Source organism: Ruegeria sp. HKCCA6837, assembly GCF_013034475.1.
In the GTDB taxonomy this organism is placed as follows: Bacteria; Pseudomonadota; Alphaproteobacteria; order Rhodobacterales; family Rhodobacteraceae; genus Ruegeria.
Genome location: NZ_WQGD01000010.1, coordinates 1 through 115,107 on the forward strand (window position 1 = coordinate 1; position 115,107 = coordinate 115,107).

Genomic DNA, 115,107 nt, shown 5'->3' on the forward strand with positions numbered 1-115,107 from the left:
CAATCGTGCCGATGTTGACGTGCGGTTTTGTACGCTCAAACTTTTCCTTTGCCATGATGGCCTCCTTTTTCGGTAATGAAGGGAGCCCCGCACCGGAGCTCCCTCAAATCTTCGCTTATGCGTATTTCGCCTGAATCTCGTCCGAGATGTTCTGCGGAACCGGATCGTAGTGGTCGAACTGCATGGTGAACTGGGCACGGCCCGACGACATCGAACGCAGAGTGTTGATGTAGCCGAACATGTTCGCCAGCGGAACGAACGCGTCGATCGCGATTGCGTTGCCGCGCGGTTCTTGACCAGACACCTGGCCACGACGCGAAGTCAGGTCGCCGATGATACCGCCGGTGTATTCTTCCGGGGTGATCACTTCGACCTTCATGATCGGTTCCAGCAGTTTCGCGCCTGCTTTGCGCATACCTTCACGCATACACATACGGGCCGCGATTTCGAACGCCAGAACGCTCGAGTCAACGTCGTGGAACTTACCGTCCAGCAGGGCAACCTTGAAGTCGATGACAGGGAAACCAGCCAGCGGGCCGCTGTCCATGACCGAGTTGATGCCTTTTTCAACACCTGGGATGTATTCCTTCGGAACAGCACCACCAACGATGCGGCTTTCGAACGAATACCCTTCGCCCGGCTCAGTCGGCTGGATTTCCAGTTTAACTTCACCGAACTGACCCGAACCACCCGACTGTTTCTTGTGGGTGTAGGTGTGCTCGACCGGCATCGAGATGGTTTCACGATAGGCCACCTGCGGTGCACCGATGTTCGCTTCAACCTTGAACTCGCGCTTCAGACGGTCAACCAGAATGTCCAGGTGAAGTTCGCCCATGCCCTTCATGATGGTCTGACCCGATTCCAGGTCGGTTTCCACGCGGAAAGACGGGTCTTCAGCGGCCAGACGGGCCAGACCCTGGGACATCTTTTCCTGGTCGCCCTTGGTTTTGGGCTCAACCGCGATCTCGATCACCGGATCGGGGAAGGTCATGGTTTCCAGAACCACCGGATCCTTCGCATCACACAGGGTGTCACCGGTGGTGGTGTCTTTCAGACCCGCCAGCGCGATGATGTCGCCTGCAAACGCTTCTTCGATCTCTTCCCGGTTGTTTGAGTGCATCATCATCATACGACCGATGCGCTCTTTTTTACCTTTGGTCGAGTTCAGGATCGAGTCACCCTTGTTCATGGTGCCCGAGTAGATCCGGGTAAAGGTCAGCGAGCCAACGAAGGGGTCGTTCATGATTTTGAACGCCAGGCCCGAGAACGCCATTGCGTCATCGGCGCGACGTGCGATGTCACGAACTTCGTCCTCGTCGCCGGGCTTAAAGCCCATGTAATCAACAACGTCCAGCGGGCTGGGCAGATAGTCGATCACAGCGTTGAGCAGCGGCTGAACGCCTTTGTTCTTGAACGCCGAACCACCCAGAACCGGAACAAACGCGATGTCCAGGGTACCTTTGCGCAGCAGTTTGCGCAGGGTCGGAACGTCGGGCTCATTGCCTTCCAGGTATTCCATCATCGCGTCGTCGTCCATTTCGACGGCCGCTTCGATCATCTTGCTGCGCCATTCGTCAGCCATGTCTTTCAGGCTGTCGCGGATGGGGGCTTTGATCCAGCTAGCGCCCAGATCTTCGCCCTGCCACAGCCACTCTTCCATGGTGACCAGGTCGATCAGACCTTCAAGCTCGGACTCGGCGCCGATCGGGATACCAACCGGAACAGCGCGTGCGCCGGTACGGTCTTCGATCATGCGAACGCAGTTAAAGAAGTCTGCGCCGATCTTGTCCATTTTGTTGACGAAAACCATACGCGGAACCTTGTAGCGGTCAGCCTGACGCCACACGGTTTCGGTCTGGGGCTCAACACCGGCGTTTGCGTCCAGAACGCAGACGGCACCGTCGAGAACCGCCAGCGAGCGTTCAACTTCGATGGTGAAGTCAACGTGGCCGGGGGTGTCGATGATGTTCAGGCGGTGCTTGGGGGTATCGGCGGTCTGACCGTCTTCGGTGCGTTCCCAGAAGGTGGTGGTCGCAGCCGAGGTGATGGTGATGCCGCGTTCCTGCTCCTGCTCCATCCAGTCCATGGTGGCTGCACCATCGTGCACCTCACCGATGTTGTGGGATTTACCAGTGTAATACAGGATACGCTCCGAGCAGGTGGTCTTACCTGCGTCGATGTGCGCCATGATACCGAAGTTACGGTACAGTTCGAGCGGATATTCGCGTGCCATTTTTGATAAGCCTCTGAATTACCAACGGTAGTGGCTGAAGGCTTTGTTTGCCTCGGCCATCTTGTGGGTGTCTTCGCGCTTCTTCACGGCAGTACCGCGGGACTGTACAGCGTCCAGCAGTTCACCGGCGAGGCGTTCTTCCATGGTGTTTTCGTTGCGGCCGCGCGCAGCAGTGATCAGCCAGCGGATGGCCAGTGCTTCGCGGCGCTCGGGGCGCACTTCGACCGGAACCTGATAGGTTGCACCACCAACCCGGCGCGAGCGAACCTCGACCGACGGTTTGATGTTGTCGAGCGCTTCGTGGAACACTTCGACAGGAGCGCGCTTTACCTTGTTCTCAACGCGGTCAAACGCGTTGTAAACGATCCGCTCTGCGACCGACTTCTTACCGTCGATCATCAGGTTGTTCATGAATTTGGTCAGTACCTTGTCGCCAAACTTGGCGTCAGGCAGGACTTCGCGTTTTTCGGCGGCGTGACGACGTGACATATCAGCCTCTCCTTCTTACTTGGGACGCTTCGCGCCGTATTTCGAACGACGTTGCTTACGGTCTTTGACGCCCTGAGTATCCAGAACACCGCGCAGGATGTGGTAACGCACACCGGGAAGGTCTTTCACACGGCCGCCACGGATCAGAACAACCGAGTGTTCCTGCAGGTTGTGGCTTTCACCGGGGATGTACGAGATGACCTCGAACCCGTTGGTCAGGCGCACTTTGGCAACCTTACGCATAGCCGAGTTCGGCTTTTTCGGTGTGGTGGTGTACACGCGGGTGCAGACGCCGCGCTTCTGCGGGCACTGCTCCAGGTGCATGGATTTCGAGCGTTTTACTTTAGGCTGCCGCGGTTTGCGGATCAGCTGTTGAATAGTTGGCATTCCGGTTTCTTCCCCGTTTTGCAACACACATGACATGCACGCGAGCTGCGTGCGGCTAAATTCGTTGCACTCATGCGTCCACAAGCGCAAAATCCGCGAGCGTTCCCATTCCGAGGTGAACGTCGCGGTTGGTTATCAGAGGACGCGAACTGCAAAATTGTCCGGGTCTTGACCAGTTCATTACTGAAATCGGTTTTGGGGCGGCCCCCGGTACCGAGATGACGCGCGTAATAGGCGGAGTCGACCCAAGTGTCAACAGCACTATACCGGCAGCCTCGGGCGGGCAGAGATTAGGGCGTCGGAGACTTCAACATAAGACGCTACCACCCCGTTGCAGCCGTTTCACGGCGGGGGCATAGTCGTGCGGAATACCAGGTGATGGACAACAGATGCAAGTGATTGGCCTGTGCCGCTTTTCCTATCCTTCGATTGGCGGCTTTCGGCTCAGCCAAGACTCAATTGAAGATCAAAGGCGGTTTCTGTATGACACCGACAGGATGGAGGAACGCTTTCGCCTGTTTGAAACCATCACTCTGCCCGGCTTTCGCTCCCAAACCGATGAGGCGTTTGAGCTGCTGGTGCTTACGGGAACATGCCTGCCGCCACCCTATGCGCAACGGCTACGAGATCTGACCGCTAGGATCAAACAGATCTGCATCATCGAAAAGGAAGCCGCAGATCATAAGCGAGTGATGCGGGAGGTTCTGAACACCGCCCGAACAGACCCGCATAAACCCTGCCTTCAGTTTCGGCATGACGACGATGACGCGGTCTCGGTCGATTTCATAGAAAAGCTACGCTCTGCAATTCGCGAAAATGCAGGACTGGTACAGCAGAGCGAGTCGGTCGCGATAGACTACAACCTCGGTTACGTCGCCCGGCGTGACAAAAATGAGTTACACGTCGCGCAGGTCTATCGGTCGCTGCTGGGGGTCGGCTTGGGTATGTATGTTCGGGGCGGAAGTAAACGGACAATCTTTGACCGACTGCACAACAGACTGGCGCGGTTCATGCCAGTCGTCAGCTACCCGGACGCACCAATGTGGGTGCGGATGCTGCACGGGTTCAACGACTCGGACCACGCCCGGAAGGATACGCGTGATTTGTTGCCCGTCACTGGGGAACAGGCAATGGATTTGCGTACACGTTTCTCTATCGACCCCGAAGAGGTCGAAACTACCCCTGTTGGGACTTGAGAAGATGCAGGTCCTCGGTCTTTGCCGCTTTTCCTATCCCGCCATTGGTGGGTTTCAGACCATGCATGCCTCTGTCGAAGAACGGCGGCAGTTCCTTTACCGTCATGATCGGCTGGAAGAGCGGTTCCGTTTGTTTGAAACCATCGCCCTGCCCGGTCTGCGGCAGCAAACCGACCAAGACTTTCATCTGCGGATCGTCATCGGTGAATGCCTGCCCAAACCCGCCTTCGATCGCCTGAATGACCTGACCGCTGACCTGAAACAGGTAGAAATTGTCGTCAGACCTCCGGGCCGGCACAGGAAGGTCATGCAAGAGGTTCTGAATGCGGCACGTCAAAATCTCGACGCGCCTTGCCTGCAGTTTCGTCACGACGATGATGATGCAGTGGCCGTGGACTTTGTCGAAAGGCTGCGGGGAACGGCAGTTGATTGCGCAGCGCTCTTGCAGAGCCGCACTATGGTGGCGATCGATTTCAACTGTGGGTATTTGGCGCGCGCAAATGCCCAAGGGATTCAGGCCATTCGCGTGCATCGCCCGCTGATGACAGCCGGGCTTGGCATGTTTGTGCAGGGCGGCAACCGGAAATCAATCATGAACTTTGCCCATAACAGGATGAACCGGGCTATGCCTGTGGTCACCCGCCCGGATGGCCCGATGTGGGTGCGAGGCTTGAACCGGTTCAACGACTCGCCCCGCACAAGAAGCACGAATGCCGACCTAAGTCCGCTTTCACCACAACAAAAAGCTGAATTCCTGTCCCGCTTTGCCATTGACCAGACCTATGTCAGGCAGGTTCACGCTGCACCTTGACGGGCCCGCTCGCGGAAGAGTGTGAACAACCCTGCGCCTACGATCAGCGCTGCACCCAGCATCGTCACCGCATCTGGCCATTCGTCAAAAACGACCCACCCCAGCCCCAACGCCCAGAGCAGGCTGGAATACCGAAACGGAGCAACAAATCCAACATCCCCCTGACGCATGACCATGACGCTTAAAAGATATCCCATCAGCACAAAGACGGCAGCGACGGCGACCAGAGACCCTGCTGCAGCCGAGACCGGCGCCCATCCTTCAAAAACCGAAGCAATCGCCGCGGCAACTGCGATTGAGCCCGAGGTTGCCAGGGTCACAACCATCGACGGCACATCGGCGGACATGCGTCGGGTAACAAGATCCCGAACCGTAATCGACGCCACTGCGATCAGGGCGTAGACAGAATACACGCTGAACCCGTCCGGGCCCGGCCGTACGATCAACACCATACCAATGAACCCTACAACGATCGCCAAGGTACGCCGCCAGCCGACCTGCTCTGAGAAAACCAACGCCGCGCCCAGCGTGACAGTCAGTGGCAGCGCCTGCAAAATGGCCGTCACGTTGGCAAGCGGCATATTCTTCAACGCTGTCAAAAAAAAGAAAGTGGCAGCCAGTTCGGTCAAGCTACGCAGGGCGACCAGCCACTTGTCGTGCCGCGAAAAATTCAGGTGCAGCGCCCCCAGAGACCGCGCCAGCAGATAAACCAGCATAACGGCCAAAGCGCCCCTTAAGGCAACCAGCTGGAAAAGCGGCAATTCCTGTAACGCGACCTTCACCAGCGTATCGTTCAGGGTAAATGCCGCCATGCTGCCCATCATTAGCAAGGCACCTTTGGTGTTCGGGGTCATAAGGATTGGGCTCCGGGCTGGCAAACGCCTGTATTGGCCAGAGTATAACCTTGGATGTCAATATCGCTTGCCGCCATCATCCAGATGTCAGCCTAAAGGCAAAATAGTTCCGAAGAAGTTCAAGCTCGAAGGTTCCGTCGTGTCTTTGACAAAATCCACCGAGTCTTCTCCGCAGGTTTGCTCAAAAAAAACCGGGTAGTTCCAAACCAGGTTGTGAAAGGTGAATGTCGTCAGCAACGCGCCAACCGCTAGCGCACTTGCAAATTCTCGAAGCTTACCTTTCAGAAAAAGCATCACCATTATGCAGGCCCCACCCGCAAGGCCGAGGCTGACGAAATCCTGCGTATCAACCTGTCGTAGAACCGGTATGCCGACGGATTGATACTGAATGTAGCGGGTCAGAAAAACGGCAAAGATCCCCAGCAAAAACGCCCCGACAAATGCACCTGGATAGGCCAGGCGCCGCCAGAAGCTCTCGGCTCTGGGCCGGGGTGCGTTTCCTGCATTCTCGTCTGAGCGCTGCCTGATCCGCGCAACGCGATCTTCGAAAGAGTTGTGTTCTGTGCCCATGAGCCAATTCAAAATCAAAATAATATCTCTGGTCGGAGCTAAGCTAGAGATTGTGGGTCCGCAAGAACGAGGCACCGTGCTTGAAGGCAGTGTTGGATCAAATTGTCGTGCTGTCTTGCCACGACGCAATCTGCTTTCGTGTTAACAAGCGCGAACCGAAAACAGGACTTGGTTATGCAGCGCATTGACAGGCTTGATTGAGAAAAAGCTTACGCAAAGCCGGTGACATCTGTAATCTCATAGTCACCCAACGTCGTGATAGCGTGCGCGGGCCCCAGCGCAATTTGCCTTGTTCCAAAGTAAAGCGCTCAATTTTCCCAATACTTCCACAATAACTCTGAGGCCATGAAAGATGATTTCAGCCGCTTATTGCCGACTTATGGCACGCTACAATAGATGGCAAAATATCTCGCTCATCACTGCATCGGACGGCTTGACCGAAGCTCAGCGCTGGAAGGATCGAGGCGCGTTCTTCAAATTCATCGCTGCAACTATGAACCACCTCTATTGGGCCGATGCCCTTATGCTTGAGCGCATCAAAGGAAACGAACGCCCACAGGAAACAATCACCCATTCACTGACCAGCCCTTCGGATTGGTCTGAATTCAAAGACGTACGCACGCAGCGCGATACGGAAATCCAACAATGGGCGTCCATCACAACTAGCGCAGATCTCAATGGTGTTGTCAGGTGGTACCCACCTGGCAGCTTATCCAAAACCGAAATGCCTAAGGCCGTCTGTGTTGTTCAGTTCTTTAATCACCAAGCCCATCACCGGGGGCAAATACATGCCATGCTCACCGCCGCAGGGGCCGCGCCAGAGCCTACAGATATACCGCTAATGCCTTAGCAATTGCTTTCAATTGCCGTGGGCCAACGTTGACACTTATCCAAGAAAAAGGCCCCGCGTTTTGCGGGGCCTTTTTCAAATTTATGCTGTCGAGCTTACTCGCGGCTTTCCGGGGTTTCCACCAGAACGTCCAGCTCATCACCAACCATGTCGTCGTCGAAAGTCGGCGCGGCCAGAGCAGCGGCGGCTTCGGCCTCTTCCCGGCGGGCTTCGATGACCACGTTGTCACGCGACTGCGCGATGTGGCGGACGGCCTGAGTGGCCCCACCGGTACCGGCGGGGATCAGACGACCAACGATGACGTTCTCTTTCAGGCCAACCAGCTTGTCCTTCTTGCCCTGAACCGAAGCTTCGGTCAGCACACGGGTGGTTTCCTGGAACGACGCCGCCGAGATGAACGAACGCGTCTGCAGCGAGGCTTTGGTGATCCCCAACAGGATCGGTTCGCCCTGTGCCGGACGACCACCGCGCGAGAGGGTCTTCTCGTTGGCCGCGTCGAACTCCTGCTTGTCGACATGCTCGCCTTTTAGCAGGGTGGTGTCGCCTGAATCCAGGATCTCCCACTTCTGCAGCATCTGGCGCACGATGACCTCGATGTGCTTGTCGTTGATCTTCACGCCCTGCAGACGATAGACGTCCTGCACTTCGTCGATCATGTAATCCGCCAGCGCTTCGACACCCATGATGGACAGGATGTCATGCGGAGCCGGGTTACCGTCCATCAGGTATTCACCCTTCTGGATGAAGTCCCCTTCGGCGACCGGGATGTGCTTGCCCTTGGGCACCATGTACTCGATGGTCTCCATGGACTCGTCCGCCGGTTCGATGCTGATGCGGCGTTTGTTCTTGTAGTCGCGGCCAAAGCGCACGTAACCATCGGCTTCTGCGATGATCGCGTGATCTTTCGGACGACGCGCTTCGAACAGTTCGGCCACACGCGGCAGACCACCGGTGATGTCCTTGGTCTTGGCACCTTCACGCGGGATACGCGCAACAACGTCACCAGCTTCGATCTTCTGGCCGTCTTCGACCGACAGAATCGCATCGACCGACATCGGATAGTGAACCGGGTTGCCCGCGTCGTTGCGGACCGGCTCGCCATCTTCACCGACCAGAATGATCTCCGGCTTGAGGTCGCTGCCTTTGGGGGCCGCGCGCCAGTCGATCACGATCTTCTGGGTCATGCCAGTTGCTTCGTCAGTCTCGTCGCGGACAGCAAGGCCCGAAACCAGATCAACGTATTTCGCGGTACCGGCTTTCTCGGCGATGATCGGCAGAGTGTAGGGATCCCATTCGAACAGCTTGTCGCCACGGGCCACTTTGGTGCCGTCTTTGACGAACAGCTTGGAGCCGTAGCCCAGCTTGAAGCTGGCACGCTCTTCGCCATGTTCGTCGTTGATCACCAGCTTCATGTTCCGGCCCATGACCAGGCTTTCGCCAGCGGCATTGACCAGGATCTGCGGGTTCTCGAACGCGACAACACCTTCCTGGTTGGCTTCCTGGAACGACTGCTGACCACCTTGCGCAACACCACCGATGTGGAAGGTCCGCATGGTCAGCTGTGTACCGGGTTCACCGATCGACTGGGCGGCAATGATGCCAACAGCTTCACCGGTGTTCACCATGGTACCGCGTGCAAGGTCACGACCGTAGCAGGTTGCACAGACGCCTTCCTCGGACTCACAGGTCAGAGGCGAGCGGATGCGCATCGACTGAACACCAGCTTCGTCGATGGTGTCGGCCATACGTTCGTCGATCAGCTGACCTGCTGCGACGATCACCTCATCTGTGCCTGGACGCAGAACATCGTCAGCAGCGACACGGCCCAGCACACGTTCGGCCAGCGAGGCGACAACCTCACCGTCGTTTACGGCTGCTTCGGCAGTGATCGCACGCTCGGTGCCACAGTCGATCTCACGAACGATACAGTCTTGTGCCACGTCAACCAGACGACGGGTCAGGTAACCCGAGTTCGCCGTCTTCAGAGCGGTATCCGACAGACCCTTACGGGCACCGTGGGTCGAGTTGAAGTACTCGAGAACGGTCAGACCTTCCTTAAAGTTCGAGATGATCGGCGTTTCGATGATGTCACCGTTCGGCTTGGCCATCAGGCCGCGCATACCGCCCAGCTGTTTCATCTGAGTAACCGAGCCACGCGCACCCGAGTGGGCCATCATGTAGACCGAGTTCGGTTCCTGCTCGGACCCGTCCTCTGCCCGATCCGACGACGAGATCGTCGACATCATAGCCTCGGTGACGCGGTCGTTACACTTCGACCAGGCATCGACAACTTTGTTGTACTTTTCACCCTGAGTAATCAGGCCGTCCATGTACTGCTGTTCAAAGTCCTTCACCTGACCGCGGGTGTCATCAACGATGCCCCACTTGTCACCCGGAATGACCATGTCGTCCTTACCGAACGAGATGCCAGCCTTGAACGCTTCTTTGAAGCCCATCGACATAATCTGGTCACAGAAGATAACCGACTCTTTCTGACCGCAGTAACGGTAGACGGTGTCGATCACCTGCTGCACTTCTTTCTTCCGCAGCAGGCGGTTGACCAGCTCGAACGGCGCTTTGTTGTTCATCGGCAGCAAGGCACCAAGACGCAGACGGCCCGGAGTGGTTTCATAGCGCTTTTGAACTTCGTTGCCTTCGTCGTCGATCTGCGTGATCCGCGCGGTGATTTTCGAGTGCAGGTGCACCTCACCGGCGTCCAGCGCGTGCTGAACTTCTTCGATCGAGCCAAAGACCTTGCCTTCGCCCGGCATGCCTTCACGTTCCAGGGTCACATAGTACAGACCCAGGATCATATCCTGCGATGGAACGATGATCGGTGCGCCATTTGCAGGCGACAGAACGTTGTTCGTCGACATCATCAGAACACGGGCTTCCAGCTGCGCCTCAAGGCTCAGCGGGACGTGAACGGCCATCTGGTCCCCGTCAAAGTCAGCGTTAAAGGCCGAACAGACCAGCGGGTGCAGCTGAATGGCTTTACCTTCGATCAGGACCGGCTCAAACGCCTGAATGCCAAGACGGTGCAGCGTCGGCGCACGGTTCAGCATGACAGGGTGTTCGCGGATCACCTCGTCAAGGATATCCCAAACTTCAGGACGCTCTTTCTCGACCAGTTTCTTCGCCTGTTTCACGGTCGAAGACAGACCCTTGGCTTCAAGGCGTGAGTAGATGAACGGCTTGAACAGCTCCAGCGCCATCTTTTTGGGCAGACCACACTGGTGCAGCTTCAGCTCGGGCCCGGTCACAATGACCGAACGGCCCGAGAAGTCGACGCGCTTACCCAAAAGGTTCTGACGGAAGCGGCCTTGCTTACCTTTCAGCATGTCCGACAGCGATTTCAGCGGACGCTTATTGGCGCCGGTGATCACGCGGCCACGACGGCCGTTGTCGAACAGAGCATCCACGGATTCCTGCAGCATCCGCTTTTCGTTGCGGACGATGATGTCAGGCGCGCGCAGTTCGATCAGACGCTTCAGACGGTTGTTCCGGTTGATGACGCGGCGATACAGATCGTTCAGATCCGAGGTCGCGAAACGGCCACCATCCAGCGGAACCAGTGGACGCAGTTCCGGCGGAATGACCGGGATCACGGTCATCACCATCCACTCGGGCCGGTTGCCCGACTCGAGGAAAGATTCAACAACCTTCAGACGCTTGATGATTTTCTTGGGCTTCAGCTCGCCTGTTGCCTCGGCCAGATCAGCGCGCAGCTGCTCGGCTTCGGCTTCCAGATCGATCTGGGCCAGCATCTCACGGATGGCTTCAGCACCGATATTCGCCGTGAAGGCGTCCATGCCATAAGCATCCTGCGCATCCATGTACTCTTCTTCGGTCAGCATCTGGCCGTAGGTCAGGTCAGTCAGACCTGGTTCGATGACGACATAGTTTTCAAAGTACAGAACGCGTTCCAGATCGCGCAGCGTCATGTCCAGCATCAGACCGATGCGGGACGGCAGCGACTTCAGGAACCAGATATGTGCGACGGGCGCGGCCAGTTCGATGTGGCCCATACGCTCGCGGCGGACTTTCTGCAGGGTGACTTCCACACCGCATTTCTCGCAGACAACGCCGCGATACTTCATCCGCTTATATTTGCCGCACAGACATTCGTAATCTTTGATCGGGCCAAAGATACGCGCGCAGAACAGGCCGTCACGTTCAGGCTTGAACGTCCGGTAGTTGATGGTTTCGGGTTTCTTGATCTCGCCATAGGACCAAGACAGGATCCGCTCGGGCGACGCCAGCGAGACCTTGATCTCGTCAAAGACCTTCGGGGGCGTCAGCGGGTTGAACGGGTTGTTGGTGATTTCCTGGTTCATTTGTTACCTCAAATCTTGCGGAAGGGGGGACGGGAGAGAGGGCAGCGCCCTTACTCCTCAACCTCCGCATCCAGGAGTTCCATATTCAGGCCGAGGCCACGGACTTCTTTCACCAGAACGTTGAACGATTCCGGTACGCCCGCTTCAAAGTTATCCTCGCCCTTGACGATCGACTCATAGACCTTGGTCCGGCCGGCGACGTCATCCGATTTCACGGTGAGCATCTCCTGCAGGGTGTAGGCGGCGCCGTAAGCTTCCAGAGCCCAGACTTCCATCTCACCAAAGCGCTGACCACCGAACTGCGCCTTACCACCCAGCGGCTGCTGGGTAACCAGGCTGTACGGCCCGGTCGAACGCGCGTGGATTTTGTCGTCCACAAGGTGGTGCAGTTTCAGCAGGTACTTGATGCCCACGGTGACCGGACGCGCGAATTGCTCACCGGTACGACCGTCGAACAGAACCGACTGACCGCTTTCCGAGAAGCCCGCACGCACCAGCGCATCGTTGACGTCAGCCTCTTTGGCACCGTCGAAGACCGGGGTAGCGATCGGAACACCGCGGGTCACGTTGCCCGCAGCCTCGATCAGGCCATCCTCGTCCAGACCGGTGATGCCTTCTTCGTAGACATCTTCGCCATAGGCCAGCTTCATCGCTTCGCGCACCGGGGTCAGATCGCCGGAGCGGCGGTATTCACCCAGAGCCTCATCAATGTTCAGACCCAGGCCGCGTGCAGCCCAACCCATGTGGGTTTCAAGGATCTGACCAACGTTCATACGCGAAGGCACACCCAGCGGGTTCAGACAGAAATCAACCGGCGTACCATCGGCCAGGAACGGCATGTCTTCCATCGGAACAACCTTGGAGATCACACCTTTGTTCCCGTGACGGCCGGCCATCTTGTCGCCCGGCTGCAGCTTACGCTTCACGGCGATGAAGACTTTGACCATCTTCATCACACCCGGCGGCAGGTCGTCGCCACGACGGACTTTTTCGACCTTGTCTTCGAAACGGGCGTCCAGAGCACGCTTTTGCACTTCGTACTGCTCGTTCAGAGCTTCGACGATCTGCGCGTCCTGCTCGCCTTCCAGCGCCAGCTGCCACCACTGACCACGGGTCAGAGTTTCCAGCAGCTCCTCGGTGATCACCGACCCTGCCTTGACGCCTTTCGGCCCTTTGACAGCGGTTTTACCAAGGATCAAGCCTTGCAGACGCGCATAGATGTTGCGGTCCAGGATCGCCAGCTCGTCGTCCCGGTCACGGGCCAGACGTTCGACTTCCTCACGCTCAATCTGCAGCGCACGCTCGTCTTTTTCGACGCCGTGACGGTTGAAAACGCGGACTTCCACGACCGTACCGTAATCGCCCGGCTTCACGCGCAGCGAGGTGTCGCGCACGTCAGATGCTTTCTCACCAAAGATGGCGCGCAGCAGCTTTTCTTCCGGGGTCATCGGGCTTTCGCCCTTCGGAGTGATCTTGCCGACCAGAATATCGCCCGGCTCAACATCCGCGCCGATGTAAACGATGCCCGCCTCGTCGAGGTTGCGCAGCGCTTCTTCACCGACGTTCGGGATGTCGCGGGTGATCTCTTCCGGACCGAGCTTAGTGTCACGGGCGGCGACTTCGAATTCCTCGATATGAACCGAGGTAAAGACGTCATCACGCGCGATACGTTCGCTGATCAGGATCGAGTCTTCGTAGTTGTAACCGTTCCACGGCATGAACGCGACGACCACGTTCTTACCAAGCGCCAGTTCACCCATGTCGGTCGACGGACCGTCGGCAATGACCTCGCCCTTCTGGACGGTGTCACCCACCTTGATCAGCGGACGCTGGTTGATGCAGGTGTTCTGGTTCGAACGCTGGAACTTGCGCAGACGGTAAATGTCAACGCCAGCGTCACCCAGTTCCAGATCTTCGGTGGCGCGGATAACGATACGCTGGGCATCAACCTGGTCGATGATACCGGCGCGTTTCGCCTGAATCGCAGCACCCGAGTCGATCGCAACCTTTTCCTCGATACCGGTACCGACCAGCGGTGCTTCGGCCCGCAGCAGCGGAACCGCCTGACGTTGCATGTTCGAGCCCATCAGAGCGCGGTTGGCGTCGTCGTTTTCAAGGAACGGGATCAGCGATGCAGCGACCGAGACCAGCTGTTTCGGCGACACGTCGATCAGGTCTACATTCTCGCGCGGGGCAAGGGTGTAGTCACCGGCCTGACGGGTCGACACCAGATCGTTGATGAACTTGCCATCGGCATCCAGCGTCGCGTTCGCCTGCGCCACGGTGTGACGCATCTCCTCGGTCGCGGACATGTAGTGAACCTCATCGGTCACCTCGGCGTCTTTGACGACGCGGTACGGTGTTTCGATGAAGCCATATTTGTTCACGCGAGCAAAGGTGGCCAGCGAGTTGATCAGACCGATGTTCGGACCTTCCGGCGTTTCAATCGGGCACATCCGGCCATAGTGGGTCGGGTGCACGTCGCGCACCTCAAAGCCCGCACGCTCACGCGTCAGACCACCGGGCCCAAGCGCCGAGAGACGGCGTTTGTGCGTAACTTCCGACAGCGGGTTGGTCTGGTCCATGAACTGCGACAGCTGCGACGAGCCGAAGAATTCGCGAACAGCAGCCGCAGCAGGTTTCGCGTTGATCAGGTCCTGAGGCATGACAGTGTCGATTTCAACCGACGACATACGCTCTTTGATCGCGCGCTCCATGCGCAGCAGACCGACGCGGTACTGGTTTTCCATCAGTTCGCCAACCGAACGCACGCGACGGTTGCCGAGGTGGTCGATGTCGTCCACGTCGCCTTTGCCGTCACGCAGTTCAACAAGCGCCTTGATACAGGCCACGATGTCTTCGCGGCGCAGAGTGCGCAGGGTGTCCGGCGCATCCAGAGCCAGGCGCATGTTCATCTTCACGCGGCCAACGGCGGACAGGTCATAACGCTCGCTGTCGAAGAACAGCGTGTCGAACAGGGCCGACGCAGCCTCGACGGTGGGCGGTTCGCCCGGACGCATGACGCGGTAGATATCCATCAGCGCGGTTTCGCGGCTCATGTTCTTGTCCTGAGCCATGGTGTTGCGCATGTACGGACCAACATTGACGTTGTCGATATCCAGAACCGGGATGTCGGTGATGCCCGCATCGATCAGTTCTTTGGCAGTACCGCCAATCAGGTCACCGTCTTTGTCGTATTCCAGGGTCAGTTCATCACCGGCTTCGACATAAATCGCGCCGTTTTCTTCGTTGATGATGTCCTTCGCGACAAATTTGCCAACGATGTGATCGAACGGAACCAGAAGGTCGGTTACGGTGCCTTCGTCGATCAGTTTTTTGACCGCGCGTGGAGTGACTTTCTTACCTGCTTCGGCAATCACTTCACCGGATTTGGCGTCAACCAGATCATAGGTCGGACGGGTCCCACGCACACGCTCGGGGAAGAACGGCGTGATCCACCCTTTCTTCTTGTCCAGCTTGTAGGACACGGTGTTGTAATACGCGTCCATGATCGCTTCCTGATCCAAACCCAGTGCATAAAGCAGGGTTGTCACAGGCAGTTTGCGGCGACGGTCGATACGGGCGAACACGATGTCCTTGGCGTCGAATTCAAAGTCCAGCCAGCTGCCGCGATACGGGATGATGCGGCAGGCAAACAGCAGCTTGCCCGAGGAATGGGTCTTGCCCTTGTCGTGGTCAAAGAACACACCGGGCGAGCGGTGCATTTGGGATACGATCACACGCTCGGTCCCGTTCACGACAAAAGTGCCATTCGGCGTCATCAAAGGCATGTCGCCCATGAAGACATCCTGTTCCTTGATGTCTTTTACCGACTTCGCGCCGGTGTCTTCGTCGACATCAAACACGATCAGACGCAGAGTGACCTTCAGCGGCGCGCTGTAAGTCATGTCGCGCTGCATACATTCTTCGACGTCGTATTTGGGTTTTTCCAGATCGTATTTCACGAACTCCAGAACGGAGGTTTCGTTGAAATCCTTGATCGGGAAAACCGACTGGAACACACCTTTGATGCCTTCGCCGTCTGTTGGCTGCTCTGCATCGCCGGAGCGCAGGAAAAGATCATAAGAAGATTTCTGTACCTCAATAAGGTTCGGCATCTCCAGCACTTCGCGGATTTTGCCGTAGTATTTACGAAGACGTTTCTGGCCAAGGAACGTTTGAGCCATGTCAGATGTCACCTTTCGATGTTCTCAGCGGGCAAAGACACCGTCGGGCCCCGGCATCTTGCACAATCGAGACAACACGTCCGGATCAATTCATGGCCACCGTCCCGAAGGCGGCCTCCCGATCCGAAAACCGTGTCTTAGAAAACACCCCATGCGTTGAGGCCCTTTCTAAGACAGGTTCGGCTGGACCCGGATTTCTCCGGACCCAGCCAAATTTTTCGGCGCATCAGCGATGCACCTGAGACCAAGCTTAGGCCAGCTCGACTTCGGCGCCAGCTGCTTCCAGCTTGGCTTTGACGTCTTCTGCTTCTGCTTTGTCCACGCCTTCTTTGATCTTGCCGCCGGCTTCGACCAGTTCCTTGGCTTCTTTCAGGCCCAGGCCGGTGATGCCGCGAACTTCTTTGATGACGTTGATTTTCGATGCGCCGGCGTTCTTCAGAACGACGTCGAATTCGGTTTTTTCTTCCTCAGCTGCGCCGCCGGCGTCGCCGCCTGCTGCCATGACAACTGCGCCGCCTGCTGCGGGCTCGATGCCATATTCGTCTTTGAGGATGGTTTTCAGTTCTTGTGCTTCCAGCAGGGTCAGACCCACGATGCTTTCTGCGAGTGCTTTCAGATCAGCCATTTTATCAGCTCTTTCCGTTTACAGTGTGTGTTCCAACGTCAGGGTATTCACCCTACGCAGATCATTCAGTGCCAACCGCTTACGCAGCTTCCGCCTTCTCTTCGATGGTGGAAAGGATGCTTGCGATGTTGCTTGCAGGTGCGCCAATCGCGCCGGCGATGTTCGAAGCAGGTGCGCCAATGCAGCCCACGATCGAAGCAATAAGCTCCTCGCGAGACGGCATTTTCGAAACTGTTTCGACGCCTTTGCGGTCCAGAGCGTTCTCACCCATTGCACCGCCGAGGATCTCAAAATTCTTGTTATCCTTGGCGAAGTCCTCGGCCACCTTGGCTGCTGCCACGGGGTCCTCGGAATAGGTCAGAACGGTCATCCCTGTCAGCAGGTCGGCCATGCTTTCACACGGCTTACCCTCAAGGGCGATTTTGGCGAGCCTGTTCTTGGCAACACGCACAGAGCCACCCGCGTCACGAGCACGTGCGCGAAGGTCCTGCATCTCGGCAACTGTCAGACCGGCGTAGTGAGCAACCACTACGACGCCAGAGCTTTCGAAGATTTGGCCGAGTTCCTCGACCACTTTCTCTTTCTGGGCTCTATCCACAGTTCTCTCCAAGTTAGGGGCGATACCTCACCCCGGCTCATATTTGCCGCAGCTTTCGCTCCGGCGTTCAGGTCCGTTGTTACGGGATTGGCCAAAATGCGCCCGAGGGTGGGACCCTCAGAATTCTTTGGTCTTACCCGTCTCAGGCAGGGAATTAAGGGACCAAATGGACCCACCCACCGTCTTGGACGAAACGAAAGAAAGCGCACGACGAATCGCACGCTTTATTCCGCAGGTCTACTTAGGGCAGATAGGCAGGGTTTCCAAGGGGTAAATCACCGTCTGAACGAGTTTTCCTAGTTGCCGATATCTTTACCGGACGATGACTCAAAGTGCCAACTGCAAAACCACATCAATTCAGTTTTCTTGCCACGACGACATATTGGGTAATTGAGAAAAAGAACTTTCCCTTCTGAGCGAGAGCGTTTTGTTCATCAAACCACGCTTGCACTACTTCCGGCTCCATATGACCGTTTTGTACTGCGTAGTTCTTCATAAGATGCATCATCATCATTGCGATACCGTCTGGCTTCAGTTGGTGATCTGTCAACGCGATTGGCGCCACCCCATCTACTAGATGTCCGTGATCTCTAATCAGCCCGGGCAGCCGCTCTGGAACAGATCCGCTTACAAAGTGCTGATCCCAACTGGACAGCATCCTCTGCATTCGTTCCCGCTCGTTGCTGAACCAAATCAAACTGCCAAAGTGCAGATCTCCCACAACCAAGCGGCCACCGGGCTTCAAGCAACGCATAACTTCGGTCAAGGCACCTTCTACATCTTCAATGTATTCGAAAACCTGGATCGACGCAGCTTTATCGGCGACGGAATCTTCAATCGGCAACTCATTCGCGAAACCAGCGCGCAGCTCCACACATTCATAGTTGCTGCAGCGATCTATGGCGGCAGACATCATGTCTTCACTTGGATCGACACCGATGACACGGCCGCCCGGCCCGACTGCGCGCGCCAACTCTGCCGTCAACATTCCGTTCCCACAACCGATATCCAGGATTGTTTCGCCCGGCGCTGGTGCGAGAGCGTCAAATGAAGCCTGCCGCCTTCGGGTGATATCAGCCCCTTGATACGCGACATCAAGCAACCTGGCCGTTTCTGCATCAAAACTGATCATTTCACCGCCCCTTCGGTGCACGAAAATCGCCTTGATACTACAGCAAGCATAGGGATTTGGAAAATTCAGAGCAATTTGTCACGCGAAACCAAAACAAATTCCGAAGCAGTTTGCACCAAATTAGATCAAAACTCCGCAGCTTCAAACTTCGGCCTGTTCTCCCAAAAACATAAACACGCTTATTCTTCTCAACATGCCACAGCAGCGATGCCGATGGGCCATCAACGACTAAACGCATGACGCGAGATCGCTAGGTAACGCGTGGACGTCCGGACAAATCACAAGACATTCAGCGCAAAAAAGCTTTCGCCGCATGGGCATGGCCACCAATTTGGCTCGATCCCGGTCTAAAAATGCCAATCCTCGAATGACAAAGCTAAAGAAACTGTCCAATACTCCGTGTCAGGTATATCTGCGGTTTGAAATGACAGTGGCGAAACTTCCTGCTCTGCCAACTTGGGTAAACCGCGCCCCGCCCAATTGGCCAATTCGCCACTTTCATCCACCGAAGCAGAAGACTTAAATTCAAATCCGTTGTCGCCAGCCCAAGCGCCGGTAGACAGCGCTCCTTCAATGGGCTGGAAAGAAATTCCCATATCCTCTATTTGCAAGCCACCACCAGCTATCGCAGCGTTCGCGATTACTAAAGCTGGGCCTCCAGGCGCGTTTGAATTGTCTGCGCCGGCGACACTGTCAGGCAGTTCGTCTTTCATTTTCTTGATGAGGTCAGGATTCAATTTCCGTGCGCAATATCCACACATTTTATTCTCCAAGAAAACCAACTGACAGGCCTATGATCCCATCTGGCTGTAAAAGCACTTCTGGGTTCGCTATCTGAGAATTACAGCGGTATTGGGGCTGCCCGAGGAAACAGACATTGGCAAAGAAAATCCCGGGTAGTTCGCACCACCCGGGATCAATTCTTCCAAACTGAATGCTAGGGCTTATTCGCCCGAAGCTTCCGCAACATCCAGCGTCACGCCTGGACCCATGGTCGAGCTCAGCGCGATTTTCTTCATGTAGGTGCCTTTGGCGCCCGACGGCTTGGCCTTGGCAACAGCCGAGACAAAGGCGCGAACGTTTTCGACCAGCTTGGCTTCGTCAAACGACGCTTTGCCAACGCCAGCGTGCACAACACCGCCTTTTTCCGCCTTGAACTGAACTTCACCGCCCTTGGCTGCTTCCACGGCTGCTTTCACATCCATGGTCACGGTGCCAACTTTGGGGTTCGGCATCAGGTTACGGGGCCCCAGAACCTTACCCAGACGACCAACGATCGGCATCATGTCCGGGGTGGCAATGCAGCGATCAAATTCGATGGTGCCGCCCTGAATGGTTTCCATCAGGTCCTCTGCGCCAACGATATCTGCGCCAGCTTCTTTCGCTTCGTCAGCCTTCGGGCCGCGAGCAAAAACAGCAACGCGCATCGCTTTACCAGTGCCGTTCGGCAGGCCAACAACGCCGCGAACCATCTGGTCTGCGTGACGGGTGTCAACGCCCAGGTTCATCGCGATTTCGATGGTCTCGTCGAATTTCGAGGTTGCGTTGCCCTTGACCAGAGCAACAGCTTCTTCAACCGACAGGTTTTCCTTGCCGGCGACAGCTTCGCGCGCAGCGCGGGTACGTTTACCGAGTTTTGCCATCTTACTTCACCTCGATGCCCATAGAGCGGGCCGAGCCCAGGATGATCTGCATTGCGCCTTCGACGTCGTTGGCGTTCAGATCTTTCATTTTGGCTTCGGCGATTTCGCGAACCTGCTTGCTGGTCACGGTAGCCACGGTCTCACGACCTGGGTTTTCCGCGCCACGGGGGCGGTTACGCTTGCCGACCGGCTTCAGACCAGCTGCTTTTTTCAGGTAGTAAGACGCGGGCGGCGTCTTGATGTCCATGGTGAAGGACTTGTCCTGATAGTAGGTGATCACGGTCGGGCAAGGAGCGCCGGGCTCCATGTCTGCTGTCTTGGCGTTGAACGCCTTGCAGAATTCCATGATGTTGATGCCGCGCTGACCCAGCGCCGGACCAACTGGCGGCGACGGGTTCGCCTGACCTGCAGGAACCTGCAGCTTCATTGTACCAGCAAGCTTCTTGGCCATTTGGTTTTCCTTTCAACTTAGGCAGGACGCGTCCCACCCAGATTATGTTGCGTGGTCCGGTCGGGGATCGCGATCCCAGAAACCTCCCACGAGAGAATCTCGCCCGAAGACGATAGAGGCGGCGTGTACAGGGGAATGTGAAGCTTGGCAAGTGGTCTGGATTCCAATTGGAAATCATAGAATCAATACCCTCGCGTCCAAAGCAAGGCTTGGGCTTTGCCGAGCGTCCGATACAAGTCCGCTCCGATCGCCTCAATGAGATGCCAGGCGTTAAGCACCCAACAATGCAATAAAGTGTTAATGCCTTTAACTGCAGTGAAAAAAGCACTGCCGCACAACCTGCAAACCAGCGGGCAAACTACCCAAGCTTCAGACGGTCGTGGGCTTGGACACCCGTGCGGATCCCAGCTGTGTTATACTTAGTGAAAATAGTTATTTTTGGTGGAGGTTAATTATGATTTTCCGATTAGCAGCAACACTTGTCATCGCGGTCTCTTTCGCTGCGACCGCGCCTCAGACAGCACAAGCAGACGCTGGCGATTTCCTCGGCGGAGCCGTTGTCGGCGGGGTCGTGGGATATGCGATAGGCAAGGACCAGCAGAAAAAGAAAGCGCGGTCATCCACCCGGACATACCGACCGGGCATTCCGTCGACCACGCAAGGTGCGCAAACCCAAACAGCGCTCAACTATTTTGGCTACAATGCCGGGCGTGTCGATGGTCAGGTCGGCCGTGGCACCCGATCGGCGATCGAACGCTACCAGGCTTCAATGGGCTATCCTGTAAATGGCCATGACTTCCAGCCCTATCAATATGATTTCCTGATGCAAGCCTATTACTGGGCGACAAGCGGCGGACAAGCCACTATGCAACTTTCGGGCCAACCGCTGCTTATGGCTTATCGCCAAAAACTCCATAGCGGATCAGCCGTGGCTGCAGCCCCTCAGGCACCGGCACCGACCACGCCAGTCGCGACCCCTCAGGAGACCGAGACCGCAGAGACAAAATCTGCCAGCCTGCCAAGCCTGTTTTCCGGAGGAACCGGAGGTCCATCGCTAGCCAATCGCTGTAGCGGGGTGATGCTTCAAACATCGACCAATGGCGGTTATACAACTTTGTCGAACATGTCTGATCCTGATTTTGCACTCAGCGAGCAGTTCTGCCTCGCCCGAAGCTATGCCATGGCCCGCGGCGAGGAGCTTATGCAGGACATCCAAGGGCTGACGCCGGATCAGGTAACGGCCCAGTGCGACTCGTATGGCGATATGTTGGCACCGCAAGTGGTCGCCTTGTCTCTAAACTCAAAAACTGATGCAGAAACTCAGATGCGCAAGCTTGCGCTGGATTCCGGCCTTAGCCCCGAAGATCTTGCGGCAACAAGCAAGGTCTGCCTCGCGATCGGCTACCGTCAGGACAATATGGACACCGCAGTCGGGTCTGCGCTGATGCTGGTTGCAATGGGTGAGCCCGCCTACGGAGAGCTTATTGGCCACCACCTGCGCGAAGGCTTCGGTGTGCCAGAACGTCGTGATCTGGCGATGCAGTGGTACGATGCGAGCCTTTCGGCACTGGATGCCGGATCGCAAGCTGTTTTCCTACCGTCACAGACCGACCGCCCACAACTGCTGCGCGCAGCTATGGTTCAGGCGCAGTAGAGCGAGAAGAATGAAACGTAATTCGTCATCAAACAACGTCGCGGTGCCTGATGCTTCGCGGCGTTTTTTGCATGTTTGCGGACCTTGTTGATCTGACTAATGCGCAGTTTGATCTGATCCTCATCTGATCAGTATGCGTCGCCCCGAGACGTCGGAAACCAACTACAGAATTACCGCAACACAACCGTTTTGCGCCCTGACCATTCCCGAACACCAACAACCGCGTAAGAAGTAAAACAGATTTCTCAAAGACATAAGTTGCTTATGAACCCCCGACGGTTATCTTAGGGCAGGTTGGATATAGAAGGGGCGGTCTGAGTTGGCATCATCTCGACTAAACAAAGGGCTACTGATTTGTGTTCTTTTCGCAATTGTGCCCGGATGCGGCAGCAACGCCCAGGATCAGGGTGCAGTGTCCGAGACAACTGCCCAATCCGAAGCACCCCAAAACACTGCTTCACGCAACACGGCAGGAATTGACCCCGCCACCTATGCCGGTCGCTTTCAAGTCAAGCTGACCAAGGAAGTTCCTTTGCGCGATATTCCCGTTCCCTTCACCGTCTACGGCGGTCTAGAGGAATCCAGCCCAACCCGCCTGCGATTGCGAGCGTTCATGGATTTGCGTGGATTGCAGGAAAAGGCACCTCAGATACTGACTGGCCCCTTGGAAGAAAGCTGTAAACGCCAGATTTACCTCGAGATCCGAGATGTCACTGCAATAGGTGAAACCGTTAAAGTAGAAGGCTCAGCCCGCGCCCAGTTTACGCGGTGCAAACGAAATGAAGAACCCGGCTTTCGGTATTTCGGGGCCACGGTTGATGCAACTGCTGTCGCCAAGGCAGAGGTTAAAGGCCAATGCCTTACGTTCAGTATCGAAAGCGCTGACCTCAGACCGCGTGGGTTCATCGGAGCTGTTACCGACCTTTTTGGGCTGACCAACCGAATAAATGAAGCTGTCCTTGAAAAGGGCGGCGAGTTTTTGGCGGCCAATCCGGTTTGTCCGCCATTACCTGAAGAATTCTCTGTACTTGATCCGAATTACGAATCCGGCGGAACGCGCGAAATCGCGCCAGGAGGATTGGGCGCTGCTGTTGTCGGTTCGGCCGATGTAAGCGCCGAGACGATAGTGAAAGTCCTTGCAGGGCTGAAAGAACTTGGTGTGTTGGAGTTTGCTGAATGAGACTTTGGTTAATTCTTCCAGCCCTTATCGCAGCAGTTCTGGGCCCTCGCGCCCCTGACGCGCAGCAGGTAGACTTTGTCATCGACGCGACACTACCGGTTCGCGATACCGAACTGCCGTATACTCTTGATCTGAACCTCACCGCCGCTGCGCCCACTCGGATCGGGGTCGGTGCCCTTCTCGACCTGCGCGAAGTTCAAAAGGTTGTGCCCGAGCGGTTGGCTGACAATGCGATCGTCGACAATTGTGGTCTGCAAGTCAGACTTGATGATTTGAGCTTTAAGGCCGAAGACCAAGTAATAGATCTGGATGGGGACGTGACCATCACGATTTTTGAATGCAGCCGCACCGGTGAACGCAACTTTGAACGCGGTGAAGAAAAAAGAGCGATACTGGCAAGCCTATCCACCGAAGCAACTGTCGAAGTGCGGGACAACTGCGCCTATTTCAAGCTTATTGATCTTACCCTTACGGCCCCCGAAGAACAGCGCGAGCAACTGCTGGAAGACGACACATTAGACTCGGTGAAGGAGTTGATGTTGGCTGCAGTGGATCTTGCACTGAACGACACTCCGCTGTGCCCGGAACTGCCGGCAGAGCTTGCGTCACTTGACCCAACCTACGACAAAGGCGGCCCGCGCGAGATCGGAGAAGGTGGTCTTGGCGTTCTCCTTGAAGGCTCAGTGGACGTCAGCCCTTCGACAATCCTCGACATTCTGACAGTGCTTCAAGAACAAGAGCTTATTCCGGGCCGGCCGTAAAAACGACTGGCCGTGTGGCTGGATCGCTGTTTGGTGCTGATTGATAAACGATCGTCAAAATAAAAACGCCGCGCTGCCCGTGGCACCGCGGCGTCGAAAATAAGCGAAGAGCGATTAGCCCTGCTTCGTAACCTGCGTAAAGTCCAGCTCGACCGGGGTTTCGCGACCAAAGATCGAAACCGAGACCTTCAGTTTCTGGTTTTCGTCGTCCACACCTTCGACCATGCCGTCGAAATCCTCGAACGGTCCGTCGTTGACTTTGACCTTCTCGCCGACCTCGAAGGTGATCATCAGCTTGGGCGCTTCTTCACCTTCCTGAACGCGGTTGAGGATCTGGTTCACCTCGGCGTCACGCATCGGCATCGGGCGGCCTTGCGGGCCCAAGAAACCGGTCACGCGGTTAATCGAGTTGATCAGGTGATAGCCCTGGTCTGACATTTCCATATGCACCAGAACGTAGCCGGGCATAAAGCGGCGTTCGGTCGTGACCTTCTTGCCGCGGCGCACTTCGATCACCTCTTCGGTGGGCACCAGTACTTCGTCGATGTCGTCTTCAAGGCCCTGTTCAGCCACCGACGTGCGGATCTGTTCTGCGATCTTCTTTTCGAAATTCGAAAGAACGCTGACCGAGTACCACCGTTTCGCCATGAACCTGTCGTCCTTGTCTGTCTTCGGGGTATCGGATTTGCCGGATACACCCGTCATTAAAATCTTGTCACGTTATCCGGAATAAAAAGCGGCGCGCAGCCCGAATCGCCACACGCCCATTCCGAATAGTCCTGCGTCAACTACTCTGACATTGCCCGCTGTGCAAGGGGGCAGCCGCGTTTCCACGCTTAGCTGAACGCGCCCAGAATCAGCTGAAGGCCACCCCGGATACCCAGATCGACCAAAGCAAAGAAGACCGCCGTAAGCGCCGCCATGATGAAAACCATAACCGTGGTCAACAGCACCTCGCGCCGGGTCGGCCAGACGACCTTGGACACTTCGGCACGGACTTGCTGAATGAACTGAATCGGGTTGGTGGTGGCCATTTGCGTGTTCTCTCTGCTAGCGGATGGCCCGGACATAACCGGGCATTGCGGCAATTTCAAGGGCAGTTGGATCAACTCTGCCCTGAGCGGTCAGGGTTTGGGTTTATCGTCCCATTCATCGCTCAGGATCCGGCGCGCGTCACCCTCAGGATCTTCATACTGGTTCGACCGGACAGTGTAGACAAAAGCCACCAGGCCAACGCCGCCCAGCAACAGTGAAATCGGGATCAGGTAGGCAAGAACTTCCATCCGGTTCACCTCAACCGCAGGGCATTGAGCGACACGGTGATGGACGAGGTCGACATCGCAAGCGCCGCGATCAATGGAGTTGCAAGCCCAATCACTGCCAATGGAACGGCTATCACGTTGTAGACAGTCGCGATGCGGAAGTTTTCGCGAATGCGTTTTGTCGCTTTGACCGCCGTGTCGCAAGCATCCGCGATGGGGGAAAGGTCATTGCCCAACAACACAATGTCCGACGCCACCCGTGCGGCATCCAACGCCGACGCCGGTGAGATCGAAACATGCGCCGCCGCCAAGGCCGCCGTGTCATTCAGACCGTCGCCCACCATCAGGACATGGTGACCCTTATCGCTGAGGTCCTGAATGCGATGCGCCTTGTCCTGCGGCAAAGCTTCGGCAATCCAATCTGTGATCCCCATTTTTTCAGCCAACGCGCGCACGGCCCCCTGCGAGTCGCCGGACATCAGGACCACATGCTTGCCAGCGGCACGCAACGCGTCGACCGCCTCGGCCGCACCCGGGCGCAACGCATCCGAGAACCGGAAGGCCAAAGGCGCATGATCGCCAATAGCCAGCCAGGCTGAGGTTTCACTGCCCTGCTCTGCGCCGACCCAAGCGGCCCGGCCCAAACGCACGCGTTGACCACGGTATTCACCTTCGGTGCCGTAACCCGGAACCTCAACGACGCCCCGCACGTTGGCAGGCTTGATCCCGGCCTCACGCGCGGCTTTCGCCAAAGCCACAGACAATGGGTGTGCCGACGCCTCGGCCAGCGCCAGGGCAACTTCGACCTTCGCGCGGGAATGATCCCCTAAGTTGACCAGTTCCGGCGCACCGGATGTCAGAGTGCCTGTTTTGTCGAACACCACCGTGTCAGCCTCGGACAAACGCTCCAACGCGGTTGCATGTTTGATCAACATACCTTTGCGGAACAACCGGCCAGACGCCGCCGTTGTCACCGCTGGAACGGCCAGACCCAGAGCACATGGGCAGGTGATAATCAGAACCGCCGCCGCGATATTCAACGCCGTGCGGATATCGCCGGAATAAATGTACCAGCCCAGAAAGCTGAGCGCTGATAGGATGTGAACGCCCGGCGCATAAAGCTTGGCCGCCTTGTCGGCCAAAGAAGTATAACGCGACCGACCGGATTCAGCGATGGCCACCAGATCCGCCATGCGGTGCAGCGACGTATCCTCGCCCACCGCAGTTGCGCGCAATGTCAAAGGACCAGTCAGGTTGACCTCACCTGCACTGACCAACTGGCCGATTTCGGCAAATACAGGCACCGTTTCTCCGGTCAGTAGCGAGCGGTCGAGTTCGGACTGGCCCGACACAATCTCACCGTCCACTGGCATCCGACCGCCGGGGCGCACAAGGATCAAATCGCCTACTTTCAGATCAGCAACTGCAATTTCATTTTCTACGCCATCCACCAAACGGATCGCGCGCGGCACCTCAAGCGCGGTCAGTTCTTCGGCCGCGGATCGGGCTGCGGCACGGGTGCGGTAATCCAGATAACGACCGGCCAGCAGGAAGAAGGTCAGGGTCAGGGCCGCATCGAAATAGGCATGTTCGCCACTCAACGCGGTTTCCCAAAGCGATGTGACCAGCGCCAACAAGATCGCCAACACAATTGGCACATCCATGTTCAGGCGGCGCACCCGCAAGGCGCTCCACGCATTGGCAAAGAAGGGCTGGGCTGAAAACGCGATGGCAGGCAGAGCAATCGCGGCAGAAATCCAGTGGAACATGTCCCGCGTGGCGTCAGTGGCCCCGGACCAGACCGAAACCGACAACAGCATGACGTTCATGGAAGCAAACCCGGCCACCGCCAGGCGCATCAGTAAGTCACGCCCTGCCTTGTCCGTCTGAGTGGCCGACAAGGCGCCCGGATCAAGCTCGTGCGCTTCAAAACCGGCTTTCTCAAGCACTGGGATCAGATCGACAGCACGTGTTTCAGGCGTTGCTTTGATCATCGCGCGTTTCAGGGTTAGGTTCACCCGTGCATTTTCAACACCGGGATGCGCGTTCAGTTCCCTTTCGACGGTCGCAATACAGGCCGAGCAGTGAATACCCGGCAAAGACAGGGCTATCTGCACATCCTCCGGAATCGACCGGGCGGGTTCCGCCGGGGCTGCAAGGCAGCCCGGGCAGGCTGCGGTGCCGGAAGAAAGCTGCGCCGTCATCGCTTACCCCTTCACATACAGCGGAACGCGCTGCGAAAATTCCGCGCCATCACTGTCCCGCGCCACCAGACGAATGTTCCAGTTGCCCTCGCCCAACGTGGCCGGCGTGGCGTAGGCCGTTCCGTCAAAGGTGAAATCCGGCACGAAATCCTCGCGGACATGAGTCGCGCGGCCCACAACAGCCTGCAACTCGCTGACCTGAACCGGCGCACCACTTTCATCGGTGATGTGCAGGATCAGCAACCCGCCCTTGGTTTCAGCCCGTACGGTCCACCCCAGCGCTTGTTGCTCTTTCAAACGTTCGTTGAACTCCTGACTGGCCACGTATGAATTCTTGACCTCAAGCCCCGGAAAGGTTTTGACCGCGCTGTAGGCCAGAACAAGGTTCACGGCGATGATCACGCCAAAGGCGCCCACAAACACCGCCAAAGCGTGTTTTCCGGTGAATTTCCGTTCCGCCATGATCAATTCCCCCGTCCGTTAAACGTGGTGTCCTTATAGGCCCGCTCACCGCTGCTCAGATCTTCAACCCAGATGCGGACCGGCGTTGAATCCGCTCCGGCTGGGCCCGTGTCGCGGGACGAGATAATATATACACGAGTCAATTGTGCTGTATCTGCCGGCACATTCACAGTGTGCAGGTTTGTGCCTTCGATTTCCAGCCGCATAGCCGGATCTCCGGTCAGAGACAGGGTGAACAGACGATCTTCGCCATGTTTGTTACGTAGCCGCACATCATAAGTGTTGCGGATCGTTCCATCAGACAGGGTTACAAATGTCGGGTTGCGGACCGGAGCAACGGTCAGGTCAATATCCGAGCGGATGAACAAAGCGAACAGCAACGCAAAACCAACCAGCGACCACAGGGCCGTGTATAGGATCGTGCGGGCGCGGAATATATGCGTCCACACACTTTTCGGCGGCTGCCCAGACCGCTCGCGCGTTTCATCGCTGAGGGCCATATAGTCGATCAGCCCGCGCGGCTTACCGATCTTGGCCATCATATCATCACAGGCATCAATACACAGGGCGCAGGTGATGCATTCCAGCTGCTGACCGTCACGAATGTCGATCCCAACAGGGCAGACATTCACGCAGGCCATACAGTCGATGCAATCCCCCAACTCGGAATCTGCAGCCCGTTTACCCTTGCCGCGTGGCTCGCCCCGCCATTCGCGGTAACCGACAACCAGTGTGTCTTCGTCCATCATTGCCGCTTGAATGCGGGGCCATGGGCAAGCGTAGATGCAGATCTGTTCGCGGGCGAAACCGCCAAAGAAAAAGGTAGTGCCCGTCAGGATCAGCATCGTTGTGTACGCGACCGGATGCGCGTTGCCAGTGACCAGATCCATCAAAAGCGTCGGGGCGTCTGCAAAATAGAATACCCAGGCCCCACCCGTCGCCAGGCCAATCAAGAACCAAACGGTCCATTTGGTGATCCGCAAGCGAGCCTTGCGGAAATCCAGCTTTTCTTGGCGGTGCAGGCGCAGACGAGCATTTCGATCCCCTTCGATCCAACGCTCGACCAATATGAAAAGGTCGGTCCAGACTGTTTGCGGGCAGGCATAGCCACACCAGACGCGCCCAAGGGCCGAAGTGAACAGAAACAGGCCAAGGCCGGCCATGATCAGCAGACCGGCGACAAAGTAGAATTCATGTGGCCAGATTTCGATCCAGAAGAAATAAAACCGTCGGTTCGCCAGATCCAACAGTACCGCCTGATCCGGCAGGCTGGGGCCGCGATCCCACCTGATCCACGGGGTCACGTAGTAGATGCCCAGTGTCACTATAAGAATGATCCATTTCAGGTTCCGAAACGGCCCTGAGACACGTCTTGGAAAGATCGGCTCTCTGGCTGCGTAAAGGCTGGGGGCAGGATCGGAATCGCTCACTGGCTGGCTCCACTAATGGGTCTTCTGAAGGCGTCTTGTTCCAGATCACGGGCAAGCGAACTTTGACATGGGTCAAAACGCGCATCGAACACACATCTTTTGAAGATGAACCGGCCTCTGAGATGTCGGAATAGACGTTTTTTAACCAGTTATTCACGTATTCTAACAGAAAACCGGCTATTGTCGCGATACCGATCATGACGCTTATAAACCGCGCGCTTCAGGCCGACCAATTGTCGCAGCCTGAGACTCGGGCCGCAAGAACGCCCCAAATAGCTCCCACCAAAGCGGGCTGTAGGTCTGTAAGGTGGTTTGTTGGAAAATAAGGCACCGGCTGTTCAGGAAACGCGCGAACAGATGGAACAGCCGGTGCCACAACTTTCGGGCAGCGAACCGCCCGAAAGTGTTCCTTTAAACTTACTGACCACCACCCAACTGGTGGACATAGGCCGTGACGGCGCGGATCTGCGCGTCGGTCAGGCGGTTTTCCCACGGAGGCATTACGCCAAAGCGGCTGTATGTGACTGTTTCGGTCAGAGCCTCTTCGCTGCCACCGTAAAGCCAGATCGCGTCGGTCAGGTTCGGAGCACCCTGGAATACGTCGCCCTGGCCGTTTTCGCCGTGGCAGGCAGCACAGTTGTCATCGAAGACAACTTTGCCCGCTTGCGCCGCCGCGTCGTCGGTCTGCGCATTGGTCAGAGACATAACGTATTGGACAACCTGGGTGATCTCTTCGCTTTCGAGAATCTCACCAAAGGCCGGCATTTCAGAATAGCGCGCATCGTCGCTTTCTTCGTTCCGGATACCATAGGCAACGGTGTACTCGATATCTTCAAGCGAACCGCCCCACAGCCATGCATCGTCCAACAGGTTGGGGAAGCCGGGCGCGCCTTGAGCACCGGAACCGTGGCACTGTGCGCACCAGGTGCGGAATACGGCCCCGCCAGAGTTCACGGCGTATTGCTGCAACTCGGGGTCCTTCGAGATATCCTCGAGCGATGTCTCTACCAGCTTGGCATTCCAAGGGGCGTTTGCCTCTTCGAACGAAACCAGCTCCTGCTGAACCAGCTCACGCGAGGACCACCCCAGAACCCCTGCTGTTGCAGATTGAACCAGCGGCCATGCCGGATACATGATCGTATAGATCAGACCCCAGAAAATGGTCGCATAGAAGGTCCATAGCCACCAGCGCGGCATCGGGTTGTCGAATTCCTCGATCCCATCCCAGGAATGACCGGTTGTATTCGGATCACCCGGCTGTTTTTCAGGTGTCTTGCTCATTGCCGCGCCTCCTTGGATGTGGCGGGTTTGTCTTGATGCCGGAACGGGATGTTGGCGGTGTCGTTGTATTCTTTGCTGGCACCGGGGCGGAATACCCAGATGATGATGCCGATAAAGAAGACGAACAACAAAAGCAGCATCCAGCTATCCGCGAACTGCCGTAGGAGTGTATATTCTTCCATCACACCCTCCTTAGCGGCTTGCGTCCGGGGTGAAGGTCGAGAAATCGACCAGCGTGCCCAGCATTTGCAGGTAAGCGATCAGCGCGTCGGCTTCGGTCAGATCAGACTGGCCGTCGAAGTTGCGCACGTTGACTTTATCGCCATAGCGTTCCAGCAACCCGTCATAGTCGCTGTCCGGATCGGCCTGCGCGCGGAAATCTGCCACGGCGTTCTCCAGCATGTCCTCGGTATAGGGCGTTCCCACCAAAGCGTTGGCAGCCATGATGTCACCGATATACTCGCCGTCGATCTTGCGGGTTTCGAGGAAGCCATACTTGGGCATCACCGATTCCGGCACCACCGATTGTGCATCGCGCAGATGGCGCACATGCCAGTCGTCCGAGTAACGGCCACCAACACGCGCCAGATCAGGTCCGGTACGCTTGGACCCCCACTGGAACGGGTGGTCATACATCGACTCAGCCGCCAGCGAGTAGTGGCCATAGCGCTCAACCTCATCCCGCATCGGGCGGATCATCTGGCTGTGGCAGACATAGCAGCCTTCACGCAGATAGATCTCACGACCCGCCATTTCGAGTGGGGTGTAAGGGCGCATGCCCTCCACCTTTTCGATGGTGTTCTCAAGGTAGAACAGCGGGGTGATCTGAACGATGCCACCGATGGTTACGACCAGGAAGCTGAAGATCAGCAGGAGGGTCGCGTTGGTCTCGAGGATCTTGTGTTTGTCGAGAATTGCCATTGCTCCGGCCCTCCTTATTCAGCCGGGACTGCGACGGTCAGGCTGGCCTCTTTGGCCGGCGCTTTACGTACAGTCATCCACAGGTTGTAGCACATGATGACCGAGCCAGCGACGAACAGGACACCGCCCAGCGCACGCACCACATACATCGGGAATTTGGCGGCCACGGTGTCGGCGAACGAGTTCACCAAGAAGCCGTTGGCATCCACTTCACGCCACATCAGGCCTTCCATGATACCGGTGACCCACATCGAAGCGGCGTAGAGCACGATGCCGATGGTGGCGAGCCAGAAGTGCCAGCTGACCATCTGCAGCGAGTACAGACGCTCGCGCTTCCACAGGACAGGTACCAGGAAGTACAGCGCACCAAAGGTGATCATGCCGTTCCAACCCAGCGCGCCCGAGTGCACGTGACCAATGGTCCAGTCGGTGTAGTGGCTCAGCGAGTTTACTGCGCGGATCGACATCATCGGGCCTTCAAAGGTGGACATGCCGTAGAAGCCGACCGAGATCACCATCATCCGGATCACCGGGTCGGTGCGCAGCTTGTCCCATGCACCCGACAGGGTCATCAGGCCATTGATCATACCACCCCAGGACGGCATCCACAGGATCACCGAGAACACCATGCCCAGCGTCGAGGCCCAGTCAGGCAGCGCGGTATAGTGCAGGTGGTGCGGACCAGCCCAGATGTACAGGAAGATCAGTGCCCAGAAGTGGATGATCGACAGCTTGTACGAGAAGACCGGACGCTCGGCCTGTTTCGGAATGAAGTAGTACATCATGCCCAGGAAGCCCGCGGTCAGGAAGAAGCCCACAGCGTTGTGGCCATACCACCACTGGATCATGGCGTCTTGAACACCCGACCAGACGATGACCGACTTCGAACCCCAGATGCTGACCGGAATGGTCATGTTGTTGACCAGGTGCAGCATCGCAACGGTCACGATGAACGCCAGATAGAACCAGTTTGCTACATAGATGTGGGGTTCTTTCCGCTTGATGATCGTGCCCAGATAGACAGCAAGGTAAGCGACCCAAACAACGGTCAGCCACAGGTCCACATACCATTCAGGTTCGGCATATTCTTTCGACTGAGTACCGCCCAGAATGTAACCGGTCGCGGCCAGCACGATGAACAGTTGATAGCCCCAGAACACGAACCATGCGAGGTTTCCACCCCACAGACGCGCGGCGCTGGTGCGCTGCACCACGTAGAACGACGTTGCGATCAGCGCGTTACCGCCAAATGCAAAAATCACCGCCGAGGTGTGCAGCGGACGCAAACGTCCAAAGTTCAGATACCCTTGGGCCCATTCGAAGTTGAGCACCGGAAACGCCAGTTGGAACGCAATAAAGGTTCCAGCCAGGAACCCTACCACACCCCAAAAGGCCGTTGCGATCACGCCGTAGCGGATCACGTCATCCATGTATTCGCCCGAGCGATCGACAAGAATATCTGGCTCTTCTGTGTTTCGAAGCGTCCAGATGAACAATCCACCGGCGATAAGCATCACCAGAATCGCATGCACCTGATACGCCAAATCGCGTGCATAATTTGATCCGATGGCGGCAAACACCACGACCAGACCAAGCACGATCAGCTTGATGTAATTCGACATATTGCGTCCCTTTGCCGTGCTTCGCGCGGTTTTGATTCTTTTGACACGCGAAACCTATTTGACTGGCTGCCGTTCTGAAGCACGACAGCCGCTATTGCTTTGATCTGTATCAAGACAGTTCCGCGTTTTCTGTGACACGCATAAAGGATGAAAGGGGCCAACCGGTCACATGAGACCATATGCCCGAACTAAGAGGTCGAAATGGCGTACAAATCTATTCTCACTGTCATGACCGAAACGCAAACGGCTGAGCCTGCATTGGCTCAGGTTATAGCGCTGGCAGAGTCGCAGGATGCCCATGCCGAGGCGCTGTGCCTTGGTGTCGATCGCAGCCAGACCGGCTATTACTATGCCGGAGCGAACGCCCTGATCGTTCAGGAGACGCTCAGCCGAGCCAACACCGAGGCGCAGGAGGTGCTGGCATTTGCCCAAGACTATTTGGGTAAATCCGGCGTTCGCTGGTCTGCTGAACATGGTGTGGCGCAGATCGCTGACATCGGACGCCATGTCGCGCATCGGGCCCGGTTTTCGGATCTTGTGGTTTTACCGCACCCCTATGGAAAAGATCGCGGGGCCGAAGCTGAACCCATCATCGAGTCCGCAATGTTTGAAGGCCATTGCCCGGTTCTGGTGGTTCCGGACGACACTCCGCCAATGAAAGTGCCACGCAATGTAATGATCGCCTGGAATGAAAGCGTTGAGGCGATGTGCGCCGTCCGGCGCGCTCTGCCCTTCCTGAAACAGGCGGAACTGGCCCGCATCGTTGTCATTGATCCTCCGCGCCACGGCCCTGACCGGTCGGATCCGGGCGGAATGCTGTCTCAGATGCTGGCCCGACACGGGGTCAAGTGTGAGATCGATGTGCTGAGCAAGACCATGACGCGCGTGTCAGATATTCTGAACCGTCATGCGTCGGACACGGAATCTGACTTGATCGTAATGGGTGCCTACGGTCACTCGCGCTTCCGCGAAGCAATACTTGGCGGTGCAACCCGCAACATGCTGGAACAATCTTCAGTTCCCGTTTTCCTGGCACACTGAACTCTGCCAAAAAGTTCGAAAGCCGCCCAAGTCGGCGGCTTTTGTCATGCCTTTCGGATAAGGCCGATCACAAACAACAGGATCACGGCCCCCACGGTCGCGAAAAAGACCGAGGAAAAGAACCCTCCGCCCACAGAAAAGCCTAGCGCGGGGAAAATCATGCCTGCCAGAAACGCGCCGACAATTCCGACGATGATGTTCCCCAGCAAACCGAATCCGCGGCCCTCCATGATCTTTCCCGAAAGCCATCCGGCGATTGCGCCGATAAAAATCATTGCCAAGACGCTGCTAAAAACCATGCGATGCTCCTGAGTTGTTAAACGCCGCGATCCAAGGTCACGGCGTTTATCCTATCCCATCGCGCACAAGGATCAGACCAAAAAGCCACCATCCGAGTCGTCGCCAGCTTCTTCCATGAGACGGCCCATATCCGGAATGGTCACATGGCGCTTGCCTTCCAGTGTGATCACGCCTTCCTTTTTCAAGGCCGAAATCTGGCGACTCACGGTTTCAAGGGTCAGGCCCAGATAGTCTGCCATGGCCTCTCGGGTCAGAGGCAGGTCAAACACAATCGGCCCTGCCAGACCCTTCTGGCTAATCGACGCATCCCGGCGCGCAATGATCGACAACAGGCTGGCGATTTTTTCGCGCGCGGTCTTGCGCCCAAGCACCAGCATCCATTCGCGGGCAGCATCAAGTTCGTCCAGCGTCATCTGCAACAGGCGATGGGCGATATGTGGTGTAGTTGCCATCAACTCTTCGAACGGTTTCTTGCGGAAACAGCACATGACGACATCTGTGGTCGCCTGCACATCGTAAGGCGCAACTTCGCGCCCGGGGCGGCCGACAAAATCACTTGGCAACAGCAAACCCACCATCTGGGTCCGACCATCTTCCATGGTCTGCGTCAACGAAGCGATCCCGGCCACGACCGAGCCCACAAAATTCATCTGATCGCCCGACCATATGATGGTCTGGCCCGCCTCGAAACTGCGGTAATATTTAATACTTTCAAGCTCTTCCAGCTCATCCGCATCGCAACGAGCACAAACTGCGCGATGCCGAATCGGGCAGTCTTCGCAATTGGAATGATCAAACTGTGCTTTTATTGTCATGCGGGTCCCCACTTGATCTCCATCAAAGTAACCAAGTCATCTGTCGCCTAAGGGTATCGCCATGATAGTGAAACCACAATTGGCAAAGCTTGGACTTTTTGACGCGAAAGTACCGCGTTACACAAGCTACCCCACCGCCCCCCACTTTAGCAATGATGTGGGAGCAGACTTGTTTGGTGACTGGATTTCGGGGATCAAACCCGGCAGTGCCATTTCCCTGTACATCCACGTTCCATTCTGTCGTAGACTGTGCTGGTTCTGTGCTTGCCGGACACAGGGAACCCAAACCGACAACCCTGTGATCGCCTATGTGGACGTTCTGAAGGCCGAGTTAGACCTGCTTGCAGCACGCCTGCCCAAAGGCGTGGTGCTATCGCGCCTGCACTGGGGTGGCGGTACGCCAACCTTGCTGAACGCGCAGCTGATGCGCGAATTGGCGCAATATATCCTGGGTATTGTGCCCATGGGGCCTGATGCCGAATTTTCGGTCGAGATTGATCCGAACGAAATTGATGAAGACCGTCTGGATGCGCTGGCAGAGGCAGGTATGAACCGTGCGTCGATCGGGGTGCAGGATTTCGACGACGAAATTCAGAAAACCATCGGTCGCATCCAAAGCTACGACACCACCCGCGACGCCATCGACATGATCCGCGAACGTGGCATTACCAGTTTGAACGCAGATATCCTTTTTGGCCTGCCGCATCAGACAAAGGCCCGGATGACCGAAAGCGTGCAGAAGCTGCTGTCGCTCAGCCCGGATCGCGTGGCTTTGTATGGCTACGCACATGTGCCTTGGATGGCGAAGCGCCAACAGATGATCCCGTCCGACGCGCTTCCCACGCCGGAACAACGGCTCGAGCTGTTCGATACCGCCCGCCGTCTGTTCCTGTGGGACAACTATGCCGAAATTGGCATCGACCATTTCGCCATACAAGATGACGGTCTGACCCGTGCCCTGCACGCGGGACGTCTAAAGCGTAACTTCCAAGGGTATACCGACGATCAGGCCGATGTTCTGATTGGCGTCGGGGCCAGTTCGATCTCGCGCTTTCCGCAAGGCTTTGCGCAGAACGCCTCGGCCACCTCGGCCCATGCCAAAGCGGTTCGCGACGGGCAGTTTTCGACCGCCCGCGGGCACCTGTTCAAGGGTCAGGACATTTTGCGCGCGCGCCTGATCGAGGCGCTGATGTGCGATTTTAAGATCAACAGTGCCGAAATCCTGCGCGACCACGACATCTCGGCCGCCGCGTTGAATGACATGTATCATTCCGCCAATGCCGCATTCGACGGGCTGTTGCGGATCACCGAAGACGGGCTTTTCATCCCGCCCGAGGCACGCGCCCTGACCCGGATGATCGCCCGCAGCTTTGACGCCTATGACCTGAGCAAGGCAGGCCACAGCTCGGCGATCTGATCTCTTCTTCTGCGGGCCTCGCCGGGCCCGCAGGCCACTGGGCACAACGGGGGCTTGACGCGCGCCTGCGCTTTTCTCCACACTCAAGGGGCAGACTGGCCATCCATTCTGCGCCCTGAGGCGGGCAAATACAGACGGTCCTTGCCGACGAAAAAGCGGCGGACGCCCCTTTCGTGCAGCCATTCTGCAACCTGAAAGAGGGACAACACTCATGCGCGTTTTCACCGTCCTCGGGCCCAGCCAATCGGGCAAAACTACCCTGGTCGAGGCCATCAGCCGCCTCGACGGGCGCCCCACAACATTCGATGTTTCCGGAACCGTGCATTTGCACGGTTTTTCTTACCTGGACGAGCCTTGGTGTTCGATCGACGTAGATGGCGGCGGCGATGCGCTGGCCTATGTCGGGCCTGCAATGGCCATCTCGGACGCGGCGGTCGTGGTTGTGCCCCCCGATCCCAATGCTGCCGTTCTGTGCGCCCCTTACCTTCGACTGGTGGAAGAAGCGGGCATCCCCTGCTTTCTATTCATCAACCGCATGGATAATCCCAATGGGCGCATCCGCGACATCATCGCAGCACTGCAAACGTACTGCACCCATCATATCGCCCTGCGTCAGGTGCCAATCCGCGAAGGAGACACGATCATCGGCGCGGTTGATCTGATTTCTGAACGGGCCTGGAAGTATCAAGAGGGCCAACCCTCGGCCCTGATCGAGTTGCCTCAATCCGTGGAAGACCGAGAGCAGGAAGCGCGCACCGAGTTACTGGAAACTCTGTCTGATTTTGACGACCATCTGTTGGAGCAACTGATCGAAGACAAGCAGCCCCCCAGCGACGAGGTTTATGACCTGGCCGCACAAGTCTTGCAAAATCATCAGTTGATTCCAGCATGCCTGGGTGCCGCGAGCCATGGCAACGGCCTGACGCGGCTGATGAAGGCGCTGCGGCACGAAGCGCCTGAATTCGATATCGCCGCCGGGCGGGACGAAGCCGCCGACAGTGCCCGAGCCATTGCCGGTTTTGCAGATGTCAAAAAGCACATCGGAAAGATCGTTGTTCTGCGCGGGCTTGGGGATGGCGTCAAAGCGCATGAAGCTTTGGGCGGTGAGACCGTTGGCAATCTGACAACGCTTGATGCCAAGACCCAAATCGCAACGCTGGAAGCCGGGCAGATTGGTCTGGCGGTCAAATCCGACCACCTCAACCCCGGCTATATCTACGACAGCAATTCTGCGACTGAACTGCCGGAATGGGCGGCCTCGCATCCGGTCGCGCATCGTCAGATCGTCTCACCCGCGCATGAAAGGGACGATGTGCGCCTGTCCAACGCCCTAAGCCGTCTGGCCGAGATCGACCCCGGCCTGCACCTGCAACAGGATGAGTTGAGCGGCCATTCGATCCTTGGATCGCAAGGCCCGCAACACATGCGCCGTGTGACCGCGAAGCTGGCCGAGGATTTTGGGATCGAGATTGAAGCGGATCAGGTCGAAACCGCCTATCGCGAGACCATCCGCGCGCCTGTCGAACATCGCCACCGTCATCGCAAACAATCCGGCGGCGCCGGACAGTTTGCGGATGTGGTGATCTCGGTCACGCCCCTACCTCGCGGATCGGGGTTCAAGTTCGAAGAAGTTGTCAAAGGCGGCGCAGTACCCAAGAACTACATCCCGTCGGTGGAACACGGGGCTAAGGATGCACTGGAGCAAGGTCCCGAGGGTTTCCCCGTCGTCGACGTCAAAGTCACGCTGAGCGACGGTAAACACCATAACGTGGACAGTTCGGATTATGCGTTCCGCACCGCAGGCAAGAACGCGGTGCGTGAAGCGCTGCCTCAGGCCAAACCAGTGGTTCTGCAACCGATGCTGAACGCCGAGATTCACTTGCCATCCGATTTTGTTGGCGATCTCGTCCCAACGATCAGTTCGCTGCAAGGGCAGGTTCTGGGATTTGAGGGCAACCCAAACGCGTCAGGATGGGAGATCTTCAACGCCCAAATCCCCGCGGTGACCGAGGATGAACTGCATCGCACCCTTGCCAGTGCCACGCGCGGAACCGGGTGGGTCAAGCTGACCTTTGATCACTACGAAGAACTGCGCGGGCCAGTGCCGAAAGCGGCGACCAAAGAAAAGGCAAGCGCGTGATGGCCTGAGGAAGGCGGGCTGATTTCAGCCCGCCGCTGCAATCAACTCGCGAGTATAGTCAGTCTGAGCGTTTTCGAACAAAGCCTCGGCCGCACCCATTTCCACCACATCCCCATTTCGCATGACGACTACGTTATGCGACATCGCCCGCACGACTTTCAGGTCGTGGCTGATGAACAGATATGCCAACCCGTATTTCTTCTGCAGATCGCGCAGCAGATCAACGATCTGAACCTGCACCGTCATGTCCAGCGCGCTGGTCGGTTCGTCCAACACCAGCAGTTTGGGCCGCAAAACCATCGCGCGCGCAATTGCGATACGCTGGCGCTGTCCGCCTGAGAACTCGTGCGGATACCGGTCCATCGCCGCAGGATCCAGCCCCACTTCGGTCATCACCTCGGCGACCAGCTCACGCGGGGCGCGGTGAGGGTCAATGTTGTGAATGGCAAGACCTTCCGCGATGATCTGCTGACAGGTCATGCGTGGGCTAAGGCTGCCGAACGGGTCTTGAAACACGATCTGCATATCTTTGCGCAATCTGCGTAATTCGCGGGTAGACCATCTTCGCACATCCTGATCGCGGAAGGTGATGCCGCCTTCGGACGCAATGAGGCGCATGATCGCCAGCGCCAGCGTAGTCTTGCCCGAACCGCTTTCGCCGACGATTCCCAAAGTCTCACCCGCGCGTACACTCAGCGTGGCGTCATTCACCGCCTTCACATAGCCAACAGTACGCTTCAGAAATCCGCGCTGGATTGGGAACCAGACCTTCAGGTGATCGGTGCGCGCGACCTCTTCCGCGTCTGAGGCAACCGGTTCGGGCTGACCCGAAGGTTCCGCGGCCAAAAGTTTCCGGGTATAGGGATGCTGTGGGTTGTCAAAGATGTCCTGCGTGACACCGGTTTCGACAATCTCACCATCCTTCATCACACAAACGCGGTCGGCAATCCGGCGTACGATACCCAGATCATGGGTGATGAACAGCATCCCCATATTCTCGGATTTCTGCAATTCGGCCAACAACTCGAGTATCTGCGCCTGAATGGTCACATCCAACGCCGTTGTCGGTTCATCGGCAATCAAAATGTCCGGCTTGTTGGCCAGCGCCATTGCGATCATCACCCGCTGTCTTTGTCCACCAGACAACTGGTGGGGGTAGCTGTCCAACCTGTCCTCGGGGTCGCGGATACCAACCTTGGTCAGTAGCTCCAAAATCCGCCCCCGCGCCGCGTCACCGGTTACCCCCTGATGCAGCGCCAGCGATTCCGCCATTTGCTTTTGAATCGTGTGCAGCGGGTTCAGCGAGGTCATTGGCTCCTGAAAGATGAAGCTTATGTCATTGCCGCGTACATCCATCAGGTGTTGTTCCGAGGCGCCAATCATCTCTTGCCCATCATAGGTCACCGATCCTTCAACCAGCGCACTGTCACCCAGCAGCGACACTGTCGACAAAGCCGTTACGGATTTGCCTGAGCCGGATTCGCCCACCAACGCAACGGTTTCACCCCGATCCACGGTAAAAGACACGCCTTTGACAGCAGCACTGACCTGACCGTCCTGCCGGAACGAGACCTTGAGGTTGTTCACATCCAGCAAGCTCATGAGAAGGTCTTTCTAGGATCAAACGCATCCCGCACGCCCTCGAAAATGAAGACCAGCAGCGACAGCATGATGGCAAAGGTGAAAAAGGCAGTGAAAGCCAGCCACGGGGCTTGCAGGTTTTGTTTTGCCTGCAAGGTCAGCTCTCCCAAAGACGGGGCCGAAGATGGCAATCCAAAGCCCAGATAATCCAGCGAGGCGAGACCGCCGATGGTTCCGGTGACAATGAAGGGCATGAACGTCAGAGTGGCCACCATTGCATTGGGCAGCATATGGCGGAACATGATGGTCATGTTGCCGACGCCCAGCGCACGCGCCGCGCGCACATATTCAAGGTTCCGGGCCCTCAGGAATTCCGCGCGTACGACACCGACCAGTCCTGTCCAACTGAACAGGATCATCAACGCTACCAGCAGCCAGAAACTTCGGCCCAGAACAGCGAACATGATGATGATCACATATAACGAAGGCGTCGCTGACCAGATCTCGATGATCCGTTGAAAGATCAGATCCAACCAACCGCCGAAGAACCCTTGAATGGCACCAGCGAAAATGCCGATCAGGCTGGCGGCACCGGTCACAAGCAGTGTGAACAGGATCGACAACCGGAACCCGTATATCACGCGTGCCAGCACATCGCGTTTGGTGTCATCCGTGCCCAACAGATTCTGACCGTTAGGCGGCAAAGGCGCAGCCCCAGGTCGGTCTACCGATGTGTTGAAGGAGTATGGGATCAGCGGCCAAAGCGCCCAGCCACGCTCGAACCCTTCCGACTGGAATGTCCCGGCGTCGATTTGTTCTATAATGCCTTCGGGATCGTCGAAACACTCTTCCAGTCCGCCACTGTCGATCAGGCATTGAACTTCGGGATCGCGATAAATGGCTTCCGTCTGGAAATCGCCACCAAATTCCGTTTCCGCATAGAAATTGAAGATCGGCGTATAGAACTCACCCCGGTACTTCACGAGGATAGGTTTGTCATTTGCGATAAACTCGGCGCATAGGGAAAGGCCAAACAGAACCGAGAATATGATGAGCGACCAGAACGCGCGCCGGTTGCGACAGAAGTTGTTCCAGCGACGCTGGTTCAGAGGGGAGAGCGCCATTTACCCCTCCCGCTTTTCAAAGTCGATGCGCGGATCGACCAGCACATACATAAGATCGCTAATGATACCAACGACCAGCCCCATCAGGCCGAAGATGAAGAGGGTGCCGAAAATCACCGGGTAATCGCGCGCCACGGCTGCCTCGAATCCCAGACGGCCCAGACCGTCCAGCGAGAAAATGGTCTCGATGATGATCGACCCACCAAAGAACACGCCGATGAACACCGCGGGAAAGCCCGCGATCACGATCAGCATCGCGTTGCGGAAAACATGACCATACAGCACCTTTCGCTCGCTCAGCCCCTTTGCGCGGGCCGTCATGACATATTGTTTCTTGATTTCATCCAGAAACGAGTTCTTGGTCAGCAATGTCAGTGTCGCAAAAGCCGAGATCGTGAGCGCAATGGTCGGCAGCGCAATATGCCAGAAGTAGTCCGCAATCTTGCCGAAGAGGCTCAGGCTCTCCCAATTGTCCGAGGTCAATCCGCGCAGCGGGAAGATCTGCCAGTACGACCCACCCGCGAACAGCACCAGAAGGAGGATCGCAAACAGAAAGCCCGGGATCGCATAAGCCACAATGATCGCCCCGCTGGTCCAGGTATCGAACTGTGATCCATCTTTGATCGCTTTGCGGATGCCCAGCGGAATAGAAACCAGATAAGCAATCAGGGTCGACCACAGACCCAATGAGATTGAAACCGGCATCTTTTCAAGCACCAGATCAATCACACTGATCGAACGGAAATAACTCTCGCCGAAGTCCAGCGTCAGATAGTTGCCCATCATAATCAGGAACCGCTCCAAAGGCGGTTTGTCGAAACCGAATTCTTTTTCAAGTTCAGCGATGAATTCGGGCGGCAGACCCCGTGCGCCGACATATTTGTCGTCGAAGACACCACCAGCGGGTTCAGAACCTGCGCCAGCATCACCCCCGCCCGCAAATCCTGCAAAAACATCCCCCTTACCTTCGATCTGCGCGATGATCTGCTCGACCGGTCCACCCGGAACGAATTGTACCAGCGTGAAGTTGACGATCATGATGCCCAAAAGGGTTGGAATGATCAGCAACAAGCGTCTTAGAATATAGGCGCCCATGTTATCGCAGTGCGCCTTTCGCTTTCAACGCAGCCTCTTTTTCCGGATTGATCCACCACAAATCCAGATGACCCAACGAATAGGGCGGCAGGTTTTCGGGGTATTCGTACATATCGTAATATGCCGTCCAGTAGTCAGCGATGAATCCCACAGGGACCACGAAGAACTCATAACGCAAGGCGCGATCAAGCGCAGTAAGTGCCGTGTCCTGATCTGCCTGATTGTCGGTTTCAAAAGACGCTTCAATGATTGCGTCAACCAGGGGGCTAGCCAATCCGGCGGGGTTAAAGAGGCTGAATGCAGCTTCTTCCGATCCGTACATCTGGCTTAACCCACCCCCAGTGGACAGGAATGACCCGTAACGTGTGGAATAGACCATATCGTAGTCCCTCTCGCGGCTGCGAAGGGTGTACTGCGCCGGGTCGACCTTTTCAGCTGAAGCGTCGACACCAATAGACTGCAAGTTCTGAACATAGGTTTCGATCATGGTTGCTGTCGATGTCGGCAGGTTTGAAGGATAGGGAATATTCACCTTCAATGTCTGCCCTTCCGCATTGCGCCGCACATTGCCATCACCAACAGGCCAACCGGCCTCGTCCAGTATTTTCGCTGCTTTGCGAAGATTTCTCCGATCGTTCAGACGCGCAGGATTTGACTCGTGGGCCAAGACAGCAGGCTCTGTCAGAAAGTCTCCGGGCACAACGTCACCCAAAGCTTGCAAAAACGCCAGCTCATCACCTTCAGGCAGACCTTTTGCCTCAAGCGGGGTGCCTTGAATGAAGGAATTGCGTGGCGCATTCAGCCCGAACAGCAAAGACTCGTTTGCCCATTCGAAATTAAAGGCTAAGGCAAGGGCTTTGCGGACGTCCTTGTCAGCAAACTGCGGTTTTCCCAGATTGAAAACAAAACCCGATGGGGTCGGCGGACTACCATCCACGATCTCATCGCGAACCACCACGCCTTCGCTCAGCTTCGGGAAATCATACCCCGTCGCCCAAAGCTTGGGGTCGCTTTCGATACGCAGCGTGTACTCACCGGCTTTGAAACCTTCGAACGCCGCGGTCTGATCAGCAAAGTACTCGACGCGGATTGTGTCGAAGTTGTTCCTGCCAACATTAAACGGCAGATCCTTGCCCCAATAATCATCACGGCGCTTGTAAACGATCCGACGATTGATGTCGTAGCTGTCAAGCTTATACGGACCTGATCCAACCGCTACTTCCAGGCGAGGCTCATCCAGGCGCCTAGACTCATCCGCTTCGAACCACGCTTTTGAAAATACGGGGGTCGAGCCTACTGTTTCGATCAGGCTACGGCGTGTGACTTCGGGGTTAAACGAGAACTTAACCGTATGTTCATCCAGCGCTTCGGCCCCCGTCACCATGCGACCTACGGCCTGCGCGTAAGAGGGCAGACCCTGTTCGATGAACAGGCGGTGGCTATAGACGACATCTTCCGCCGTCACCGGCGTTCCATCCCAAAAGGTTGCTTCGGGTCGCAGGTGAAAGATGACGTAGTTCCGCCCTTCGTCATACTCCAGACTTTCTGCCAAAACTCCGTAATACTGCCCGACACTGTCATCCGCACTTTCAAACAAGCGGTCATATTGCAGCGTCGTCAAAGCGCCAGCGCGCCCCTTGCGGGAATAGGGATTGAGAGAATCGAACGTGCCCGAGGCAGCCAAAGAAAGCTCACCACCTTTAGGAGCATCCGGGTTCACATAGTTCAGGTGAGCGTAATCAGCGGGATAATCCAGATTGCCGAAATATGAGTAGCCATGACTGCTTGTAACACCATCGTCCAAAGCCTGCACGATTTGCGGAGTGATCAAAGCCGTGCACAGCCCCAATATGCCAGCCCAAGGCCGTATCTTAAGATCACGTGCAGCGGGCATCAGGGATATCATGTGGCTTGTCCTCTGGGTCATTGTCATCATCAATGTCGTAACCGCTAGCTAAAGTGCCAACGCTGACAGATTCAAGTTTAGAATGCGTGAGCGCTTTGTGAAGTTTCCTTCAGACAAAAAAAGCCGCTGCATGGGGCAGCGGCTTTGGAAAGCTTTGATCTGACTGGCAATCAGTTGCCGATTGTCTGCAGATAGGCAATCACGTCTGCGCGATCCTGCGGCTTTTTCAGACCCGCAAAGCTCATCGATGTGCCCGAGATGTAGGCGCTTGGGCGTTCCAGGAAGGCATCCAGCGCCTCAGGCGTCCAGTTGCCGCCGTGGGCCTGCATGCTGGCCGAGTAACCTGTAAAGCCCTTGGCCGATGCAACAGGGCGGTCCACAACAGCGTACAGGTATGGGCCCGTTCCGTTTGCGCCGTCTTCCAGCTTGTGGCACGCGGTGCACTTGCGGAAAACCTTGGCACCTTTCTCAACGTCAGCGGCGGCCAGCAGGTCTTCGAAGACCACTTCTTCACCGTCGGCGCTTTCGCCCGAGCTTTCGGTTTCGATAATGTAGGCGGCCTCAGCGTGGCCATGGCCACCGGAAGAATAGAGGACATCCGCCCCCCATTTGGCCAGAAGCAGCACCAGGAAAGTGCCGAACAGGCCTGCAGCGGCCTTGGTAACTGTCATCGTGTCGAACATTGATCGCGAGTCCATTTCAGCTGTCTGGGCTGCTGTCTAAGGCTTCCCCTTACGAGAGGCAAGGTATAGACACCGCGACGAAACGACCAAATCGCGAACTTGTTGCATGGAATCGACCAAATGACCAATCGCATCGCATTTCAAGGTGAACCGGGTGCCTATAGTCACGAGGCGTGCCGCAACGCGCGGCCCGATATGGAGGCCCTGCCCTGCCGTACTTTCGAAGATGTGATCGAATCGGTTCGTTCCGGCGCGGCCGATCTGGCGATGCTTCCGGTCGAAAACACAACCTACGGACGGGTCGCCGATATTCACCGGCTGTTGCCTCATAGCGGCTTGCATATCATCGACGAGGCATTTGTGCGGGTACATATCAACTTGTTGGGCGTCCCCGGCGCAAAACTGGAAGATATCACCGAGGCACATTCTCATCTGGTGCTGCTGCCGCAATGCGCGGGGTTCCTGAAAAAGCACGACATTCGCGGGCGTGTCAGCCCCGACAACGCCCGCGCGGCACGCGAAGTGGCTGAGGTGGGCGACCTCCACTCTGCAGCGCTGGCCAGCGAATTGGCTGGTGAGATCTACAACCTGAATGTGCTGGCCCGCCACATCGAGGACAGTGACGACAACACGACCCGTTTCCTTGTGATGTCCCGCCAGTTCGATCTGACACGTCGCGGCGAACATGGCATGATCACCAGCTTTGTGTTTCAGGTCCGCAATATCCCGGCGGCGCTTTACAAGGCGATGGGCGGCTTTGCTACCAACGGGATCAACATGACCAAGCTGGAAAGCTATATGGTCGACGGATCCTTCACCGCGACACAGTTCTATGCAGATATCGTCGGGCATCCCGACGACCGGAATGTGCAACTGGCCATGGACGAGTTAGAGCATTTCACGACCAACGTTGAAATCCTGGGCGTTTACCCAGCCGCGCAACCGCGCGGATAGGTAACAATTCCTTCGATTGGGCAAATTCGGATTGGCGCAGGTTGCTGCGCTTAGCCTCCTTGCAAGCGATCATCACGCTAGTGCGTGTGGCCGTTCAACTCGACAACCTGCCTCATCTGCTCAATCGCACTATGTAACGGCGCTACAGCGTTTTGTTATGCGCCATGCAGATGGCGCTGCTCCAACTCGCGTGCAAATTCACTCAGCCGGGATTGCAGCTGTTTGCGAAACCGGGATTGGCCCAACTTTACAGACTGCAACAACAGGCGTGCAGGCAAGGTTTTGGCCGCCAGTGACATCTCGAGGCTCAGGCGCGTTCTGCGCGGTGACAGGGCCAGAAAATCCACACTTGTCAGGCCGGTCATGCCCTTGCTGTTGGCCTCGAAACGCATTTGCGAAGGCCGGTCGTAGCCCGCCATGGTCACCGACATCTGGCGCAACTTGCCGCGCAGCTTGAACTCTGTCTGCCATTCAGTTCCCGCTGCAAAGATCGCCTCGGCATCTGAGCGCCTTACGTCGATCCCCCGGCGCATGGCCATGCGTTCGAACCGCTCGAAATCCGACACCATGTCGAATACCGCGTTGATTGGGGCTTCGATATCCTCACGGGCTGAAAACTGCATGATACCCTTCGATGTTTATGGCCGCGCCAATATTTCGTCAGTCCAACGTATCCGCAAGCCAGTTCTCAAGAAGAAAATGTGCGATTGCACCTTTGCGAGCGGGCAACAGACTTGGATGGTCCCCGGCAAAGGCCTGCATCATCTCGGATTTGCTCACCCACATCGCCTCTTCGATCTCGACGGGATCAATAGCGATGTCACACGATAGTGCCTCACCCGCGCAGCCGAACATCAACGAAGCCGGGAATGGCCAGGGCTGGCTGGACAGATAGGATACTTCCCCGACCGGCACGCCCGCCTCTTCCATTACCTCGCGGCGTACGGCAGCCTCCAGAGTTTCTCCGGGCTCAACAAAGCCGGCCAGCAACGAAAACATTCCCTCGGGCCAACCCGGAGACCGCCCCATCAGCACATTCTCCCCATATGTGATCAACATGATCACAACAGGGTCGGTACGTGGGAAGTGTTGCCCGCCACATGATGGACAACTGCGTTGCCAACCGCCTTGCGACATCTCACTGGCTGCACCGCAAAGCGCGCAAAATCGATGCGTTTCGTGCCAGCCGATCACTGCCTTAGCCGTCGCGGCCAGTTCCGCATCCCGCGCCGGCAATCGCGTCATGATCCGGCGCAACTCGGCAAACACATACCCATCTGGCAAATCCGGGTGCTGCTGCTCAGATTTGTCTACGAACTCCCCTAGTCCGGTCAGGTCCAGACCTTCTGCCGTCCAGGCCGAGATATCCACGGCAAACAAAGGCGCATCTTCGGCGGTCAAACCCAAAAAGACCGGGGCCTCAACTACCCCTTTGGGGCCATCGCTGACCAACGGATGCGTCATCGGCAGCAAAGCAAGCTGATCCAGCCCGTCACCTTCAACCAGAACTTTGCCGCGCCACACCATCATGCATTGCGTGGCCGGGTTGTTTGTCGCTTCTTCCAGAAGTTCAGCGCTCCCGCGAATATGGGCCGCCCGATCCAGGCCCGAGCCGCCAAACGTCACCTGCTCTGCGTGTTTCATTGGGTTTCCTTTTGGTTCGGGGCACAGGGCTGTCATGTCACAGCCTGCGTTGCAATGGCAATTCAATCCTTTGCGCTACACATCGCCGCCGTCGAAAAGCCGCATGGCGGCCTCGGAAAAATCATTTAAGTTACGCTCTATGCTATTTAATCAATAACCCTTTTCAAAAGCAGACTATCCAAAGTGAAGCAAAACCCATTGACGCAGGTGCGCCCCGCGAAAAACTACGGGCGTGTCCGCATTCTGGCAACGACTGACCTGCATATGCACCTGACAGGTTTTGACTATTACACAGACACCCAGGACCCGACGCTTGGGTTAACGCGCACCGCCAGCCTGATCCGAAACGCCCGTCAACAAGCCCATGACGCGTTGGTCCTTTTGGTGGACAACGGCGACTCTATTCAGGGTACACCTCTGGGCGAATGGGCTGTCCGTAACGACACACCGCATCCGATGATGCAGGCGTTCGCGGCGCTTGGTTACGACGCCATCGGCCTTGGAAACCATGATTTTGGCTTTGGGCTGTCAACCTTGGACGACATCCTCGCACAAGCGCCATGCCCGGTTTTGTGCAGCAACTTGCTTCGCTCGGGCGGCAATCAGATCTGGCAGAGCCATGCAATCCTGGACCGAATCGTATCTGTGAACGGCACCGAGACACCCATTCGCATCGGCCTTATTTCTGGTCTTCCCCCCCAGACCGTCCGCTGGGAAGAACATCACCTGAACGGAGAGGTAACAGCCAGCGGTATCTTCTCAACCGCGCGCGACCTGACTGGGCTTCTGCGCAATCAAGGGTGTGATCTGATAGTGATGTTGGCCCATTCAGGCCTGGGTCCGGCGGATGCTTCTGAAGGCATGGAAAACGCCGTCATCCCCCTGGCAGCTATAGATGGAATCGACGCAATTGTCGCCGGGCACACTCACTTGACCTTTCCAGGCGGCGGCCACGGCGACGCCTCGTATCTCGATCAGGAAAAAGGGTTGATACATGAAACACCGGTTGTCATGGCCGGTTCCGCGGGGTCGTATCTTGGCGTAATCGATCTGGTTGTTACACCTCGGCCAGATGCCGGGTTCAGCGTTACGGATTGCCACGTTGAACTGCACCCTGTCTGTGAAAATGGCGCTGAGGTCGATGAAGACGATGACTTGGTGCGCCTTGTTGCCAATGCCCATCGTCAAACCCGTCGCGCAGTGGCCAAACCTGTGGCGCACGTGGCTGACACCATGCACAGCTATTTCAGCTTCTGCGCACCAGATCGCGGGCTGGCCCTGGTTGCCGCGGCACAGGCTGCAGCTCTGCGTCCTTTCCTGCATGGATCCGCCCCGGGCGAATTACCGCTTTTGTCAGTCGTGGCTCCCGGTAAAAGCGGCGGCCGCGCAGGCCCCAGGCACTTTACGGATGTTCCGGCAGGAGAAATATGCCTGCGCCATGTTGCGGATCTGTATCCGTTTCCCAACGAACTGCGTGCCATCCAGATCAGCGGCGCAGATGTGCTGGACTGGCTTGAAATGTCGGCAAGCATGTTCAACCAGCTTGCCTGTGATGTCGAAACGGATCTGATCAACCCCAAACGCGCCGGGTACAATTTCGACGTCATCTTTGGCCTGACCTATAAAATTGATCCGTCGCAACCAGCGCGCTTCAACGCCGAGGGGCGCATGATCGATCCTGCTAACAGACGGATTCGCGACCTGAAATACGCAGGCCAGCCGGTTCTTCCTGAACAGAGATTAGTGCTGGCCAGCAACAATTACCGCGTCAGCGGTGGTGGGCATTTCCCCGCCGCTTCCACGGCCCAACGCATCAATCTGCCGTCGCTGGACATCAAGGATTTGGTGCGGGATTACCTGTCCGATCGCCTTCCGCCTGATCCAATCGCGCAGCAACCTTATCCTTTTGTGCTGGCACCCCAAACAGGTACACAATCCGTGCTTCGAACCGGTCCGGGTGCGTTAAAACACATTAACGAATTGCGCCCGTTCAAAGCCAGACTGCTGGAATCAGATTCCAATGGGTTCGAACGTATTCGCCTGACATTCTGACGGGTTGTCTTTTGCCCACACCTTCCCTATATCCAGACTCGAGAGGTTGGCGCGGGCGAGCGCCTCGCCAACCTGGTCAGGTCCGGAAGGAAGCAGCCACAACGAGCCCCGCTTGGGTCGATGTCCAACCTCTCACTTCATGAACCTTAGCCACAGGAGGGCTTTATGATTGTAACAAAAACCCTTCGGGCAGCGCGGTTCTGATCTCACACTACTTGCTGACTGCCTGAACACATGACCCGGGGATGCGCGATCGCCATCCGTTGGGATTGCTGTTTCTGACAACAGGCAGACCAATGAATTCTTCACTTTCGGACCTTGGATGGTCCTCTCACTTTGCCGCGCAACACGCGGCTCATCCTTCGTGCACGCCTTTTCGCATCGCTTCCGTTCATAGGGACCGCCTGATCGGGCTGAATCCGCAGGGCGAATCTCCATTGCTGACCCTTGATCAATCGACCGGCAGCTATGCCGTCGGAGACTGGGTTCTCACGGACGACGACAATCGCGTGCAACATCTACTCGACCGGCGCAGCCTGTTGCACCGGCGCGCCGCCGGTACAGGCGCTGCGACGCAACTGATCGCTGCCAATGTCGATGTGCTGTTCATCGTCAGTTCGTGCAACGCTGATTTCAACCTGCCCCGGCTAGAGCGTTATCTGGCACTTGCACATCAGGCAGGATGTTACCCGGTTGTTGTCCTGACAAAGGCTGACCAATCGGATGACCCCAATCGTTTCTCGGAACAGGTGCAGGCTCTGGACCCGTTTCTGACAGTTCTGGCGATCAACGCGCTAGACCTAACGGAATTGGAAAAGGTCTTATCCTGGTGCCCCAAAGGCCAGACCGGAGCACTGGTTGGGTCGTCAGGCGTTGGCAAGACGACATTGTCCAACGGCTTGACCGATCAGGATTTGGCGACGTCAGGTATTCGCGAGAACGACGCTCGCGGTCGGCACACAACCACGGCGCGCGCGTTACACCGGATGCGCAACGGCGGCTGGCTGATTGATACGCCTGGAATGCGCGCATTGCGTCTGCTTGAAGCTCAGGACGGTATCGACGAGGTGTTCTCGGACCTCGCCGAACTTGGCCTGAACTGCCGTTTTTCAGATTGTCAGCACGAATCCGAACCAGGCTGTGCTGTACAGCGGGCGATCAAACAAGGCGTGCTTGACCCTGCCCGCTTGGATCGATGGCGAAAGCTTCGGCGCGAAGATCAGCGCAACTCGGAAACCGTCGCCCAATCCCGGGCACGGGACAAAGCGTTCGGTAAGATGGTGCGGGGTGTCATGAAGGATCGAAAACTGCATAAAGGGCGTTAAGCAAAAAATACTCGGTAATTCAAAAGTCGAGCCTGATCACGCGATCAGGCTCGGCCAAACTGCCGCATTACGCCGAGCAAAAGCTCCGATATGGCCAATCTCTGACAATCCGAAGTCATCAGACCTAAGCAGGTGCCGCTTAGCCTCGGCGCCATAAAGGTCGGCAAGCCGCCAGACAGCTTCGGGCGGGACCATCTGGTCGTCCTCGAAAGTGAACAAATCCACGGGTCTACCGGAGCCGTCCCAACGCGCCTCAGGAAGGTTTTGTCCGATTTCAGGTACATAATTCAAAGGAGCCGTGCACCATTCGCGCCATTGCCAGTAGACCGAGCCCGGCAAGTCCGCACCAAACCCGATCGCATTTCCCGGCAGATAGCCAAGTGCTTTGACCAGTACCGGTGCGTGTCCATACCAGAAAACACCGGCCAATCCACGGTAAGGCCATGGGTGATCACTGAGGGTTACGAGCCCCGAACACACGCAAATCATCCGATCGATTTGGTCGATGTCGGGCTGAACAGGCCCCAGCATCGCACCAACGGAATGACCAATGGTCCATTGCTGCGCATCAGGATAACGCCTGCGCATTTCCGCCCGCGCCGCTGGCATGTCGATCAAAGCCCAATCCGCCATTGTTGCACGCGCATCCTTCATACGGCCGGTCAGAGAATGCCCGAAATCCCGGTAGTCATAGGTCAGACACGCCATACCCCGCTCGGCCGCTAGCCACTGTGCGAAGTGGCGATAATAGTCGCGCGGCACACCCGTTGCACTATTCAGCACAACCACGGTTTCAGGCTCTGACAGCGGTCGGTACAACCGTGCTGCAAGGGTCGTGGACCCGGATGGGAAAAGGAAATCTTCAGCCAACACCGTCTGCTCTGCGTCCAACATGATCCCTGACCCTGCACTGAAAAACTGAATTGCTTGGCTTCAATATTTTAAACACTAAAGAGGAACGTTCCCCCCATCCAGCATGACCACACGTCGGGGTAAAAGATCAGCTTGACTCGGAACCGGATCAGACGCTAGCGATTGTGTGATGGTTCCTGTCCCCCACAAGGGGTCGGGATGAAAAGGGAACACGGTGCGGTTCAGTCTGGTCATCCGGGCGCAAACCAAATCCGCGACTGCCCCCGCAACTGTAAGCGGTGAGCGATGCCAAAACACCACTGGCCCCTAGGGCTGGGAAGGTCGGCAAAGCCATGACCCGCAAGTCAGGAGACCTGCCATCGGAACTGAAACCGAAACTCGGGCGGGGTGTCCGGGCAGGTCCTGACAGCACGTTGCCGTCCCACCTGACCCAACTCTCCTGCCCACCACGCGCGGAGGGCGCAGGATGATCTGGAAGACGAAGACGCATGAATACAGTGCAACGGTGTGTCAGCGGACGGGCAAAACCTGCCCTGCCCTGGCGCGGCTGGCACGCTCAATTTCCGAGGCGATGAAGCAGGCCACAGCCGCCACAAGCGACGGGTTCGAGTTTGAAGGTGGCAGTGAATTGTCACATTGCACGCAAGGATGCCACGCAACTTTCCGAGCGCAATCAGACAGAATTCGCATCTTTTGCGATACACAGCCTGAAGCAGAGCCGCAGGACCTGAACGCTTACGCCGATCTGATCTTTGGAAACACGTTCAGCGCCTTGCCATCCGGCATCATTACAGACCCACCCTGCGCGATGATCGAGGTTGCAAAGCTGCGGCCTCGCAAACCCGTGCACGCGCCTGAACAGATTTCGGCCTAAGACTATACGACTTGAGCCTGAAAATTCTGTGCTGCCCAGGCCAACTGGGCATCAGTTTCCACGGCACAGGGCCGCAGGGCTCGCAAACGCTCCAGTGCTTTGTCTGGCTGTTCGCCGCATTCGATCATCAGCCGCAGGACAACCATTCCAGACCTGCCGCAGCCGCCCCGACAGTGCACCAGCACCCGCCCTCCGCCCGTCAAAGCGTGCCGGGCGGCAGCGCTGATCGAGGGCCACGCCTCTTCAACTGCAGGCGTAGGGGCGCCAAAGTCTTCGATCGGCAGATGCACCCACCGGCTGGCGCGGCCTTGAATATCGCTGCCGAATTCCTGCGCCCCGTTTTGGAGCATCTCGACGTCCGTTGTCATTGAAACAACCAGCCCCGGCTTCCATGCGGCAATCGTATCCAGATCCCTTTCATAATCCCCGCCCCGTCCGGGCATCGATGTCAGGGCAAGTGTACCCCCCGCGACTTGCAGGGCATAGATAACCAGTTGCGACATGAACCAGTGTCCTCCACCAAGAACTCTTAACGAAAATGCACCATAAATTTTGTTGGACCAGCTTAGTGCGAATCCGGTCAGAATCTAAATCAAAAATCATCGCGCCTCGCGGTGGACGCGGAAGGCAGCGGCCACTACGCTGAGCCGAAGCACCGAATCCGACCGAGAAAACATGACCGACACGCCCAGCCCCGCCTATCAGGTTCTCGCCCGCAAATATCGCCCGGAAACCTTTGCCGATCTGGTGGGTCAGGATGCCATGGTGCGCACCCTGAAAAACGCGTTCGAAGCGGACCGAATTGCGCAGGCTTTCATCATGACCGGCATTCGCGGCACCGGAAAAACCACCACCGCACGGATCATCGCCAAGGGTATGAACTGTATCGGGCCCGACGGTAATGGCGGCCCGACGACCGAACCTTGCGGCCAATGCGAACACTGCGTGGCGATCATGGAAGGCCGCCACGTCGATGTGATGGAGATGGACGCCGCCAGCCGAACTGGCGTGAACGATATTCGCGAGATTATCGACAGTGTCCGCTATCGCGCCGCCAGCGCGCGTTACAAGATATACATCATCGATGAGGTCCACATGCTCTCGACCAGCGCTTTCAACGCGCTGCTCAAGACGCTTGAGGAACCGCCCGAGCATGTGAAGTTCATCTTTGCAACCACTGAAATCCGCAAGGTGCCGGTCACAGTTCTGTCCCGCTGCCAGCGCTTTGACCTGCGCCGGATCGAACCCGAGGATATGATCGGCCTTCTGCAAAAGATCGCGTCAGCGGAAGGCGCTGAGATCGCAGAAGATGCGCTGGCGCTGATCACGCGCTCCGCGGAAGGGTCTGCAAGGGATGCAACCTCGCTGCTGGACCAGGCGATATCGCACGGGGCGGGTGAAACCACTGCCGAACAGGTTCGCGCAATGCTGGGCCTTGCGGACCGTGGCCGCGTTCTGGACCTCATGGACATGATCCTGCGGGGCGACGCCGCAGGCGCACTGACAGAACTCAGCGGCCAATACGCAGAAGGTGCTGACCCATTGGCTGTCTTGCGCGATCTGGCTGAGATCACACATTGGGTGTCCGTCGTGAAGATCACGCCAGACGCCGCCGAAGACCCAACCGTTTCTCCGGACGAACGGAGCCGTGGCCAGCACATGGCAGAGGCCCTGCCGATGCGCGTTCTGACCCGGATGTGGCAGATGTTGCTGAAAGCGCTCGAAGAAGTCTCGGCCGCGCCCAATGCCATGATGGCCGCTGAGATGGCCGTTATCCGCCTGACCCATGTTGCTGATCTGCCCAGCCCTGAAGAACTGGTCAAACGGCTGCAGGACGCCCCGCCGCCTCCGGCAGGTGGACCTAGCGGCGGCACCTTGATGTCTCGGCAGGGTGCAACACCCGCGCAGGCCAGCGCCACCCCCGCATCCACATACGCCTCGGCCCCACGTGGTTCAAGCGGCGCGCCGGTTGCCGCATTGGCACAGGATGCTCAGACGGCCCTGGCCCGGTACCCGACCTTTGAGCACGTGGTCGAACTGATCCGCGCCAACCGCGACGTGAAGCTTCTGGTTGAAGTGGAAAACGGCGTGCGACTTGTGTCTTATCAGCCCGGTCGGATCGAGTTCACCCCAGCCACGAATGCACCGACAGACCTTGCGCCCCGGCTGGGCTCTGCCCTGCAACGCTGGACCGGAAACCGGTGGGCTGTCTCGATCGTCTCGAACGGGGATACGCCGACAATTGCCGAAGTGCGAGATGAGGCCGAGCTGGCCTTGAAGGCCGAAGCTGAAAAGCATCCTCTGGTTCAGGCGGTGCTGGCGCAATTCCCCAAGGCAAAGATCACAAAGATCGAGACGCCGGAACAACGCGCCGCCCAGGTCGAGACCGAAGCGCTTCCTGAAGTTGAAGATGAGTGGGACCCGTTCGAAGAAGACTGACCCGAAAGCGCTCGATCCCGTGTCGCAAACGAAGCAGATCGACCCTTCAAACAGGTACACCCTTCCATGATGTCAGGGAGGGATTTCATGCGAACATCACCACTGCACCCACGTTTCGGATTGGTCGTTCACGACCTAGATTTGCGCGACGTTACCAAACAGCGTTACTTTCCGGAAATCCGGCGCGCATTCGAAACCCGCTCTGTGCTTTTGTTTCCGGCCCAATCGATATCTGATGCGGACCACATTCGCCTTGCCGAACTTTTTGGGCCATTGGAAAACCGTAAAGCCATGGCAGCGGGTCGCGATGTTGAGTTTCAGCTTCCCGAACTGACAAACAAAACCAAGGATGGGCTGCGTGCGAAAGACGATCTGCGCCTGTTGGATTTGCAGGCCAACATGTTGTGGCACACAGACAGCACGTTCCTGCCGACGCCGGCGCTGATCAATATTCTGACGGCAAAAGTCGTCCCGCCATCCGGCGGCGAAACCGAGATCGCATCGACCCGCGCCGCTTGGGCGGATATGCCAGATCGTCTGAAATCCGTTCTTAGGGACGCCATCATCTGGCACCGGTTGTCGCATTCCCGTTCAAAAATTTCAGCCGACCTCGCTGCGCTGCCAAAAATGACGCGATGGCCAGATCGCCCATGGCGCGCGATTTGGCCGAACCCGGTAACCGGAGAAGAAGCCCTGTTCATCGCCTCGCACGCTTTTGCCATCGAAGGCATGGGGCATGAAGAAAGTCAGTCCCTACTGGACGAAGCCATCGCGTTTTGCACGCAGCCCGAATACCTCTATTCGCACCAATGGTCCGTCGGCGATGTATTGATCTGGGACGAGCGCGCAACGATGCATCGCGGCCGTCCCTGGGACTACGACCATCCAAGAACCCTGAAATCGATCTGCTGCTCGGTTACCGAGACAGACGGCTTGCACGACGTCCGCGTGGTTTGAAAGACCTCTCCGACCGGCGGGACAACCCTTGTGCCGCGCTTCGACGGGCCGTATCTAGAGACCAAACAGAGACACAGGAGAATACCTATGCTGAAAGGACTCGGCGGGCTTGGCGGTCTGGGCGACATGGCCAAGATGATGAAATCCGCGCAGGACTTGCAAACAAAAATGACCGAAATGCAGGAAGAGCTGAACAACATGATGGTTGTCGGTGAATCCGGGGCTGGTCTGGTCAAGGCGACGGCGACCGCCAAAGGCGAGCTCAAAGGTCTGGACATCGACCCGTCGATTTTCAACGGTGACGACAAGGAAGTGGTCGAAGACCTGATTTTGGCTGCCATCAAGGACGCGCAGACCAAAGCGACTGAGCGCTCGCAGGCCGAGATGGCAAAACTGACCGAGAGCATGGGTCTGCCCGCAGACATCAAGCTTCCGTTCTAAGCTTCACCTTTTCAAAAACACTCCCGCCGGAGGCTCCCTCCGGCGAAAAGCAGGACAGACCGTGAGTTCGAACAGCGACATCGATAACCTGATCGACCTGATGGCCAAACTGCCCGGCCTTGGCCCCCGCTCGGCCCGCCGCGCGGTGCTACACCTGATCCGAAAACGCGCCCTGCTGCTGACGCCCCTTTCAGACGCGATGCAGCAGGTCGCAATCACCGCTCGGGAATGCCTGAATTGCGGCAATGTGGGCACCACCGATATCTGTGACATCTGCAACAGCGAGGACCGCGCAACCGGAGAGCTGTGCGTCGTCGAAGACGTGGCCGACCTCTGGGCGATGGAACGCGCTGGCGTGTTCAAGGGCCGCTATCACGTTCTGGGCGGCACGCTGTCGGCGCTGGACGGAGTTGGCCCGGACGAATTGCGCATCCCGCGCCTGAAGGATCGGGTTCTGGCCGAAGGGATCACAGAGGTTATCCTTGCGCTCAACGCTACCGTCGATGGCCAAACCACAGCCCACTACATCGCCGATCAGTTGGAGGGGCAGGTCCGCCTGACCTCACTGGCTCAGGGCGTGCCGATTGGCGGAGAGCTGGATTATCTGGATGACGGGACAATCACGGCCGCGTTGCGGGCACGCAAGGAAATTTAAGCTCCCTGATTGGTCAGGGAGAACACTGCGCCATAGCCCCGACGCTTAACCGATACGTGACCAAGTGCGTCAGGTGTAAGCACCAGACGAGTAGGTCAGCTCATACGAGTGGCTGTAGAGTTCGAATACGATGCCAAAAGGATCTTCAACATAGACCATGCGGTATGGCTTTTCTCCGGGATAATAGTGCCGGATCGGCATCCGCTGTTTTCCACCGGCTTTCACAATCTTTTCGACCAGGCCTTCGACGTCAGGGTCCTGAATGCAAAAGTGAAACGTTCCATTTCTGCGGAAATCGATGTTGTTTTCGGGCGCGTAATTCCCGTCAAACTCGAAGAGTTCAATTCCAATCCGGTCCGCTGTCGCGAGATGTGCGATACGCAGTTTCTTCCAGTTCGGGCCGAAAACATCGGTGCACATGACGCCAATGTCTGTGTCATCCTCGACCACGTCCGTAGGCGGCATGATGACATAAAACCCCAAAACCTCGGAATAGAACTTTACGGCTTCGTCCACGTTTGGAACAGACAACCCGATATGTGAAAAAGTCCTCGGAAACTGAGACATAGAATGCTCCTTAAACTGCTGAGTCGTAAAACTATTGGTCAGCGATCGGTTTTCAAGTTGCTTCCCAAGCCATCATAGCAGGGTTCACCCTTGCGCATGGATCAAGACCCGGAGTCAAAAAGGTCGCTAAAAAGCAAAAGGGCCTTTGCCTTCCGTGCGCGCGTAGTAGAATGCCTCAGACTTGATCCCTTTGATTGGAATACGTTATGACCCGCCTTCTCGCCCTCACCTTCGCCACCTTCACTGCAACCACCGCCCTGTCGCAGGAACTTGTCGACAAGGGCTTCGTCGAAGGCTGGAACATCATGATGGACCCAGCACTTGGCAATGGCTGTCTGATCCAGACGGTGTATCAGGATCTCTCGGTGGTCAGGTTGGGCTACGACGCATTGGGCAATCGCGGGTATTTCGCAGTCTACAACAAGGCGTGGGGCGACATTAAACAGGGTGAGAGCTATCCGATCCGCTTTGATCTGGACGGCAAAAGCTATGATGCCACGGCCATCGGGTTCAACGAGCGCGACGTGCCGGGCGCAACCGTGTTTTTCACCGACAGAAGCTTCGTCAACGCAATCGCCCAGAACAAGACAATGACCGTCTACAATCCGGCTGGTGAGGTCGTCATGGCCATCGATCTCAAAGGCACCGCCAAAGCACTGGACTATGCCCGCGATTGTCAGAACAAAAAGCTTTAACGAATCGGATCGAACAGAGCGTCCTTTGCGGTGCAGTCGCGGATCACGTCACGGCCACAAGGCACGGGATCAAGGTCGCGCGACAGGCACAGGCGGACCTCTTCGATATAGCCTTGCTTGCACGTGACCGTGATCATGTCGCGCTCTAGTTCGGGATTGGCCTTCAGAAACGCTTCTTCGACCACTTCGGCGGGTAACTTCACGGATGCGTCCAGCTTACGGAAGACCTCCGGGCGCTCAACCGCGTCATAGGTACTCCGGGACAGCGCGAAATAATCGGCTGCCGACAGCCCGGAACAGGTGCCGTGTTTCTTCCACTGGTGCCAGGCCAAGCCTGCACTGCCCTGAATATCTTCCATTTCGCGTGTCATACGTCGGGTTGGCGGTGCTTCCGGCGTTCTGCAATACGACGGCCAGCCTTGGTGAAATTGCGGCCAAAGGCCATGCAGAATCCAGCCATGATCATGACGCGCATCGCACTGATCAGACCCACGCGCATCACCTTCGCGGGCACACCAGTTGGGCGACCAGCTGAGCGACAGAACATAGTACTCGAAGTCTCCGGCCTTTTCGCCTTCGGCCAGCGCGGCAACCGCGCTGAAGACCCACAATACGAACCAGCGCATTCGCCTCTTCCCTTCTTGCACATGCGGGACTATATACGGCCCAAGTTCCCCGACAACGGAAACCTGCCCCAAATCCCCGGGGCCGCCGCATTCCGGCGACGGGACAGATGTATGTATAGGAGACGGGCTGATGGCAAAACCGCTTATGGCCAAGGCAACCGCCGTATGGCTGGTGGACAACACCACGATCAGCTTCAAGCAGATCGCGGATTTCGTAGGAATGCACGAGTTGGAAGTGCAGGGCATCGCTGATGGTGATGTCGCTGCTGGCGTTAAGGGCTTTGACCCGATCGCCAACAACCAGCTGACCCAGGATGAGATCGACGCGGCGCAGAACAACCCGCTTCACAAGCTGAAGCTCAAGTTCAATCCTTCGGCCGCTGGCGAAGAAAAACGCCGTGGTCCGCGTTACACCCCGTTGTCCAAGCGTCAGGACCGCCCGAACTCGATCCTGTGGCTGGTCAAGTTCCACCCCGAACTCAGCGATGGCCAGATTGCCAAGTTGGTGGGCACCACCAAACCGACAATCCAGTCGATCCGCGAGCGTACCCACTGGAACATCACCAACATGCAGCCTATCGACCCGGTTGCTCTGGGCCTTTGCAAACAATCCGAGCTGGACACAGCCGTTCAGAAAGCAGCCGCCAAGAAAGCAGCCGAAGGCGGTGTGATGAGCGATGATGAGCGTCGCAAACTGGTCTCGACCGAACAGTCTCTGGAAATGGATGCCGCGCCGAAGATTCCGACAGCCATTGAAGGGCTCGAAACCTTCTCGCTGTCCGACGAGCCAGCAGAAGAAAAAGACGAAGAGCCGGTCATCGATGCCGACAGCTTCTTCAACCTTCCCAAAGGTGGGGCGGATGAAGAAGACGAAGATGATCTTCGCCCATAATCCAAAATCAGCCCTGGCCGTCACGGCTGGGGCTTTTTTAACGGACTAGCCATGCTAAACGTTTTATCCGCTGTTTTTGGCCCGCATCGCGCCGTCTCGATTTATGCCTTCCTCAAAACCTGGGGTCTTGGTTTGGCTGGCGGTGTTGTCATGATCGCTATTGTCACGTTCCTGTTTCTGCTGGGCGACGAAGGTGAACACGAGCACGAAGCCTTCCTGACAGTACCGGTTTTGACTGCGACTGCGGTGAACGGAGATCTTAAGAACGGAGTTATCGCCTCGGTTCGGTTGCCGGATGGATCTGCTACGTCAATCACGTCGACCGAAGGGCAAATTTCCCAAACCGTGGGCACAACGGCTTGTATCGAGAAACGCGTATATGTCGAAAGTGGCGAGGCCCGGTATCGGTTCAAACTGCCACACCTGTGCGAAGACAACTGATGGGTTGAACCCGTCTAATAAAGCCGCCCGGCACTCACGCCGGGCGGCTTTTGTATTTATACCATCTGAAAGATGATACCTGCGAAAATCGCACCACCCACACCAAGACTCAGGTAGGTCGCAAACACGCGGGGTTTGACCAGCGACCACACAGCGGCCATCGCCGGGATCGAGCTGACGGCACCAGCAACCATAAACGACATGGCCGCCCCTGCTGTCATTCCTTGCTCCATCAAACCGGCCAGCAGTGGCGGTGCGACGTACGAGTTCAGATAGGCCGGCATTCCCACCAAAGCGGCGACAACGATGGGCAGCACACCTTCCCCACCAACCGCGCCAGCGATGAGGTCGGCAGGCACGTAGTTGACCAACAGCGCTTCGAGCACATAGGCCAGAGCCAGCCATTTCAACAGGAACAAGCCGTTGTGCGCGAATTCCGAGCGGAACCGAACGCGTCGCTCGGGCTCCTGCCAGAATTTCCAGACTGGCTTGTCATCCAGTTTTGGACCGCATCCGCAGCATCCAGCCGGTTTGTATTCGCGCAGAGGCTGGGCAAATGCACCCTGGCGCATCAGCAGCCGCACCGCGAACCCACCAAACAGGCCCAAAGCAACGGCCGCGACGGCTTTGCCAATGGCAAAGGGCCATCCCAATGCACCAGCGGTAATCAAAAGCGTCGGCGGGTCGATCAAGGGCGAGCTGAGCCAGAACGCCATAACCGCTGACAACGGCGCCCCAAGGGCCAGAAGACCCGCGATAAATGGAATGACCTCACAAGAACAGAAGGGCGCCAGCCCACCAAACAGTGCAGCCAGAAAGATCATCCGGGTCTCGCGCCCCTCAAAGGCGCGCGCCACCATCACTTCCGCACCGGTCGCCTTCAGGTATGACAAGAGCAACACGGCAAACAGGATGTATTGCCCTGTATGCGCCAAAGCCTTGGCGGCAAACGTTATGACTTCGCGCAGATTACTTGGATCCAGGACCGCCACAGCCGCAAGAATTGCAACGATCAATGCCCACGGCGTCTTGATCAGTTCAATCACGCCCTTGGCAGTCACTTTGGGGTTTTGTGTTAATTCAGCCATCGTTCGCAGCCTCTCCAACCGCGTCGGCGCAACATTCGCTTAGAATGAACTGCGCAAGGTTTCTCAATTCATCGTAACTGGCCCGGTTGATCGTGGTACGCCCGATCTTTTCCTGTTCAACCACACCACCGGCCGCGAGAAACCGCAGATGATGGGCCAAGGTCGACGGGGCGATACCCGTCCTGCTCTGTATTTCACCAACCGTCAAACCGGCCTCGCCAGCCCGTACCAGGGTCTTGAGGACCTTCAGCCGGGCCTCCGAACCCATGGCGGAAAATCCGGCAGCTGCTGCTTCCCACATGCGGCACCTCCATTAAACTAGATTTCTGGTTTTTTAGTTTAAATAAATCCTCTAGTCAACCCAGGCCCGGAAAATACGTCGCGCCCATGTAAGTCCAGATTGCACACCCCTTAGGTCCACCCTATAAGCAAGCATGGGGATTTCGGTCGATACATTCTTTCTTGAACTCAACGGTCAGGGCACGCTGCAGGCTCAGATCCAACAGATGATTGCCGAAGGCATCTTGTCGGGACGCTTTCACGTAGGAGAAAAGCTACCCTCCTCGCGTAAACTGGCCGCCCACCTTGGCGTCAGTCGAATCACGGTGACACTGGCCTATACAGAATTGCTGGCGAATGATTACCTGACCGCTAAGGGACGATCCGGATACTACGTTTCGCATAACGCGCCTGTCCCACCTAAATACTCTCCTGTCCAGCGCGGCACAGAATCCGTTGACTGGGACAAAGCACTGGCGCGTCGTTTTCTGGACCGCAACGTACTGCCAAAACCCAGCGACTGGCGCGAGTACCGCTATCCGTTCATTTACGGACAGGCTGACCGGACTTTGTTTGATCACGCCAACTGGCGCTTGTGCGCCGTGCGCGCGTTGGGACACAAGGACTTCGATTCGCTGACCGGTGATTACGTGGATCAGGATGACCCTCTTCTGGTCGAGTTCATCGCCCGCCACACCCTTCCCAGGCGCGGCATTACCGCCCGCCCCGAAGAAATACTGATCACGTTGGGCGCGCAGAACGCGCTCTGGCTGGCGTCGCGTATCTTGCTGACTCACAATCGTTCCGCCGTGATTGAAGACCCCTGCTACTACGCGCTCCGGAGTCTACTGAACCATTGGGACTGCGCGGTTACGCCCTTGAGTGTCGATCAAAACGGGCTTCCGCCTGAGGCGATCCCTGACGACGCCGATGTCATCTTTACGACTCCCAGCCATCAAAGCCCGACCACCGCGACAATGCCAATCGAGCGCCGCAACCAACTGCTGGATCGAGCCCACGAACTGGATGCGATGGTTGTCGAGGATGACTACGAGTTTGAAATGGCTTTTCGAGGTGCGCCGTCCCCAGCACTCAAATCCATGGATCGGGATGGGCGCGTGATTTATGTCGGCAGTTTTTCCAAGTCGCTGTTCCCCGGTTTGCGACTTGGATATATGGTCGGCTCTGAACCTTTTATCCGTGAAGCACGTGCACTTCGGTCATTGGTCCTGCGTCACCCGCCTGGTCACATACAGCGTACTGCAGCATATTTCCTATCACTGGGTCACTACGACGCGCAGATCCGGCGCATGTCCAAAGCTTTGCAAGAGCGGCGTACGGCAATGAACTCAGCCATAGAAGAAAGCGGGCTGACCGTGGCCGGACGTGGCGTGATTGGCGGGTCCTCAATGTGGATGTCAGCACCCGAACAAGTAAACACGACCCAACTTGCATTAAAGCTGCAATCCCAAGGCGTTCATATTGAACCAGGCGCACCATTTTTCTCCGGGCGGAACAGACCTCAGAACTTCTACCGCCTCGGTTACTCCTCGATCTCGACCGAGCGCATCGCGCCGGGCGTTAAACTGATCGCAGACGCCATTCGGACTGCCTAAGCGGCATCTGGACCTAATCTGGCTTTCGTTTTGGCCCTAACGCCAGTCGCGGCCATACGCCAAAACCTTATCAAACCCCGGGCAATCTGCCCGGTTTCACCCACTTGTTTGGAGAGCACTCACATGAAGATGACGACCGAAGAAGCCTTTGTTAAGGTTCTGCAGATGCACGGGATCGAACATGCGTTCGGTATCATTGGCTCGGCAATGATGCCGATTTCGGATCTGTTCCCGAAAGCTGGAATCAACTTCTGGGATTGCGCCCACGAAGGTTCGGGCGGCATGATGGCAGACGGCTACACCCGCGCCACTGGCAAAATGTCGATGATGATCGCGCAGAACGGCCCTGGCATCACCAACTTTGTCACCGCTGTTAAGACCGCCTACTGGAACCACACTCCGGTTCTGCTGGTCACTCCGCAGGCAGCCAACAAGACCATCGGTCAAGGCGGCTTCCAGGAGATGGAGCAGATGCGCATGTTCGCAGACTGTGTTGCTTACCAGGAAGAAGTGCGTGACCCCTCGCGCGTTGCCGAAGTTCTGAACCGCGTGATCATGAACGCCAAGCGCGCCAGCGCACCGGCGCAGCTGAACATCCCGCGTGACATGTGGACCCAGGTTGTCGACATTGAGCTGCCCAAGATCGTGGAATTCGAACGTCCCGCAGGCGGTGAAGAAGCGGTTGCGGCAGCTGCAGAAATGCTTTCGAACGCCAAGAACCCGGTCATCCTGAACGGTGCCGGTGTTGTTCTGGCCGAGGGTGGCATCGAAGCGTCGAAAGCCCTGGCCGAGCGTCTGGACGCCCCGGTCTGCGTTGGCTACCAGCACAACGACGCCTTCCCCGGCAACCACCCGCTGTTTGCTGGCCCGCTGGGCTATAACGGCTCGAAAGCCGGTATGGAGCTGATCTCGGAAGCGGACGTTGTTCTGGCTCTGGGAACGCGTCTGAACCCGTTCTCGACCCTGCCCGGCTACGGCATCAACTATTGGCCGGCAGACGCGAAGATCATTCAGGTCGACATCAACCCTGACCGTATCGGCCTCACCAAAGACGTCAGCGTCGGCATCATCGGTGACGCAGCCAAAGTGGCCACCGGCATCCTGTCTCGCCTGAGCGAAACTGCAGGTGACGAAGGCCGTCAAGAGCGTAAGGACCGTATCGCCCAGAAGAAATCCGCATGGGCACAGGAACTGACCTCGATGACCCACGAAGACGACGATCCGGGCACCACCTGGAACGAGCGTGCACGTGCTGCCAAGCCTGACTGGATGAGCCCCCGCATGGCATGGCGCGCAATCCAGGCCGCGCTGCCGAAAGAGGCGATCATCTCGTCCGACATCGGCAACAACTGCGCCATCGGCAACGCCTACCCGTCCTTCGAAGAAGGCCGCAAGTACCTGGCCCCTGGCCTGTTCGGCCCCTGTGGCTACGGTCTGCCTGCCATCGTTGGCGCGAAAATCGGCCAGCCAGACGTTCCTGTTGTCGGCTTTGCTGGTGACGGTGCATTCGGTATCGCCGTGAACGAACTGACCGCCATTGGCCGTTCGGAATGGCCCGCCGTGACTCAGATCGTTTTCCGCAACTACCAGTGGGGTGCGGAAAAGCGGAACTCGACCCTGTGGTTCGATGACAACTTCGTCGGCACCGAGCTGGACACTCAGGTTTCCTATGCCGGTATCGCCAAGGCCTGTGGACTGAAAGGCGTTGTCGCTCGCACTCAGGAAGAGCTGACCGATGCGCTGAACCAGGCGATTGAAGACCAGAAAAACGGCATCACCACTCTGATCGAAGCTCTGATCAACCAAGAACTGGGTGAGCCCTTCCGCCGTGACGCGATGAAAAAGCCTGTAGCTGTTGCCGGTATCGACGCCGACGACATGCGCGAGCAAGCCGTCTAAGCAGAACAGGAGCCAGCGCGCATGACCCAAACACCAATCGAGCTGTTGCGTCAGCGCGCCCCGGCCACCCGTCCTGTGATTTCTTTATGCGAAGGCAGTGATCCCCGCGTTGTTGCGGGGGCGCTTGCCGCCCAAAAGGCCGATCTGGCCGATGTTATTCTGGTTGGCCCGCAAGCCGAAGTCGAAGCAACCCTGAAAGATCAAGGTGCTGCTCCTTCACAGAACGTTGCGGTGCATGACCCTGCAACCTCGGATCTGACCGAGGAGTTTACCCAAACATTTTACGAATTGCGCAAACACAAGGGCGTCGACTTGGCCAAGGCTCGCGCTGCCGTTGAAACAGCGCCGGTCTATGCCGCCATGCTGGTGCGCAGCGGGCGCGCCACCGGAACGGTTGGCGGTGCAGTGCACACCACCGGCGATATTGTCCGTGCTGCAATTCAGGTCATCGGAATGGCCCCCGATGCAGGAATGGTTTCGTCATTTTTTCTGATGTACCCTCCGGAAAATGCCCAACCCGACGCACGGGCTATGCTTTATTCAGACTGCGGTCTGGTCATCAATCCGTCTGCTTCTGAATTGAGCAAAATCGCCATCGCCTCGGCCGCTTCGGCAAGGACTCTTCTTCAGATCGATCCGAAAATCGCAATGCTCAGTTTTTCGACGAAAGGCAGCGCCAAACACCCGGACGTGGACAAGGTGATCGAAGCCACGGACACTTTACGTCAGACCGCACCAGAGCTGTCCGTCGACGGAGAATTGCAGTTTGACGCCGCTTTTGTTCCTTCGGTCGGCGAACGCAAATCCCCCGGATCATCCGTCGCCGGTCAGGCCAACGTGATGATTTTCCCCAATCTCGATGCGGGCAATATCGGCTACAAGATCACTCAAAGACTGGGAGGTTACACCGCGATTGGTCCTGTGCTTCAGGGGCTGGCCCAACCGGCCAACGATCTTTCGCGCGGATGCTCCGCCGAGGATGTGACTCAAATGATCGCTGTGACCTGCCTGCAAGCCAAAAAGACGTAACGCACTTATTCGCACCGTTTCTCGGAACAGTGTTCTCAAATTGGGAAGAAACTGACACATTCTTCCCAACTCAACCGACAGGACCCGCCAATGACCCATCAGCAGCCGATCCTTGATACATCTCCGAAAGTTTCGGACGAGGTGCGCAAGACCACGTGCTATATGTGTGCCTGCCGCTGCGGCATCAACGTGCACATGAAAGACGGCAAAGTCGCCTATATCGAGGGCAACCGGGATCACCCCGTCAACAAAGGCGTCCTGTGCGCCAAAGGCTCTGCGGGGATCATGCAGGTCAACGCGCCGTCGCGGCTGCGGGCGCCGCTGAAACGCGTTGGTCCGCGCGGCTCGGGTGAGTTCGAGGAAATCAGCTGGGATGAAGCACTGGAACTTGCCGTCAGCTGGTTGAAGCCGATCCGCGAGGACAATCCTGAAAAGCTGGCCTTCTTCACTGGCCGCGACCAGAGCCAAAGTTTCACCAGTTTCTGGGCACAAAATTTCGGCACATGTAATTACGCAGCGCATGGCGGTTTCTGCTCCGTAAACATGGCTGCGGGTGGCATCTATACGATGGGCGGCGCGTTTTGGGAATTCGGACAACCCGACTGGGACCACACCAAGCTGTTCATGTTGTTTGGCGTGGCGGAAGACCACGATTCAAACCCGATCAAAATAGGTATCGGCAAAATCAAAGCTCGAGGTGCGCGAGTCATCGGTGTCAACCCGATCCGCTCGGGCTATAACGCCGTGGCGGATGACTGGGTCGGCATCACACCGGGCACCGATGGGCTGTTCATCCTGTCTATGATCCACGTGTTGATGAAAGCAGGCAAGATCGACCTCGACTACCTCAGCCGCTACACCAACGCACCAGTACTGATCGACGCGTCCGAAGGCGCGACCAAGGGTTTGTTCCTGCGGGATGAGGATGGAAAACCGCTTGTCATCGACCGCGTCACCGGTGAATTGACTGCCTTTGACAAGCCCGGTGTTCGCCCGGACTTGTCGGCCACTTACGAAAAAGACGGCGTCACCCACCGCCCGGTCTTCCACCTGATGGCCGAACGGTATCTCAGCGATGAATATGCCCCCGAGAATGTCGCCGATCAGTGCGGCATCCCTGCCCAGCGTATCCGTGCCATCGCAGGTGAACTGGCCCGCGTCGCCTTTGACGAAGCGTTTGAGCTAAACCACGAATGGACCGATTTCCGCGGTGAAAAACACACCAAGATGATCGGCCGGCCCGTCGCCATGCACTCGATGCGCGGCGTCTCGGCTCATGCCAACGGTTTCCAAACCTGCCGCGCGCTGCATGTGCTTCAAATCCTGCTGGGCACGGTCGAGGTTCCCGGCGGCTTCCGCTTCAAACCGCCCTACCCCAAACCGGTCGAGGCGCACCCGAAACCACATTGCAAAGTGACCCCGAACACGCCGCTGGACGGCCCGCATCTGGGCTTTGTTCAGGGACCGGACGATTTGGCGCTCAAGGCTGACGGAAGTCCGGCGCGGATCGACAAGGCGTTCACCTGGGAAAACCCGATGTCCAGCCACGGGCTGATGCATATGGTGATCTCAAACGCTCATGCGGGCGATCCATACAAGATCGATACGCTTTTCATGTACATGGCCAACATGTCGTGGAACTCGACCATGAATACCAAGGGTGTCATGGAAATGCTGACGGACAAGGACGAGAACGGCGATTACGTCATCCCGCATATCATCTACTCCGATGCATATTCCTCAGAGATGGTCGCCTATGCCGACCTAATCCTACCCGATACCACCTATCTGGAACGTCACGATTGCATCTCGCTGCTCGACCGCCCAATCTGCGAGGCCGAAGCCGCCGCAGACGCGATCCGCTGGCCTGTAATCGAACCTGATCGCGACGTACGCGGGTTCCAGTCGGTGCTGATCGATCTGGCCAACCGCATGGGCCTGCCCGGCTTCACCAATGAAGACGGCAGTGCCAAGTGGACGGACTATGCCGACTACATCGTCAACCACGAACGCAAACCGGGCATCGGCCCGCTGGCTGGGTTCCGGGGCGAGAACGGCGACAAGGAAGGTCGGGGCGAGGTCAACCCGGACCAGTTGAACCGCTACATCGAAAACGGCGGCTTCTACGTGGCCCACATCCCTCAGGGTGCGGATTACTACAAGCCGTGGAACACCGCTTATCAGGGCTGGGCCGTAGGCATGGGCATCTATGACAGCCCGCAACCCTACCTGTTCCAGCTTTATTCCGAACCGATGCGGAAATTCCAGCTGGCCGCCGAAGGCCATGGCGAACGTCAACCGCCGGATCATCTGCGCGCGCGTATTAAAGAGACGCTGGACCCGATGCCCATCTGGTACGAAACCGATCAGACTGGCAACGAGGGCTTCACCGTCAATGCCCTGACCCAACGCCCGATGGCGATGTATCACAGCTGGGGCACCCAGAACGCCTGGCTGCGCCAATTGCACGGGCGCAACCCGCTCTACGTGCCGACCAAGCTGGTGCGCGAGCACGGGCTGCAGGACGGCGATTGGGCCAAGGTGACGTCTCCGCACGGAGAGATCACGGTCCCGGTCATGGAAATGGCGGCACTGAACGACAACACCGTCTGGACCTGGAACGCCATCGGCAAACGCAAAGGCGCTTGGGCCCTGCAGGAGGACGCGCCCGAAGCCACCAAGGGTTTCCTGCTGAACCACCTGATCCACGAGCTTCTGCCAGCAAAGGGCGACGGTTTGCGCTGGGCCAATTCCGACCCGATCACCGGTCAGGCCGCTTGGTTTGACCTCAAAGTCAAACTCGAAAAGGCCGCACCGCCTTCAGATGCAGAAAGCCAGCCGGAATTTGCACCGATCAAATCACCAGTTGGCCAAGGTCCGAAAGACCTGGCGTGGAAGGTGGGAAAATGACCCGATCCGCTTTTCATCTGGCCCAAAATACCTCGGGGTCTGGGGCTGAGCCCCAGCCCGCCCTCACAACAATCGCGGAGGCAAGGCAGTCATGACCCAGCTCCCCACATCCACCGAGCGCAAGATGGGTCTGGTCATTGACCTGGACACCTGCGTGGGCTGCCACGCCTGCGTGATCTCGTGCAAAGGCTGGAACACCGAAAACTACGGCGCGCCTCTGTCCGACCAGGACGCCTATGGCGCCAACCCCTCGGGCACGTTCCTGAACCGGGTGCATTCGTACGAAGTGCAACCTGCGGAAGGTCACGCTCAGTTGATCCACTTCCCTAAGTCGTGCCTGCATTGCGAAGATGCGCCCTGCGTCACCGTCTGCCCGACTGGTGCCAGCTATAAGCGTGTTGAAGACGGCATCGTTTTGGTGAACGAAAGCGACTGCATCGGCTGCGGCCTCTGCGCTTGGTCGTGCCCTTACGGCGCGCGCGAGCTGGATCAGGCCGAAGGCGTCATGAAAAAATGTACGCTCTGCGTTGACCGAATCTATAACGAAAACCTGCCAGAGGTGGATCGTGTCCCTTCTTGTGTACGCACCTGCCCCGCTGGTGCTCGGCACTTTGGCGATCTGGGCGATCCTGACAGCGACGTCAGCAAGCTGGTTGCAGACCGGGGTGGCATGGATCTGATGCCCGAAATGGGCACCAAACCCGTTAACAAATACCTGCCGCCGCGCCCCAAGGATACGGTTGAAGACCAAATCGACATATTGGCACCCCTGTTGGCGCCGGTCGCTGAAGAACCCAAAGGTTTCCTCGGCTGGCTCGACAAGACGCTGGAGAAACTCTGATGCATCCTGCACCCTCCGTCATTATCTTCACCACTTTGTCCGGACTGGGTTTTGGCCTGTTGGTCTTCCTGGGCCTCGGGTTTCCAGCCGTCTCGGGCTGGATAGCTTTTGTCTTCTTTGCCATCGCCTATGCGTTGGCTGTCGGCGGGCTGATGGCATCAACGTTCCATCTGGGCCACCCGGAGCGCGCTTGGAAAGCCTTTACCCAATGGAAGACCAGTTGGCTCAGCCGCGAAGGCTGGTGCGCTGTTCTGGCCCTGATTTTCATGGGCCTCTACGCGCTTGGTCTGGTATTTCTGGATCAGAAGTGGAGCCTTTTGGGCTTGATCGGTGCGCTGTTCTCGCTGGCAACTGTTTTCACCACGTCGATGATCTACACACAGCTCAAAACCATCCCGCGCTGGAACATGAACCTGACCCCAGTGATGTTCCTTAGCTTTAGCTTGGCGGGTGGTGCATTGCTGGCTGGTCAAACAAGCGTTGCTATTCCACTGCTTCTGATCGCCGCGCTTGTACAGATCTTGTACTGGCGCAAAGGGGATCAGGCGTTTACATCCTCGGGAACCGATCTGGGCACCGCGACTGGTCTTGGCGCGCGCGGATCCGTCCGCGCCTTTGAACCACCGCATACCGGAACCAACTATCTGCTGCGGGAATTTGTGCACGTAGTCGGTCGCAAACATGCCGAGAAGCTGCGGATCATCTCGTTTGTTCTGGCCTTTTTGCTGCCGGTGTTGCTGCTGGTTTTACCATTCAATCACGTCTTCGCGTTGCTGGCCGTAGCGTCGCATCTGGCGGGTGTGGCGACGTCACGCTGGTTGTTCTTTGCGCAAGCAGAACATGTCGTAGGGCTATACTACGGGAAACGTTAAAGGGGGCTCTGCCCCCGACGCGGCAAGCCGCGCCTCCCCCGAGGTATTTATAGCCAGATGAAGTCTGGACCCGTAAAATGAAAAGGGCGGCTCTCGTGCTTCGAGGCCGCCCTTTTGTCATCTCGGGTCCATCTTAGATCAGGCTGGCATGTGCCATTGCGGCTTCAATTGCGGCCTTGGTGCTGTCCTCAAGCTCGGTCAAAGGTGAACGGACCTCGGTGCTGCAGAGACCAAGTTTGCTGAGTGCGTATTTGGCGCCAACAAGGCCCGGCTCGATAAAGATGGCTTCGTGCAGCGGCATCAACTTGTCCTGATAGGCCAGCGCTTTTGCATAGTCCCCGGTCAGTGTGGCCTGTTGGAACTCGGCACAGAGCCTGGGGGCTACGTTTGCGGTGACCGAGATGCAGCCAACACCGCCATGAGCATTGAAACCAAGCGCCGTCGCATCTTCACCGGAAAGCTGGCAGAAATCTGAGCCACAGGTCGCGCGCTGTTGGCTGACACGGGCCAGATCGCCCGTGGCGTCTTTGACTCCAACGATGCGTGGCAGCTTCGACAACTCACCCATTGTAGAGGGTGTCATATCGACAACGGACCGTCCGGGAATGTTGTAGATGATGATCGGAATATTCGCAGCTTCGTGCAGAGCCTGAAAATGTGCGATCAGGCCGTTTTGGGTCGGCTTGTTGTAATAGGGGGTGACGACCAGCGCTGCGTCCGCGCCGACCTTTTCGGCGAACTGCACGAACCGAATAGCCTCGACCGTATTGTTCGATCCGGCCCCGGCGATGACCGGAACGCGGCCCGCCGCTGTTTTCACAACCTCTTCGATCACCGTTTCATGCTCATCATGGCTGAGCGTGGGGCTCTCGCCCGTGGTTCCGACCGGCACCAGACCGGTCGAGCCTTCGGTGATCTGCCAATCCACAAGGTGTTTGAGCGTCTTCAGGTCCAACTCGCCGTTATTGAACGGGGTGACGAGGGCTGGCATTGAGCCTTTGAACATGACACGCTCCTTTAAGGTGCAATTTGCGGTTTTTGCGCCTCGGTCCCTCACGTTTCCAGCTTTGTGAGTTGATCCCGGCGACGCACGGTTTATCCTCACAGGCTCTATCCTCGGTTGGTTGGGAAATGCAAGGGATGACACGCTTTCTGGCATTGTTGATTGCTGTGATTGTGTATTCAGTGACGGCACCGCAGCTTGCGCGGGCGGATGCCGCAGGTGATTTGCGCGCAGGTCTTTATGAAATGCGCAAGGGCGACTGGAACGCCGCGCTGCGTGTGTCTGGCCAGCGCGGGTCCGTATCGCGCGATATCATCGTCTGGCACTGGCTGCGCGAAGGGTTCGGCAGCTCGGGCGATGTGCTGGTGTTTCTTGAACGCCGTCCGGACTGGCCCGGACTTGCATGGTTGCGCCGCAAAAGCGAACCGGTCTTTACCGGCGCCGATCCTGACAGGGTATTGAAGTTTTATTCTGACATGCCCCCTCAGACTGCTGAAGGTGCTTTGAACTATGCAATCGCTCTGAAAGCAAAGGGGCGCGTCGGAGACGCCGAAGCGGATATCGTCACCGCGTGGCGGACCATGCCGATGGGTTCGGGGTTGCAGAAGACGTATCTGGAAAACTTTGCGAAGCTGTTGAAACCGCATCACACCGCACGTTTGGACCGAATGTTGTGGGATGGTCATCTGGTCAGTTCCGGCCAAATGCTGTCGCTGGTCAATGCCGATCAGCGCAAGTTGGCAGAGGCGCGGATCGCCTTGCAAAAGCGCCAGCCTGGTGTGGACAGCAAAGTCGCGGCGGTTCCGAAATCGCTAAAGGATGCGCCTGGGCTTGCCTTTGATCGGTTTGTCTGGCGGGACAGGAAGGAACTGGATGACAGTGCCATTGACCTTATGCTGGCGCGTTCGACTGGCCCGGATGCCTTGGGCGAACCCGACAAATGGGCCGAAGGGCGCCGCCGTCTGGCACGGCTTGAGATGCGGTCTGGACGATTGGCACGAGCTTACGACGTCGCCGCCAATCACCACATGACACCTGAAATGGGCTATGGCTATGCAGATCTGGAGTGGCTGGCAGGGTTTCTGGCGCTGCGTAAGCTGAATGACCCAGCCACGGCTGTACGGCATTTCCAAAACTTCTCGGACGCGGTCCGATCCCCAATCTCGAAGGGGCGCGGCGGCTATTGGCTTGGGCGGGCTTATGCTGCGTTGGGGGATGCGGACAAAGCATATGACGCGTATGCCGCAGGGGCCGACTATCAGACTTCGTTCTACGGCTTGCTTGCTGCGGAACAGATAGGAAGGCCGTTTGACACAGAGCTGGCCAACCCACGCCGAGCACCGCATTGGCGGCAGGCAGAATTTGCCGATTCCAGTGTTTTGGAAGCAGGCTTGCTGCTGCTGAAGGCCGGAGAGGCGAACCTGTCCGAGAGGTTCCTGACCCATCTGGTTGAAAGCCTTGATCCGGTACAGGCCAATCAACTTGGCGACTTGGTCATTGAGCTGAAACAGCCGCACCTGGCGGTTATGATCGCCAAGCGGGCAGCGACCACAGGCACTGTTTTGCCCGCAGCATATTACCCGATGCATCCGGTGGCCGATATGCGCCTGCCTATGGCCAAGGAAATGACGCTGGCGATTGCGCGACGCGAAAGCGAGTTTGATCCTGTCGTCATTAGTGGCGCGGGAGCGCGCGGCCTGATGCAGGTAATGCCAGCAACAGCCAAGCTGGTCGCAGGTGAGCTGGGCATTCTCAGTGGCCACAAAACCGGCCGATTGACCACGGATTGGCAGTACAACGCCAAGCTGGGGGCCAACTACCTTTCTGGACTGGCCGCTGATTTCAACGGCAACGTGGTGATGATGGCCGCCGGGTATAACGCAGGACCAAGGCGCCCAATCTCATGGATGGAACGTTTTGGCGACCCCCGCGCCGGCCAGATAGATATCGTCGATTGGATCGAGACGATTCCGTTCAGTGAAACCCGCAACTACGTGATGCGCGTGACCGAAAGCCTGCCGGTTTACCGGGCCCGATTGGGGCAGCCCGCGCTTCCGATCCCGTTCTCGCAGGAGCTGATCGGATCATCTCTGGCGGCGTTCGCGCCATAAGGTGAACAGCCCTGCGACCACAACAATTGCTGCGCCTACGACAACTTCGGGGCGCAGCATCTCGCCAAAGACCGAGATCCCCAGAATCGCGCTCCAGACCAGATGGAAATAGGCGAAGGGCTGCACCGCGCTGGCCTCGGCCATCTCGTAGCACTTGATCAGCAACCAGTGCCCGGATGCACCACTTACACACAGCAACGCCATCCAGCCCCAGTCGGCGGGGACCATCGGCTCCCAAAACCACATACCGACCAGAGTCATTGCAACTGCGCCTGAGACGCCGGTCCAGAAAAAACTGGTGGCTGTGCTGTCCTGACGCGCGGCATAACGCGTCAACAAGGCGTAGATCGCAAACATCAGGGCGGAAATCAGGGGAATGATCGCCCATGGGTTAAAAACCCCAACGCCGGGCTGCAAAATGATCAGAACGCCGATACACCCCACTCCAATCGCGCTCCACCGTCGCCATCCGACTTGTTCGCCCAGAACCGGCCCGCTGAGTGCGGCGACAAGCAAAGGATAACATATGAAAATGGCCATGCTGTCGATCAGTCCAAGCACAGTGAAGCCGAAGACCGCGACGCAGATCTCTGCGGCCAACAACACACCCCGGGTGATCTGCAGACCCAACTGATTTGTTTGCGTCGCGGCCCTCAAACCGCCTGCAGACCGCGCGGCTATCGCTATGACAAACGCCGCGAAGAACCAATAGCGGATCATGACCACCATGTAGGTGTTGTAGGTCCCGGCCAAATGGCGCGAGATTCCGTCCTGTAGGGCAAAGACAATTGTCGCGCCAACCATTAAGGCGATGCCTGCGCCAACGTTGTTCTTTTGTGTCATGCTTTGAATGCCCGAGTCATATGTCGCTTGCGGCCATAGCCGGGCGCGCGGGTGATGTCGAACCCGGCATCCTCCAACCCTCGGCGCACAAAGCCTGCGGCGGTATATGTGGCGGCGGTCCCCTCTGTAACGGTGTGGTTTGCAACCTCCTGCATCAGGTCTGCACCCCATAGTTCCGGATTCTTCGCGGGCGAAAACCCGTCAAGAAACCAGGCATCTGCTATTCCGGCCCATTTCGGCAAAGTCTCACGAGCATCTCCGATGATCAGCTCAAACGCGAGGGTTTCAAGCGTGCAATCGCGGCCCTTCCAATGCGCCAGAAACCGACTGCTCCACGCTTGCAATTCGGGAAAGGCTTCAAGCGCACGCTGCATATCTTTCGCGGCCATGGGAAAAGCTTCGAAACTGGTAAACCGCAAGGGTCCGGTTTGACCTGATTTCTCCCACTCGGACCAAACGGTCAGCAGATTCAGCCCCGTGCCAAAACCCAGCTCGGCAATGTGAAATCCAGGTGTGAAGCGCGCAGGCAAATCATTGCCAGCCAAAAACACGTGTCGCGTTTCTTCCAGCCCGTTCTGCAAAGAATAATAGGGATCATCAAAACGATCCGAGACCGGTATCTGATCCTCGGTCCAAGTCAATTTGGCACGCTGGTCTGCCATCGGGGAATCCTGTAGCTAAGCGGCGCGACACTGAACAAGGAAAAGGGAATTGGCAATGGTCGATGTTACAGTTCGCGGCGCAGGCGTTTTCGGCCTGTCCATTGCCTGGACCTGCGCCCGGCGCGGCGCAAATGTGCAAGTTGTCGATCCGTTTGGGCCCGGGGCCGGATCCAGCGGTGGTCTGGTCGGCGCATTGGCCCCACATGTACCTGAAAACTGGAACGCCAAGAAAGCCTTTCAGTTCGAAAGCCTGATCATGGCTGAAGCTTTCTGGCGGCAAGTCGAAGAAACCGGCGGCGTTTCCCCCGGTTATGGTCGGTTGGGTCGCCTTCAACCCATCTCGGATGCCCGCGGCCTTGACCTTGCGCGGCAGCGCGAAGGTACGGCAGATAAACTTTGGCAAGGTCAGGCCGAATGGCGCGTGATCACCACCGCGCAGGCTGGAGCGTGGTGCCCGCCCAGCCCCACCGGATTTGTCATCCGGGACACTCTGACCGCACGGATGCACCCCCGGCGAGCCTGCGCCGCGCTTGTGGCCGCCCTTGATGTTATGGGCGTTCATGTTGTCAATGATGCGGAAAACAAAGGACGGGTTGTGCACGCAACTGGCCTTGCCGGGTTACAAGAGCTCAACGATGCCTACGGCAAGACCGTTGGCAACGGCGTCAAAGGGCAAGCTGCCCTGCTGCGCTTTGACGCGGGTGAGGTCCCGCAGCTCTTTGCCGATGCTATACATATCGTACCCCACGCGGACGGAACACTTGCTATCGGGTCAACCTCGGAACGGGAGTATGACGATCCGACCAGCACAGACAGCGCTCTGGACGATGTGATCGACCGCGCCACGCGCGCCCTGCCGCTGCTGCACGGGGCCGAGGTAATAGAACGCTGGGCTGGTGTCCGCCCCCGCAGTAAAAGCCGCGCACCAATGTTAGGTGCGCACCCACTGCACAAGGGTCAGTTTATCGCAAATGGAGGTTTCAAAATCGGTTTTGGCATGGCCCCCAAGATCGCCGAGGTCATGGCTGATCTGATGCTGGAAGACCGGGATGAAATCCCCGAAGATTTCCGACCCGACGCCTCATTGTAATCGATGCACTCTACGAGATGGACGCGTATACCCAACACCACCGTTTGAGGCTAGCCAGCCCGAACGTGCCATGCCCAATACGCGAGCCAGTTTCAAAAACCAGCCTCGGCCCGGAGTTTCTGCATCAGTTTGTGCAGTGACTTTTCATAGCGGTCAGAGGCCAGTTTTCCGTGCTCGTCAAACTCGTTCGAACTGTTCGCCAGATGGATTTCAGGCCCCTGCAGAATGCGTGGCTGAAAGGGCACCATAAACGACCGCAGGATCATCTGTGCCCGCTCACCGCCTGCACGACCCGCTGCCGCCGACATGACCGCAACCGGTTTGTCGGCCCAAGGGTTACCCTGAGTGCGGCTCACCCAGTCCAGCGCGTTCTTCAGAACGCCAGATGGACCCTTATTGTACTCCGGCGTCGAGATAATTACCGCGTCAGCCTGTGCGATTTGATCTGCCAGAGACTGCACCGCTGCCGGAATTCCATCACCCTCTTCCAGATCCCCGTCATAAAGGGGCAAGTTCAGGTCTGCTTCGACAAAGTGGGACGGATCAAACAACCGGGCCGCTTCTCGCAAAAGCTTGCGGTTGGTGGCACCCTGACGCAGGGACCCGGACAGACCAAGGAGAGTGGGTTGAGACATCTAGAGAGGCTCCGTTTCAGTGACTTTTTGAAAACTAGCCCGAGTTTGATCTGTTCCAAACCCCATTTGACGCACAGTCAATGCGCAAACGGGGCCGCCAAAGGCGACCCCGTGCAAAATGTTTAATCCGCGTTACGCGTTTCCGCTGGGCACAACAACGATTTCAACCCGCCTGTTTTGCGCCTTGCCTTCCGGTGTCAGGTTCGATGCCACAGGATTGTTCTCGCCCTGACCGATTGTTGTGATGCGATTATAGCTGACACCATTAGCCCGCAGGACATCCGCAACCGCATTGGCGCGACGTTCAGACAGCCCTTGATTGTAACCCGCGTCACCGTCGCTGTCTGTGTGACCGACGATCTGCACGTTCGAATTGGGGTAATTGACCAGATTTTGACCCACTTTCACCAAATCCGATCGCAGCGCCGGGCGCACGGTCGAACTGTCGGTGTCAAAGGTAATATCGTTAGGAACAGTCACAATCAGCCGGTCACCCGCATTAACGATGGTGATCCCGTCATTTGCCAATTGCTGACGCAGCTCTGCCGCCTGTTTGTCCAGCTGGTTGCCGATCAGACCGCCACCAGCAGCGCCAATTGCGGCCCCTGCCAGCGCGCCCAGACCGGGGTTCGAGTTGTTGGCAATCGCCCCGATGCCCGCCCCGACAAGACCGCCCAGAACGGCGCCTTGCTTGGTGTTTTGGTTCGGATCGCTTTGCACCGACAACGTACCCGGATCTGTGCAAGCCGACAGAACAAGAACCGAACTCAGCCCCGTGGCCAGAATAAACTTGGAAATCGTCATGATATCACCTTCTGCTCAAACACCCGTTTGTCAGGTGCGTTTGGTTTTCCCCAGTATATCACGGCCAGGGTGTTGGGTCTCAAGCAACAATCCAGTGAAATCGGCAATTAGCCGCCAACTGGGATGCGAATTCTTCAAAAATCGGCCCCGGCACGAAATTTCATTGAAACCCCGCCTTCTGGGTGTTTCATGCGCAGTTCTTCCGAATGCAGCATTAATCTTGGGAAATCCGCCGCAGCACCCGTTGCATAAAACGGGTCGCCCAGAATCGGATGACCCAACGCCTGCATGTGAACCCGCAACTGATGAGACCGACCGGTTTTGGGAAACAGGCGCACACGCGTTGTGTCGCCCTCATGTTTTACGACGCGCCAATCGGTGAGCGCAGGCTTTCCGGTGTCGTGGCAGACCATTTGTCGGGGCCGGTTGGGCCAGTCCACAATCAAAGGCAGGTCCACTGTGCCGGTCTTTGGCTCCAGCCGACCCCAGACACGGGCGACATAGGTTTTGCGGGTCTGGCGCTGTTCGAACTGCATGCTCAGATTGCGCTGAGCATGGGGCGTTTGGGCAAAAACCATGACCCCTGATGTATCCCGGTCCAACCGATGCACCAGCAATGCCTGGGGAAAAGCCGCCTGCACCCGAGTCAAAAGACAATCGGCCAGGTGTTCACCACGCCCCGGCACCGAAAGCAGGCCAGACGGTTTGTTCACCACGATCAACTGGGCGTCTTCGTGCAAGACATCCAGCGGGGTTTGAGGGGGGGCATAAGTCTCGCTCATGGGGGCCTGCCTATCGCAGCCCGTGACCTCCCGCAACGTCGTCCTTGCCTGTTGGGCAATGTTCAGTGACCTTCGGCACAGGAGGAAACGACATGCACCCGACCATCGAACGAATGCAAGAGGTTGTAGCCAAAGGCGATGAATCCCTGATCCACGCGCTGTTGGCCGAGGACGTTCAGTTCCTGCCCCCGACCTATTACAGCACCTGGACCGGGCGTGCGCCTGTGGCCGCCGTTCTGGGACATGTCGGTCAGGTGTTTTCAAACTTCCGCTATCGCCGCATCATGGGCGAAGGAAAAGACTGGGCGTTGGAATTCCAGTGCAAGGTCGGCGATCTTGACGGGATCGGGGTGGATCTGATCACGCTGAACGACGAAGGCTTGATTCAGACCTTCGAGGTCGTGATGCGCCCTTACAAAACAGTGGGTGCGTTACGAGAAGCGATGATGGCGCGCGTGATGACCGACGCACGCTTTCTTAAGTTCAAAGACGCCCTGAGCTGACTATGCGCGGTTTGGTTGCAGCCGATCAAGTCCTGCGCATTCCCCTGCTGCCGGTTTTGGCGGCACAGGGTCTTTCTGTGCGCCGCAACGCTCAGATGTTGCCTGAACCGGCTGGTCCGCGAACGGGCAGATCAGGTCGCGGACCACGCCTGCGCCTGCTCATCTGCGGCGACAGCTCGGCTGCTGGTGTTGGGGCCGGAACCCAAGCGCAGGCTCTTTCTGGGCAGTTGGTTGACCGGCTGGCCAAACACTATTCGGTCGAGTGGCAACTGGAAGCGACCACGGGGCACACAACACTGGACACACTCCACCGCCTGAAAAGCCTGCAGGGGGAGTTCGACGCAGTTGTCACGGCCTTAGGCGTCAATGATGTAACCCGTGCCGTTACATCCCGACAATTTGCGCACCGCCAAACGCAGCTTATCACTGCTCTGTCCAACGATCTGGGAGCACGACGCATTGTCGTAACCGGCGTTCCACAAATGAACAGGTTCCCGGCCTTGTCCGATCCTTTGGCCTGGGTCCTTGGCCGTCAGGCGGCCCGGCTGGATCAAGCGCTGCAGCAGGTTGTGTCAGCCTACCCCCATGTCAGCCATCTGAAACTCGATCTGCCGGATGACCCGGCGCTTGCTGCCCCGGACGGCTATCATCCCAGTCCACACGCCTACGCCCTTTGGGCAGACGCCGCAGCGCAACTGTTGCGTCAGGCCTGAGCCCGCGCCTGCCGGATCATCGGGATCGAATAGACAATCAACGCCGCCCAGATCAGCGGGAAAGCGATCATCCGACCGGTGTCGATCTTTTCGCCAAACACAGTGATTGCTGTCACGAAAATCATGGTTGGTGCAATGTATTGCAGGATACCCATCGTGGAGAGTCGCACCAGCTTTGCACCGTTTGCATAAACCAGCAGCGGCACAGCCGTCACGACACCTGCACAGGACAGCAATAGGGTGTCTGACAGTCCCAGGCCAAAATGCCCCGTACCCTGCACGCCCAGAAATGTGACGTAGACCAAAGCCGGGATCAAAAGGATAAGCACCTCAAGCAGGAACCCTTGATTGGGCCCGATTGGCAGGGATCGTTTGAAAAACGCATAGAACCCCCAACTCACCATCAGGCCAAGCGCAGCCCATGGCAAACGGCCGGCCTCAAACACCAGAACCAACACACCCAATGAGGCCAGACCCACGGCAATCAGCTGCATGCGTGTCAGTGGCTCACGCAGCAAAATCGCGCCAAGTGCGATGCTGAACAGCGGGTTGATGTAATATCCAAGCGCGGCATCCAAAGCATGACCGGTTGAGATCGCCCAAACATAAATTGCCCAGTTCACAGTAATCAAAGCAGCTGTCAAAGCCGCCATTCCCAGCATCTTCGGATTACCCAGCGCAGCCTTGAGGTCGCGAGTGCGCCCCAAAATGACCAACAACAACCCGGCCACCGGCACAGACCAGATGATGCGATGGGCCACGACTTCGACCGGGCCAATATGGTCCAGCGCTTTCAAGTAGAGCGGCAAAAATCCCCAAAGGACATATGCGGTTACCGCCAGCGCCAGACCCTTAGGTGTGTCGGAATTCTGAGAGGGAATGGGCGTGTCGGCCACAGCAAATCTCCGGTTGATACCGGACACATTTACGGCAGTTCACATCAGCTTGAAAACTCTGAAAACCGTGAAGTAACACATAACGAATAGTGATGGGTCGATCTCGGATGTCGCGTTGAAACTCATGTTGGCGCAGCGAGGCGCTGCCTCGCGCTCCGAGGTATTTTTTGGCCAGATGAACAAGGGATCCTTCATTCATCTGGCCCTAAATACCTCGGGGGAGTCGCCCGGAACGGGCGGCGGGGGCAGAGCCCCCCTCTCGCATGTCAGATTTTCACACGCTCTGATTTCGGGTCGTACATCGGCTTGAGCGAAGCTTCCGCTTTAACCTTCACCCCACAGACATCGATCTCGTAAGAAGATGCCAGAACGTCCGCAGCCTTTTCGCCTTCGCACGGGACATAGCCCAGACCAATGGCACCGCCCAACGTGTGGCCATAGTTGCCTGAACTCAAGTAGCCCACATATTCGCCATCGCGGAGAATCGGCTCGTTGTGGAACAGCAACGGTTCAGCGTCAGCCAACTTGAACTGCACCAGCCGATTTTTAGGGCCGCTTTCCTTGCGCGCAATCACTGCTGCCCGTCCGATGAAGTCGCTGCCTTTGTCGACCTTGACCGCAAAGCCCAGGCCCGCATCAACCACGTGATCCTCGCAGGTGATGTCATGGCCAAAATGCCGAAAGCCTTTTTCGATCCGGCAGCTGTCCATCATGTGCATACCGCACAGCTTCAGCCCCATATCCTGTCCGGCCTCATGGAGGGTTTCGAAAACATGGCCTGCCATGTCCGCAGAGACATAGATCTCCCATCCAAGCTCGCCCACATAGGTGACGCGATGAGCACGCGCCAGGCCCATTCCGATCTCAATCTCCTGCGCAGTGCCGAAGGGGTTGGCCGCGTTGGTTAAATCGTCGGGCGATACTTTCTCGAGCAGTGCACGCGAGTTGGGCCCCATGACAGCCAGAACACCTTCACTCGCCGTGACATCCGTGATCACCACATTGAAATTGCCCGAGTTGCGCATCATCCATGTTTGATCTGCCAGACGGGTCGCAGCGGGGGTCACAACCAAATACGCGGTTTCGGTCAGGCGCGTAACGGTGACGTCCGCCTCAATCCCGCCTGTGCGGTTCAGAAACTGCGTGTAGACGATCTTACCATTGGGTACCGAGTAGTCGCCGCCGCCGATATAGTTCATGAACTTCTCGGCATCGGGACCTTCGACACGGATCTTGCCGAAAGAAGACATGTCATACATGCCGACATTCTCGCGCACGGCGCGGTGTTCAGCAGCCGAGTTTTCGAACCAGTTCTGGCGCTTCCAGCTGTACTGGTATTCCCGTTCCTGTCCTTCATTCGCGAACCAGTTGGCGCGTTCCCAGCCGGCCAGCTCGCCCATGACGGCCCCCTGTTCCAGAAGGTGGTGGTGGAACGGCGTCCGGCGCACGCCGCGCGCAGTGGCTTTTTGGCGATAGGGGAAGTGGTCTGCATAGAGCAGCCCCAGCGTCTCTTTCGAGCGTTCGAAGAGGTACTTTTTGTTACCCTGAAACGGCTGCATCCGGCTGACGTCTACGTCGCCTAGGTCAAAAGGTTTCTCACCCGTGTCCATCCACTCGGCCAGTGCCATGCCCGCACCACCGGCAGACTGAATACCGATCGAGTTGAAGCCCGCAGCGACCCATACATTATCCATCTCGGGCGCAAGACCCAAATGATAGGCGTCGTCAGGCGTGAACGATTCCGGGCCGTTGAAGAAAGTGTGGATACCGGCTTCGGCCAGCATTGGCATCCGCTCACACGCAGCTTCGAGGATCGGCTCAAAATGGTCGAAATCTTCGGGGAGCTGATCGAATTCGAACGTGTCCGGGATGCCGTCCATTGCCCAGGGTTTTGCGTTGGGTTCGAACGCACCCAGCAGGATTTTACCTGCATCTTCTTTGTAATACGCGCATTCGTCAGGCACGCGCAGCACTGGCAGTTGGGTCAGACCATCGATATTTTCGGTCACGATATAGAAATGCTCGCACGCATGAAGCGGCACGTTGGTGCCCGCCATGCGGCCAACCTCATGACCCCACATCCCGGCGCAGTTCACCACCATGTCGCATTCGATATGGCCCGAAGCGCTGCCGTCATCCGCGACCCAATCCACCCCGGTGACAGAACGGCCCTGCTTGACGATGTCAGTGACTTTAACCCGTTCCTTCACGACGGCGCCGCGTTGCCGTGCACCTTTGGCCAGCGCCAGTGCGATATTGGCGGGATCACCCTGGCCGTCCAGCGGCAGGTAAACGGCCCCTTTGACGCCATCGAGATTGATATGCGGATACAGCTCCTGAACGCGTTCGTTCGAGATTTCTTCGACCTCGACACCGAAGGCGCGCGCCATGGCCGCCTGACGGTAAATCTCTTCCTTGCGCTCGTCGGTCAAAGCCACGGTGATTGATCCACAGCGTTTGAAGCCCGTGGCAACGCCGGTTTCTTCTTCCAGAGATCCGTAAAGTTCCTGGCTGTATTTCGCCAGCTTGGTCATGTTCGCAGTGGCACGCAGTTGTGCGATCAAACCCGCCGCGTGCCATGTGGTACCGCTGGTTAGCTGTTTTCGTTCCAGAAGAACAACATCCTTCCAGCCCTTTTTGGTCAGGTGATAGGCAACAGAACATCCGATGACACCGCCGCCAATTATGACCACGCGGGCCTTGCTGGGAAGATCAACCATGATGACGACTCCGATAGTGTTTGGTCTGCGGAAGGATGCCATAGGAGGTCGACAGGAAATGCACCAAAAACGTCACCAAATTCGTGAAAATCATCTTTGGTTGGTCTGACGCCTGTCCCGCCTCATGACAAACGGAGTAACCCCGAAGAAGCTCTTGTAAACAGAAGAAAATCCGTTTGGAAACCCACAAGCCATACCGATTTCGCGCACGCTCATCGTGGTGTTCATAAGCAAGTTGTTGGCCTTTGCCAGACGCATTTCACGATAAAACCCATTGGGCGTGGTGCCCAAAAAGGATTTGAACTTACGCTCCAACGACCGATTCGACAGGTTCAGATCCTCGACAATCTGCTGGATGGGCAGCGGATCTTCGATGTTCTCTTGCATCAGTTTGATGCACTGATCCAGTTTTGCATCTCCGGTGGCCGAGGTTTTTGCCCCGGAAAACGGCTGCATGGAAGAAAAGTCGCGAATCTGCTCATGCAGCATGATATCCGCGACGGTCATTTTCGCCGGCCCCGAGATGTGCCGCCCGATGACAGCCAGTGCGATGTCCGCAGTCGCACCCATGCCCGCACATGTGACCACAGGTCCGTTCTCTGTGGCAATCAGAAGTTTCGCCTCAAACCGGGCGCCGCGCTCACGCAGGAAAGAGGCATTTTCCCAATGGGTTGCCAGGTCTTCGGTGCCTTTTTCATCTATGTAACGGCTGGCGGCTTCAGACAGCAGAAAAACCTGTGCACCACGGTACGTATAATCCGAGACAGTGCGCCCAAGCGACAGGTCGGGTTGATCCGGGTCGGAATTGCCGATGACAAATAGATAGTCCGCCTTGGGCTGCTGCGGCACAATTGAGGTCGAAACAACCGCGTCACTGCTGCTGGCCACATCGCCACCGCGCAGCGACCGGTACGAATATGTGAAAGGCGGAGAAGCACAAACACGGTTCGCCACACGCAGTACATCCACCAGCGAGGCAAGCTCAAGCAGCACAAAACCGGGCGCGACCAGAATGTCGAAATGCTGGATCGTCTGCTTTGGGCTTCTCTGTGTCGCTTCTGCTGTCATCTGTGTGCTCAGACGATATTGTGCCCGGCCGCCCGCAAACGGTTGGCCAGTGTTTCGATATGATCCGGGCCGATTTCGCAGCATCCGCCAACAATAGTAGCACCCTGATTGATCCAACGCATCGCGTGATCTGCATAAGCGTCCGGGCCAAGATCGTGACGTTGTTCCAATGCGTCCACTGTCGGCGCATCTTCGAGGAACCCGTCCGAGATATGCGTGAAACCATTGGCATAGGCCCCAAATGGCAGGGACATGCCGGACAGGATCTCCAACGCGGCCGGGATCGCTTCGGGACGCGAACAGTTGATCAACAGCGCATCCGGGGAAAACTCTTTGATAAGCGGAGCAATTTCCGCCAAGGGCTCTCCCGACCTGAGGAAGCGACCGTCGTCATCATTTACTGAAAGAGCAAGCCATACCGGCTTGCCACATTCCGACGTACCCCGTAGCGCACCTTCGGCTTCAAGTACTGATGACACCGTCTCGATCAGAAACAGATCTACGTGATCCGCCATAAGGCCAACCAGTTCCGCAAATTTCTCACCAGCATCGATTGGGTCGGGCTTCAGGTCAGGTCTGTACGATGCCAGCAAAGGCCCCAATGATCCGGCAACGCGCCCTTGCCGACCCTCGCAAGCCGCTTGTGCTTGCGAGACGGCTGTATCAACAAGGGCCTCAAGCTGATCTTCGATGTTTTCAAACCGCAGTCGCGACCGGTGAACCGCATATGTGTTGGTGGTCGCAATGGTGGCCCCGCGCCGAAAATATTCGGCGTGAACTTCGCGCACCAATTCGGGGTGTTCAATCATGACACGGGTTGACCAAAGCGCCGTTGGAGCATTGCCACTGAGCTTAACCAGTTCCTGCCCGATCGAACCATCCAAAAGGGTGATATCTGTCATGCTATCGCTCCTTGGGGCAAAAGAACCAGCTTGCCCGGTAAGGTCTTGGATTGGAAGTCCGCTTGCGCCTGGGCGATATCCTTTAACGGATAGGTGCAAGAGATCAACGGTTTGATCCGTCCCGAATTCATCAATTCGACAAGACGTCCAAAGACTTCAGGGCTTTGATGGGTGCACCCGTGAATTGTGATGTCGCGCAAGTAGATATCCCGCAGATCGGCCTGAACAATTGGGCCTGCGATTGCACCCGACACGGCGTAATGTCCTCCGGGTTTCAGGGCAAGGATCAGCGATGCCCAAGCAGGACCACCAACGACGTCAATGACCACATCAAACATGTCTTGAGGCAGCGGTTCACTACGGTCAAACGTAGCTCTTGCCCCCTGGGACATGACGACCTTGGCTTTCGCAGCGCCCGTTACGCCCCATACAGTGGCCCCGCGCAGTGACGCGAGCTGTACAGCGGCCAGACCGACACCACCTGACGCACCAGTGATCAAGACCTTTTGCCCTGCAGTCACGCCTGCGCGGGTCAGCAGGTTTTCGGCGGTTCCAAAGGCGCAGGGTATGGCTGCAACTTCAACATCCGACAAGGGCGAGGTACTGACGTCGTAAAGATCATCCGCCTCTACTAGACAGTATTGGGCAAACGCGCCGTCGATCTCTGACCCCAGCGCAACGAACCCCCGAGGATGTCCGGGACGCGGGCGCGGAAGGTTGATCGGGCAGGTTACGCGTTGGCCCGGGCTGAAATGAACTCCTTCGCCCACCATCTCGACAATGCCGCACAGATCCCCACCCTGAATGCGGGGGAAGTGCAAGGCACCGCCCCACCCACCGGCTTCGACGTCTTGCTCCACGGTATCCGTAGCGCCGGTCACATCCGACGAGTACCAGCCGACACGCGTGTTGATATCCGTGTTGTTCACACCGGCCGCGGCAACCCGAACAAGCACCTGGCCCGGACCGGGCTTTGGCACCGGAATATCTTCGCGCCACTCCAAGACTTCGGGTCCACCGTGACCGGTCAGATAAACGCCAGACATGGTGTTGGGGATAGCCATCTCAGACCTCATCATCCGGGTGCGCGGGAACAGGCCCCATGGGAACGATATCGTACCTTGCGTTGACCTTCGCCATTTTGGCCTCATCGGCAAAGTCTGCCTCGGTCATCTTCGCGAGTTCGGCAAGGAACCCATCAAACCCTGACGGCTGAAAGATCATGAGCATTTTGGCAGGTGTATCACCTGCAACGCGGCACGCGTGCGGTACTCCGGGCGGAACGTGCATCGTGGTGCCCTGCCCGCATCGATGCCAGTCGCCGTCGACATAGAAGTCAACTTCACCTTCCAGAAAATAGAAGGTTTCGGCGTGGGTATCATGGCGATGAAGGCCAAGCGCGAAGCTGGCCTTCAGTTTGTCTTCCATGAGCGTGTATGCGCCATCTGTGTCCTGACCTGACACCTTCACGAAGGTATGGTCATTTTCCCAGTCATAGTTTGGGCCCTCGCCGGGCCCCAGTTTGGCGTATCGTTTGCTCATGGCGGTCTCCGCAAGACGTTAAGCGCGCAACCGCTCGTTCTCGGGATCCCAGAGCGGTTTATTCTGCTCTACCACAGCGCGGCACTTTTGGCCGTAGATTTCGACCTCAAGCTCGGTACCCGGGTTCGCAAGCTCAGCCTTGATCATGCCCAGCGCGATGGATTTGCCGACACGGTACCCCCATGCGCCCGACGTCGTCTCACCGACGATCTCGTCCCCCTGCCAGATGCAGGACATGTATGGCGCGTCGCAATCACCAGCCTCAACAGTCAGGGTGACGAACGACTTCTTCACGCCTTGCTGCTTTTCGCTCAGGATCGCGGCCTTGCCGGGGAAGTCCTGCGGCTTGTCCAGTTTGACGAACCGCTCCAGCCCCCCTTCGAGAAGCGAGTAATCGGTCGACAAGTCGCCCTTCCACGCGCGATAACCTTTCTCGATCCGCAGTGAGTTCAGGGCGTACATACCGAACGGCTTGGCCCCTGCACCGAGGATCGCGTCGTAGATCGCAGGCATATCCGCGTTGAGTGCGTGAACTTCCCACCCCAACTCACCAGCAAAAGAAACGCGGATCAGGTGGGCCGGTTGGCCAGCCACGGTTGCAGCCTGATGGGTCAACCAGCCCGAGGACAGATCGGCGTCGGTCAAACCCGACAGGATCTCACGCGATTTGGGGCCAGTGACGATCAGCGTGTCGCGGGTTATGGTGACGTCCTCAACCGATACGCTGGCGGGCATTGCATTCACCAGAATATCCCGGTCATGCCATTGCGCCGTTGCGGCGGTGATCATGACGAACTCATCTTCACCCAAACGCAAACAGGACATCTCCGTCAGGATGCGACCCCGGTCGTCCGAAATGTAGACCAGATTGATACGGCCCACTTTAGGCAATCCACCAGCTACTAGGCCACGCAGTGCCTCGGCAGCGCCTTCGCCTTTGACCATGAAACGCGAGAACCCTGGCAGGTCAAGCACGCCGCAATGGTCGCGCACCGCCTCGCATTCTTCTTTAATCCGCTGCTCCCACGGGCCGGAACGGCCCCAGGTATGCGTTGCCTCAAGCGTGGTGTCATCACCCGGCTGCGCGAACCAGTTGGCGCGTTCCCAACCGTTGTAAACGCCCATCACGCCGCCCAACGCTTTGACCTTGTCATGAACCGGCGACAGCTTTTTGTCACGCGCGGCAGGCCATTCGTGGTGCGGGAAGTGCATGGCGTATTCGTTGCCGTAGACTTCCATGCCTTTCTGGTTGCAATAGTCCTGATCGGTGTAATCGGTGTAGCGGCGTGGATCGACAGCCCACATATCCCATTCGGTCGCGCCATCAACGATCCATTCCGCCAGCACCTTGCCCGCGCCACCGCCCTGCGCGATGCCAAAGGTAAAGCTGTGCGCCTCAAATGCGTTTTTCACACCGGGCATCGGACCAATCAGCGGCAGGCCATCCGGCGCGTAGGGGATCGGGCCGTTGATCACCCGGCCTACGCCCGAGGTTGCCATCAGCGGCACCCGCTCCATCGCGTCAGTGACGATATCCTCGATCCGGTCGAGATCATCGTTCCAAAGCTGGAAGCTGAAATCCTCGGGCATCGGATCGTCTTCGGTCATCCAGTGGCCCTTGCAGTTAGGCTCGTAGGGACCGAGGTTGAAGCCATTCTTCTCCTGCCGCAGATAGTACGAGATATCGACGTCGCGCAGCAGCGGCAGCTTGCCGCCGTGTTCCTTCGACCATGCCTCGACCTCGGGCACCTCGTCGGTCAGCAGATATTGGTGGCTCATCACCATGGCAGGCACAGTGCGGCCGCCGAATGGCTTGAACATCTCACCCACGCGCTGCGCATAGTATCCGGCCGCGTTCACCACGTAGTCACAGACGATGTCGCCTTTGTCCGTATGTACTGTCCAGGTGCCATCGTCATGCTGCGTCACACCGGTCGCAGGACAGAAGCGGATGATCTTCTGACCCAGATCGCGCGCGCCTTTGGCCAACGCCTGCGTCAGCTGTGCCGGGTCGATGTCGCCATCGGTGGGATCGTATAAAACGCCCTCAAGGTCATGCGTCTCAAGGAACGGATAATGCTCCTTGGCCTGTTCCGGCGTCCACATCTCCATCGGGATGCCCTGATAGCGGCCCATGGACATGGCGCGTTCGAACTCTTGCATCCGCTCTTTGCTATGCGCCAGACGGATCGACCCCGAGACGTGGTAGTTCATCGGATAGTCAACTTCTTCGGCCAGGCGCGAATACAGCTCGGTCGAGTAGCGCTGCATGTTCATGATCGCCCATGAGGTCGAGAAGGTCGGCACGTTGCCCGCCGCGTGCCAAGTCGAGCCAGCAGTCAGCTCGTTCTTTTCCAGCAGAACGCAGTCGGTCCAGCCCTTTTTGGCCAGATGATAAAGGGACGAGCAGCCCACGACGCCGCCACCGATGATGACAACACGGGCTTTGGTTGGAAAATCACTCATGTGTTTTGATCCTCTGTTACTGTGCCCGCTGGGGCAGATCGTCTGAGATGTCGTAGTAGTCACCTTTGTCAGCGACAAAGATGTGCTTTGAGAGCTTCAGGCCCGTAGGTTCGCTGAGCGCACCCATGGAAATCGAAATCGTGTCTTCGGCATTGTGCTGCCAGAACAGGAAAGAGCCACATTCACTGCAAAAGCCCCGCCGCGCGGTATCTGACGCACGGAACCAACGCAGCGTGTCGCTTGCGGTAAAGCTCAGGTTGTCCTGATGGGTCGAGGTCGAGGACCAGATGTGGCCCGACTGCTTGCGACACTGGCCGCAATGGCAGGCCGAGGGCGGCGACAGCTCTCCGTCGATCGTAAACGCAACTGCGCCGCACAGGCAGGAACCAGTATGCATTAGACTACCCCCTTGCTGTGGGCGTGGAGCTGGCCCCCAGCAACACACCATAGATGATGAAACAGGTTGCCATCACGCGGCGAACCCAGATGTTGAACACAGCCCCTAGTGCCGCCTTGCCCATCAGCGCACCCAACAAGGTGAAGCCGGTATAGCTGAGCGTGGTGATGATCAGCGCGGTGGGCATGATCACCCCCATTTGCTGCCAGATCGGCACGTCAGGTTGCACGAATTGCGAAAAGGCAGCGAGGTATCCGGCCACGCTTTTAGGATTGATCGTCGCCACTGCCAGCGCGTGAAAATAGACATGCCGAGCAGGTCGTTCAGAGGCCGGCGCTGGTTTCGTAGCGTTCATCCAGCCTCGGATGCCGACCCAAATCAGGAAAGCGGCCCCCACAAGTTTGGCCACGAAGAACCCGGTCGGTGACGCGGCGATCAGTGCGGTGATGCCCAGCGCCGACAGGATCAGAAACGCGCTTGCTTGCGTCAGGATTGCCAGAACACCCAACATCGCCTTTGGGAAGGGCAAACTCATCCCGTTCGAGATACAATTGACCGCATTCGGACCCGGCGTGGTCACGAACACCACCCAAAACAGCGCGAATATGGTCCAGGCTTCAAAGCTCATCAATACACCGGCGGGGCAATGACCCAGATTGCCACTGCGTGCTCATCATAGGGGTTGGACCATTGGTAAGTTTCGTGTTTGATCCGAAAGCTGTCACCCGGGCCAACGGTAAATACGCGCGACCCGATGGTCAGATCCAACCGGCCCGAAATCATGTAGCCCACTTCCTGCGTCGGGCGATTGGCGGGCGTCTGCATCTTCGAATTGGGCTCGAACGTGGAATGCACCATTTCGAAATCATCGGTCAGATCAGGCGAAAGCAGTTCTTCGATCAAGCCTTCTTCCCCCGACCCCATAGGCCGGCGCGTGCCCGCACGAACAACATATCCCTTCTCATCAACCGGAACCGCCGCATGAGCAAACAGCATCGACATGGGTACACCAAGGCATTCAGCGATCTGTCGCAGATCCGAGATGGAAGGGTCGGACATGTCCCGTTCAACCTGGCTGAGCCAACCGACCGAACGCTCCAGCCGTGTCGCGATCTCTGTCAGGGTTAACCCACGCGCCTTGCGCAAGGCACGCAAGTCAGCACCCAATGTCGCGCTTTGTGGGGCTTGGTTGTTCACACAGACACTCCGAATCTCGTGAAATTTTTTATCCTTTTTTCACGATGAGGCAATTTAGTGAAAAATCCAAGCCTTTTTTCATGCACCCCTCATTCCGGATCGATGCGCACTCGGGCTTGCATCGCAGGTAATCTGCCTTTGGAAACTAAACAGCCGACGGCTCTGTCGGTTTACCGGTTTGGCAGACATACATCTCGGTATCTGCCGGCGCATTTTCACAAAGCAACACAAAGCCTGATTTTTGAAGAACGCGGGTGGAAGCCGGGTTATCACGTCCTACCCCGGCAACAAGGCGTGTGACCGGGCCCGGTGTCAACGCAGCGATCAGCCCATCCAAAAGCTCTGAGGCATAGCCATTGCCCCAGGCGTTTTCTGCGATCAGATAGCCGAGATGAATATTTGGGACTGCATTGAGACTTAACTCAGTAGCCAGAATCGTAAGTCCGATCAGATGACCATCTTGTCTTTGCCGCACCACCAGAACATCACTTTCAACGCAACGGGCGTCGATCCAGTGCGAAATGTCCCGATCCTGCAACTGCATGGATGGCGGCAAGCACTTCAAGACATTGGGTGTCAGCAATGTGCTGAGCTCGCTTTCGAGTTTCTGCCGCAGCAACGGGACCTGAAGTTCTTCCGTCCAATGATTGACCAAAAGGCGCGGTGTGGAGAACTGGTTTGGTGTCATGCCCGCTCCAACTCAAATTCGGCAGCTACACTGTATCAGATGCCGAGAAGAACCAAAACACAGCCACCATTGAACGAGTCTGAACCCATCCAAAAACTGCTACGCTGAAGCGAAGGTCTGTGACAGAATCGTCGACAGATTTTCCGCGTCATCGACCGAAAACGCATCCGGTTGATTGCTGTCGATGTCAAAAACCGCGATCACCTCACCCGCTGCGTTGCGAACGGGTAAAACCAACTCGGACCGAGTTGAAGAGGCGCACGCAATATGGCCGGGGAAGGCGTCGACATCCGGCACAAGCTGCACCTCACCTGTCCTTGCGGCGGCACCACAGACGCCCCGGTCAAATGGGATGACAAGGCAACCGTGCCCGCCTTGATAAGGGCCGATTTTCAACAAGCCAGGGTCAACGACCCGATAAAACCCTGTCCAGTCAAAGCGGTCATCGGAATGATGCACCTCGCACGCGACCGTGGCCATCAAAGCGACCAGATCCGTTTCGCCTTCAGTCAAGGCCGCGATTGTCTTGGTCAGGGTATCGTATTCGACTTTCATTGTTTCTTATCCATAGGGGCCGCGCGGGGGCCATGCCCCCGCACCCTCGAAATATTTGGAAAAAGATGAAGGGTCAAACGCGTTCGATTGCTATCGCTGTGCCTTCGCCGCCGCCAATACAGATTGCCGCCACGCCGCGTTTGAGGTCCCGCTTCTCCAAAGCGTTCAGCAATGTGACCATGATGCGCGCGCCCGAGGCACCAATAGGATGACCCAACGCACAGGCCCCGCCATTCACATTCACTTTGTCGCGCGGCAGACCCATCTCATGCATGAACGCCATCGGCACAACCGCGAAGGCTTCGTTAACCTCCCACAAGTCAACGTCATCCTTGCTCCAACCGATGCGGGACAAAAGTTTCTGTGCGGCCGGAACCGGCGCAGTGGTAAAAAGCCCGGGCGCTTGCGCGTGACTTGCATGACCCAGAATACGTGCGCGCACCGCCAATCCTTGCGCTTCGGCTGCTTCGGCCGAGGCCAGGACAAGCGCTGCGGCGCCATCCGAAATCGAAGAGGAGTTGGCAGCCGTCACCGTGCCGTCCTTTCGAAACGCGGGTTTCAAGGTCGGGATTTTGTCAGGGCGGGCAGATTTCGGTTGCTCATCACAGTCCTGGACAATCTCGCCCTTACGCGTGCGAACTGTGACAGGCGCAATTTCCTGATCAAAGGCCCCGTTTTCCTGTGCGGTCAGGGCATTCGACAAAGATTGCAGAGCGTACTCATCCTGCGCTTCGCGTGTGAACTGATACGCTTCGGCACAGTCTTCGGCAAAGGTGCCCATCAGACGACCTTTGTCATAGGCATCTTCCAGCCCGTCCAGGAACATATGGTCGACCACCTGACCGTGGCCAATTCGGGCGCCGCCGCGCATCTTGGGCAGCAGGTAAGGAGCATTTGTCATACTCTCCATGCCGCCAGCGACCATTGTATCCGCATGGCCCAGCGCGATCTGATCAAAGGCGACCATCGCCGCTTTCATGCCCGAGCCGCACATCTTGTTTAACGTGGTCGCAGGAACTTCTTCGCCCAAACCAGCTGCAAATCCGGCCTGCCGCGCGGGGGCTTGGCCTTGCCCCGCAGGCAAAACACATCCCATCAGAACTTCGTCGACGGTCTGGGCCCCGGCCTGGCGCAACGCAGCCCGGATTGCGTCCCCCCCCAGGTCGGCGGCGGCAACGCCATCGAACATGCCCTGAAAGCCACCCATCGGCGTTCTGGCGGCTCCTGTAATCACAACATCTTTCATCCGGGTTTTCCTCCTGCTTTCGGGTTCTTGAATACCGAATGGTAAGAATTGGCGTCTAGCGTATTTCTACGACTCATTTTTCAGTTTGGAGGGCGCCCGAGCCATGGGGCTGACCAGCACATCACACGGCCCAATACAGGTCATAACCGTGCATTCCGACCGGATCGATGCCGCGATGGCCATTCAGTTCAAGGAAGACATGCGCGCGGAAACCGAAAACGGCGCAGATCGGGTTGTGCTGGATTTGTCGGGGGTTGAGTTTATCGATTCCAGCGGTCTGGGCGCGATTGTGGCGTCGATGAAGCAACTGGGCAAAGACCGCAGGCTGGATCTGGCCGGACCGCAACCCGTGGTCCAGAAAGTCTTTCGCCTGACCCGGATGGACACCGTTTTCCGGCTGTTTGAAACACTGGACGACGCACTGTCGGACCCGGATGCGTGACCAAAGCAGGAGTGAATGGGCGTGGAGCCAATTTGTAACGAGACCTGCCTGGAACTAAGCTTCCCCGCAACAGACGCAGAAGCCAGCGCAGGTATCGCGCGGCTTAGTAGCGGTCTGGCAAATCATGGCTTGCCGCCTGATAAATCTGACGATGTGAAGATTGCATTGGCCGAAGCAATCAACAATGTGGTGGAACACGCTTACAGGGGCATTGCTCCGGCTAAGGTGCAGGTGACTTGTCGACTGGATCGGAATCGGCTGGACATCTTGATCTCGGATACCGGGCGCCCGCTGCCTGGCCTACAAATGCCGGACGGAACGCCTGCGCCGCTGGGGAAAACAACGCAAGATTTGCCGGAAGGGGGGTTTGGCTGGTTCCTGATTCACCAACTCACCAGTGACATCCAATATGAGCGCCGAGATGGGTGTAATCGGCTTTCGCTGCGGTTTAACTTCGGCAAAAGTGCGTAATCAGGCCCAATTGGTCACAATAACGCCATTTTCGAAACATTGTCGCGCCGCAAACAACCGCCATACAGTGACTCGTAGCTCAGATAGCTTCCCTCGGCGCCAATTATCACAGCCCCCACCCAGTGAACGGCGCCGAGGAACTTCTTCCCTGAAATTTCTGGACAATCCCCGATCAGTGAATAGCTTTCCCCTGTTCCAAGGAGAAAGAAACTATGCGGGATTTGCACAAACCAGGCCGGTCAGAAGTCTTTGCGACACAAGGGATGTGCGCAACCTCTCATCCGCTGGCGGCCAAAGTCGCAATCGACATTTTGGAACGGGGCGGCAACGCAATGGATGCTGCAATTGCCGGAGCGGTCCTTTTGGGAATTTGCGAACCGCAAATGACCGGACTGGGTGGCGATTGTTTTGTTCTGTTCAACCGCGCTGGAGAGAACCGGGTCCGCGCTCTGAACGGCTCGGGGCGGTCACCAGCCGGCTCGCAAGCACAGCCTTTGCGCGATCTTGGTCTGTCCTCTGTGCCACTGAACGGACCGGACTCCGTTACAATTCCGGGTGCCGTGGATGCGTTCTGCCATCTGGCAGAGGCCGAAGGCCGTTTGGGGTTGGAGGCAATCCTGTCCCCTGCAATTCACTACGCGGAAGCCGGCATTCCGGTTGCGCCCCGCGTTGCGTTTGACTGGAAGATTGGAGCTGCAACGCTGCAAGGTGCCGCGCGCGACCATTACCTGATCGATGGGCAAGCACCTGATGTCGGTCAAGTTTTTCGCGCACCTGGTCAGGCTGAAGTGTTGCGGCGCATCGCGCGCGAAGGACGCGATGCGTTTTATTCGGGCGCAATTGCCGAAGACATGATCGCTGCCGTGTCAGCGCAGGGCGGTGTGCATTCCGCTGACGACTTTCAAAACACGCAATTTACAGAAACGCAGCCCATGCGAGGGGCCTATAACGGGGTCGAACTGGTTGAGCATCCGCCAAACGGCCAAGGCGCAACTGCAATTTTGTTGCTCAATATTCTGAAACATTTTGATCTGGCCAACATGGACCCCTTTGGCGCTGAACGGGTCCATATCGAGGCTGAGGCCACCAAGTTGGCCTATGACGCGCGCAACCGGTTCGTCGCGGACCCGGACCATATGTCCAAAGCCGAGCGTTTCCTTGACCCGGACTTAGCCGCAAAACTTGCCGCGCTTATTGATCCGAAACGCGCCATGCCTTCGGCGGCTCAACTGACCGAGGCTGTTCACAAGGACACCGTGTATATAACCGTCGTAGATCGCGACCAGATGGCAGTTTCGCTGATCTATTCGATTTTCCACAGCTTTGGGTCGGGGATCGCCTCGGAAAAATACGGCATATTACTTCAGAACCGAGGCGCTGGCTTCACGCTGGAGCCGGGGCACCCGAACGAACTGGGCGGTGGCAAGCGTCCGATGCACACGATCATTCCAGGGATGCTGACCGAGAATGGCCGCATTATGATGCCATTTGGCGTGATGGGCGGAGCCTACCAGCCAACAGGCCACGCTAGATTTGTTTCAAACCTCAGGGATTTCGGTCTTGAACTGCAAGAGAGCATCAACGCCCCCCGTGCGTTTTTCGACGGATCGGTTCTGAAACTGGAACGCGGCTATCCTGTGGGTGTTGCGAAACAATTGTCGGAAATCGGACACACTATCGAAAGACCGGAAACGCCGCTTGGGGGTGCACAGTCGATCCGAATCCGCGAAGACGGTATTTTGGAGGGGGCCAGCGACCCACGCAAGGACGGTTGCGCGCTTGGCTACTGATAAACGCGCAACCACGCTCGCGTGGTTGGAGAACCTCAGTTCAGTTGGAAATGCAGTGGATATGCTCCGTCTTCGAACGGACCGAACATATTGGGGATATCAGGGTGCTCGACCGGCTCTCCAGAATAGTCCGCAACCAGATTTTGTTCTGAAACATAAGCAACATAGAAGGATTGGTCGTTCTCGGCCAGCAAGTGGTAAAACGGCTGTTCTTTCCGCGGACGACTGTCTTCGGGAATGGCCTGATACCATTCCTCGGTGTTCGAAAATTCTGGATCCACGTCAAAAATCACCCCCCGAAAAGGTTGTTTTTTGTGACGAACCACCTGGCCTAAGCCGTATTTTGCACGTGTCTTTAGCATTGTTTCAGCCCCCAAAGCATTTACTACCCGTTTCTGGCCCTAAAAGCCAATCATTGATGTGAAACTCAGGGAAACAGTCTGTGAACCTAATATTGACAGTGTTCGAAATTGCGGCGCCGGTCTTTCTGTTGGCAGGGATCGGTTTTGTCTGGGTTAAACTGGGATTCGAGTATCGTCTTCAGTTTGTTACCCGCTTTGCAATGACCCTGGCTGTCCCCAGCCTGATCTTCGTTGCCTTGATGCAGACCGAGATTCCGGGAGGCGATCTGACGCGCTTCACCGCTGCCACGATCGTCGCAAACATAATTCTGGCATTTGTGTTTTGGTGCGTCGTTCGTGTTCTGAAACTCGAACAGCGTACGTATCTTTCACCGCTGATATTCGGGAATACCGGCAATCTGGGACTGCCGCTGTGTATTTTCGCGTTTGGCCAGGCCGGCCTGGGCTATGCCGTAATTTTTCTGTCGGTGACCGCTTTGTTTTCGTTTACTTACGGCATCTACCTTGTGGCGGGCAAAGGCGCCTTTGGTCAGGTCATCCGTCAGCCCATGGTTTGGGCAACGCTTTTGGGGGCCCTGTTTTTGTGGCAGGGCTGGGAAACTCCGCTTTTTTTGACCAACACTTTGGATTTGCTAGGGCAAATGGCTGTTCCGATGATGCTCGTGACCGTTGGAGTGGCTATCGCACGCCTGACTAGTCGCAGTTTGGGTCAGGCTGTATGGCTGTCGTTTCTCAAGCTGCTGGTATGTTTCATCCTCGGCTGGGGGGTCGCCGTTGTATTTGAGTTGGATGCAATTGCCTTCGGTGTGCTGGTCTTGCAGATGTGCACCCCTGTCGCGGTAACCTCTTATCTTCTGGCGGAACGCTTCGAAGCTGACGCAGATGCCGTTGCCGGTATGGTGATGGTATCGACCGTCCTTTCCGTTGCGGCACTGCCTGCCATCCTTGCTATCGTTCTGTAACGATTGTGATTTCAAAATCGCTCAATCTGCGCTAGAATGCCCAAAAAAAGGCATGAGGCACATGAGCAGAATTCTTATCGTACTCTTCGGGGTGCTGCTTCTGGCATCCTGTGGGGGCGGCTCCAAACAGCCGCCCAGCAAATTAAATGACGCGTGCAGCATTGCGCGCGAAAAACCCGACTATATCAGGGCTTTCAAGAACACCGAACGTAAATGGGGTGTTCCCGTACACGTTCAGATGGCCACGATCTATCAGGAAAGCCGCTATCGCCACGATGCGCGCACCCCACACAGATATGTGTTGGGTGTGATCCCGATGGGGCGTCAAAGCAGCGCCTATGGCTATGGTCAGGCGTTGGATGGCACTTGGGAACAGTACCAGCGTGAAACCGGAAAACGCCGCGCCAAGCGGGATCGGATTCGCGACGCGTCGGATTTTATCGGCTGGTATATGAACAAAAGCTACGAACGTAACGGCATTCACCCAGCAGATACGCGCAATCAATACCTGGCTTATCACGAAGGCCATACCGGTTTCGCACGCGGCAGTTACAACAGCAAGTCCTGGTTGTTGAACGTTGCGAATGATGTAGACGCGCGTGCGCAGCTGTATCAGGCGCAGTTGTCAAACTGCCGGTACTGACAAAGTTTGGCTCGGGTCAGCGATTGCCTGACCCGACCCTTTTACTGTTCGAGAACAAACCCTGATCTAGGCGTCCGCCTTCAGTCAGAGCACCCAGAAGAACAGTTGTCTGTCCCCCCGCATTGTCGTGAATGACCCATTTGCGCAGTTCGACCGGGTCGTTTGTGAACATCAGCTCAATCCGTCCTGCTTCTGGGTTCTTTGGGTCTTGCGCCGTGACTACAGTGGCGGTGCCGTCAAAACTGTGCCCCACGACCATATTGGCCTGCCCCAAGTTCACATTCCGCGCCAGTACTATGGAAAGGGGTGTCCGCTTCAGCGGGTATTGCTCGGGCGGTTGATTTGATTTCGGATCGAAAATCTGAACACTACCAGAACGCGCAAGCACGACCGCACTGTTGGGTGGATCGTATTCGAACCGCATCTTGCCCGGGCGCTGCATCCACAGCTTACCGGTGCTCAGCGATCCATCGTCGTTCACTTGCGTGAAGGTCGTCTCAACCGTTTTCAATCCGTTCAGGTAATTGGAAATCTGCGACAGCGGCAGCTTATCCGCCGCCCATGCGGCAGGTGCGGCGAGTGTCAAAGCAAGGGCAAAAGCAATCTGTTTCATGCCGTACAGATAGGCCTTCTGCCCTTGTTATTAAATATCTTACTGTTCAGGGACGAGGATTTCGCGTTTACCGACATGATTTGCCGCAGAAACAACGCTTTCGTCCTCCATCTGCTCAACGAGCCGGGCAGCCTTGTTGTAGCCAATGGCAAGTTTCCGCTGGATATACGAGGTCGAGCATTTGCGATCCTTGATCACAATCGCCACTGCCTGATCGTACAGAGCATCCTCACCGTTGGTGTTGCCACCGGTATTCAGACCCAGAACGGCGTCGATGTTTTCTGCCTTTTCCTCGGCCGGGCCATCGACCACGCCGCTCATGTAATCGGGCGGGCCAAACTGCTTCAGGTGGTTGACGATTTCCTCGACCTCCTCGTCAGACACAAAAGGACCGTGGCAGCGGGTGATCTTGGCGCCACCCGCCATATACAGCATATCGCCTTGCCCCAGAAGTTGTTCGGCACCCATCTCGCCCAAGATTGTGCGGCTATCAACTTTCGAGGTCACCTGGAACGAAATTCGCGTTGGGAAGTTCGCCTTGATCGTGCCGGTAATCACGTCAACCGACGGACGCTGCGTGGCCATGATAAGGTGAATGCCCGAGGCCCGCGCCATCTGCGCCAGACGCTGGATGCAGGCTTCGATTTCCTTGCCTGCGACCATCATCAGGTCGGCCATTTCGTCGACGATCACAACGATATAAGGCATCGCCTCGGGGGCGAATTCTTCGGTTTCAAAGGTCGGCTCGCCGGTCTCATCATCAAACCCGGTCTGCACCGTGCGGCTGAACATTTCGCCTTTGTCCAACGCGTCCTTCACTCGGCCATTGTAGCCCGCGATGTTGCGGACGCCCATTTTGGACATCTTGCGATAGCGGTCTTCCATCTCACCCACGACCCATTTCAAGGCTACGACCGCCTTTTTCGGATCGGTGACGACAGGGGACAGCAGATGCGGGATGCCATCATACACCGACAATTCCAGCATCTTCGGGTCGATCATGATCAGGCGGCATTCATCCGGCGACAGTTTGTACAGAAGCGACAGGATCATGGTGTTGATCGCCACCGACTTACCCGAGCCGGTCGTACCTGCGATCAGCAGGTGAGGCATCTTGGCAAGGTTGGCCACAACGGATTCACCACCGATGTCCTTGCCCAGCGCCAGCGGCAGTGCATGATTGCCATCGCCAAAATCACGGCTGGCAAGGATTTCGCGCAGCACCACCATCTCACGGTTTTCGTTCGGCAGTTCGATGCCGATGACCGAACGGCCCGGCAAGGTCGAAACCCGTGCCGACAGCGCCGACATGGAACGCGCAATGTCATCGGCCAGACCAATCACACGGCTGGCCTTCAGGCCCGGTGCCGGTTCCAGTTCGTACATGGTGACAACGGGACCGGGGCGCACGCTGACGATCTCGCCCTTGACGCCGTAGTCATCCAAAACGTTTTCCAGCATCCGCGCGTTTTCTTCCAACGCCTCATCACTCAGATGATGGCGCTGAATGCTGGCCGGGTTCGACAACAGCCCAAGCGGGGGCAATTCGAAATCCGAATGCTTTTCCTCAAAAGACAACGCAGGTTGTGCCTCGGCCTGTGCACGGCGCGACGGCGGCGGTGCGCGGCGCACCGGTTGCGCGACCACAGGTTTGCGCGGTTCTGCCACAGGGATTTTCATCGCAGGGCGCGGCTGCGGCACGGGTTCCGCCATATCCTCAACAAGCGGTTCATCGTCCAGTTCGGGGTCCGGTGCATAATGGCCTTGGATCGCTTCGGGCGCATACTCGACCGGGGCCGGATCATGCCACTCGAGTGCGGCTCCTGCTGTCATCGGGGGTTCGGGCGGCAACCCGCTGACGGTTACCAATGGCTCGGCCGGCAATTCATCTGGCTGATGCGCATTCAGGATCAGCGGGTCTGGGCGACGGCCTCGACCTTTGGTCAAAGGCAGGTTCGGGTCCGGCTCGGGCGTCATCTCACCTGTTGCTACTTTGCGATTGCGCACAGCAGCCGAGATTTTTGAGCGGATGCGATCTTCGCCGGGCATTTCGTCAAAGCCCGCGATCGGTTCGGGATCGACCAACTCGGGCTCAGGCATCGGTTCCGGGCGGCGGATCAACGACGGCATACGCGCCAGCAGGCCGGTTTTGGGCGCAGGTTCGGGCTCTTCTTCCAGTTCTTCAAAGACGGGATCGCCGAAGGCGATGTCATCATTCAAAACAGGTTCCACCCGCGCGGCGCGGTGTTCTTTCCATTGCGCCTGTCGATCCCGTGCAGCCTGTGCAGTAGCCGAGGCGCCACGGCCCAGCAGATTCATCAGCAGGTCGTAGGCCATCACCAAACCCAAAAGGAACGCACGGAAGCCGCGTTTAACGTCGGCTTTGGTAAAGCCCAGAACAAAAATACCCAGCGCGATCATCCCGACCGCCATGGCCAGCGACATCAGTTTGACCAGAAAATGCGACGAGATCGGCAAAAGCGTCAGCAACGCGCCCATAACCGTGTCGCCGAACAGACCACCCAGACCATAGCTGTGCGTCGCGCGCCATTCGGCACCGGGAACAAGGGTCGCAGCGTAAACCGAGACAACGGCAATCCATATCGGGGCGAAAATCAACCGGGCAATGGCGCGGTCTTCACCGAAATGACCCGCAAAACGCATACCCCAGCCGATCAGAACAAGGGCAACACCCCAGCTTCCCCAGCCCACAATCATGAAAAGGGGCGCTGCGATCGATGCGCCTATACGCCCCATCCAGTTCTGCACCGGCGCGTCGGTCGAAACCATCCAGTTCGGATCATCGGGCGTGTAGGACCAAATCATTGCCGCCGCAGCCAAACCCAGCAGGATCAGGGCGATGCCGATCAGTTCCTTGCTGCGCCGCTCCAAGGCGGCTTGCGTGGTGCTGTCCAACAATGGATCGCGATTGCGCGCGTTATATGATGCCATTTTGCCCTCGTACCTCACGAATAGATGCAGTCGCGGAGTGTGATCAGACCACGCTGCAACTCTGTTTTTGGGGCCACTAATGCAACCCGGATAAAGCCTTTGCCCGGGTTGTTCCCCAGATCACCTTGTGAAAGATATGCGCCCGGCAGGACCCGAACCCCGGTGTCCTTCCAGACCTTCAATGCAGTGTCTTCGCCGTTGTCGACCGGCAGCCACAAGAAGAACCCGGCCTCAGGCGACATGTATCCCTGCACGCCCGCGAAGACTTCATCTGCGATGGCGTATTTTTCCTGATAGAGCGCGCGGTTTTCACGTACGTGTTCTTCATCTGCCCAGACCTTTGCCGCAGCGGCCTGCAAGGGCAGCGGCAAAGGCGACCCGGCGTAGGTGCGCAATTGCTTGACCTGTTTGATCGTCTCCGGCCCGCCCGCGATCAGCCCCGACCGCAACCCGGCCAGGTTCGAGCGTTTGGAGAGCGAGTTGAACAGCGTGATCCGTTCAGGATCAGCGCCCAGTTCTTGTGCGACGGTCAGAATACCTGTTGGGGCCGTGTCCCGGTAAATCTCGGAATAACATTCGTCGGCGAAGATGCGGAAATCATATTGCTCGGCCAAACGGATCAGTTCGGCCCAGTAATCACGCGAGGCTACGGCCCCCTGCGGGTTGGCAGGTGAACAGATATAGGCCACGGCGGTACGATTCAGCACCTCAGCCGGTAGACCGGCATAATCTGGCAGATGACCGGTTGCGGCGGTTGCAGGCACAAAATAGGGCTGCGCGCCTACCGAAAGCGAAGCGACCATATAGACCTGATAAAACGGATTCGGGCACAGGATGATCGGTTGCTGGCCGTTCTTTTGTTCCGGGCACAGCGCCATAGCGGCGTTGTAAAGCCCCTCACGGGTGCCGTTCAGCGCCATCACATTGGCATCCGGGTCCATCTGAACGCCATAGCGGCGATGAATCCAATCCGTGATCGCACCACGCAGGTCTTCCGAACCTTCGTTCGGCGGATAGCCCTGAAACCCAGAGGCGTTTTCCATTATGACATCTGTCACCCATGCCGGGAAATCATGCGTGGGTGCACCAATCGTCATGTGAACGACGTCACCGCCCGGCTGGTGATGATCCAACAGGGCGCGCAGACGCGGGAATGCATAAGCCGGTAGGTTCGAAAACCGCTCGGGGAAATCCATAATACTGCCTCAATATCGGGGTCATTTACGCCCCGTTTTTTTGGCAGATTACAGCCCGGGCCCCTCTTCGTCCAGACAAAGAGGTTCCGAATCAGGGGATTGTGGCATTCAGGCCAGTACCGCTTCTGCTGCTGAACCCAACCGCAAAAGGGCCTCTTCCGAGCCGGGATACCCCATCATCATCAACCCGCATCCGGGCGTTCCGGTTGGCAGAGTCAGCGCTGCCAGACCCATCAGATTGCCAATCCGCGTGTTGCGCAGGGCCAGCAGGTTTTCGGTCACGTAATACTCGTGGTCATTCATCAGTCGGTCCCGATTTGGCGGCAGATTGGGAACAGTTGGCGCAAGAACGGCATCGAACCCAGCGGTGGCGGCATCCCATGCCGCGCGACAAGCTTCCAGCTTCGACCACGCAGCGACGTAGTTCGGACCGGATACGTCTTTCCCAGCTCGGAACCGTTCCAGTATCGGGGGATACATTACATCAGGATTCGCCTCGATCACATCGCGCCACAGACCATACGATTCAGTGGTATCGACAACACTAGACAAGGACATTGCGTTGTTAAGTTCGGGAACCTCAAGAGGTATAACCTTTGCGCCCGCGTCTCGAAGTCGTTCCAAACCAACCTCATAAGCGACGCGCGGTGCATCGCGCAAATTGTCTTTAGCCACGTTCTGCAAATCCGCAAAACAGCGGCCCTTCAGGCTTGCACCTCGCAGATCGGCAGGCGTTCCGCCCTCAAGCAAAGCCAACATATGTGCAGCGTCTTCAACTGAGCGCGCCAACGGGCCCACCGTGTCAAACCGAAGGCGCAGAGGTACAACCCCTTCCAGACTTATCCGCCCGGCGGTGGTTTTTAGTCCAACCAGATTGTTCCAAGCCGATGGGATGCGCACCGACCCAGCAGTATCAGACCCGATACCCCCAGCTGCCAAACCCCATGCAACCGAAGCCGCCGCGCCTGAAGATGAACCGCCAGGCACGGCATCCTCATCGTCAATGCAGGGCGGCGTTTCGGTGATCGGGTTGAGGCCCAGGCCAGAGAAAGCCAGCTCGCTCATATGCGTTTTGCCCAGACAGACGGTGCCCATCTGAGTCGCATTGCGCAAAACAAGCGCATCCGCATCCGGCACACGATCCTTTAACAGCGCCGAACCCGCCTCGGTCACAGTGCCTGCCGTATCGAACAGGTCTTTCCAACTGATCGGAACGCCGTCCAGCAAGGACCGGCGCAGGCCCAGTTTGGCGCGTTGCTGGGCTGCTTCCGCCTCGGACCGGGCGCGGTCATGGGTGACGCGGGCATAGATGCGGTCCCGATGCGGATGAGAGTCGATGGCAGACAGGTAGGTTTCCGTCAGCTCAACCGGGTCAATCTGACCCATCCCAATGCCACGGCCCAAATCACACGCGGTCATGGTCAACCAATCCTGCATCTCACCCCTCCTGATTTTTCGGCTTTGGGTGACGGTAGCGACAGGACTGCACATGGACAATCCCGAAAGGGCGCGCATATTGCAGGGCATGACACAGGCATCTGACATACTGATTGTGGGCGGCGGGCTGAATGGCCCTGCTCTGGCGCTGGCACTGGCACAAACAGGTCACTCGGTCACGGTGATCGATGCGTTGGCTGAAAAGGTTCGCAAGAATGCCGCCTTTGACGGCCGTGCCTATGCGTTGGCTTTGGCGTCGCAACGCCTGCTGGATGCGATCGGTGTGTGGGATCGCGTTTCTGAACACGCTCAGCCAATGCTGGAAATCAAGGTTACAGATGGTCATGCCGGAACAGGGCCATCGCCGTTTTTCATGCATTTTGACCATGCCGAGATCGAAGAAGGACCGATGGGGTATATGGTCGAAGACCGCCATCTGCGCCGCGCTTTTCTGGGCGCGATGGCCGAAGAGCCGCGCATCACCCAGATAAGCGGCAAGACAGTTGTATCCCAACAGAGCGACGCCACCGGGGTGACCTTAACGTTGGACGATGGCACCACCGTGGGCGGTAGCCTGCTGGTTGGGTGCGATGGCCGCCGCAGTGGCACCGCGTCACGGGCGGGCATCAAACGCACCGGTTGGGATTATGGTCAGACCGCGCTGGTCTGTGCCATCGAACATGATCTGCCGCACAATGGCATTGCCCATCAGTTCTTCATGCCACCCGGTCCGCTTGCGATTCTGCCGCTGACCGGAAACCGCAGCTCTATCGTCTGGAGTGAGCGTACCGAGGCTGCGGCACGGATCAACGCCATGTCTGAAGAAGATTATCTGCAAGTGCTGCGCCCGCGTTTCGGCGATTTTCTGGGTGAGATCCGTCTGGCAGGCGACCGTTTCACATACCCGCTGAACCTGACCATTGCGAATTCCTTCATCGGCGACCGCATGGCACTGGTTGGGGACGCCGCCCACGGGATGCACCCCATTGCCGGTCAGGGCCTAAATGCCGGCCTGCGCGACGTCGGCGCATTGGCCGAGGTTTTGACTCTGGCCGGGCGGCGCGGCGAGGATATCGGCTCGGTCATGGTGCTAGAGCGCTATCAGGAATGGCGCCGCTTTGACACCGCCTCGCTTGCGATGGCGACGGATGTCTTCAACAAGCTGTTTTCCAACGATAACCCCCTGCTGCGCCTCGGGCGGGATATTGGCATGGGCATTGTCGGGTCATTGCCCGGATTGCGCCGTGGCTTCGTTCGTGAGGCCGCAGGATTGACCGGAGATCTGCCCAAGCTGTTGCAAGGGCGAGCTATCTAGTCGAGCTGCCGCGCCTCATCGATCAGCATGACCGGGATCCCGTTGCGGATGGGAAAGGCCAGCCCGGCAGCTTTGGACACCAGCTCTTGTTTTTCTGCGTCATAACGCAACGTTGTATGTGTCTGCGGGCAGATCAGCGCTTCGAGCATACGGCGGTCAAAAGCGTGGTCAGTGTCAGTCATTGCAGTTTTTCCTCATTTGATCCGCCGCGCATGGCGAATTCAATCAGCGTCACCAGCGTCTCGCGCCGGGTGCGCAGGCAGGGGGCCTCCAAAAGGGCTTGTTTTTCTTCGGGATCGAAATCCAAAAGCATAGACAATGAGTTCACCAGCAACTCGTCCTCTGCGTCTTTCATTGACTCCCAATCGGTCGACAATTGCCGGGACAAAAAGAAGCGCTCCAAAAGGGTCAGGAATTTTGGGCGATTGAACCCGTCGTCTTTCTCGGCCTTACCAAGATCGCGATCGAACCCGTCCCACGAGACAGCACACCGGCGATAGGGTGTGAACGCGTCCAACTCTGACAGAATGCGGAACCGGGACACACCGGTCAGCGTGATCAGATACCGGCCGTCTTCTGTTTCGGAAAACTGCGTCACCCGCCCCGCACAGCCAATACGGTGCAGCTTGTTCTCGTCGCTGACCGATGGGTTCGGCTGAACCATCGCGATCAGCCTTTCCTTGGTTTTCAGCGCATCGTCCAGCATCTGTAGATAGCGCGGCTCGAAGATGTGCAGAGGCAAAGGCGACCGGGGCAATAGCAGTGCCCCGGGCAATGGAAAAACGGATACCGTATCCGGCAAGTCGGCGGGATGAATCATGTACCCAATTCTAGCTCTGATCAGGGATTAGGCAAATATCATCGAGCTGAGTTTGCGGCGACCGTTCAGAACAATCGAATCATTGGGCTTGAGTGCATCAAAGATAGTAAAAAGCTGGGTTTTGGCCGCGCCGTCATTCCATTCGCGATCCCGGCGGAACAGCTCCAACAGTTGCGCCACTGCCTCTTCCACGTCGCCGTTCGCATGCAGGGCCTGGGCCAGATCGAACCGGGCTTGGTGGTTGTCAGGCTCAGCCTCAACAGCAGCCGTCAACTCGGCGACGGGGCCTGCATCTGCGGCCTGTTTGGCCAGCTCCAGCTGTGCATGAGCAGCCTCCAGCTCGGCGGATGTCGAGATCTCGGCAGGAGCGCCATTCAGAATCGCCTCGGCCTGTTCCAGATCGCCGGTTGCGATATGTGCCCGCACCAAACCGCCGTAGGCTGCTGCGTGGTTCGGGTCTTCACCCAGAATGGCCGCAAAAGTTTGCGCCGCGTCCGCAGCCGCACCTTCGGTCAGCATTTCCTCGGCGGCTTGCACCGCATCATCCAACTGGCCGCCCGGGCTTTCACCGCCAGCCGCTTCGATCACACGGTCGACAAACGCCTTGATCTCGGACCCTGGCAGCGCGCCCTGAAACCCATCGACCGGTTGGCCCTTGAAAAAGGCATAGACGGTTGGGATAGACTGAATCCGCATTTGCGAGGCGATCATCTGCGCCTCATCCACGTTGATCTTGACCATCTTCACCGCGCCTTTCGCGGCGGTAACAGCCTCTTCCAGCATCGGGCCCAACGTTTTGCACGGACCACACCAGGGTGCCCAGAAGTCAACAATTACCGGTGTTTCCTGCGAAGCTTCGACCACGTCGGCCATGAAAGTGGCCTCGCTCCCGTCTTTGATCAGATCGGTGGAGGGGGAATCTGCGCCGTTCAGAAGGTCCATGGCAATCACTCTTTCGTTCGAACTTGCGCCCTATATGCAATCGCTTGCCGCAGAAACCAAGGGCAGAGTTACATCTCAGACGTCAAACGTCGCAAAGACCGGAGCATGATCGCTGGGCTTTTCCCACCCGCGCGCGTCCCGCAGGATGCGGCTGGAGTGGCCCGCGTTGGAAATATCCGGCGTGGCCCAGACATGATCCAGCCGCCGCCCTTTATCCGCTGCATCCCAGTCGCGCGCCCGATAAGACCACCAGCTGTACAGCTGACCCTCAGGAATATCCTGTCGCGTAATGTCGACCCAACCACCTGCGTCCTGTGTTTCGGCTAGGTGCTCAACCTCGATCGGTGTGTGCGAGACAACCTTGAGCAGTTGTTTATGCGACCAGACATCATCTTCACGCGGGGCGATGTTCAGATCGCCGACCAGTATGGATTTCTCGGGCTTCTCCGCATGGAACCAGTCGCGCATGTCGGTGAGGTAGTCGAGCTTCTGGCCGAATTTCTCATTCACCTCCCGATCCGGCACGTCACCACCTGCCGGGACATAGAAGTTGTGGATGGTGACACCATTCTCCAACCGCCCGGCAATATGGCGGGCGTGGCCGAGACCGGCGAAGTCCTTGTCGCCCACCTCTTCCATCGGCAGGCGCGACAGGATCGCGACGCCGTTATAGCCCTTCTGACCGCGTGCAACCATGTGGGTATAGCCCAGCTCGGCAAACCCTTCGGTCGGGATCTTTTCGACAGGCGATTTACATTCCTGCAGGCACAAAACATCCGGCGCTTCTTCCTGCAACAATTTCAATACGATAGGCTCCCGAAGACGGACCGAGTTGATGTTCCAGGTGGCAAGGGTGAAGGGCATGGGGGATTCCTTTGTCGCGGTTGGGTGCAAGTTAACGCGACACTGCTATGGGTGCCATGAGAAAAGGGGATCAATGGCTTGGACCAACAAGCGACAGCCAAGCGGACGAGCCGATCGTTCGTAATCAAGCCGGATTTGTGATAAAGTCACGTAGTTAAGGGGCGTTCTGCAAGACGTGTTCATACTCACGACTTAAGCTTGAAATAACAGTGGGACGGGAAATGAAACCTAATTTCTCAAGTGTAGCCATTCTTGCCGCAATCACTTTCGGGGTGGGGTTTAGTGCATTGAGCGAAAGGCAAAATGTTCCCGTTACTTTTGTCCTAGGAAGTTTTGTTGAAGCGTTGGGCCCGAAAACAGCGTCTGCGCAGGAAACGGAAACCGAAGTTTCTCCGACAGCGGTTCGTGACCGCCCTCGGGATGTGTATTACCCCAACACCGAAGACCTACAACCAGACGAGATGCGCGTTGTAGCCTGCGGAACTGGGATGCCAACAACCCGAGCCGCTCAGGCTGCGGCTTGTTTTCTTGTGGAATTGGGCAACGGTGACAAGTTTCTTTTCGACATCGGTTCCGGCTCGGCCGAGCGGATCTCGTCACTTCAAATCCCTTACAACTATCTCGACAAAGTTTTCATTGGACACTTGCACACGGACCATTTCGGCGCACTGCACGACCTTTTTATTGGTGGCGCATTGATGGGTCGCAACGTGCCACTCCAGGTCTGGGGGCCCAGCGGCGCGACGCCGGAGTTAGGCACAGCATCCGCGCTTGACGGCATGATGCAGATGTTGGCGTGGGATATGGCCGGTCGCGCGGGGAACGTAGATTTCCGTGGCTACAAGATGGACGTGACCGAGTTTGACTACAAACTAGAGAACGAAGTCATCTACGAAGAGAACGGCGTCGTGATCCGGACGTTTCCGGCGATTCATGCCATTGATGGGTCGGTCAGCTATTCGCTTGAATGGAACGGCCTGAAGTTTGTGTATAGTTCTGACACGTATCCAAACAAATGGTTTGTAGACTACGCCAGAGACGCGGACCTTGTCATACACGAATGTTTTATTGCCGTGCCGGACCTCGTAAACAAGATGAAATTCTCGCCAGAGAGTGCGCTTTTGGTGGGTACTCAAGTACACACAGCGCCTGAAGCCTTCGGTAAAGTCATGGCTGAGGTTAAGCCGCGGATGGCGGTCGCTTATCACTTTTTCAATGACTTCGACACATCGACAGCGGTTTATGACCGAATCCGAAAAACGTATGACGGACCTTTAAGCTTGGCGGACGACTTCATGGTTTGGAATGTTACTAAAGATGACATCACCGTTCGTATGGCAGTAACCGAGGAACGCACTTGGGCGCCGCCGTTAGGCGCTCCAGCTGTACCACCAAGCCTTGATGATCGAGTAGCGTTTGCAGATGAAAGAGGTCTTGATCAGGACAAGCTGGGTTTCTCGGAGTTTACAGCCAGCGGCTTTTGGGATGTTGATGACGTTCTACGTCCAATCTTCGAAGAAGCCAGCGAGGCGCTTGGCAGAGACTTCCCTTATCCCGGCGACGAATAAAAGCGCTATCAATGATCGAAAACTCTATCACTCTGCTCGTTCTGGGCGGCTTCAATTCTTGTCCGCAATGCGCAACTCTGAGCCGATCTTGACTCGAAGATCACAAAAAAGCCGGGCCATTCGGCCCGGCAGTCCAACAGGGAGGTGCATGTCATGACCCGGACATGCGCGGGTTGGGAGTAACCTAATTATGACTTCACAGTATCACTTTGATCCACATCAATCCATAACGAGTTAAGACACCAGCCGATATCCACCGGATTCTGTGACCAAAAGGCGCGCATTGGACGGATCGGGCTCGATTTTCTGACGCAGACGGTAGATGTGGGTTTCCAGCGTGTGGGTTGTCACACCGGCGTTATAACCCCAGACCTCGTGCAGCAGAACATCCCGCGCCACGACGCCGTCGGTCGAGCGGTACAGGAACTTGAGAATGTTCGTTTCCTTCTCGGTCAGGCGAATTTTACGGTCATCTTCGGTGATCAACATCTTCATCGCCGGTTTGAACGTATAGGGACCAAGCACAAAGACCGCGTCTTCCGATTGTTCGTGCTGGCGCAGCTGGGCACGGATGCGGGCCAGAAGTACCGGGAATTTGAAAGGTTTGGAGACATAGTCATTCGCGCCAGCATCAAGACCCAGAATGGTATCAGCGTCGCTGTCATGGCCGGTCAGCATCAGGATGGGGCTTTTGACGCCTTGCTTGCGCATCAGGCGGCACAGCTCGCGCCCGTCAGTGTCGGGCAGGCCAACATCTAAAATGACCAGGTCATAGATCGCCTCACGCGCACGTTCCATCGCCGAGGTTCCGTCAGAGGCTTCGAACACATCGAAATCCTCGGTCATTACAAGTTGCTCGCTGAGAGCCTCGCGCAGATCCTCGTCATCGTCCACCAACAGGATTTTTTTGAGTTGTGCCATTTCCCGATCCTCCAAACGCTTTTCCATCACTTGCGCGCGAAAGATGCAATCAACAAGATTTGCTGCAACGGTCTCACGCCTTCGTGTCAGAGTTCGCAGAAATGTTTCACATTTCGTTCCGAAAGAGCTAGGAGAAGTGTTGTACGTAATAGGGTAACCTAGATGAGTCTCGCCCCCGATATTACTGAGTTGCTGGCCCGAGCACGGGCTGACTTGCGCATGGGTGTTCCCGTGGCACTGACCGACGACAGCGGTTATAGCGTGCTTGCAGTGTCGGCAGAGACGCTGAGCCCGCAGCGCCTGGCTGACCTGAAGGCATTAGGGACACCGGTTGTGGCGATAACCGGGCGTAGGGCCGAAACGCTCAAAGCGCGGGCCTATGACGGGGATTTGGCACGTGTTGTGGTGCCCGCAGATGCGGATATCACCTGGGTTCAGGCAGTGGCTGACCCTTCGGACGACCTGAATGCGCCGATGAAAGGCCCGCTGATGACCGAACGGCAAGGCAACGCCAATCTTCATCGTATCGCAATCGCGCTGGCAAAGTCCGCGCGCATCCTGCCAGTAGCCGTGGTTGTTTCCATCGAAGACGGCCGTTCGTTTGCTGCCACGCATGGCCTGACATGTATCGATCACACACGTGCCGCACCGCATCTGGCGGATCGTAGCGCATTGCACGAAGTGGTTGCCGCCCGATTGCCGATGGAAGTGTCAGAGGCCGGTCGTCTGCACGTTTTCCGGCCAGAAGATGGTGGCGAAGAACACTATGCCGTCGAAATTGGCCGCCCGGATCGGGATAAACCGGTTTTGGCCCGATTGCATTCTGCCTGCTTTACCGGCGACCTGATGGGCAGCCTGAAATGCGACTGCGGGCAGCAGTTGCGCGGAGCATTGGCACAGATGGGATCTGAAGGCGCTGGTGTCTTGCTTTATCTCAATCAGGAAGGCCGCGGCATCGGATTGGCCAACAAGATGCGGGCCTATTTCCTGCAGGATCAGGGGTTTGACACGGTCGAAGCAAACCACAGGCTGGGTTTTGAAGATGATGAACGCGATTTACGGCTGGGCTCGGACATTTTGAAGTCACTGGGCTTCAACTCGGTCAGGTTGTTGACCAACAACCCGGCCAAGATCGCAATGATGGAGCGGACAGGGATTGCCGTGACCGAACGCGTGCCCCTGAAAGTGGGTGAAACAGCGCATAACCGGGGCTATCTGGCGACAAAGGCTGCGAAGTCGGGGCATCTGCTTTGACCCCCAGTGACCTTGTACTGACTCCGCGCGGTATTCGGTTTCTGGGCAGAACCTTCCCTTGTTCCATTGGAAAAGGCGGTTTGAGCAAATCAAAGCGAGAAGGTGATGGCGCGACACCCACTGGGGCGCATCGGATTATCGGAATGCTTTACCGCGCAGACCGGATTGCACGACCGAATTACTGGGCGCGACCGATTGGCCCGCAGGATTTATGGTCGGATGACGTATCTGACAGCAACTACAACCACATGGTTGCTGCGCCATACGCCTTTAGTCACGAAAAACTTCGTCGATCCGACCCGCTTTATGATCTGGTTCTTTTGACAGACTGGAACTGGCCCAACGCCGTCCCCGGCGATGGATCAGCAATCTTCTTACACCAATGGCGCAGGCCGGGCTATCCAACCGAAGGATGCGTGGCTTTTCGTCGGGACCATTTGCACTGGATCGCGGGGCGCATTGCCTTGGGAACCCGCCTGATTATTCCTGAGGTTTGACGCGTTCGCCAAAAATGGCCGAGCCAACGCGGACATGGGTTGCACCCAAAGCGATAGCTTGCTCGAAATCGCCACTCATCCCCATCGACAATCCCTCCAGACCGTTGCGCGCGGCGATTTTGGCTAAAAGAGCGAAATGCAGCGTTGGCTCTTCGTCTACGGGAGGGATACACATTAATCCGCGTACCGGCAGATCCAATGCCGTGCACTCGGCGATAAACCCGTCAGCATCTGCGGGAAGTATACCGGCCTTTTGTTCCTCCTCACCTGTGTTGACCTGAATGAACAGATCCGGGCAAGATCCCATCTCTTGCGCCAATCGCGCCAGTGTCTTGGCCAGTTTAGGACGGTCCACCGAGTGGATCGCGTTGCACAGCTCCATCGCCTGCCGGGCTTTGTTGGTCTGCAACGGGCCAATGAGGTGCAGATCGACCCCATCGAACTGTTCTTTGAAGGCCGGCCATTTCCCGGCGGCTTCCTGTACCCGATTCTCGCCGAAACACCTGTGCCCCTGCTCCAGGACCGCCTGTACACGTTCATTCGGCTGAACTTTCGACACGGCGATGAGTTTAACAGAGCCTGTCGGACGCCCCGACCTGTCCTCGGCTTTGGCGATACGAGCGGTGATATCTTGCAGCGACATGGGATCCTCAATCTGTCTTTGGCGCAGAAAAACACCAAGTCGGCACAAAAGAAAAGGGCGAGTCCGAAGACCCGCCCTTAAACCTTACGGTTCAGATCAGCTTAGAAGTTGAACTGAGCACCGAAGTCAGCAACGATGGTCGAGTCTGCGCAGATGTCGCAGTCGTTTACACCGATACCACCGCGCAGCGATGCACCGCCACCCAGGTCGTAGATCGCACCGATTGCAACCTGCTGCAGGTCGGCATCAGCGTTACCGTCACCGTAGGTGAACAGCAGGGTGGTTGCAGCGCCCAGGTTGTAGGCTGCCGACAGACCCCATGCGGTGCCGTCAGTTGCTGCGATCTCGGTTGCGTCGTCTGCAACGAACAGAGTACCCGAGAAGTCACCGAATTCTGCACCCAGGGTCAGAACGGTCAGGCTCGGATCGCTTACACCGGAAATACCAGCGTCGGTCTGACCATAGGCCACAGCGGCGGTGATGTTGTTGAAGGTGTAGGTCGCGCTGATGTCCCAGCGGTCAGCGTCTTGCGGAGCACCGTTCACAGCAATTGTCGCTTGGTCGTACGACGCGCCGAAGGCGAAGTCGCCAACTGCGTACTGGAAGAACACGGCGTTCGCACCCGAACCGGTCGACGAGTAACCCAGGAAGCTGTAGTTAACACCCGAGTACTGGCCAGCGAACAGTTCCAGACCAACTTCGTTGCCGTAGTAGTTTGCAAGGTTGTCGAAGGCGCCTGCAACGTTGCCCGCGTCAACACGCAGACCGCCGTAGATGACCGAGAAGCGCGCGCCGTTCAGGCCGGCCGAGTTTGCTTCACCGGTGCTGCTGTCTTCGTCAGCTTGCAGACGAACACGACCTTCGAAGCGAACGCCACCGTCAGTTTCAACGATGCCGTCGATGTTCAGACGGAAACGCGAAACCAGGATTGCGTCGTCGGTGTCAACAACTGCGGTGTTGATGGTGGTGATCACGCCACCCGAAGTGGAGATGTTCGTAACGGCACCGATACGATCTTCAACGTAGCCAATACCAAAACGGCCGTAACCGCTGAAGTTAACTTCAGCTGCTGCAACGCCTGCGGTCGCAATCAGCGCCGTCGATGCGAAGAGAACTTTTTTCATCTTGTTTCCCTCGGTTTCAAAAAGAGTTATCTACTCGACACATGCCTCGGCATATGTCTCAGCACGGACACCGTTTCGCTCTTTTTGCCCCCTTTGCGCAAGCTTGGCATAAACGCTGCGGCGTCATTGGGGTCAGATTGGTGCAAGGATGCCACAGTCCGCTCACCCCCCAATACCGGCCACCCGCCAGGATTTCAGAAGAATAGGGTTGTTGCAGAGGGGGTCCTTGGCTAGGAGTATCCCCTGAATACTGTAGA

At 57.2% G+C, this 115,107-nt stretch carries 108 protein-coding genes, 1 other RNA gene and 1 riboswitch; of the genes, 40 read left to right on the forward strand and 69 right to left on the reverse strand.

Features of this window, described 5'->3' with window-relative positions; genetic code table 11:
* Positions 1-115: 115 nt before the first annotated feature.
* From fusA to rpsL, 3 genes are read right to left on the reverse strand one after another with little or no spacing between them, the layout of a single operon-like run.
* Positions 116-2,233, reverse strand: coding sequence for an elongation factor G (gene fusA, locus GOV91_RS14285; RefSeq protein WP_171236012.1), 2,118 nt, complete (start codon positions 2,231-2,233; stop codon positions 116-118).
* Between the two features lie 18 nt (positions 2,234-2,251).
* Positions 2,252-2,722, reverse strand: coding sequence for a 30S ribosomal protein S7 (gene rpsG, locus GOV91_RS14290; protein WP_010441203.1), 471 nt, complete (start codon positions 2,720-2,722; stop codon positions 2,252-2,254).
* Positions 2,723-2,737: 15 nt separating this feature from the next.
* Complete coding sequence (gene rpsL, locus GOV91_RS14295; protein WP_005621086.1) at positions 2,738-3,109, reverse strand: 30S ribosomal protein S12; 372 nt, start codon at positions 3,107-3,109, stop codon at positions 2,738-2,740.
* A 389-nt stretch (positions 3,110-3,498) separates the two neighbouring features.
* On the opposite strand from rpsL, the gene GOV91_RS14300 reads away from it, so the two are divergent.
* Both GOV91_RS14300 and GOV91_RS14305 read left to right on the forward strand, forming a co-directional pair.
* The gene (locus GOV91_RS14300) at positions 3,499-4,305 is read left to right on the forward strand and encodes a putative rhamnosyl transferase (protein WP_171236013.1); all 807 of its coding nucleotides are present in this window, start codon (positions 3,499-3,501) and stop codon (positions 4,303-4,305) included.
* 4 nt (positions 4,306-4,309) lie between these two features.
* A complete protein-coding gene (locus GOV91_RS14305; RefSeq protein WP_171236014.1) occupies positions 4,310-5,116 on the forward strand; it encodes a putative rhamnosyl transferase in 807 nt (268 codons plus the stop codon).
* On the opposite strand, the gene GOV91_RS14310 is transcribed toward GOV91_RS14305, so the two are convergent.
* Together GOV91_RS14310 and GOV91_RS14315 are read right to left on the reverse strand one after the other, a co-directional pair.
* Entirely contained in the window at positions 5,101-5,970 is an 870-nt protein-coding gene (locus GOV91_RS14310; protein ID WP_171236015.1) for a DMT family transporter, read from the reverse strand. The two genes, GOV91_RS14305 and GOV91_RS14310, sit on opposite strands and share 16 nt — an antisense overlap.
* A gap of 87 nt (positions 5,971-6,057) precedes the next feature.
* Positions 6,058-6,669 (reverse strand): hypothetical protein, encoded by a 612-nt coding sequence (locus GOV91_RS14315; protein WP_171236016.1) that lies wholly within the window; start codon positions 6,667-6,669, stop codon positions 6,058-6,060.
* A gap of 223 nt (positions 6,670-6,892) precedes the next feature.
* Here GOV91_RS14315 and GOV91_RS14320 point away from each other — a divergent pair, with 223 nt between their 5' ends.
* Positions 6,893-7,390, forward strand: coding sequence for a DinB family protein (locus GOV91_RS14320; RefSeq protein ID WP_171236017.1), 498 nt, complete (start codon positions 6,893-6,895; stop codon positions 7,388-7,390).
* 95 nt (positions 7,391-7,485) lie between these two features.
* On the opposite strand, the gene rpoC is transcribed toward GOV91_RS14320, so the two are convergent.
* From rpoC to rplK, 8 genes are all read right to left on the reverse strand, one after another.
* Positions 7,486-11,727, reverse strand: a complete 4,242-nt coding sequence (rpoC, locus tag GOV91_RS14325) for a DNA-directed RNA polymerase subunit beta' (protein WP_171236018.1) — start codon at positions 11,725-11,727, stop codon at positions 7,486-7,488.
* Between the two features lie 50 nt (positions 11,728-11,777).
* Positions 11,778-15,914 carry a DNA-directed RNA polymerase subunit beta gene (gene rpoB / locus GOV91_RS14330; protein WP_171180091.1) on the reverse strand — a complete coding sequence of 1,379 codons (4,137 nt, stop codon included), beginning with the start codon at positions 15,912-15,914 and terminating at the stop codon, positions 11,778-11,780.
* Between the two features lie 250 nt (positions 15,915-16,164).
* Positions 16,165-16,539 carry a 50S ribosomal protein L7/L12 gene (gene rplL / locus GOV91_RS14335; protein WP_008204003.1) on the reverse strand — a complete coding sequence of 125 codons (375 nt, stop codon included), beginning with the start codon at positions 16,537-16,539 and terminating at the stop codon, positions 16,165-16,167.
* 79 nt (positions 16,540-16,618) lie between these two features.
* Positions 16,619-17,137 carry a 50S ribosomal protein L10 gene (gene rplJ, locus GOV91_RS14340; RefSeq protein WP_170387618.1) on the reverse strand — a complete coding sequence of 173 codons (519 nt, stop codon included), beginning with the start codon at positions 17,135-17,137 and terminating at the stop codon, positions 16,619-16,621.
* Positions 17,138-17,489: 352 nt separating this feature from the next.
* Positions 17,490-18,269: a methyltransferase domain-containing protein gene (locus GOV91_RS14345; RefSeq protein WP_171236019.1), complete on the reverse strand. Its 780-nt coding sequence runs from the start codon at positions 18,267-18,269 to the stop codon at positions 17,490-17,492.
* 347 nt (positions 18,270-18,616) lie between these two features.
* Complete coding sequence (locus tag GOV91_RS14350; RefSeq protein ID WP_171236020.1) at positions 18,617-19,030, reverse strand: hypothetical protein; 414 nt, start codon at positions 19,028-19,030, stop codon at positions 18,617-18,619.
* Between the two features lie 183 nt (positions 19,031-19,213).
* Complete coding sequence (rplA, locus tag GOV91_RS14355) at positions 19,214-19,912, reverse strand: 50S ribosomal protein L1 (RefSeq protein WP_171180094.1); 699 nt, start codon at positions 19,910-19,912, stop codon at positions 19,214-19,216.
* A gap of 1 nt (position 19,913) precedes the next feature.
* The gene (rplK, locus tag GOV91_RS14360) at positions 19,914-20,363 is read right to left on the reverse strand and encodes a 50S ribosomal protein L11 (RefSeq protein WP_010440985.1); all 450 of its coding nucleotides are present in this window, start codon (positions 20,361-20,363) and stop codon (positions 19,914-19,916) included.
* 454 nt (positions 20,364-20,817) lie between these two features.
* Here rplK and GOV91_RS14365 point away from each other — a divergent pair, with 454 nt between their 5' ends.
* The 3 genes from GOV91_RS14365 to GOV91_RS14375 all read left to right on the forward strand — a co-directional run bounded on the left by GOV91_RS14365 (position 20,818) and on the right by GOV91_RS14375 (position 23,958).
* A complete protein-coding gene (locus GOV91_RS14365; RefSeq protein WP_171180096.1) occupies positions 20,818-22,017 on the forward strand; it encodes a peptidoglycan-binding domain-containing protein in 1,200 nt (399 codons plus the stop codon).
* 412 nt (positions 22,018-22,429) lie between these two features.
* Positions 22,430-23,197 (forward strand): hypothetical protein, encoded by a 768-nt coding sequence (locus tag GOV91_RS14370; protein ID WP_171180099.1) that lies wholly within the window; start codon positions 22,430-22,432, stop codon positions 23,195-23,197.
* The gene (locus GOV91_RS14375; protein WP_171180101.1) at positions 23,194-23,958 is read left to right on the forward strand and encodes a hypothetical protein; all 765 of its coding nucleotides are present in this window, start codon (positions 23,194-23,196) and stop codon (positions 23,956-23,958) included. The genes GOV91_RS14370 and GOV91_RS14375 overlap by 4 nt, the downstream gene beginning before the upstream one ends.
* A 114-nt stretch (positions 23,959-24,072) precedes the next feature.
* Here the strand turns inward: GOV91_RS14375 and nusG are convergent, their stop codons facing one another.
* The 10 genes from nusG to ccoN form a co-directional block, all read right to left on the reverse strand.
* Positions 24,073-24,606: a transcription termination/antitermination protein NusG gene (nusG, locus tag GOV91_RS14380; RefSeq protein ID WP_170427716.1), complete on the reverse strand. Its 534-nt coding sequence runs from the start codon at positions 24,604-24,606 to the stop codon at positions 24,073-24,075.
* A gap of 188 nt (positions 24,607-24,794) precedes the next feature.
* A complete protein-coding gene (secE, locus tag GOV91_RS14385) occupies positions 24,795-24,992 on the reverse strand; it encodes a preprotein translocase subunit SecE (protein ID WP_050605011.1) in 198 nt (65 codons plus the stop codon).
* 90 nt (positions 24,993-25,082) lie between these two features.
* The gene (gene ccoS, locus GOV91_RS14390; RefSeq protein ID WP_170596844.1) at positions 25,083-25,241 is read right to left on the reverse strand and encodes a cbb3-type cytochrome oxidase assembly protein CcoS; all 159 of its coding nucleotides are present in this window, start codon (positions 25,239-25,241) and stop codon (positions 25,083-25,085) included.
* Between the two features lie 5 nt (positions 25,242-25,246).
* Entirely contained in the window at positions 25,247-27,424 is a 2,178-nt protein-coding gene (locus tag GOV91_RS14395) for a heavy metal translocating P-type ATPase (RefSeq protein WP_171236021.1), read from the reverse strand.
* Positions 27,425-27,427: 3 nt separating this feature from the next.
* Positions 27,428-27,886 (reverse strand): FixH family protein, encoded by a 459-nt coding sequence (locus GOV91_RS14400; RefSeq protein WP_171236022.1) that lies wholly within the window; start codon positions 27,884-27,886, stop codon positions 27,428-27,430.
* Positions 27,887-27,888: 2 nt separating this feature from the next.
* Positions 27,889-29,316 carry a cytochrome c oxidase accessory protein CcoG gene (gene ccoG / locus GOV91_RS14405; protein WP_171236023.1) on the reverse strand — a complete coding sequence of 476 codons (1,428 nt, stop codon included), beginning with the start codon at positions 29,314-29,316 and terminating at the stop codon, positions 27,889-27,891.
* A gap of 417 nt (positions 29,317-29,733) precedes the next feature.
* Positions 29,734-30,597, reverse strand: a complete 864-nt coding sequence (gene ccoP / locus GOV91_RS14410) for a cytochrome-c oxidase, cbb3-type subunit III (protein WP_171180109.1) — start codon at positions 30,595-30,597, stop codon at positions 29,734-29,736.
* Positions 30,594-30,779 (reverse strand): cbb3-type cytochrome c oxidase subunit 3, encoded by a 186-nt coding sequence (locus GOV91_RS14415; RefSeq protein WP_171236024.1) that lies wholly within the window; start codon positions 30,777-30,779, stop codon positions 30,594-30,596. Before GOV91_RS14415 ends, ccoP begins: the two co-directional genes overlap by 4 nt.
* Before the next feature lie 10 nt (positions 30,780-30,789).
* On the reverse strand, positions 30,790-31,518 hold the full coding sequence (ccoO, locus tag GOV91_RS14420) for a cytochrome-c oxidase, cbb3-type subunit II (protein WP_171180111.1): 729 nt from the start codon (positions 31,516-31,518) through the stop codon (positions 30,790-30,792).
* Between the two features lie 14 nt (positions 31,519-31,532).
* Positions 31,533-33,140, reverse strand: a complete 1,608-nt coding sequence (ccoN, locus tag GOV91_RS14425; protein ID WP_171095983.1) for a cytochrome-c oxidase, cbb3-type subunit I — start codon at positions 33,138-33,140, stop codon at positions 31,533-31,535.
* 201 nt (positions 33,141-33,341) lie between these two features.
* Between ccoN and GOV91_RS14430 the strand changes: the two genes are divergently transcribed.
* Positions 33,342-34,181 carry a universal stress protein gene (locus GOV91_RS14430; protein WP_171180113.1) on the forward strand — a complete coding sequence of 280 codons (840 nt, stop codon included), beginning with the start codon at positions 33,342-33,344 and terminating at the stop codon, positions 34,179-34,181.
* Positions 34,182-34,225: 44 nt separating this feature from the next.
* Here the strand turns inward: GOV91_RS14430 and GOV91_RS14435 are convergent, their stop codons facing one another.
* Both GOV91_RS14435 and fnrL read right to left on the reverse strand, forming a co-directional pair.
* Positions 34,226-34,480: a GlsB/YeaQ/YmgE family stress response membrane protein gene (locus GOV91_RS14435; RefSeq protein ID WP_171180115.1), complete on the reverse strand. Its 255-nt coding sequence runs from the start codon at positions 34,478-34,480 to the stop codon at positions 34,226-34,228.
* A 72-nt stretch (positions 34,481-34,552) separates the two neighbouring features.
* The gene (fnrL, locus tag GOV91_RS14440; protein ID WP_171180117.1) at positions 34,553-35,296 is read right to left on the reverse strand and encodes a transcriptional regulator FnrL; all 744 of its coding nucleotides are present in this window, start codon (positions 35,294-35,296) and stop codon (positions 34,553-34,555) included.
* 61 nt (positions 35,297-35,357) lie between these two features.
* On the opposite strand from fnrL, the gene hemN reads away from it, so the two are divergent.
* Positions 35,358-36,713: an oxygen-independent coproporphyrinogen III oxidase gene (hemN, locus tag GOV91_RS14445; RefSeq protein ID WP_171236025.1), complete on the forward strand. Its 1,356-nt coding sequence runs from the start codon at positions 35,358-35,360 to the stop codon at positions 36,711-36,713.
* A 211-nt stretch (positions 36,714-36,924) separates the two neighbouring features.
* The gene (locus GOV91_RS14450) at positions 36,925-38,853 is read left to right on the forward strand and encodes an elongation factor G (RefSeq protein WP_171236026.1); all 1,929 of its coding nucleotides are present in this window, start codon (positions 36,925-36,927) and stop codon (positions 38,851-38,853) included.
* A 24-nt stretch (positions 38,854-38,877) separates the two neighbouring features.
* Here the strand turns inward: GOV91_RS14450 and GOV91_RS14455 are convergent, their stop codons facing one another.
* The 5 genes from GOV91_RS14455 to GOV91_RS14475 all read right to left on the reverse strand — a co-directional run bounded on the left by GOV91_RS14455 (position 38,878) and on the right by GOV91_RS14475 (position 45,242).
* Positions 38,878-40,455, reverse strand: a complete 1,578-nt coding sequence (locus tag GOV91_RS14455; RefSeq protein WP_171236027.1) for an ABC transporter ATP-binding protein — start codon at positions 40,453-40,455, stop codon at positions 38,878-38,880.
* Complete coding sequence (locus GOV91_RS14460; RefSeq protein ID WP_171236028.1) at positions 40,452-41,558, reverse strand: ABC transporter permease; 1,107 nt, start codon at positions 41,556-41,558, stop codon at positions 40,452-40,454. Before GOV91_RS14460 ends, GOV91_RS14455 begins: the two co-directional genes overlap by 4 nt.
* Positions 41,559-42,653, reverse strand: a complete 1,095-nt coding sequence (locus GOV91_RS14465) for a microcin C ABC transporter permease YejB (RefSeq protein WP_171236029.1) — start codon at positions 42,651-42,653, stop codon at positions 41,559-41,561. It abuts the gene before it with no gap.
* 1 nt (position 42,654) lies between these two features.
* Entirely contained in the window at positions 42,655-44,559 is a 1,905-nt protein-coding gene (locus GOV91_RS14470) for an extracellular solute-binding protein (RefSeq protein WP_171236030.1), read from the reverse strand.
* Positions 44,560-44,729: 170 nt separating this feature from the next.
* Positions 44,730-45,242: a cytochrome c family protein gene (locus GOV91_RS14475; protein WP_171180413.1), complete on the reverse strand. Its 513-nt coding sequence runs from the start codon at positions 45,240-45,242 to the stop codon at positions 44,730-44,732.
* A gap of 120 nt (positions 45,243-45,362) precedes the next feature.
* Here GOV91_RS14475 and GOV91_RS14480 point away from each other — a divergent pair, with 120 nt between their 5' ends.
* Positions 45,363-46,196 (forward strand): prephenate dehydratase, encoded by an 834-nt coding sequence (locus GOV91_RS14480; RefSeq protein WP_171236031.1) that lies wholly within the window; start codon positions 45,363-45,365, stop codon positions 46,194-46,196.
* Positions 46,197-46,351: 155 nt separating this feature from the next.
* On the opposite strand, the gene GOV91_RS14485 is transcribed toward GOV91_RS14480, so the two are convergent.
* Together GOV91_RS14485 and nudC are read right to left on the reverse strand one after the other, a co-directional pair.
* Positions 46,352-46,819: an SRPBCC family protein gene (locus GOV91_RS14485; protein ID WP_171236032.1), complete on the reverse strand. Its 468-nt coding sequence runs from the start codon at positions 46,817-46,819 to the stop codon at positions 46,352-46,354.
* A 37-nt stretch (positions 46,820-46,856) separates the two neighbouring features.
* Positions 46,857-47,840, reverse strand: a complete 984-nt coding sequence (gene nudC / locus GOV91_RS14490; protein ID WP_171236033.1) for an NAD(+) diphosphatase — start codon at positions 47,838-47,840, stop codon at positions 46,857-46,859.
* 183 nt (positions 47,841-48,023) lie between these two features.
* On the opposite strand from nudC, the gene GOV91_RS14495 reads away from it, so the two are divergent.
* From GOV91_RS14495 to rsgA, 3 genes are all read left to right on the forward strand, one after another.
* Positions 48,024-49,892 (forward strand): bifunctional 2',3'-cyclic-nucleotide 2'-phosphodiesterase/3'-nucleotidase, encoded by a 1,869-nt coding sequence (locus tag GOV91_RS14495; protein WP_371732325.1) that lies wholly within the window; start codon positions 48,024-48,026, stop codon positions 49,890-49,892.
* A gap of 39 nt (positions 49,893-49,931) precedes the next feature.
* Positions 49,932-50,030, forward strand: an RNA gene (gene ffs / locus GOV91_RS14500) — signal recognition particle sRNA small type.
* A 158-nt stretch (positions 50,031-50,188) separates the two neighbouring features.
* On the forward strand, positions 50,189-51,217 hold the full coding sequence (gene rsgA, locus GOV91_RS14505; RefSeq protein ID WP_171236034.1) for a ribosome small subunit-dependent GTPase A: 1,029 nt from the start codon (positions 50,189-50,191) through the stop codon (positions 51,215-51,217).
* Positions 51,218-51,253: 36 nt separating this feature from the next.
* Here rsgA and GOV91_RS14510 read toward each other — a convergent pair whose 3' ends face one another.
* On the reverse strand, positions 51,254-52,111 hold the full coding sequence (locus GOV91_RS14510; protein ID WP_171180139.1) for a hypothetical protein: 858 nt from the start codon (positions 52,109-52,111) through the stop codon (positions 51,254-51,256).
* A gap of 132 nt (positions 52,112-52,243) precedes the next feature.
* A riboswitch (cobalamin riboswitch) is annotated at positions 52,244-52,466 on the forward strand.
* Between the two features lie 90 nt (positions 52,467-52,556).
* On the opposite strand from GOV91_RS14510, the gene GOV91_RS14515 reads away from it, so the two are divergent.
* Positions 52,557-52,964 (forward strand): hypothetical protein, encoded by a 408-nt coding sequence (locus tag GOV91_RS14515; protein WP_171180140.1) that lies wholly within the window; start codon positions 52,557-52,559, stop codon positions 52,962-52,964.
* A gap of 2 nt (positions 52,965-52,966) precedes the next feature.
* Here the strand turns inward: GOV91_RS14515 and GOV91_RS14520 are convergent, their stop codons facing one another.
* On the reverse strand, positions 52,967-53,467 hold the full coding sequence (locus tag GOV91_RS14520) for a protein-tyrosine phosphatase family protein (protein WP_171236035.1): 501 nt from the start codon (positions 53,465-53,467) through the stop codon (positions 52,967-52,969).
* A 172-nt stretch (positions 53,468-53,639) separates the two neighbouring features.
* Between GOV91_RS14520 and GOV91_RS14525 the strand changes: the two genes are divergently transcribed.
* The 4 genes from GOV91_RS14525 (at position 53,640) to recR (ending at position 57,456) form a co-directional block, all read left to right on the forward strand.
* Entirely contained in the window at positions 53,640-55,403 is a 1,764-nt protein-coding gene (locus GOV91_RS14525) for a DNA polymerase III subunit gamma/tau (RefSeq protein ID WP_171180144.1), read from the forward strand.
* Positions 55,404-55,490: 87 nt separating this feature from the next.
* Positions 55,491-56,360 carry a TauD/TfdA family dioxygenase gene (locus GOV91_RS14530; RefSeq protein WP_171236036.1) on the forward strand — a complete coding sequence of 290 codons (870 nt, stop codon included), beginning with the start codon at positions 55,491-55,493 and terminating at the stop codon, positions 56,358-56,360.
* 87 nt (positions 56,361-56,447) lie between these two features.
* Positions 56,448-56,801: a YbaB/EbfC family nucleoid-associated protein gene (locus GOV91_RS14535; protein WP_171236037.1), complete on the forward strand. Its 354-nt coding sequence runs from the start codon at positions 56,448-56,450 to the stop codon at positions 56,799-56,801.
* Positions 56,802-56,862: 61 nt separating this feature from the next.
* Positions 56,863-57,456 carry a recombination mediator RecR gene (gene recR, locus GOV91_RS14540; RefSeq protein WP_171180150.1) on the forward strand — a complete coding sequence of 198 codons (594 nt, stop codon included), beginning with the start codon at positions 56,863-56,865 and terminating at the stop codon, positions 57,454-57,456.
* Positions 57,457-57,525: 69 nt separating this feature from the next.
* Here the strand turns inward: recR and GOV91_RS14545 are convergent, their stop codons facing one another.
* Entirely contained in the window at positions 57,526-58,023 is a 498-nt protein-coding gene (locus GOV91_RS14545; protein ID WP_171236038.1) for a lactoylglutathione lyase family protein, read from the reverse strand.
* A gap of 206 nt (positions 58,024-58,229) precedes the next feature.
* On the opposite strand from GOV91_RS14545, the gene GOV91_RS14550 reads away from it, so the two are divergent.
* Positions 58,230-58,718, forward strand: coding sequence for a hypothetical protein (locus GOV91_RS14550; protein ID WP_171236039.1), 489 nt, complete (start codon positions 58,230-58,232; stop codon positions 58,716-58,718).
* Here the strand turns inward: GOV91_RS14550 and GOV91_RS14555 are convergent.
* Entirely contained in the window at positions 58,715-59,344 is a 630-nt protein-coding gene (locus GOV91_RS14555; RefSeq protein WP_171236040.1) for a ribonuclease T2, read from the reverse strand. The genes GOV91_RS14550 and GOV91_RS14555 overlap by 4 nt on opposite strands.
* 130 nt (positions 59,345-59,474) lie before the next feature.
* Between GOV91_RS14555 and GOV91_RS14560 the strand changes: the two genes are divergently transcribed.
* Together GOV91_RS14560 and GOV91_RS14565 are read left to right on the forward strand one after the other, a co-directional pair.
* Positions 59,475-60,236, forward strand: coding sequence for a DUF1013 domain-containing protein (locus tag GOV91_RS14560; protein ID WP_171236041.1), 762 nt, complete (start codon positions 59,475-59,477; stop codon positions 60,234-60,236).
* Between the two features lie 51 nt (positions 60,237-60,287).
* Complete coding sequence (locus tag GOV91_RS14565) at positions 60,288-60,677, forward strand: hypothetical protein (RefSeq protein ID WP_171236042.1); 390 nt, start codon at positions 60,288-60,290, stop codon at positions 60,675-60,677.
* A gap of 56 nt (positions 60,678-60,733) precedes the next feature.
* Here GOV91_RS14565 and GOV91_RS14570 read toward each other — a convergent pair whose 3' ends face one another.
* Together GOV91_RS14570 and GOV91_RS14575 are read right to left on the reverse strand one after the other, a co-directional pair.
* Entirely contained in the window at positions 60,734-61,765 is a 1,032-nt protein-coding gene (locus GOV91_RS14570; protein ID WP_171236043.1) for a permease, read from the reverse strand.
* Positions 61,758-62,066, reverse strand: a complete 309-nt coding sequence (locus GOV91_RS14575) for a helix-turn-helix transcriptional regulator (protein WP_171180164.1) — start codon at positions 62,064-62,066, stop codon at positions 61,758-61,760. Before GOV91_RS14575 ends, GOV91_RS14570 begins: the two co-directional genes overlap by 8 nt.
* Positions 62,067-62,199: 133 nt before the next feature.
* Here GOV91_RS14575 and GOV91_RS14580 point away from each other — a divergent pair, with 133 nt between their 5' ends.
* The 6 genes from GOV91_RS14580 to GOV91_RS14605 all read left to right on the forward strand — a co-directional run bounded on the left by GOV91_RS14580 (position 62,200) and on the right by GOV91_RS14605 (position 71,211).
* Positions 62,200-63,660, forward strand: coding sequence for a PLP-dependent aminotransferase family protein (locus GOV91_RS14580; RefSeq protein WP_171236044.1), 1,461 nt, complete (start codon positions 62,200-62,202; stop codon positions 63,658-63,660).
* A 123-nt stretch (positions 63,661-63,783) separates the two neighbouring features.
* On the forward strand, positions 63,784-65,559 hold the full coding sequence (gene xsc, locus GOV91_RS14585) for a sulfoacetaldehyde acetyltransferase (protein ID WP_171236045.1): 1,776 nt from the start codon (positions 63,784-63,786) through the stop codon (positions 65,557-65,559).
* Between the two features lie 21 nt (positions 65,560-65,580).
* Positions 65,581-66,588: a phosphate acetyltransferase gene (gene pta / locus GOV91_RS14590; protein WP_171236046.1), complete on the forward strand. Its 1,008-nt coding sequence runs from the start codon at positions 65,581-65,583 to the stop codon at positions 66,586-66,588.
* 90 nt (positions 66,589-66,678) lie between these two features.
* On the forward strand, positions 66,679-69,498 hold the full coding sequence (locus GOV91_RS14595) for a molybdopterin oxidoreductase family protein (RefSeq protein WP_171236047.1): 2,820 nt from the start codon (positions 66,679-66,681) through the stop codon (positions 69,496-69,498).
* A gap of 91 nt (positions 69,499-69,589) precedes the next feature.
* Positions 69,590-70,339: a 4Fe-4S dicluster domain-containing protein gene (locus GOV91_RS14600; protein ID WP_171180175.1), complete on the forward strand. Its 750-nt coding sequence runs from the start codon at positions 69,590-69,592 to the stop codon at positions 70,337-70,339.
* A complete protein-coding gene (locus GOV91_RS14605; protein WP_171180177.1) occupies positions 70,339-71,211 on the forward strand; it encodes a DmsC/YnfH family molybdoenzyme membrane anchor subunit in 873 nt (290 codons plus the stop codon). The genes GOV91_RS14600 and GOV91_RS14605 overlap by 1 nt, the downstream gene beginning before the upstream one ends.
* A 133-nt stretch (positions 71,212-71,344) precedes the next feature.
* On the opposite strand, the gene dapA is transcribed toward GOV91_RS14605, so the two are convergent.
* Positions 71,345-72,217, reverse strand: a complete 873-nt coding sequence (gene dapA / locus GOV91_RS14610; protein ID WP_171180179.1) for a 4-hydroxy-tetrahydrodipicolinate synthase — start codon at positions 72,215-72,217, stop codon at positions 71,345-71,347.
* A 134-nt stretch (positions 72,218-72,351) separates the two neighbouring features.
* Between dapA and GOV91_RS14615 the strand changes: the two genes are divergently transcribed.
* Positions 72,352-74,325 carry a lytic transglycosylase domain-containing protein gene (locus GOV91_RS14615; protein ID WP_171236048.1) on the forward strand — a complete coding sequence of 658 codons (1,974 nt, stop codon included), beginning with the start codon at positions 72,352-72,354 and terminating at the stop codon, positions 74,323-74,325.
* Here the strand turns inward: GOV91_RS14615 and GOV91_RS14620 are convergent.
* Both GOV91_RS14620 and mnmD read right to left on the reverse strand, forming a co-directional pair.
* Positions 74,299-75,168: a DMT family transporter gene (locus GOV91_RS14620; RefSeq protein WP_171236049.1), complete on the reverse strand. Its 870-nt coding sequence runs from the start codon at positions 75,166-75,168 to the stop codon at positions 74,299-74,301. The two genes, GOV91_RS14615 and GOV91_RS14620, sit on opposite strands and share 27 nt — an antisense overlap.
* Positions 75,165-75,830, reverse strand: coding sequence for a tRNA (5-methylaminomethyl-2-thiouridine)(34)-methyltransferase MnmD (gene mnmD / locus GOV91_RS14625; RefSeq protein WP_171236050.1), 666 nt, complete (start codon positions 75,828-75,830; stop codon positions 75,165-75,167). Before mnmD ends, GOV91_RS14620 begins: the two co-directional genes overlap by 4 nt.
* 55 nt (positions 75,831-75,885) lie before the next feature.
* Between mnmD and GOV91_RS14630 the strand changes: the two genes are divergently transcribed.
* Positions 75,886-76,920, forward strand: coding sequence for an FAD-binding oxidoreductase (locus GOV91_RS14630; RefSeq protein WP_171236051.1), 1,035 nt, complete (start codon positions 75,886-75,888; stop codon positions 76,918-76,920).
* Between the two features lie 92 nt (positions 76,921-77,012).
* Here GOV91_RS14630 and GOV91_RS14635 read toward each other — a convergent pair whose 3' ends face one another.
* The 3 genes from GOV91_RS14635 to GOV91_RS14645 form a co-directional block, all read right to left on the reverse strand.
* On the reverse strand, positions 77,013-77,555 hold the full coding sequence (locus GOV91_RS14635; RefSeq protein WP_171236052.1) for an NADPH-dependent FMN reductase: 543 nt from the start codon (positions 77,553-77,555) through the stop codon (positions 77,013-77,015).
* A gap of 132 nt (positions 77,556-77,687) precedes the next feature.
* On the reverse strand, positions 77,688-78,359 hold the full coding sequence (locus GOV91_RS14640) for an OmpA family protein (RefSeq protein ID WP_171236053.1): 672 nt from the start codon (positions 78,357-78,359) through the stop codon (positions 77,688-77,690).
* Between the two features lie 134 nt (positions 78,360-78,493).
* A complete protein-coding gene (locus tag GOV91_RS14645) occupies positions 78,494-79,141 on the reverse strand; it encodes an RluA family pseudouridine synthase (RefSeq protein ID WP_171236054.1) in 648 nt (215 codons plus the stop codon).
* Positions 79,142-79,233: 92 nt separating this feature from the next.
* On the opposite strand from GOV91_RS14645, the gene GOV91_RS14650 reads away from it, so the two are divergent.
* Together GOV91_RS14650 and GOV91_RS14655 are read left to right on the forward strand one after the other, a co-directional pair.
* On the forward strand, positions 79,234-79,644 hold the full coding sequence (locus GOV91_RS14650) for a nuclear transport factor 2 family protein (RefSeq protein ID WP_171236055.1): 411 nt from the start codon (positions 79,234-79,236) through the stop codon (positions 79,642-79,644).
* Positions 79,645-79,646: 2 nt separating this feature from the next.
* Positions 79,647-80,357: an SGNH/GDSL hydrolase family protein gene (locus GOV91_RS14655; RefSeq protein ID WP_171236056.1), complete on the forward strand. Its 711-nt coding sequence runs from the start codon at positions 79,647-79,649 to the stop codon at positions 80,355-80,357.
* Here GOV91_RS14655 and rarD read toward each other — a convergent pair.
* The 13 genes from rarD to GOV91_RS14720 form a co-directional block, all read right to left on the reverse strand.
* Positions 80,348-81,253 (reverse strand): EamA family transporter RarD, encoded by a 906-nt coding sequence (gene rarD, locus GOV91_RS14660; RefSeq protein WP_171236057.1) that lies wholly within the window; start codon positions 81,251-81,253, stop codon positions 80,348-80,350. The genes GOV91_RS14655 and rarD overlap by 10 nt on opposite strands.
* Positions 81,254-81,519: 266 nt before the next feature.
* Entirely contained in the window at positions 81,520-83,973 is a 2,454-nt protein-coding gene (locus tag GOV91_RS14665; protein ID WP_171236058.1) for an FAD-dependent oxidoreductase, read from the reverse strand.
* Positions 83,974-84,063: 90 nt separating this feature from the next.
* Positions 84,064-85,041 (reverse strand): GlxA family transcriptional regulator, encoded by a 978-nt coding sequence (locus GOV91_RS14670; protein ID WP_171236059.1) that lies wholly within the window; start codon positions 85,039-85,041, stop codon positions 84,064-84,066.
* An 8-nt stretch (positions 85,042-85,049) separates the two neighbouring features.
* Positions 85,050-85,943 (reverse strand): homocysteine S-methyltransferase family protein, encoded by an 894-nt coding sequence (locus GOV91_RS14675; RefSeq protein ID WP_171236060.1) that lies wholly within the window; start codon positions 85,941-85,943, stop codon positions 85,050-85,052.
* Positions 85,940-87,007 carry an alcohol dehydrogenase family protein gene (locus GOV91_RS14680; RefSeq protein WP_171236061.1) on the reverse strand — a complete coding sequence of 356 codons (1,068 nt, stop codon included), beginning with the start codon at positions 87,005-87,007 and terminating at the stop codon, positions 85,940-85,942. Before GOV91_RS14680 ends, GOV91_RS14675 begins: the two co-directional genes overlap by 4 nt.
* A gap of 1 nt (position 87,008) precedes the next feature.
* Positions 87,009-87,485, reverse strand: coding sequence for a cupin domain-containing protein (locus tag GOV91_RS14685; protein ID WP_171236062.1), 477 nt, complete (start codon positions 87,483-87,485; stop codon positions 87,009-87,011).
* Positions 87,486-87,503: 18 nt separating this feature from the next.
* Positions 87,504-89,951 carry an FAD-dependent oxidoreductase gene (locus tag GOV91_RS14690; protein WP_171236063.1) on the reverse strand — a complete coding sequence of 816 codons (2,448 nt, stop codon included), beginning with the start codon at positions 89,949-89,951 and terminating at the stop codon, positions 87,504-87,506.
* 16 nt (positions 89,952-89,967) lie between these two features.
* Positions 89,968-90,348, reverse strand: a complete 381-nt coding sequence (locus GOV91_RS14695; RefSeq protein ID WP_171095884.1) for a GFA family protein — start codon at positions 90,346-90,348, stop codon at positions 89,968-89,970.
* A gap of 4 nt (positions 90,349-90,352) precedes the next feature.
* Positions 90,353-90,976 carry a LysE family translocator gene (locus GOV91_RS14700; protein ID WP_171236064.1) on the reverse strand — a complete coding sequence of 208 codons (624 nt, stop codon included), beginning with the start codon at positions 90,974-90,976 and terminating at the stop codon, positions 90,353-90,355.
* Positions 90,976-91,545: an XRE family transcriptional regulator gene (locus GOV91_RS14705; RefSeq protein ID WP_171180216.1), complete on the reverse strand. Its 570-nt coding sequence runs from the start codon at positions 91,543-91,545 to the stop codon at positions 90,976-90,978. The genes GOV91_RS14700 and GOV91_RS14705 overlap by 1 nt, the downstream gene beginning before the upstream one ends.
* A 145-nt stretch (positions 91,546-91,690) precedes the next feature.
* Complete coding sequence (locus GOV91_RS14710) at positions 91,691-92,233, reverse strand: GNAT family N-acetyltransferase (RefSeq protein WP_171180218.1); 543 nt, start codon at positions 92,231-92,233, stop codon at positions 91,691-91,693.
* A 99-nt stretch (positions 92,234-92,332) separates the two neighbouring features.
* Positions 92,333-92,788, reverse strand: coding sequence for a GAF domain-containing protein (locus tag GOV91_RS14715; protein WP_171180220.1), 456 nt, complete (start codon positions 92,786-92,788; stop codon positions 92,333-92,335).
* A 73-nt stretch (positions 92,789-92,861) separates the two neighbouring features.
* Positions 92,862-94,034 (reverse strand): acetyl-CoA C-acyltransferase, encoded by a 1,173-nt coding sequence (locus GOV91_RS14720; RefSeq protein WP_171236065.1) that lies wholly within the window; start codon positions 94,032-94,034, stop codon positions 92,862-92,864.
* Between the two features lie 103 nt (positions 94,035-94,137).
* On the opposite strand from GOV91_RS14720, the gene GOV91_RS14725 reads away from it, so the two are divergent.
* The 3 genes from GOV91_RS14725 (at position 94,138) to GOV91_RS14735 (ending at position 96,737) form a co-directional block, all read left to right on the forward strand.
* Positions 94,138-94,476, forward strand: a complete 339-nt coding sequence (locus GOV91_RS14725; protein WP_171236066.1) for an STAS domain-containing protein — start codon at positions 94,138-94,140, stop codon at positions 94,474-94,476.
* Positions 94,477-94,491: 15 nt separating this feature from the next.
* Complete coding sequence (locus GOV91_RS14730; protein ID WP_171236067.1) at positions 94,492-94,947, forward strand: ATP-binding protein; 456 nt, start codon at positions 94,492-94,494, stop codon at positions 94,945-94,947.
* Between the two features lie 212 nt (positions 94,948-95,159).
* On the forward strand, positions 95,160-96,737 hold the full coding sequence (locus GOV91_RS14735) for a gamma-glutamyltransferase family protein (protein ID WP_171236068.1): 1,578 nt from the start codon (positions 95,160-95,162) through the stop codon (positions 96,735-96,737).
* 35 nt (positions 96,738-96,772) lie between these two features.
* Here GOV91_RS14735 and hspQ read toward each other — a convergent pair whose 3' ends face one another.
* On the reverse strand, positions 96,773-97,099 hold the full coding sequence (hspQ, locus tag GOV91_RS14740; RefSeq protein WP_171236069.1) for a heat shock protein HspQ: 327 nt from the start codon (positions 97,097-97,099) through the stop codon (positions 96,773-96,775).
* Positions 97,100-97,179: 80 nt separating this feature from the next.
* Between hspQ and GOV91_RS14745 the strand changes: the two genes are divergently transcribed.
* Positions 97,180-98,061, forward strand: coding sequence for an AEC family transporter (locus GOV91_RS14745; RefSeq protein WP_171236070.1), 882 nt, complete (start codon positions 97,180-97,182; stop codon positions 98,059-98,061).
* Between the two features lie 61 nt (positions 98,062-98,122).
* Positions 98,123-98,704: a lytic transglycosylase gene (locus GOV91_RS14750; protein ID WP_171180236.1), complete on the forward strand. Its 582-nt coding sequence runs from the start codon at positions 98,123-98,125 to the stop codon at positions 98,702-98,704.
* Positions 98,705-98,720: 16 nt separating this feature from the next.
* Here the strand turns inward: GOV91_RS14750 and GOV91_RS14755 are convergent, their stop codons facing one another.
* The 4 genes from GOV91_RS14755 to GOV91_RS14770 all read right to left on the reverse strand — a co-directional run bounded on the left by GOV91_RS14755 (position 98,721) and on the right by GOV91_RS14770 (position 104,902).
* A complete protein-coding gene (locus GOV91_RS14755) occupies positions 98,721-99,317 on the reverse strand; it encodes an outer membrane lipoprotein carrier protein LolA (protein WP_171180238.1) in 597 nt (198 codons plus the stop codon).
* A 39-nt stretch (positions 99,318-99,356) separates the two neighbouring features.
* Complete coding sequence (locus tag GOV91_RS14760; protein WP_171236071.1) at positions 99,357-102,269, reverse strand: DNA translocase FtsK; 2,913 nt, start codon at positions 102,267-102,269, stop codon at positions 99,357-99,359.
* A gap of 14 nt (positions 102,270-102,283) precedes the next feature.
* Positions 102,284-103,465 (reverse strand): aminotransferase class I/II-fold pyridoxal phosphate-dependent enzyme, encoded by a 1,182-nt coding sequence (locus tag GOV91_RS14765; RefSeq protein WP_171236072.1) that lies wholly within the window; start codon positions 103,463-103,465, stop codon positions 102,284-102,286.
* A 108-nt stretch (positions 103,466-103,573) separates the two neighbouring features.
* On the reverse strand, positions 103,574-104,902 hold the full coding sequence (locus GOV91_RS14770) for an amidase (RefSeq protein ID WP_171236073.1): 1,329 nt from the start codon (positions 104,900-104,902) through the stop codon (positions 103,574-103,576).
* Between the two features lie 52 nt (positions 104,903-104,954).
* On the opposite strand from GOV91_RS14770, the gene GOV91_RS14775 reads away from it, so the two are divergent.
* Positions 104,955-106,217 (forward strand): FAD-dependent monooxygenase, encoded by a 1,263-nt coding sequence (locus GOV91_RS14775; RefSeq protein WP_254440685.1) that lies wholly within the window; start codon positions 104,955-104,957, stop codon positions 106,215-106,217.
* Here GOV91_RS14775 and GOV91_RS14780 read toward each other — a convergent pair.
* From GOV91_RS14780 to GOV91_RS14795, 4 genes are all read right to left on the reverse strand, one after another.
* Positions 106,214-106,399, reverse strand: coding sequence for a Trm112 family protein (locus GOV91_RS14780; protein WP_171180252.1), 186 nt, complete (start codon positions 106,397-106,399; stop codon positions 106,214-106,216). The two genes, GOV91_RS14775 and GOV91_RS14780, sit on opposite strands and share 4 nt — an antisense overlap.
* Positions 106,396-107,037, reverse strand: a complete 642-nt coding sequence (locus GOV91_RS14785; RefSeq protein WP_171236074.1) for an LON peptidase substrate-binding domain-containing protein — start codon at positions 107,035-107,037, stop codon at positions 106,396-106,398. The genes GOV91_RS14780 and GOV91_RS14785 overlap by 4 nt, the downstream gene beginning before the upstream one ends.
* A gap of 27 nt (positions 107,038-107,064) precedes the next feature.
* The gene (gene trxA / locus GOV91_RS14790; RefSeq protein WP_171236075.1) at positions 107,065-107,979 is read right to left on the reverse strand and encodes a thioredoxin; all 915 of its coding nucleotides are present in this window, start codon (positions 107,977-107,979) and stop codon (positions 107,065-107,067) included.
* Between the two features lie 75 nt (positions 107,980-108,054).
* Positions 108,055-108,843, reverse strand: coding sequence for an exodeoxyribonuclease III (locus tag GOV91_RS14795; RefSeq protein ID WP_171236076.1), 789 nt, complete (start codon positions 108,841-108,843; stop codon positions 108,055-108,057).
* Between the two features lie 221 nt (positions 108,844-109,064).
* Between GOV91_RS14795 and gntH the strand changes: the two genes are divergently transcribed.
* Positions 109,065-110,411 (forward strand): guanitoxin biosynthesis MBL fold metallo-hydrolase GntH, encoded by a 1,347-nt coding sequence (gntH, locus tag GOV91_RS14800; protein WP_171236077.1) that lies wholly within the window; start codon positions 109,065-109,067, stop codon positions 110,409-110,411.
* 234 nt (positions 110,412-110,645) lie between these two features.
* Here the strand turns inward: gntH and GOV91_RS14805 are convergent, their stop codons facing one another.
* Entirely contained in the window at positions 110,646-111,332 is a 687-nt protein-coding gene (locus tag GOV91_RS14805; RefSeq protein ID WP_171096035.1) for a response regulator transcription factor, read from the reverse strand.
* A gap of 162 nt (positions 111,333-111,494) precedes the next feature.
* Between GOV91_RS14805 and ribA the strand changes: the two genes are divergently transcribed.
* Positions 111,495-112,586, forward strand: a complete 1,092-nt coding sequence (gene ribA, locus GOV91_RS14810) for a GTP cyclohydrolase II (RefSeq protein WP_171236078.1) — start codon at positions 111,495-111,497, stop codon at positions 112,584-112,586.
* Positions 112,583-113,083, forward strand: coding sequence for a L,D-transpeptidase (locus tag GOV91_RS14815; protein WP_171180275.1), 501 nt, complete (start codon positions 112,583-112,585; stop codon positions 113,081-113,083). Before ribA ends, GOV91_RS14815 begins: the two co-directional genes overlap by 4 nt.
* Here GOV91_RS14815 and GOV91_RS14820 read toward each other — a convergent pair.
* Together GOV91_RS14820 and GOV91_RS14825 are read right to left on the reverse strand one after the other, a co-directional pair.
* Entirely contained in the window at positions 113,067-113,726 is a 660-nt protein-coding gene (locus tag GOV91_RS14820; protein ID WP_171236079.1) for a YggS family pyridoxal phosphate-dependent enzyme, read from the reverse strand. The two genes, GOV91_RS14815 and GOV91_RS14820, sit on opposite strands and share 17 nt — an antisense overlap.
* Positions 113,727-113,827: 101 nt before the next feature.
* Positions 113,828-114,850, reverse strand: coding sequence for a porin (locus GOV91_RS14825; protein ID WP_171236080.1), 1,023 nt, complete (start codon positions 114,848-114,850; stop codon positions 113,828-113,830).
* Between the last annotated feature and the right edge of the window lie 257 nt (positions 114,851-115,107).

Bases quoted from the DNA above. Each gene is read 5' to 3' on its own strand.
- fusA (WP_171236012.1), bottom strand. From the start codon at position 2,233: ATGGCACGCGAATATCCGCTCGAACTGTACCGTAACTTCGGTATCATG.
- rpsG (WP_010441203.1), bottom strand. From the start codon at position 2,722: ATGTCACGTCGTCACGCCGCCGAAAAACGCGAAGTCCTGCCTGACGCC.
- rpsL (WP_005621086.1), bottom strand. From the start codon at position 3,109: ATGCCAACTATTCAACAGCTGATCCGCAAACCGCGGCAGCCTAAAGTA.
- GOV91_RS14300 (WP_171236013.1), top strand. From the start codon at position 3,499: ATGCAAGTGATTGGCCTGTGCCGCTTTTCCTATCCTTCGATTGGCGGC.
- GOV91_RS14305 (WP_171236014.1), top strand. From the start codon at position 4,310: ATGCAGGTCCTCGGTCTTTGCCGCTTTTCCTATCCCGCCATTGGTGGG.
- GOV91_RS14310 (WP_171236015.1), bottom strand. From the start codon at position 5,970: ATGACCCCGAACACCAAAGGTGCCTTGCTAATGATGGGCAGCATGGCG.
- GOV91_RS14320 (WP_171236017.1), top strand. From the start codon at position 6,893: ATGATTTCAGCCGCTTATTGCCGACTTATGGCACGCTACAATAGATGG.
- rpoC (WP_171236018.1), bottom strand. From the start codon at position 11,727: ATGAACCAGGAAATCACCAACAACCCGTTCAACCCGCTGACGCCCCCG.
- rpoB (WP_171180091.1), bottom strand. From the start codon at position 15,914: ATGGCTCAAACGTTCCTTGGCCAGAAACGTCTTCGTAAATACTACGGC.
- rplL (WP_008204003.1), bottom strand. From the start codon at position 16,539: ATGGCTGATCTGAAAGCACTCGCAGAAAGCATCGTGGGTCTGACCCTG.
- GOV91_RS14345 (WP_171236019.1), bottom strand. From the start codon at position 18,269: ATGATCAGTTTTGATGCAGAAACGGCCAGGTTGCTTGATGTCGCGTAT.
- GOV91_RS14350 (WP_171236020.1), bottom strand. From the start codon at position 19,030: ATGTGTGGATATTGCGCACGGAAATTGAATCCTGACCTCATCAAGAAA.
- rplA (WP_171180094.1), bottom strand. From the start codon at position 19,912: ATGGCAAAACTCGGTAAACGTACCCGCGCTGCGCGCGAAGCTGTCGCC.
- rplK (WP_010440985.1), bottom strand. From the start codon at position 20,363: ATGGCCAAGAAGCTTGCTGGTACAATGAAGCTGCAGGTTCCTGCAGGT.
- GOV91_RS14365 (WP_171180096.1), top strand. From the start codon at position 20,818: ATGATTTTCCGATTAGCAGCAACACTTGTCATCGCGGTCTCTTTCGCT.
- GOV91_RS14375 (WP_171180101.1), top strand. From the start codon at position 23,194: ATGAGACTTTGGTTAATTCTTCCAGCCCTTATCGCAGCAGTTCTGGGC.
- nusG (WP_170427716.1), bottom strand. From the start codon at position 24,606: ATGGCGAAACGGTGGTACTCGGTCAGCGTTCTTTCGAATTTCGAAAAG.
- secE (WP_050605011.1), bottom strand. From the start codon at position 24,992: ATGGCCACCACCAACCCGATTCAGTTCATTCAGCAAGTCCGTGCCGAA.
- ccoS (WP_170596844.1), bottom strand. From the start codon at position 25,241: ATGGAAGTTCTTGCCTACCTGATCCCGATTTCACTGTTGCTGGGCGGC.
- GOV91_RS14395 (WP_171236021.1), bottom strand. From the start codon at position 27,424: ATGACGGCGCAGCTTTCTTCCGGCACCGCAGCCTGCCCGGGCTGCCTT.
- GOV91_RS14400 (WP_171236022.1), bottom strand. From the start codon at position 27,886: ATGGCGGAACGGAAATTCACCGGAAAACACGCTTTGGCGGTGTTTGTG.
- ccoP (WP_171180109.1), bottom strand. From the start codon at position 30,597: ATGAGCAAGACACCTGAAAAACAGCCGGGTGATCCGAATACAACCGGT.
- GOV91_RS14415 (WP_171236024.1), bottom strand. From the start codon at position 30,779: ATGGAAGAATATACACTCCTACGGCAGTTCGCGGATAGCTGGATGCTG.
- ccoO (WP_171180111.1), bottom strand. From the start codon at position 31,518: ATGGCAATTCTCGACAAACACAAGATCCTCGAGACCAACGCGACCCTC.
- ccoN (WP_171095983.1), bottom strand. From the start codon at position 33,140: ATGTCGAATTACATCAAGCTGATCGTGCTTGGTCTGGTCGTGGTGTTT.
- GOV91_RS14430 (WP_171180113.1), top strand. From the start codon at position 33,342: ATGGCGTACAAATCTATTCTCACTGTCATGACCGAAACGCAAACGGCT.
- GOV91_RS14435 (WP_171180115.1), bottom strand. From the start codon at position 34,480: ATGGTTTTTAGCAGCGTCTTGGCAATGATTTTTATCGGCGCAATCGCC.
- fnrL (WP_171180117.1), bottom strand. From the start codon at position 35,296: ATGACAATAAAAGCACAGTTTGATCATTCCAATTGCGAAGACTGCCCG.
- hemN (WP_171236025.1), top strand. From the start codon at position 35,358: ATGATAGTGAAACCACAATTGGCAAAGCTTGGACTTTTTGACGCGAAA.
- GOV91_RS14450 (WP_171236026.1), top strand. From the start codon at position 36,925: ATGCGCGTTTTCACCGTCCTCGGGCCCAGCCAATCGGGCAAAACTACC.
- GOV91_RS14455 (WP_171236027.1), bottom strand. From the start codon at position 40,455: ATGAGCTTGCTGGATGTGAACAACCTCAAGGTCTCGTTCCGGCAGGAC.
- GOV91_RS14460 (WP_171236028.1), bottom strand. From the start codon at position 41,558: ATGGCGCTCTCCCCTCTGAACCAGCGTCGCTGGAACAACTTCTGTCGC.
- GOV91_RS14465 (WP_171236029.1), bottom strand. From the start codon at position 42,653: ATGGGCGCCTATATTCTAAGACGCTTGTTGCTGATCATTCCAACCCTT.
- GOV91_RS14470 (WP_171236030.1), bottom strand. From the start codon at position 44,559: ATGATATCCCTGATGCCCGCTGCACGTGATCTTAAGATACGGCCTTGG.
- GOV91_RS14475 (WP_171180413.1), bottom strand. From the start codon at position 45,242: ATGTTCGACACGATGACAGTTACCAAGGCCGCTGCAGGCCTGTTCGGC.
- GOV91_RS14480 (WP_171236031.1), top strand. From the start codon at position 45,363: ATGACCAATCGCATCGCATTTCAAGGTGAACCGGGTGCCTATAGTCAC.
- GOV91_RS14485 (WP_171236032.1), bottom strand. From the start codon at position 46,819: ATGCAGTTTTCAGCCCGTGAGGATATCGAAGCCCCAATCAACGCGGTA.
- nudC (WP_171236033.1), bottom strand. From the start codon at position 47,840: ATGAAACACGCAGAGCAGGTGACGTTTGGCGGCTCGGGCCTGGATCGG.
- rsgA (WP_171236034.1), top strand. From the start codon at position 50,189: ATGAATTCTTCACTTTCGGACCTTGGATGGTCCTCTCACTTTGCCGCG.
- GOV91_RS14510 (WP_171180139.1), bottom strand. From the start codon at position 52,111: ATGTTGGACGCAGAGCAGACGGTGTTGGCTGAAGATTTCCTTTTCCCA.
- GOV91_RS14515 (WP_171180140.1), top strand. From the start codon at position 52,557: ATGATCTGGAAGACGAAGACGCATGAATACAGTGCAACGGTGTGTCAG.
- GOV91_RS14520 (WP_171236035.1), bottom strand. From the start codon at position 53,467: ATGTCGCAACTGGTTATCTATGCCCTGCAAGTCGCGGGGGGTACACTT.
- GOV91_RS14525 (WP_171180144.1), top strand. From the start codon at position 53,640: ATGACCGACACGCCCAGCCCCGCCTATCAGGTTCTCGCCCGCAAATAT.
- GOV91_RS14530 (WP_171236036.1), top strand. From the start codon at position 55,491: ATGCGAACATCACCACTGCACCCACGTTTCGGATTGGTCGTTCACGAC.
- GOV91_RS14535 (WP_171236037.1), top strand. From the start codon at position 56,448: ATGCTGAAAGGACTCGGCGGGCTTGGCGGTCTGGGCGACATGGCCAAG.
- GOV91_RS14545 (WP_171236038.1), bottom strand. From the start codon at position 58,023: ATGTCTCAGTTTCCGAGGACTTTTTCACATATCGGGTTGTCTGTTCCA.
- GOV91_RS14550 (WP_171236039.1), top strand. From the start codon at position 58,230: ATGACCCGCCTTCTCGCCCTCACCTTCGCCACCTTCACTGCAACCACC.
- GOV91_RS14555 (WP_171236040.1), bottom strand. From the start codon at position 59,344: ATGCGCTGGTTCGTATTGTGGGTCTTCAGCGCGGTTGCCGCGCTGGCC.
- GOV91_RS14560 (WP_171236041.1), top strand. From the start codon at position 59,475: ATGGCAAAACCGCTTATGGCCAAGGCAACCGCCGTATGGCTGGTGGAC.
- GOV91_RS14565 (WP_171236042.1), top strand. From the start codon at position 60,288: ATGCTAAACGTTTTATCCGCTGTTTTTGGCCCGCATCGCGCCGTCTCG.
- GOV91_RS14570 (WP_171236043.1), bottom strand. From the start codon at position 61,765: ATGGCTGAATTAACACAAAACCCCAAAGTGACTGCCAAGGGCGTGATT.
- GOV91_RS14575 (WP_171180164.1), bottom strand. From the start codon at position 62,066: ATGTGGGAAGCAGCAGCTGCCGGATTTTCCGCCATGGGTTCGGAGGCC.
- GOV91_RS14580 (WP_171236044.1), top strand. From the start codon at position 62,200: ATGGGGATTTCGGTCGATACATTCTTTCTTGAACTCAACGGTCAGGGC.
- xsc (WP_171236045.1), top strand. From the start codon at position 63,784: ATGAAGATGACGACCGAAGAAGCCTTTGTTAAGGTTCTGCAGATGCAC.
- pta (WP_171236046.1), top strand. From the start codon at position 65,581: ATGACCCAAACACCAATCGAGCTGTTGCGTCAGCGCGCCCCGGCCACC.
- GOV91_RS14595 (WP_171236047.1), top strand. From the start codon at position 66,679: ATGACCCATCAGCAGCCGATCCTTGATACATCTCCGAAAGTTTCGGAC.
- GOV91_RS14600 (WP_171180175.1), top strand. From the start codon at position 69,590: ATGACCCAGCTCCCCACATCCACCGAGCGCAAGATGGGTCTGGTCATT.
- GOV91_RS14605 (WP_171180177.1), top strand. From the start codon at position 70,339: ATGCATCCTGCACCCTCCGTCATTATCTTCACCACTTTGTCCGGACTG.
- dapA (WP_171180179.1), bottom strand. From the start codon at position 72,217: ATGTTCAAAGGCTCAATGCCAGCCCTCGTCACCCCGTTCAATAACGGC.
- GOV91_RS14615 (WP_171236048.1), top strand. From the start codon at position 72,352: ATGACACGCTTTCTGGCATTGTTGATTGCTGTGATTGTGTATTCAGTG.
- GOV91_RS14620 (WP_171236049.1), bottom strand. From the start codon at position 75,168: ATGACACAAAAGAACAACGTTGGCGCAGGCATCGCCTTAATGGTTGGC.
- mnmD (WP_171236050.1), bottom strand. From the start codon at position 75,830: ATGGCAGACCAGCGTGCCAAATTGACTTGGACCGAGGATCAGATACCG.
- GOV91_RS14630 (WP_171236051.1), top strand. From the start codon at position 75,886: ATGGTCGATGTTACAGTTCGCGGCGCAGGCGTTTTCGGCCTGTCCATT.
- GOV91_RS14635 (WP_171236052.1), bottom strand. From the start codon at position 77,555: ATGTCTCAACCCACTCTCCTTGGTCTGTCCGGGTCCCTGCGTCAGGGT.
- GOV91_RS14640 (WP_171236053.1), bottom strand. From the start codon at position 78,359: ATGACGATTTCCAAGTTTATTCTGGCCACGGGGCTGAGTTCGGTTCTT.
- GOV91_RS14645 (WP_171236054.1), bottom strand. From the start codon at position 79,141: ATGAGCGAGACTTATGCCCCCCCTCAAACCCCGCTGGATGTCTTGCAC.
- GOV91_RS14650 (WP_171236055.1), top strand. From the start codon at position 79,234: ATGCACCCGACCATCGAACGAATGCAAGAGGTTGTAGCCAAAGGCGAT.
- GOV91_RS14655 (WP_171236056.1), top strand. From the start codon at position 79,647: ATGCGCGGTTTGGTTGCAGCCGATCAAGTCCTGCGCATTCCCCTGCTG.
- GOV91_RS14665 (WP_171236058.1), bottom strand. From the start codon at position 83,973: ATGGTTGATCTTCCCAGCAAGGCCCGCGTGGTCATAATTGGCGGCGGT.
- GOV91_RS14670 (WP_171236059.1), bottom strand. From the start codon at position 85,041: ATGACAGCAGAAGCGACACAGAGAAGCCCAAAGCAGACGATCCAGCAT.
- GOV91_RS14675 (WP_171236060.1), bottom strand. From the start codon at position 85,943: ATGACAGATATCACCCTTTTGGATGGTTCGATCGGGCAGGAACTGGTT.
- GOV91_RS14680 (WP_171236061.1), bottom strand. From the start codon at position 87,007: ATGGCTATCCCCAACACCATGTCTGGCGTTTATCTGACCGGTCACGGT.
- GOV91_RS14685 (WP_171236062.1), bottom strand. From the start codon at position 87,485: ATGAGCAAACGATACGCCAAACTGGGGCCCGGCGAGGGCCCAAACTAT.
- GOV91_RS14690 (WP_171236063.1), bottom strand. From the start codon at position 89,951: ATGAGTGATTTTCCAACCAAAGCCCGTGTTGTCATCATCGGTGGCGGC.
- GOV91_RS14695 (WP_171095884.1), bottom strand. From the start codon at position 90,348: ATGCATACTGGTTCCTGCCTGTGCGGCGCAGTTGCGTTTACGATCGAC.
- GOV91_RS14700 (WP_171236064.1), bottom strand. From the start codon at position 90,976: ATGAGCTTTGAAGCCTGGACCATATTCGCGCTGTTTTGGGTGGTGTTC.
- GOV91_RS14710 (WP_171180218.1), bottom strand. From the start codon at position 92,233: ATGACACCAAACCAGTTCTCCACACCGCGCCTTTTGGTCAATCATTGG.
- GOV91_RS14715 (WP_171180220.1), bottom strand. From the start codon at position 92,788: ATGAAAGTCGAATACGATACCCTGACCAAGACAATCGCGGCCTTGACT.
- GOV91_RS14720 (WP_171236065.1), bottom strand. From the start codon at position 94,034: ATGAAAGATGTTGTGATTACAGGAGCCGCCAGAACGCCGATGGGTGGC.
- GOV91_RS14725 (WP_171236066.1), top strand. From the start codon at position 94,138: ATGGGGCTGACCAGCACATCACACGGCCCAATACAGGTCATAACCGTG.
- GOV91_RS14730 (WP_171236067.1), top strand. From the start codon at position 94,492: ATGGGCGTGGAGCCAATTTGTAACGAGACCTGCCTGGAACTAAGCTTC.
- GOV91_RS14735 (WP_171236068.1), top strand. From the start codon at position 95,160: ATGCGGGATTTGCACAAACCAGGCCGGTCAGAAGTCTTTGCGACACAA.
- hspQ (WP_171236069.1), bottom strand. From the start codon at position 97,099: ATGCTAAAGACACGTGCAAAATACGGCTTAGGCCAGGTGGTTCGTCAC.
- GOV91_RS14750 (WP_171180236.1), top strand. From the start codon at position 98,123: ATGAGCAGAATTCTTATCGTACTCTTCGGGGTGCTGCTTCTGGCATCC.
- GOV91_RS14755 (WP_171180238.1), bottom strand. From the start codon at position 99,317: ATGAAACAGATTGCTTTTGCCCTTGCTTTGACACTCGCCGCACCTGCC.
- GOV91_RS14760 (WP_171236071.1), bottom strand. From the start codon at position 102,269: ATGGCATCATATAACGCGCGCAATCGCGATCCATTGTTGGACAGCACC.
- GOV91_RS14765 (WP_171236072.1), bottom strand. From the start codon at position 103,465: ATGGATTTCCCCGAGCGGTTTTCGAACCTACCGGCTTATGCATTCCCG.
- GOV91_RS14770 (WP_171236073.1), bottom strand. From the start codon at position 104,902: ATGCAGGATTGGTTGACCATGACCGCGTGTGATTTGGGCCGTGGCATT.
- GOV91_RS14775 (WP_254440685.1), top strand. From the start codon at position 104,955: ATGGACAATCCCGAAAGGGCGCGCATATTGCAGGGCATGACACAGGCA.
- GOV91_RS14780 (WP_171180252.1), bottom strand. From the start codon at position 106,399: ATGACTGACACTGACCACGCTTTTGACCGCCGTATGCTCGAAGCGCTG.
- GOV91_RS14785 (WP_171236074.1), bottom strand. From the start codon at position 107,037: ATGATTCATCCCGCCGACTTGCCGGATACGGTATCCGTTTTTCCATTG.
- trxA (WP_171236075.1), bottom strand. From the start codon at position 107,979: ATGGACCTTCTGAACGGCGCAGATTCCCCCTCCACCGATCTGATCAAA.
- GOV91_RS14795 (WP_171236076.1), bottom strand. From the start codon at position 108,843: ATGCCCTTCACCCTTGCCACCTGGAACATCAACTCGGTCCGTCTTCGG.
- gntH (WP_171236077.1), top strand. From the start codon at position 109,065: ATGAAACCTAATTTCTCAAGTGTAGCCATTCTTGCCGCAATCACTTTC.
- GOV91_RS14805 (WP_171096035.1), bottom strand. From the start codon at position 111,332: ATGGCACAACTCAAAAAAATCCTGTTGGTGGACGATGACGAGGATCTG.
- ribA (WP_171236078.1), top strand. From the start codon at position 111,495: ATGAGTCTCGCCCCCGATATTACTGAGTTGCTGGCCCGAGCACGGGCT.
- GOV91_RS14820 (WP_171236079.1), bottom strand. From the start codon at position 113,726: ATGTCGCTGCAAGATATCACCGCTCGTATCGCCAAAGCCGAGGACAGG.
- GOV91_RS14825 (WP_171236080.1), bottom strand. From the start codon at position 114,850: ATGAAAAAAGTTCTCTTCGCATCGACGGCGCTGATTGCGACCGCAGGC.